Raw genomic sequence first — 115343 nt, 5'->3', positions numbered from 1 at the left:
AGTGGGATTAATTATCTCATTTGGTCTTTTATTACTTTTTGTGTGGGGTGCAAAAACTGGTCAGTTTGATGACTCTAATAAAATGGTTGATGGTTTACTATTTGATAGTGAAGATGACTTAAATGATGCAATAAACAAAGAGAAAAAACTAAAAGATGCTAAAGAAGCAAAATTGAAAAAAGAGAAGAGTGAAAACGAGGTTAGTTAAAACTAACCTCTTTGAAGAATTACTAATTATTTAAATGCAGCAATTTGCTTAGCTAAATCAGCAATGTCAGCGTCAGAAAGTCTAGCAACTTGACCTTTCATAACACCTTTCATAGCTCCACCATAAGTTCCATCTTTGTAACCTTTTAATGCAGCGATAGTTTTAGCTTCATCCCAACCTTTAATGATTTGAGATTTACCTAATGCAGCTTTTTCACCGTTTGCACCATGACAACCAGCACATGCAGCAAAAGATGCAGCAGATAATGTTGCAGCAGTAGCTGCAGCAAATAATGTAGTTAATACTAATTTCTTCATTGTTTCTCCTTAAATTTGAATAAATATTTTAGCTATTTTTTCTTTTTATTAGCTTAATATTCACAATTAGTTTTCATCGACAATATAAGTGTTACCTATAATTGTGTATCAATTGTGAAGATTTAAATAAGTCTAATTTTGCAAAGCTAAAGGCACTTTTTTATATAGTATGTTTTTAAATTACCAAGAGGTTTTTATGGAAAGTGAAATAGTTTTAGAAATTGATAATTTAAGCTTTGCTTATAAAAAAGATATGCCCATTTATGAAAACTTTTCAATGTCTTTAAAAAAGGGTGAACTTTTTACAATTTTTGGGAAAAGTGGCAGTGGTAAAACAACACTTTTTGAACTTATAATGGGTAGTTTAAAGCCTCAAGTAGGAACTATAAAAAAACAGAGTTTAAGTCTTATTTTTCAAGACCCTTATAACTCTTTTCATCCTACTTATAATATAATTGAACAAATTAAAGATGTAATAAATTATGACTTTTATGAAGATATGAAAATCTATCTAAAAGAGTTAAGTTTAGATGAAAAACTACTTCATAAAAAACCTTATGAATTAAGCGGTGGGCAACTTCAAAGATGCTCAATTTTAAGAGCTCTTTTAATGAAGCCTAAACTTTTATTGGTTGATGAACCAACATCAGCTTTAGATAATATCATCGCATATGATGTAATGAAACTTTTAATAAAATATTTAGACAAATGTGCAATTTTACTAATTACACATGATATAGATTTAGCTACTTGGTGTAGCGATAAAATTATAAGATTGGATAAAAATGAAAGAGACTAATAAAGCCTTAGTTCTGCTTAATATGGGTGGAGCTAGAAGTAAAGATGAATTAAAACTTTTTTTAACAAATATGTTTAATGATAAAAATATCATTGCAGCACCAAAATTAATTAGAAAAATGATTGCATTTTTCATTACAACTTCAAGACTTAATGAAGCTTGGAAAAACTATGAAGAGATTGGTGGTTTCTCACCACTAAATCCTTTAACAGAAAAATTAGTAAAAAAAGCAAATGACAAAATTGAAGGGTATAAAACTTATCAAGTTATGAGATATACTCCTCCTTTTGCAAAAGATGTGATAGAGCAGATGAAAAAAGATGGTATAGAAGAGGTTTGCTTACTTCCTTTATATCCACAGTTTTCAACAACAACTACAAAATCTTCACTTGAGGATTTTAAAGCATATGCTAAGGACTCTTTTAAAATTAGAACAAAAGGTACTTTTTATAAAAATGAGTCTTTTAATAAATGTATTGTTGAAGAGATAAAAGATAAAATTAAATCAGATGCAAGTGAATTTAATCTTATTTTCTCTGCTCATGGATTACCACAGAAAATTGTTGATAAAGGTGATCCTTATGAAAAGCAAATGAATAAACATGTAGAGATTTTATCAAAGATGTTAGAAGCAGAGGGACAAAAGTTTAAATCAATAAACTTAGCTTACCAATCAAAAGTTGGTCCGATGAAATGGCTTGACCCATCTTTAGATGATATGTTAAAAAATTTCAAAGAAGAAAAAGTAATCATTTATCCAATAGCTTTTACTATTGATAATTCTGAAACAGATTTTGAACTTGATATTGAGTATAGAGAAATAGCTGAAGAGTTAGGAATTGAAGAGTTTAGAGTGTGTAAATGTGTAAATGATAGTGATATGTTTATAGAAGCTATTAAGGATATTATTAAATAAAAAGGAAAAAAATGGATAATCAACTTTTATTGAAAATTGCAAAAGATACAATCGCTTCTAGATTTGATAAATCAAAGGCAGTAGATAAACAATCATTATTGGAAGACTATCCATTTTTAAGTGAAAAAAGAGCTACTTTTGTAACTATAAACTTAGATAATAAACTAAGAGGTTGTATAGGTACTTTAGAAGCTAAACACTCTTTATTAGATGACTTAGTTGCTAATGCAAATAGTGCAGCTTATTATGACCCTAGATTTTATCCTTTAAGTTTAGATGAATTAGATAAAGTAGATATTGAAATATCTATTTTAAGTGAAGCAAAACCTTTGAATTATAAAGATATTGAAGATTTAAAAAATAAAATCATTCCTTTTAAACATGGGGTTATTTTAGAAAAAGGAATAAAAAAGGCTACATTTTTGCCTCAAGTTTGGGAGCAATTGCCTATTTTTGAGAACTTTTTTGAGCATCTTTGTAATAAAGCTGATTTAAAACAAGATTGTCTTTTAGAGTATCCAGATATATACATTTATGAAGTACAAAAAATAAAATGAAATATTTTAGAAAAGACAAAAACAGATTAGTTTGTCTTTTATGCTCTTATTATTGTAAGTTAAAAGAAGGGCAAGTAGGTATTTGTGGAGTTAATAAAAACATAGGTGATAAAATAGAGTGTTTAGTTTATGGTTATCCTGCAGCTATGAATGTTGATCCTATTGAAAAAAAGCCCTTATATCATTTCCTACCTGATACAAAATCATTTTCTTTAGGAACAGTTGGGTGTAATTTTAGATGTTTATTTTGTCAAAATCATGGTATATCTCAAGAACATAATATAAATAAATCTGTTTATTATAGTCCAAAAGATATTGTAGATATGGCTGTTTTTTATGGATGCAAGACTATTTCTTATACTTATAATGAACCAACAATTTTTTATCCTTATGCAAAAGATTGTGCAATTGAGGCAAAAAAACAAGGAATTAAAAATATTTATGTTTCAAATGGTTTTGAAAGCCTTGAAGTAATTGATGATATGAAAGATATTATTGATGCTGTAAATATTGATTTAAAATGTTTTAATGAGAACTATTATAAAAAAGAGTTAGGTGGTAGTTTAAAACAAGTTTTGCAAAACCTAAAACATTTTAAGAAAAATTGTATTTGGGTAGAAGTAACAACTTTAATAGTTCCTACAAAAAATGACTCTGTGGAGGAGTTAACAAAAATTGCAAAGTTTATTAAAGAAGAGTTAGGAGAGTTTACACCTTGGCATATTTCTGCTTTTCATCCAGACTATAAAGAATTAAATCTTCCTAGAACCTCTTTTAAATCTTTGAAGATGGCCTACGATATAGCAAAAAAGATTGGCTTAAAATATGTATATATTGGAAATTTGTCTTTTGATAATCACACAAAATGTCCATCTTGTGATGAAATGCTTATTAAAAGAAATAGATTTGATGTAATAGAAAATAGAATATTAAATGGTAAATGTCCAAAATGTAAATATAAAATTGAAGGAGTTTTTTCATGAGTATTAGAAAAACAGTAGTTGCAGGTAGTTTTTATCCTGATACAAAAAATGAAATAAATGAATATATTAATCAGTTTAATAAAGTTAAAGATAATAGTGAGACTTTTAAAAATATAAGAGCAATCATTTCTCCTCATGCAGGATATATTTTTAGTGGTTTTACTGCAAATCTAGCATATAAAAAAGCAAGTGAAAATGAGTTTAAACGTATAGTTATTATTGGTCCTTCCCATAGAGTTTATTTAAAAGGTGCAAGTATTGCTTTGTATGATGAATATGAGACGCCATTGGGAAATATAGATATGGATTTAGATTTTTCTAACTCTTTGAAAGATAAGTTTGATTTTTTAGATTTTAATATAGAGTGCGAGTTTGAACACTCGACTGAAACACAAGCTCCCTTTATAAAAAACTATTTTCCAAATTCAAAAATAGTAGAGATTGTTTATGGTGATTGTAGCTATGAAGATATTGAAAAGTTAGTTGATGAGGTTTTAAAAGATAAAGATAATTTTGTTGTAATAAGTACTGATTTAAGTCATTTTCATAATCAAGAAGAGGCTAAATTGTTAGATAATATTTGTATTGAAGCTATAGATAAAATGGATATGAATAAATTTGAAAAATGTGAAGCTTGTGGAAAAATAGGAGTAATGGCAATAGTGAAGTTTGCAATAAAAAATGGTTTAGATACAAAAGTTCTGCACTATTGTACAAGTGCAGATGTGACAAAAGATAAAAATAGAGTAGTTGGTTATACTTCTGCTTTAATAGGAGAGCAAGAATAGATGTTTTTTTTAAAGAAATTTGTAGCAGCATTTTTACTTCCTTTGCCTATTGCTCTTTTTATGTTTGCATTAGGAGTTTATTTTTTATTTAAAAACTCTTTTACAAAAGCTAAGATAACTCTATTTTTTACAATTTCTTGGTTGGCACTTCTTTCTTTTCAGCCAATTTCAAACTCTATTTTAGAGCCATTAGAGAGTTCACATAAAGCTTTAATTCATACGCCAGAAGTAAAGTACATACTTGTTTTAGGAAATGGTCATGTAAGTAATGAGAATTTAAGTATTACATCTCAGGTAAATATGGTTGCACAAAATAGGCTAAATGAGGGAATAAAACATTTTAATAAACTTAAAAATGCTAAATTAATAGTATCTGGTTATGGTGGTTATGATAAAAATCCACATGCTTTTATGCAACAGCTTTTAGCAAATGCAATTGGAGTTGAAAATAAAGATATTATAAGATTAGATACACCAAGAGATACAAAAGAGGAAGCTATAAAAGCAAAAGAGATTATAAAAGATGAAAAGTTTATACTTGTAACTTCTGCTTCTCATATGAAACGATCAATGCTTCTTTTTCAAAAAGAGGGCTTAAATCCAATAGCCGCACCAACAAATCATTTAGTTCATGAAGAAAAAAGTTTTAGTTCATATTTTTCTAGTAGAAATTTATATAAAGTTGAAGTAGCTTTTCATGAGTATATAGGTTTACTTTACTCTAAACTTATGGGATATATTTAAAATTAAAAAAAATTAGATATAATTGCGACTTTGTTGCAAAAAGGTTGAAATTGAAAATATTAGAAATTAAAGATTTATCATTTGAATACTCTAAAAATATTAAAGTATTAGAAAATATAAATTTAAACGTAGATAGTGACGATTTTTTAGCAATAATAGGACCTAATGGTGGTGGTAAGTCAACACTTTTAAAACTTATATTAGGACTTATTAAAACTAAAGAAGGCTCTCTTTCTAAATATATAAAAAATGAGCAAATAGGATATGTTCCTCAAAATACAAATTTAAATATTGATTTTCCTATTACTGCTTTAGAAGTTGTTTTAATGGGACATATAACAGCTAAAAAAAGAATCTTTGGTTATGCTAAAGAGGATATAGAGTGTGCAAAACACTCATTAGAACAAGTGGGAATGAAAGGTTTTGAAAATAGAAAAATAGGTGACTTAAGTGGTGGTCAAAGACAAAGAGTATTCATAGCAAGGGCTCTTTGCTCAAACCCTAAAGTAATCTTACTTGATGAACCAACAGCAAGTATTGATGTTAAGGGACAAAATGAAATTTATGAACTACTCAAGCAGTTAAATAAAGATATTTGTATTGTTGTTGTAAGTCATGATATTTCAGTACTTTTAAACTATGCAAAAAAAGTTGCCCATGTGAATAAAAACTTAGTTTATCATTCACTAGAAAATATTCAAGAAAATATAAAAACAACAGATGAGCATTTATGTGAAGTTGAACTTTTATCAGCTTTAGGTAAAACACAAGTTTGTTGTGACCATAAGCATTAAGGATTGAGATGTTAGAAGCTTTACAATATGATTTTATTCAAAATGCTTTACTTGCAGGAGTTTTAATCTCAATATCAGCAGGAATTATAGGTTCACTAGTTGTTGTAAATAGATTAACTTTTTTAACAGGTGGAATTGCACATAGTTCTTATGGTGGAATAGGGCTTGCTATTTATTTAGGAATACCCGTTTTATTTGGTGCAACTGTTTTTGCAATAATTACTGCTGTGATTATTGCTATGCTTACACTAAAAAATAGAAATAGAGCAGATTCTATAATAGGATTGATGTGGGCATTTGGAATGGCATTAGGAATTATATTTGTTGATATTACTCCTGGATATAATGTTGACTTAATGTCATATCTTTTTGGTTCAATAATTGCTGTATCAAGTGCAGATGTTTTATATCTTACATTTTTAGATATTTTTATTATCTCAATTGTTATGTTTTTTTATAAGCAAATTTTGGCTGTTTCTTATGATAGTGAATTCGCTTCATTAAGAGGTATTAATACGAAGTTTTTTTATACACTTATTTTAATACTAGCTTCATTATGTGTAGTTGCTGCTATTAAAGCAGTAGGATTGATTTTGGTTATTGCATTACTTACAATTCCTACATATCTAGCTGAAAGTTTTGCTTCAAGACTTTCAACTATGATGATAATAAGTTCTGCACTAGCTACTTTATTTACAATAATAGGACTTGCTATTTCATACTATTATGATATTAGTTCAGGTGCAAGTATTATTATTTCAGCAGTAGTTATTTTAACTATTGTAAAACTATTTAAAAGATAAAACTACCTTTTGGTAGTTTTATATAACTACTTTATTTCTTCCTGTATTTTTTGCTTTATATACTTTTTCATCAGCTCTTTTAATTGTATCTTGAATATTTTCACCATCCCTATAAATGGTTGCTCCAATTGAACAGGTTTTATGTCCTACTTTTTTAAAGTTGTAGCTTTTAATTACTTCTCTTAAATGCTCTAAAGCATTTAATAAGTCATCTTTAGAAGTAACTTTTAAAAGTAAAATAAACTCTTCTCCTCCCCATCTTATAAGAATATCATCTCTTCGTGAATATTTATGAATAAGCTCAACAAATTTAATTAAAATATCATCTCCAACATCATGTCCATAATTGTCATTTACCATTTTAAAGTGGTCTATATCAAGTAGGGCAAGAGCAAACTTTGAAGTTTCATTATGATAGTTATATATCAAGTTTTGGTAATTTTGTTCAAAAAACTCTCTATTATAAGCATTTGTTAATTTATCATGAATTACTTTGTTTTCAAGTTCAATATTTTCTAAAATAGTATTTGAAATATCTGTAAAAGTTACGATTAAAGTATCTTTATCAAAATCATTAATTGAAATAGAAAAGGCTTTTGGATTAAAATCTTTTCCTACCATTGAAACGACTCTTTTATTGTCTGGTATAAATTTTAGTGTTTCAATCCAAGTTTTATTAGAAGGAACTTTCCCTAAATGGAAAAATCTATCATTTTCAATAAAGTATTCAGAAATACAATTATGAATTTTTTTGAATTCCTCTAATGTTTTACAGTTTACAAATTCTAAAAACTTTTTATTGGCAAAGTTAATTTGACCTTTATTTATTAAAAATACTATATTGTCTTGTGTATCAACAAATTTTTCTAAATTCCGATTTGTATTTTCAAGTCTAAATTGAGCCTCTTTTTCTTTAGAAATATCTCTTGCAGATGCAAAAATATACTCTTCTTCTCCTACTTTTACTTTTACAGCAGTTATTGCAGCAGTATAAACTTCTCCATCTTTTTTTACATGCTCTCTTTCAATATAGACAGGTTGGTAATGAACATGACTTATTATATCTCTGTATTCATCTATACTATTGATATCTTTATCCCAATTTATTACATTAAGATTTTTCATTTCTTCTTTTGTATATCCAAGTAACTCTTTTGCTTGTTTATTAAATTCAAGTAAATTACCATTTTTTATATCCATAATAAAAATTGCATCTGAAGCAAGATTTATAAAAGTTTGATATCTTTGTTTCTCTTTTATAATATTTTTTTCTAACTCTTTTTCTTTCGTTATATCTTTTATAATAGAGAATAAAATAGTTCCTTCTTCTGATTCAATAGGAGAGGAGTTTATTTCAACAGTTTTAATTTCATTGTTTTTAAGTCTGTGAGGAAATACAAAAGAGTTATGATCAAGTAGCTTGGCTTCTTTTATTGCTTCTGTTATTTCTTCTCTTGATAAGTGATTTATTTCGGAAATATGCATTTTTTTAAACTCATCTAGACTATATCCATAAAACTTACTTGCACTTTGGTTTGCATCTATTATCATTCCTGTATCAGGATTAACTAATATCATAATTGAATCATGTGTTCTAAACATATTTTCAAATCTAATTTTTTCTTTTTCATAAAGAGCAGTAGTCTTTTTTAGATTTTCTAAAGTATATGTTAATTCTTGGTTAGAATCCTCTAACTCTTCTTCTTTATTTTTTAGTGTTCTTTCATACTCTTTTTGTAAACTAACATCTCTTAATGATGCATATAAATATTTATGCCCATTTAAATAGATAAATTTTACATAAACTTGAACTTCTAGAGTTGTTTTATCTTTTCTTCTATATATTGATTCTATAAAACTATTTTTATTAATAATCTCTTCAATTTGTTTATCTGTATATAAAACAGTATTTACTTCCCAATCTTTTCTATTAAGTAATAAAGCTTCTTCTTTTGTATATCCCAAAATCTTTGCAAAAGAGTCTGAGCACATTACTACATTTCCTTTATTATCTATAATATGTACGCCATCAGTTGCATTATGAAGTAATGATTCAAATTTTCTTTTTTCATTTTTTATGAATCTTACTCTTATGGTATTTAAAACACCAAGCAGTATTAAAATACCAATTATCCATAAAAGCTCTTTATTGTATTTATTTTTTATTTCATACTCTTTTATTTCATATTTTTTAACTAATGTTTTTAAAGTATCTGCTCCTATTTCATCTATTTTTTTATTTAAGATATTAACTAGAATAGGATTATGTTTTATATTTATACCAATAGAGCCATTTGCTAACATATTTGGAACAGTTCCATTTATTTTAAATTTATCAAAACCATAATCTTTTATTATGTGCTCAAGTTTTAGGTGGTTTTGAACTAAATGTGCATTAGGATTGTCTTCAATAGTTTTCATGATTTTATCAAGATTAGATTCAAGTACAATATTTAAGTTTGGATACTGTTTCTTAAATACATTGTAGTGTGCAATATCTTTTGTGTAAAAAGTGTCATTTTTTATTGTTCTAATATCTTTTATATATCCTGATTTTGTACTACTTAGAATATCAAAAGATATTTCAAACACTGCATTTGTTGTTTTAATATTTTTAAATTTTGTTTGGTCTTTTTTTACTAAAGTAATTAAATCACATTGATTAGATTCAAGTTTAGAAATAAAATCTTTATCAGAATTAATAGAGAGTATATTAAATTGGATATTCAAGTTTTTTTCTATGATATTTAATATATCACCAGCAATACCAGTTAGTTTATTATCTACTTCTTGACTTATAGGAAAATGATTATATCTACTACATACAGTAAATGATTTATTCTCTTTTAGAAATTCTATTTCTTTTAGACTTAGGATATTACCATCTTTCGGAAGATATTTATGGTCATGTAAAATATGCCATTTATGATATAGTTTTTCTTTTTTCTCTTTGCTAATATTTTTTATAGCTTTATCTAAAATCTTAGGTAAAATCTTATCATCTTTGTTTGTTGCCATAAAGACTTTATTTACTAACTCTTTTTCTAAAACTATGTTTATTGAAAGCTCTTTATCACTTAAAAGTAGTTTTTCTGTTAGGTAAGTTAATACAGAATAGTCTTCTGTTATTGCATCAACTTTATTGTTTAGAACTGCTTCTAAAAGTTTTAGAACTGATTTGTATTGTATTACTTCAATTTCAGGATATTTTTCTTTTAAAACACTATTTATATAAAAGCCTTCCATAGTTCCTATTTTTTTATTTTTAAGATCTTCAAAGCTTTCATAATTGTGCTTACTTAGAATGGCCATTTTTATAGTAAAAATTAGATTTTCATTGAAATTAAAAAGTTCTTCTCTTTTTTTGGATTTTATCATATTTGAAACTACATCTATTTTTTTATTTTTAAGATCTTCTAGATGTTCATTCCAAGTCTTAGCTTTTGAAAATTCAAATTTTATAGGTAATTCATCTTCAATTAATTTAAGATAGTCATTTACAAAACCTTTCTCTTCATTATCTTCAACAAAGTTATATGGTTCCCAATCTTTTTCAAGATGAATTTTGATTATTTTTTTAGTTTGAAGATAATTTTTTTCTTCGTTATTGAACTGGATTGATAGACCTGAAGTGATAATCAATATTAGAAGTAATAGGCTTTTCATAATAGGAATCCTAACTTTGCATATAAATAAAATACAAAGGCTATAAAAATATTATTATTCTAACATTTAAATCATTAAAATAAATTTGTAACTAAAGATATAACATAAAATTTTAGATTAGTTTAAAAATTTAGATATAATCTGTTTTAAAATTTAAAAGAACGGAATTACCAAAATGAATGAAAAAATAGAAGTTGGGAAAACTAACACACTTAGAGTTAACAGAGTTACAGAGTTTGGATTATTTTTAATAGCCAAAGATGATGAAGAAGTTCTTCTTCCAAATGCATATATTGAAAAATCAATGGAAGTTGATAGTTTAGTTGATGTTTTTATTTATACAGATAGTGAAGATAGACTTGTAGCAACAACTTTAAAGCCTTATGTTTATCTTAATGAGTTTGCTTCTTTAGAGGTTGTAGATATTGCAAGATTTGGGGCTTTTGTTGATATTGGATTATCAAAAGATATTTTAGTTCCTAAAAATAAGCAAAAAAGTTCTTATACTGTTGGTGGATATAAAGTACTTCAATTACAACTTGATGATAGAACTAATAGACTTATTGCAAATGAAAAGTTTACTTTAGAAAAAAGTATTAAAAAGTTTAATGTAAATGATGAAGTTGATATTTTACTTTTCTCAAAAACACCATTAGGTTTTAAAGTAATAGTTAACAATAAAACTGAAGGAATGATTTTCCATAATGAAATCTTTGAAAATATAAAAGTAGGGGATAGAAAAAAAGCTTATATCAAAAATGTAAGAAATGATGGAAAACTTGATATATCATTACAAAAGATTGGAAAAAAAGTATCTGATGATAAAGTTCTTGAACTACTTAGAGAAAATGGTGGATTTATGAATTTTACATATAAAAGTGATGCCCAAGACATTAAAGATACTTTTGGATTAAGTAAAAAAGCTTTTAAAGCAAGTTTAACAAAATTGATAAATGAGAATAGTATAACACTTGAAGATGAGGGAATTAGAGTCAATTCGTAACACCTGAAAAATTGATACCCCTTAATTAAGACAAAATTTATCCTGTTTTACTATAATTCTTGCAATTAATTAAAACAAAGGACAAATATGGCAACGACTAAATTAAAAGGTAATGTTGTAAACTTAAGTGGTAATGAAGTAAATGTTGGTGATAAAGCACCAGTAGTAAATGTAGTAGCAAAAGACTTATCAAATGTACAAGTTGGTGGTGAAACTGGTAAAACTCAAATTGTAGTTGTAGTTCCATCATTAGATACTCCTGTGTGTGCTGCTGAAACTAGAAAATTCAATGAAGAAGCTGCAAGTATTGAAAATGCAGAAGTTATCGTAGTTTCTATGGACTTACCATTTGCAATGGGAAGATTTTGTACAACTGAAGGAATTGAGAATGTAACTGTTGGTTCTGACTTCAGAGCTAAAGAGTTTGCAAATGCTTACGGTGTATTAATTGCTGATGGTGCTTTAGCAGGTGTTACTTGTAGAGCTGTATTCATCATTAATGCTGCTGGTGAAGTAACTTTCAAAGAAATTTGTCCAGAAATTACAGAAGAGCCAAACTACGCAGAGATTTTAGAAGCTGCTAAAAACGCTTAATATATAAAACTTATTAAAAACTAAACATATCCTTTACACAAAAAGATTAAACTTCTTTTATAAAACGTGTAAAGGATATTTATGAAAATAATCAAAAAGCCATCTTGGCAACTAAATGAAAATGAAGTAACTCCCAAAGAACTATTTGATAAAAGAAGAAACTTTTTAAAACTAGGTGCTGCAAGTTTAGTGGCAAGCGGGGCTATTTTAGAGACTTTAGCAAAAGATAACCTTCCTATTAAAAATTTAGATTATTTAAAAGATAAAAACATAAATAATTTAGAACTTAACACATATGAACAAATCACAACTTACAATAATTTTTACGAGTTTACTACATCTAAAACAAGAGTAAAAGATTTGGCTAGAACTTTTGATACTTCAAATTGGAAAATTGATATTGATGGTTTAGTTGAAAAAGAGCTTACCTTAGATTTAGATGATTTACTAAAAACAATGAGTTTAGAAGAGAGAATTTATAGATTTAGATGTGTAGAAGGGTGGTCTATGGTTGTTCCTTGGATTGGATTTACATTAAAAGATTTAATCAAAAAAGTAAAACCATTATCTAAAGCTAAATATGTAAGATTTGAAACACTACTTGATGAAGAGCAATTTCCTGACCAAGCAAGAGGAATTTTTTCAACTATAAAATACCCTTATGTTGAAGGTCTTAGAATGGATGAGGCGATGAATGACTTAACACTAATTGCAGTTGGGCTATATGGTTCAAAAATGCCAAATCAAAATGGAGCACCAATAAGACTTATTGTTCCTTGGAAATATGGTTTTAAATCAATTAAATCAATTGTTAGAATCTCATTTGTTGAAGAGCAACCAATAAACTCTTGGCAAGAACAAAACTCTAGAGAGTATGGTTTCTATGCAAATGTAAATCCAAATGTTGATCATCCTAGATGGTCACAAAAAAGAGAAAGAGTTTTAGGAAAGTTTTTCAAACAAGATACTTTGATGTTCAATGGATATGAAAAAGAAGTATCACACCTTTATAAAGGCATGGATTTAAGAAAGTTTATATGATGAAAAGATTAGCCATTCACATAGCTTTATTTTTACCTTTTTTATTTTTATTATCTCAATTATTTATTGTTGAGGTAAATGATCCAATAAAATATATCTATACAATAAGTGGGATAACAGCAACAGTAATACTATTTTTTTCTATTACTATTTCACTTATTAAAAAAAGAATTAATATTTTAAAATATCGAAGGGCAGTAGGTTTATGGGGATTTTTTTATGCCTTAGTTCATATGATAAACTTTATAGTTTTTGATGCTCAATTTGATGTTTATTTTATAATAGAAGAAACCCTTGATAAGCCTTTTATTTATTTAGGAATGATAGCCTTTTTTATCTTACTATTTATGGCTATAACTTCTACAAGAAATCTTTTTAGAAAGTATAATAAATACCACTCTTTTGTTTATTTAGCTTTAGTTTTAGTAACTATTCATTTTGTTATGGCACAAAAATCGATTGATATAGATATGTTCTGTTATATAGCAGTAATTTTGGTTATTGCATATTATAAACTTTTACAAATTATAGTAAAAAATAGTAAGGTTAGTTAAGTTAACTTTTTGTTAATCTTTTATTATAAATTAGTTAATGATATAAGGTTATACTATTCTTATAGATAAGTTGACGCAGCGACTTATTTATGTAAGTATTTTTAAGATAGAATTTCTTAAATATAAATAATTTTTTTTATGTTTCCTTGTGTTAAAAAGAGGTGTCAGAAATGGCACCTCTTTTTTTTGTATATACTCTTCAATAATTCTTAATTAATTTATGCTAATATTCACAAATGATTAATCTTACTAAAAAAAATATATAACCCATGCCATTATCAAATCTTAATGAAGAACAATTAGAAGCAGCTACCTGTGATAGGGGTTTTAACCTTATTATTGCAAGTGCGGGAACAGGTAAAACATCTACAATTGTTGGAAGAATTGCAAACCTTATTAACAATGGTGTACAACCAAATGAAATACTTTTATTAACTTTTACAAATAAAGCTGCAGCTGAAATGGTTCAGCGTGTTGGAAAATATTTTGGAAAAGATGTTGCAAAACAGATTATGGCTGGAACATTCCATTCTGTTTCATATAAACTTTTAAAAGAGCTAGAAAAAAACATTACTTTAAAACAACCAAATGAATTAAAAACTCTTTTTAAATCTCTTTATGAAAAAAGAGTTTTTTATGAGAGAGAAGAGGATGTAAATCCATATGATGGTGGTTATCTTTATGATATGTACTCTTTATATTTAAACTCAAATGAGGGTGAAGGTTTTGGTGATTGGGTGAAGAATAAAAACCCAGACCATGAACTATATGTGATGATATATGAAGATGTAGTTTTAGAGTTTAATGAATTAAAAAAGAAATACGGCTATGCTAACTTTGATGATTTACTTACAATTATGTTGGAAACTTTAGAGTCCCAAGAGTTTGACTTTAAAGAGATTTTAGTTGATGAGTATCAAGATACTAATCCTTTACAAGGAAGACTACTTGATGCATTTAGACCAAAATCACTTTTTTGTGTAGGAGATTATGACCAAAGTATTTATGCTTTTAATGGTTCTGATATTGGAATTATTTCAACTTTTTCAACAAGATATAAAAATGCAAATGTTTATACTTTAAGAAAAAACTATAGGTCTTCAAAACCTATACTTGATTTAGCTACAAAAGTTATTGAACATAATGAAAGAATTTATGAAAAGAATCTTGAAGTTATGAGAACGCAAACAAATCATAAACCAAGATTATTAGCCTTTAATGAGCTTTTCTCTCAATACCATTATATAGCTGAGCTTATTTCTCAAACTGATACACCTCATAATGAAATAGCTATTATCTTTAGAAATAACTCTAGTGCTGATGGAATTGAAGCAAATTTAAGAGAGTTTTCTATTCCTGCCAAAAGAAAAGGTGGAATGTCTTTCTTTGATTCTGTTGAGATAAAATTTATCATAGATATGCTTGTAATGCAACTTTCTCATAATGATATGATGGCTTTTATTCATGTACTTGAACATGGAAAAGGAATAGGAAAAGCAATTGCAAAAGATATTTTTGACGCATTGATTAAATTGGGGCATGGAGATTTATTTAAAGGATTGTTTTATCCTGATAAAGATATTAAAAATCCATATGAATCAAATAAAGTTAAAAATATCCAATTGGGATTATTTGATGATTTTATAGAGTTAGGTTCTGTATCTAAGTTTAAAGATTGTGCTTTTGAAGAGGCTTTTTTAGGAAATCCTATTTTAAAACATCCAAAACTTTCAGTAGATGGAGCTAAATATGTTTATGACTTTTACTTACTTTTAAAACATTTAAGAAGAAGTAAAAATCCAGAAACATTACTTTCTAATATTTCATCTTCTATGATGTATTCAAAAATTAAAGAGCTTTTAGCAACAAAAAGAGCAACACAAAAAGATGGAACTATTAATGTTATGCAAAAGACTAAAGCCTTAGCTAAAATTAATAGAAAAGTAATGCTTTTAAAAAATCTTTCTAGAAACTTTAATGACCTTTCAAAATTTGTTAATTCTATGATTTTAGGTGGAAGTGAGATGAGTGAAGGGGATGGAGTAAATCTTCTTTCTGTTCATGCTTCAAAAGGTTTAGAGTTCAAAGAAGTTTATGTAATTGATTTGATGGATGGAAGATTTCCAAATAGAAAACTTATGTCAAAAGGTGGAAGTATAGAAGAAGAAAGAAGGCTTTTTTATGTTGCCGTTACTAGAGCTAAAGATATACTTTATTTATCTTTTGCAAAATATGACAAAATAAAAAAACTAACTTTTGTAGCTAGTCCATTTTTAAGAGAAGCAGGCCTTGTAAAAGGTGATGATGAAGAGAAAGTAGCAGGAGACCCTCAAATATAATATAAGGATTATTTAGCTATAATCGCGCATATTTTACTAATAAAGAGTTATAACTTATCTTTATTATACGGAACAAAATTTAAGGAAGTTTTATGAGTAACAAGTACGAACCATCAAAAGTAGAAGACAAGTTTTATAAGATTTGTGAAGACAGAGGTTACTTCGAAATTGATGGAAACAAAGATATACAAGAAGAAGGGAAGAACTTCTCTATTATGATGCCACCACCAAATGTAACGGGAAGTTTACATATTGGTCATGCACTTACATTTACATTACAAGATATTATTACTAGATATAAAAGAATGGACGGGTTCAAAACTTTATGGCAACCTGGAACTGACCATGCTGGTATTGCTACTCAAAATGTTGTTGAAAAACAACTTTTAGCTGAGGGTACTACAAAAGAAGAGATTGGAAGAGAAAAGTTTTTAGAGAGAGCTTGGCTTCAAAAAGAGACTTCAGGTGGAAATATCGTACACCAAATGAGAAAGCTTGGTGTTACTCCTGCTTGGAAAAGAGAAAGATTTACAATGGATGAAGGTCTTAAAGAGGCCGTAAAAGAAGCTTTTGTATCTTTATATAATGATGGATTTATCACTCAAAATAACTATATGGTAAACTGGTGTACTCATGATGGTGCGTTATCAGATATTGAAGTTGAGCATGAAGAGGTAAATGGTAAATTCTATCATATGATTTATAAGTTTGCTGATGGTTCAGGCGAGCTTCAAGTAGCAACTACAAGACCTGAAACATACTTTGGGGATACAGCTATTATGGTTCATCCTGATGATGAAAGATATACTAATATCGTTGGAAAAGAAGTATTATTACCATTAACTGATAGAAAAATTAAAGTTATTACAGACTCTCATGTTGATATGGAATTTGGAACAGGTGTTGTAAAAGTAACTCCTGCACATGACCAAAATGACTACGAAGTAGGTAAAAGACACGATTTAGAGTTTATCAAAGTATTTGATGAAGCTGGTATTTTAAATGAATACTGTGGAGAGTTTGCAGGGTTAGAGAGACTTGAAGCTAGACAACCAATTGTTGATAAGTTACAAGCTGAAGGATATATTGTAAAAATTGATGAGCACGTTCATCAAGTAGGTCACTGTTACAGATGTAAAAATATTGTTGAGCCATTTATTTCTCAACAATGGTTCTTAAGTGAAGAAGTTGCTAAATCTTCAATTGAAAAAACAAAAGCACACAACAACTTCCACCCACAACACTGGATTAACTCATATACTGCATGGATGGATGAGTTAAGACCTTGGTGTATTTCAAGACAGTTATGGTGGGGACATAGAATTCCTGTATTTACTTGTGATTCTTGTAATCACCAATGGGCTGATAAAGCAGATGAGCCAGAAGCTTGTCCTAAGTGTGGTGAGAAACACTATACACAAGACCCAGATGTATTAGATACTTGGTTCTCTTCTGCTTTATGGGCAATGTCACCATTAGGTTGGGGAAATAATGGTAAATTACCAGAATTATATGATTTAGAGCAAGATATGAAAGATTTCTATCCAAACTCTTTATTAATTACTGGTTTTGATATTATGTTCTTCTGGGTTGCTAGAATGATGATGATGGGTGATCACTTCCAAGGTGAACTGCCATTTAAAGATATTTATATGCATGCTCTTGTAAGAGATGAGCATGGAGCTAAGATGTCTAAATCAAAAGGTAATGTAATTGACCCACTTGATATGGTTGAGGAACACTCTGCTGATATTATTAGATTTACACTTGCTTACCTTGCAGTTCAAGGAAGAGATATTAAACTTGGTGCTAAAAACTTAGAGCAATTTAGAAACTTTACAAACAAGTTATATAATGCAGCTAATTTCTTAACATTAAATGTTGATACTTTTGCTGATTTAAAAGATATTGAAATTCAAACAGCACTTGGTAAGTATATGCAATCAAGACTTAGCACTGCAGTTGAAGATGTAAGAGAGGCACTAGAAGCATTTAAATTTAATGAAGCTGCTTCAATTTTATATAAATTTGTGTGGACTGAATTCTGTGATTGGGGTATTGAGTACTCAAAAGCTTCAAAAGAGTCTATTTCTGAATTAGGTGCAATTTTCAAAGAGACTTTAAAATTAGTTTCTCCATTTATGCCATTTATTTCTGATTATTTATATCACAAGTTATCAGGTAGTTCTTTAGAAGAGGGTGCTGATTCACTTATGGTTACTTCTTTCCCTAAAGATATTGCAAAAGATGAGCAAACAGAAGCTATGTTTGAAATAATTGAAGAAGCAATTACTGCTTTAAGAAGAGCAAAAGTAATCATTGACATGGGTAACTCTAAAATTGCTAAAGCATATATTAAATTAGATAAAGAGATTGATACACAATTAGCAAAACCATTTATTCAAAAACTTGCAAAAGTTGAAGATATTGAGTTTGTTGATGCAAAAGTAGAAAACTCAATTACAGATGTATCTGATAATTTAGAAGTATATTTACCAACAAGTGAGATTGATATGTCTCCAATTATTGATAAATTAACTAAACAAAAAGAGAAAACTCAAAAAGAATTTGATAAACTAAACGGAATGTTATCAAATGAAAGATTTGTAGCAAATGCTCCTGAGGCAGTTGTTGCAGAGAATAAAAAAGCATTAGAAGATGCAAGAGTAAAATTAGAAAAAATTGAAAATGAATTAAAAGCTATTTCTTAATAGCTTTTAATAAAAAAGGCTTGAAAATGAAATTTAAAACAGGTATCAAAGTTTGGTTATTAACACTATTTATTTTTCTTTTTCAAGGCTGCGCAGTAAACCAATCAACACTTTCAAGTGCTATTCAAACAAACTCAGCTACATTAGTAGCAAACTATAGAAATGAGATTTTAAAAGATCTAAAAGAGTATAAAAAAAGATTAGATTTAAGAAATCCTTATTCTTATAATGAAAAGCTTTCAAAAAATATTTATGCTCAAATCGATGCAAAAGATGATTATATAAACATTATTCAAGATGGATATAAACTTGAAACAGCAAATGAGTATTTGTATTATGCTTTCACTCAAAATGATATTGAAAATAGAAATGATTTTTTAATTTTAGGACTTTATAAATTAATATATAAAGCTTTTGGATTAGAGAATAAACATCAATTTATTGCTAGTCAATATAATCAAAAGTATATGCAAGAACTTTATACTTATCTTCAAGTTATTAGATGGAAAGTTAGAACAAATAAAGATTTTAACTCTAAATATTTATTTAATACATGGCAAAATAATTGGCAACTAGAGCTTATGAATAAAAACAGTAAAGATTTAAATGTTATAAATAACCTTGAATATATCAAAAATAATAAAGAGACAATTTATGACCATTCAAACTTTTCATTTGAGATTTTAATGGAAAGAATACTTTTAAATGTTAGATATTCATTAAGACAAGTTGATGTTGAACCATATGAATTAAGTATTTCAGCTATTAAAAGTTTTGCATTTATAATCTAAAATTATAAAACTAGAAGTTCATTTATTATAAAATATAATAATAAAATATTTTAGAAGTAACACAATGAACTACAAAAAAGATACTTACAAATTTATATCTGTATTTTCAAGTTTTTTAGTAATTGCTATTGTTTTAGCAAGTATTTACATCATCAAAAAAGAGAATACCTTAACCAATGAAATGTATGAGTCCTTAGTTGAAGATATTAAAAAAAGTACAAACACTCTAATAAATAATAAAAAAAATGCAAACATGGCTATTTCTATACCTTTAGTTCGTGACTCAAGTATTTTAACTGCAATAAAAACAAATGATTTCAACTCTTTAAAATTAGATGAACTATCTCTTAAGTTAAGAGAAAATACAAATTATAAGAATTTATGGATTAGTTTATATGATAAAAATGGAAATACTTTGTATAGGTCTTGGCTAAAAGAACAAGATAGCTTTCCTGTTTTAAAAAAAGATTTTGATAAAGATAATTTCTTAGAAAAAAAGTATATAGAAGTTTATGAGTTTGGACTAGGTTTTAAAGCTTTAGTTCCGATTGTAAATAATGACAAAATCATAGCTTATTTAGAAGCAATCACAAAATTCAATTCTATTTCAAAAAGTATTTTGTCCCATGGTTTTAGTGCAATTATAATAGCAGATAAAAAATACACTGACAAAATAAAATATCCTTTTTCAAAAAAGTTTATAGGCTCTTATTATGTTGCTAATTTAGATGCTTCAAATGATATTTTAAATATTTTAAATGAAGAGAAAATAGATGAACTAGTACAAATAGGCAACTACTCAATTTTTGAGAACTATCTATTTACTAGATTAAAAATAGAGAATGATTTAGGCTATATTCTATTATTCAAAGATTTAAATAGCATAGATACTAAATCAATAAGTGATTTTAAAACACAAGCTTTCATACTAACTATATTTTTAGTTATTGTTCTTATTTTTATAATAATTGTTTACTCATATAGAAACTATATGAAAAACATGAATAAATTAAATAAAAACCTAATCAGAAGTGTACGAAAGTTAAAAACTCAAAAGAATAAAACTCAGCTTCTTTTAGATTCACAATTAAATATTATTGTTATAACTGATGGTGAAGAGATTATAAATTCGAATAAACAGTTATTAAACTTTTTTCCAGAGTTTAAAACGCTTAAAGAGTTTAAAGATAAGTATACTTGTGTTTGTACTCAGTTTGTTCCTTTTGAAGATGATGAATCATATGTATTGGAAAAAGATTATGATGGCTTAAATTGGGCAGAATATGTTCTTGCTAATCCAAACTCTTCTTTTAAAGCTGCGATGTATGATTGTAATAAAGATTTAAGACATTTTAAATTAAATGTATCTCAAAACAATGTAGATAGTTTTATAATTGTAACTTTAACTGATATTACTTATGAAATAAGATTACAAGAAGAATCAAAACAAAAAGATAAACTAATATTCCAACAAAATAAAATGGCTTCAATTGCTGAGATGTTACATAATATCGCTCATCAATGGAGACAACCTTTAAATGTCATAACTACAGCAGCAAGTTCAATGCAGCTTTATAAACAGCTTGGAACTCTAAATGATAAAGAGCTTAATAGCTCATGCTCTTTGATAGTGGATAAAGCTAAGTTTTTATCAAATACAATAGAGAACTTTAGAAACTTTTTTGAAACAGATGAAGCAATACAAAACAAACTTTTATCTCAAGTAGTTATTGAAACGTTAGATTATATAGATTCTATGTTAAAACAAAATAGCATAAGTCTTGAAGTTGATATTCAAAAAGACTTTAGAGTTAATATTTTTGAAAATGAGTTTAAACAAGCTTTATTAAAAGTATTAGAAAACTCTATAGAATCCCTAAAAAAATTATCTGTAGATGAAAAAAGAGTTATTTATGTAAGTATAAAAGATGAAACTTTATCTATTAAAGATTCTGGTAAAGGTGTTGATGAGACTATTCTTGAAAAGATTTTTGAACCTTACTTTACTACTAAACATAAAGCTCAAGGAGTAGGGCTTGGCTTATATATAGTTCAAGAGATTTTAACTAAACAAATGAATTTTAAAATAAGTCTAAAAAATACAGAATTTAAATATCAAAATTCAAACTTAAAAGGTTTAGAGTTTTTAATAGATTTTAAACAAGAGAATTAACTCTTGTTTTTTCTTAACCTATGAGTGATTGTATAAAGTACTGGAAGATAAATAAGATTTAAAATCGTTCCCCATGCTAATCCAAATCCTAATGCAATTGCAATTGGTTGGAAAATAACTGCTTGTCCTGTTGGGAAGAATATTAATGAACTCATACCTATTATTGTAGTAACAGTCGTAATAATAATAGGTCTAAATCTTTTCGTAGCTCTTACAAAAATCTCATCTAATGTTTTTGCTTTTTTAAGATAAGTCATCATAATAATACCATCGTTTATAACAACTCCAGCAAGTCCTAAAGCTCCAATCATAGAAGGCATTGATAGATTTAGTCCCATGATTTTATGACCTATTAAAACTCCTAGAATTGAGAAAGGAATAATACTCATTACAATAAATGTTTCTCTAAATGAATTAAATAAATAAAGCATTGAAAGCATGATTAAAACAAGTGCTAAGGCTGTTGCTAAAAGCATATCATTTTTTAAATCTTTTTTCTTTTCTGCTTCACCTTTTAGAATAATTCTTATCCCATTTTCTTCTATTTTTTTCAGTTTAGAATCGATTCTTTCTAAAACTTCAGATGCTGTAATAATATCAGGGTCAACATTTGCATAAATATAGAAGTTCTTTTCTCCATTATCTTTGATTAGTTGTTCAAAGGCTCTTAAAGTATTGATTTCTACTACTTCATGCAGTAATACAAATTTTCCATTGCTTAGTGGAATTTGTGAGTTTTTAAAGCTTTCAAAATCATCTTTATTTTGTGATTTGATTTTTATATCTAACATCTCTTTTTCATCAAAAGAAACACCTTTCTTTTTTAATAAATAAAGATTTGAAAGGTATGAACCTATAAATGATTCAGTAATACCTAAAGATTCACCATAGCTATTTACTTTTAGTTTTATCTCATCAATACCAAACTTTAAAGAGTTTGAAACAGACTTTATACCTTCAAATGATGAAATCTCATTGTGTAAAGACTCAATAGCAGTAATTACTTTTTGATTATTATTTGATACTAAACCTATTTTTATATCTGATTTAACAGGTCCTACTTTTCTTTCTAATACAGAAATTTCTTCTAATTGATACTTCTCTTTGAAGTTCTTTTTTTCTATAAATTTTTTGATTTTTGCTGCTATTTGTTTTGATTTTAGAGTTCTTTCTCTACCTTCTTCATCATAATAAAAACTAAGGTTTGGTGTAACATATTTATCTAAAATATTTGAAGGTTTAAGTTTTTTAAGCTCAATAGTCATATACATAACATAAGGAAAGTTTTCACTATTTCCTCCAACATCTCTTCTAAATCCAGCAACAGAGTCTATACTTTTAATAAAGAATTGTTCTTCTTTTTCCATAAACTCTTTTTCAATCTCTTGTACAATTCTAAATGATTCTTCAAGTGTAGTATTTGCATTTGCTTTAAATGTAAGTTTTACATCAGAAGCATCAAACTTAGGAAATAATTGAAACTTTGAAGTTGAAAATTCATAAAAAGTTAAAAGTGGAACCATAATAATAAATATAGTTAAAAATGTCTTTTTCCAGTTCATAAAGAAATGAATAATTGAATTGTAAACTCTATTTGCTTTTTCCCAAGATGTAACTTTTGATCCATTTTTTAAAGCATGGGCTGCATGAATAGGTAGAAAGATAAATGATTCGATTAGTGAAGCTACAACTAATGCACTTAAAGCAATAGGAATTAGCTTCATTACTTCACCCATTGTTCCACTAATCATCAAAATTGGTAAAAATGAGAATAGAGTTGTTAAAGATGCAATTGTAACAGGTTTAACCATTTCACTTGCACCCATAATTGCTGCTTGTTTAGGTGGATGTCCTTCTTCAATATGTTGTTGAATATTTTCACTTACAACAATGGCATCATCAACAACAATACCAATTGCAATTAAAACACCAACAAGTGAAATCATGTTTATTGTATAACCACTAAAATACATATAAATAGCAGCAATTACAAATGATGTTGGAATACCAATTGCAATAATAAATGACATTCTAAAGTTGATTAAAATCATTACAAGAAGAGTGATTAGCATAATTCCTAAAAGAATATTTGATACAACAATATTAAGTCTGTCTGCAATTCTTTCACTATTATCATCAGCAATTGTAATATTAATATCTGGATTCTGCTCTTCAAGTTTAGGAAGTAGCTTTTTTATCTGTTTTACAATAGTCAAAGCATCTGCTGTTTCTGTTTGTTCTATTGCCAAAGATAAAGCATTTTTTCCATTAAATGAATATAGAGTAGAAGAGTCTTCATATTTTTTTGCAATAGTTGCAATATCTTTTACATAAACATTTTTATCACCAATTCTTATCATAGTGTTGGCAAAATCTATTGCATTTTTAGCTCCATTATTTGTGGAGATATAATAGTGTTTTTTAGGGTCTTCTATCTTACCCACAGGGAAAATATATGATAGGGTTGAAATTGCACTAAAAATCTCATTTTTATTTAAACCTAAAGCTTCGATTTTTTTGTCATTTAAAAGAACTTCAAAATATTTATCAGAATCACCATAAATTGTAATATCATTAATACCTTGAATACCTATAATTTTACTCTTTAAAGTATCAGCAAGAGGCTTTAATTCATCTGTAGTATATTTTGATGAAGTTAGTGAAATATCAACTACAGATCTACTTCTGTCAAGTACATTTACACTTGGTTCATCCATATCTGAAGGCAAATTTGATTTTACTAGGGTAATTGTATCTTTTATCTTATTTGCTTCATTGTATTTATCTTTACCTTTTTTAAGTTCTAAGATAATTGAAAAACGACCAGGAGAAATAACAGTTGTCATATTATCGACACTATCTATATTTTTTAGATTGTCTTCAATCTCAGCAACTGCCATCCTATCAAGAATATCAACAGAAGCACCTGTGTATGAGCCTCTAATTGAAATCATATCTAATTCAAAACTTGGGAAAATCTCTTTTGCTGTTTTATTATAAGACCAAATTCCTACAGCAAAAACTAAAATAAAAAGTGTATAGTTAACTCTTGAGTTATTTACAAAAAATTTAAGTAGTTTGTCAAACATATATAACCTTTTTTATGATAAAAAAGGAATTATAATACAGGTTTATTAATCTATTATTAACATATCTAAAAATGCAAGTAGATTATTATCTACTTGCTCCATATAAGTTGAATTTTTTAATAATTTTTAGGTCATCATCTTCTTTAACATTTTCAGCAAATACTTTAATATTTAAAAGTGATGATAGCTCTGCAATTGCCTCAACAAAGCTTTGTTTTGATACATCATTGCAGATGTTGTTTGTATAGTCTCTAGCAAGTCTTATGTAGTCTAAATTAAAGTCTTTGATATTATCTAAAGCAATAAACTTAGTTTCAAATCTTTTAATAATTATTTTTGCATTACATTTATGTATTTCATCAGCAAAGAATTTAAATTTATTTACATCTTTTGCAGCAGCATAAGCTGTAATTGAAAATACTAATTGACTAGCAATAGTTTTATTACTTGCAAGTGTTTTTTCAATCCAAGCAATAAATGCAGTATTATTAATCGATTCAAGTGATAAGTTGATTGAGATTTCATGTTTTATATTGTTCATTATGATATGATTGATTACTTTTTCAATTACTTTCATATCAAACTGCATAATTTTTTCATATCTCTCAGCAATAGAAACAAATGTTCCAATTGGAATGTCATTATTGTCTTTATCTTTTGCACTTGTAAAGGCTTCTTGCATTAAAATTTCATCATCTTTAGAGTTTAGCTTTTTAGCATCAGAGATATATTTTACATTGAATTTAGAGTTTTCAATAATATCAAATACTAAATCTCTCCAAGACTCCATATCTCTTGATAAGTCATTTTTATCTCTAATATGAGCTTCATTTGAACCAATAATTGTAGCTTTTTCATAAGCTTCCATAGCTGCTTGAAGCATTTCAGGTGTAGTTCCAATTTGATTAAAAGGTGTTGCACCTATGTGAACAATATCTTTTTTATTGTATTCATGTGAAAGTTTCTCAAAATTCTCTTTTAGTTTTTTTGTAAATAAAACTGCATCATCATAAGTGAAGTTTTTACCTATCATCGCAAATTCAGAACCAAAGAATCTATAAGCTTTTGAACTACAATTTTCATCTTCTAGTTTTGTTGTTTTTAAAACTTTAGCAAATTTTTTGATGAAGTCATTTACTTCTTTGTTTGTATGAGATTTTGCAAAACTTCCTAAATCAAAGATTTTGATGATAAATACATATCCATCATCTTTATGAATAAACATGTTTTTCATATCTGTCTCAAAACTCTGTTTTAACTCTAAAGAAGTTATTTCATCTTTCGATAGTTTTTTAGTAATAGATTCAAGGTTTTTATTTAATTTATTTATAATTGCTTCAATTTTTGTAGACATGTCATTCATTGCAATGGCAACATTTTTTATCTCAGTTGTCCAAGGTAATTCTTTAATTGTATCAAATTTACCAACAGCAATATTATTAGCAAGTTTCTCAATCTTTTTAAGTGGTTTTAACAGATATTGAACAAAAACAAAAAGGATGAACATAGAGATTACAAAAGCAGCAATGGCATAAATTATTGCACCTTTAAACTGCTCATATAGCTTAGCATATGCTTCACCTGCATTTGCACTTACATAAATAATAGCAGTAGTTTTCCAGCCATCAGAAATCTCACTATATTTTTCTTCTAGGTTAATAGGAATTAAATTTATAAACCAAGTAGGTACATAATCAAACTTCTCTTTTCTTTGAACCTGAGTGATGATTTTATTTATTTGTAAAGTTGCAAATGTATCAACAGATTGTCCTTTGTCATTTGTAACTGTAAAATCAAATGTTATGTTCCCGCCATTTTTATATTTTGAAGAAGGTATAAAAGAGTACTTTTTCTCTTCCATTGCAAAACCTAAATCTTCATCATTATTACCATTTTCTAACTCATGTAATTCTTTTGAGATTTCCAAGTCAGATGAACTTTGTTCAAGTTTTCCAAACTCTTCATCTAAAGTAATAGTTTTGATTTTCCAATCAGTAGAATCTAAATCAGCACTTGCTTCAATAAGTTCTGTTTCATTTATAGAAAATGAAGCATCTTCAAGTCTTATTTCTTTATAAAACCCTCTATTTGCTATTGCATTGATTATTGATCTAATTTCAGCACTATTTTTATCATGAATTAGAGGTTTTAAAGTCATCCCTAATGAAGTTGCTGTATCTTGTGCTTTAGTAATAGATTCTGATTCCAAATAAGCTTTTGTATTGTTTACACTTATTATAAAGTTACCAAAAAATATCATAAAGAAGATAAAGGCAATTATTATATACAACTGTTTTGATAAAGACATGTTCTTTCCTTTTTTAAATTCTACTCATTAAGCTTTTCCAAGCTTTCAGATTATTTTTTCCCATCTTAATAGATCCTTTGTTTTTTGCTTGCCATAGTCCACTTGCATTAAAACTATATACTGGTTTTAAATCATTTCTTTTTGAGGCAAGTTTTAATTTTTTATCAATGTTATCTAATACAATAGGAGTTGCATCTGGTTTATGATAGTAAGTTAAAACCATATGTGCTTGGTCATATTTGCTATTTCTTTTTTGATAAATTACATATGTAATTCTAAGCTTTTCTTCTGGAACCCCAAGCTTTCTTAAACTAAAATATTTAGCAATTGCAAAGTCTTCACAATCTCCTGCACCCGTACCCATAAACTCAAAAGGCGTTGCCCAATAGTCTTTTTTTCTCCAGTGTGCTGGGTCAGTTTTATATCTTATTTTATTAAAAAAATCATTTACATTTTTAAGTTTGTAAAGGATTTTTTCATTTTGATTTTCTTGAAGCATTTTATCCCAAAGTTCAACTCTTTTATAAGCACGATTTCCATACTTCTCTTTTACTTTATTGATTTCAGAGTTTGTAATAAATTGAGTTTGGGTTGCAGTTAGATTTATAATAAGTAAAAAGAAGAGAGAAATGAAACTATAAAGTAGAACTTTTTTCAAACCTCACTCCTTTTTATTTTAATTTTATAGTATAAATGTTTAAAGAGTTATTTTAAAAGAGCTTTTATTGATTCTTCATCAATTTTTTCATCACTATATTTAATAGCAATAATTCTTTCTGTATTGTTTAAGTACCACTCATCAATACCTTCATGCTCTAAATTATCTTTTTTATCTAAATTATACTCATCCATTGATAAGTATACAAATTTTTTCTTAATAGGATTTGGCATAGTAATAATTAAAACAGCCCATAATGCACAAACAACAGCAATAGCAATTACAATTGAAGTTAATGAAGCATTTTCAAAGAACATACCACCTAATAATCCACCTAAGAATGTACCTAAGTATCCAAATGAATTGAAAATACCTAAAACTAAACCTCTTTGATGAACTTTTGCAAATTTAGTTGCTAATGATTGCATAATTGGTTCGTGCATGTTAAATCCAATAAAGAATAAAACTACACCAATAATAAATATTACACTTGAACCACTAAGTCCAATTACTAAATATGAAATACCAAATAAAGCAATACCAATGATAAGAATCTCTTTAAATTTACCTTTTTTCTCAGCTAAAATAGCAGCAGGTGCCATTGCTAAAAATCCAAAAATCATAGCTGGTAAATACACTTGCCATAAGTCAGACATTTGCCATTCATATGATTTGATTAATACCATTGGAATAATCATAAAAGCAAAAGTCATTAAACCTTTTTGTAAAAAGTTTGTAATATTCATTTTTACTAAATTTGCATTTAATAAAACAGAACTAAGTTTTGTTTTTCCGTTATAAGTATGAGTAATACTTGGTGGGTTTGGAACCATTTTTAATAAAACAAAAATAGAACCTAATGCTAAAATCATAGTAATATAAAATAAAGATTCAACACCTAAAGCAGCACCAATTGTTGGACCTGCTAACATTGAAACTGCAAAAGAAATACCAATAAACATACCCATTGTAGCCATTGCTTTTGGTCTTTGCTCTTCTTTTACTAGGTCACTAATCATAGCAGTAACTACTGCTCCAATAGCACCAGCACCTTGTAAAAATCTTCCTAACATTAAACTGTAAATATCAGATGAAAGCGCACAAATTAATGAACCTATTGCAAAAAGAATAAGACCCATAATAATAGTGCCTTTTCTTCCTAATTTGTCACTTATTATTCCAAATGGAACTTGAAATAGCATTTGTGTTAGTGCATACCCACCAACAACGATACCTACAAGTGTAGTAGTTGCTCCTTCTAAATTTATAGCGTATACAGATATTACTGGTAAAACTAAAAATAGCCCTAAGAATCTTAGGGCTATAATTAAACTAAGTGGTAAAACCGATTTAATCATTTGTAATCCTAAACATAATATAATTTCTTGTGATTATATATAATTAATACTTAATAGTTTGTTCAAAGGAAAAGTAGTGAAAATAGTTTTAGCTTCAGGTAATAAAGGAAAAATCAAAGAGATTGGTAAGTTGATGCCAAATGATGAAGTAATCGCTTTTAAAGATATTTTAGGTGATATTGAGATTGTAGAAGACAAAGATACTTTTAAAGGTAATGCAATAAAAAAAGCAAAAGTGATTTATGATGAGCTTGAAAAGAAAGGTTTTAAAAATCATATAGTAATTTCTGATGATTCAGGACTTACAGTTCCAGCTTTAAATAATGAACCTGGAATTTATTCTGCAAGATATGCTGGTGAAAATGCTAGTGACAAAGAGAATAATGCTAAATTAATTTCTAGTTTAAAAGAAAAAGGTATTAAAAAAACTCCTGCATATTATACAGCGTGTATAGCAATTGTTTATCAAGGTAGAGTTGAAACTGTTCATGGATGGATGCATGGGGAAGTAATTGATGAAGAGATTGGAACAGAAGGTTTTGGGTATGATCCATTATTTATTCCAAAAGGTTTTGATACAACTTTAGGTGAACTGCCACATGAAGTTAAAAAAGAGTTTTCTCATAGAAGCAAGGCTTTAAAACTTGCTAAAAAAGTTTTAGATGTGATTATCTAATTAGTGATTAAAAACTTTTCATATATAGATATGTCATAATATTTTGACTTTACATATATTTGTATAAAAAAGTTTTTACTCTCTTCTTTTTTTATAAAAGCTTCAATTTCAAAAGAATCATTTTGGATATTTAAATGTTCAATTTCTTCTAAATCTTTTAGACTATAAATATACTCCTTTAAAAACTCTTTGTGATTTTTTGCTTGAATATACAGGTATTGATTGATTTCATTTTCATTTTTCAATGCTTTAGTTGTAGCAATTTTTATACTAAGATAAGAAAATAGGGTGATTAATATCACACTTAATAGAAGTACATATGATTTTTTCATATTTTAAATACCCATTCTATTAAGACTTCATCTTGGAAGTTTAGTTTTATATAAATAAACATATCTTTCTTTTTCATTGAAAAGTTAGTAACATTTTCTAAAAGTATTGAGTCTTTATAAAAAAGAGTTTTGTTTTCATACTTTATGTGATTATAAAAATCTGCTTTTTTTTCTAAAAAAGCTTTTGTTGCTAATAAGTCGATTTTTGAAATCTCTTGTTTTTCTATGATTTCATTGTTGTGGTAAAGCTCTTTTATGAAAACTAAACTATACACAATAACAATTGATGATATTAAAGTAACTAGTATTAATTCTAGTAGTGAGAAACTAGATTTCATATTTGTAGAGTTTGATTGTTTCATCTTCGTACTCATATTTTTTTATATTTAAATCTATTTCTTTGCTGTTATTAACTTTGATTTTTATAGTTTCGAAAGATTTATTTAAATTTTTATAATTTTTTGTTGTGAAAATATTTTCTAAATTATTTAACTTTTGATAGTTATCATTTTTGAAGTCGTAATAAGTAAGGTTTGAAAACCCACTTATTACAAATAAAAGTAAGCTAATGCTTATTAATGTTTCTAAAATAGTAAAACTATTTTTTCCCAAGTTCACAAGCTTTTTCATATGCTTTATTTACAGCTTTTATCATAGAGTCTCTAACGGCTCCTTCTTCTAGTTCGGCAACACCAGCAGCTGTTGTTCCACCTGGTGACATTACAGAGTCTTTGATAATTGCAGGGTGGTTTGATTTTAAAAGTTTAGCTGTACCTTCCATTAGGCCTTGAACTAACTCATAACAAGTATGTCTTTCAAGACCAGCTTTAACTCCTCCATCTGCTAAAGCTTCTGCAACAAGTGCTAAATAAGCAGGTCCAGAACCAGCAATAGCAGTTGCAATATCTAATTGATTTTCAGTATTTACCCAAATAGCTTTTCCAATTGATGAGAAGATTTCAATAGCAGTAGTTTTAGCTTCATTATCTCCTGTTATTGTTGTAGTTGAGTGTTGTACCGATGCTGCTACATTTGGCATAGTTCTAATATAATGATTAGCTTCAATTTGTTTTTTTAATGTATCAAGTGTAGTTCCAGCTAAAATAGAAAATAGCATATTTGCCTTTCCTTCAAGCCTTGCAGATACACTATGAAGTGCATATGGTTTTACACAAAAAAGGATATTTTTACCTGTAATATTTTCTTGATCTTCTAAAACTTTGATAGTAATTCCAGGAATTTTATTTTGAATAGCTTTTAGCTTAGATTCATCTCTTCCTATTATTTCTACTTCATGATTTTTAATAAGTCCCTTAGCTAGGGATTGAGCCATAACTCCATTACCTATTAAAGTTAGTTTCATTTTAATACCTTTTTAATTATTTTTATTATTATAGCAGATAATTCCTAAGCTAGTATTAGATAAAATATCAACTTTACAAGAAAGGATTTTATATGGTAACTAGCTTTAAACTAAAAAGTTTATTATTTGCAACAAGTTTAATTTTTATTTTTACAGCTTGTTCTTCAAAAAACGAAACAAGCACAGAGTATAATAAACCAGCACTATATTGGTACAACAAAATGGTAACTCAGATTTCAAGGGGAGATACTGACTTAGCTGATGATACTTATACTTCTTTGGAGAGTGAGCATAGAAATTCACCTTTAATTCCTACTGCAATGCTAATTTTAGTAAATGCACATATAGATGAAGAAGAGTATGCATTAGCAAACTTTTATTTAGATGAATATATTAAAAGGTTTGCATTAAGTAAAAATATTGATTATGCAAGATACTTAAAAATTAAAGCTAACTTCTTAGGTTTCACATACCAAATGAGAGATCAAAAACTAATTGAAGATACATTAGAAGATATTAAAGAGTACAAAGTAAAGTATAGTTCATCACCATATATGCCACTTGTTGACACTATGAATGCAAGATTATATATGGCAAAAGCACTTTTAGATGAAGAGATTGCTAATCTTTACAAGAAAAAAGGAAAAGATAAAGCAGCTGAAATTTACTCAAATAGAGTAAAAGAGTCTTGGATTGAACCAAAAGAAATAGAACCTGTAGAAGTACCATTTTATAGATCAATTTTTGAATAATATAAGGATTTAGGAGTAAATACATGGAATTAGATAATTATGATGAATTTCCGCAAAGACTGCCACTGATAATTGAAGATGAGATTTTTTTATACCCTTTTATGATTGCTCCACTTTTCTTAAATAGTGATGAGAATATAAGTGCAGTAGAACAAGCAATTGAAGAGAATAAATTAGTTATTGTAGCTGTTTCAAAGCATGGTAAAGAAGGAAAAAGAGCAGAAGATTCTTTTTATGATGTTGGTGTAATTGGTAACATTATGAGAAAAGTTGCTTTACCTGATGGAAAAATAAAAGTACTTTTCCAAGGTTTAGCAAAAGGTAAAATTACAGATTTTGATGCTTCAAATCCTATTAGATGTGAAGTAAATATCTTAGAAAACCAAGAGTTTAATGAAGAAAGTGTTAAATCAGAAATCTCTGTTTTAATAGATCATGTGAAAAAACTTTCAAGATTAAACTCTAAGTTTCCAGCTGATTTAATCAAAACTATTGAAGAGAATGATGATGCTACAAGAATTGCAGATTTAATATCTTCTGTTTTAAAAGTAAAAAAAGATGATGCTTATAAACTTTTTTCTCAAACTGATGTAGAACAAAGATTACTTGATATTATTGAAGTTATTAAAAAAGAGATTGAGTCGTTTAAAATTCAAAAAGAAATTACTCAAAAAGTAAACTCTAAAATAGAGAAAACTCATAAAGATTACTTCTTAAAAGAGCAAATTAAAGCTATTCAAAAAGAGCTTGGAACTGATAATAAAAAAGATGAAGAGATTAAGTCATACAAAAAAAGACTTAAGAAAATCAAACCTTTTATGCCTAAAGATGGATATAAAGAGACTAAAAAGCAGATTGATAAGTTAAGTAGAATGCACCAAGACTCTCCTGATGCATCACTTTTACAAACTTATATTGAGCAAGTATTAGATATTCCATTTGGACAATATTCTGATGAAAAGATTTCAGTTGATAATGTTGAAAAACAGTTAAATAAAGATCACTACTCTTTAGAAAAACCAAAAGAGAGAATCTTAGAGTATTTTGCAGTTAAGCAACTTTTAGAGCAAAGAAAAGTTGAAGACTTAAAGTCTAAAGGTACTGTATTATGTTTTGTAGGACCTCCAGGTGTTGGTAAAACTTCACTTGCAAACTCTATTTCTCAAGCACTTCAAAGACCACTTGTAAGAGTTGCTTTAGGTGGAATGGAAGATGTAAATGAGTTAAGAGGACACAGAAGAACATATGTTGGAGCAATGCCAGGTAGACTAGTAAAAGGATTAATTGATGCAAAGAAAATGAATCCTGTAATGGTTTTAGATGAAATTGATAAGCTTGGTGCTAATCACAGAGGTGACCCAACAGCTGTAATGCTAGAAGTTTTAGACCCTGAGCAAAACCATGAGTTTAGAGATTTATATTTAAACTTTGCAATTGATTTATCTCAGATTATTTTTGTATCAACAGCAAATGACGCTAGAAGAATTCCTGCTGCATTAAGAGATAGAATGGAGTTTATTGAAATCTCTTCTTATACTCCGAATGAAAAATATCATATTGCAAAAGATTATCTAATTCCACAAGAGTTAGGAAAACATGGATTAAATAAGAGTGAAATCTCTTTATCTAAACCAACAATTGAAGCAATTATTTCTAAATACACAAGAGAAGCAGGGGTTAGAAATCTAAGAAGAGTATTCTCTAAGTTATTTAGAAAAGCTGCTAAAAAGATTTTAAGTGATGAGAAAACTACAAAAGTATCAATCTCTACTAAAAACTTAAAGTCATATTTAGATAATCCTATTTTTGAAATAGACCCAGCTGATAAGAAAAATGCAGTTGGTATTGCAAATGGATTAGCATGGACAGCTGTGGGTGGAGATGTATTAAAAACTGAAGCTATTAAGTTAAAAGGGAAAGGTATTTTATCTGTAACTGGTAACTTAGGTGAAGTTATGAAAGAGTCTTCAAGAATTTCATACTCTGTTGTAAAGGTTCTTATTGATAATGGAATCTTAAAAATTGAAGATGAGATTATTCCTAAAACTTTTAAAGAGAAAGAAGAAAATTTAAAAGTTGATCCTAGTGAAGTTTACAAAAGATATGACATTCACTTACATATTCCAGAAGGAGCAACTCCAAAAGATGGTCCAAGTGCTGGTATTACAATGGCATTAACTATTGCTTCTATTTTAAGTAATAGAGAGATTAAATCTGATGTTGCAATGACTGGTGAACTTACACTTTCTGGTAAAGTTTTACCAATTGGTGGATTAAAAGAGAAACTTATTGCTGCTTATAAAGCTAAGATGACTAAAGCTTTAATTCCTAAAAAGAATTATGAAAGAGATTTAGATGATATCCCTGCTGAGGTTAAAAATGCAATGGAAATTAAAGCTGTTAATACTATTGAAGATGTATTAAAAGAGGCTTTAATATAGAGTTTTTAAAATGAGACAAGTAAGGCAAAGCCAAGTTATAAATAACTTTTTTACTTTTGCCTCAATTATAATTATTTCAGTAACATTAACACTATATGTAAAATATATTGTTAATGAGCCTGAAACTACTAAAGAAAAAGTAGTTCCTTTAGCATGTGAAGAGATTACTCTTACTAAATATAAAGTATATAATCAACAACTTTTAAATGATTCTCTTAAAGCCTTACGAAAAGGTTATTATAGATTAAATGGCTCTTATAAAAAATCTGAGAATTCAACTGTTGAGAAGTTAGTTTCATTAAATAAAATGAATGAACTATATATGCAAGCTATTCAAAAAGCTCCTAAAGAAAATATTAAAAAGTATTTGACAATTGAGTATAAATTAGTAGAAAAAAATAGTACAGATGATAAAATAAAAAGAAAACAGTTTTATTCTGGTTCAATTCTTACAACTTTTAAAGCAGATAACAAAGAGATATTTAAAATATTTACTGATTTTAGATTGTATGATGAAAAAGAGATTTTTAATAGAATAGATTGTTCAATAAAGGTATATAAAAACAATGCTAAGAAGTTATAATCAATCAAAATTTACAGCTACAAATACAATAATAGCTATTACAATAATAATGTATATAATTCAAGAAACTATCAATAAGGGTAGTTTACTTTTTGGATTAAATATGTATTTTACTGTGTATGATTTTTGGTGGCAGCCACTATCTACTATGTTTGCTCACGGAGGTATCTTTCACCTTGCAATGAATATGTTTGTTCTTTATCAATTTGGAAGTTTAATTGAGAGGTTTAGAGGGGCTAAAGAGTTTTTACTTTTATATTTTATTTGTGGTATTTCTACATCTTTGCTTTCTTTTACATACATTTATTATTTAGATAATTATGTGAATTTAGTAGGTGCTTCTGGGGCTATTTGTGCTATCTTAGGATATGTTGCTTATTGGGATAAAACTCAAAGAAGTGGTATCATAACTTGGGTATTATTAATCTCTGTTGCACCACTTTTAATAGGTCTTCCAATTGCTTGGTATGCGCACTTTATAGGTCTTGCAGTGGGGTTTTTATATGCAATAGTTAGAAGATAGTCTTCTAATTATTGCCATAGTATTTACTTGCAAACTCTTTTACTTTTCCTTCATCAACGATATCTTTTAAAACTCTGTTTATTTCATCTATTTTATTAATAAGTGTTGATTTTCTAGAGATACCTACATATAAATCAATTCTTTTCTCCGGTCTATAAGAAGTTTTTTCCACTTGATTTTGTAATCCTAGTTTTGCTATTTCAAAGTCTGCTTGACAGTCTGTACCTATTATAACTTTCATTCTTTTAAGAGCTAACATTTTTAACAATTGTTGTTCATTTGTGACAGCTCTTTTTTGTAGAGTTTTATCATTGTCAAATTGTTTGAAATAAGCAGAATTATTTACATAGCCTACTAAATACTTTTTTAAATCGTTGTATGTTTTGATATTTTGACCTAAACCTTTTTGTGTATAAAATACAGGAGAACATGAGTAGTAAGGAATTGAACTATATTTTATATATTCTTGTCTCTCTTTTTTTAAAGCAATACCTGTCATCATATCGACAGTTCCATTTTTCATATTTGCTAAACTTCTAGCCCAAGGATAGTGTCTAAAGTTGGTTTGCATATTTAATCTTTTTGATAACTCTTCAAGTAAATCAAAATCAATACCACTATAAATATTTTCATTTGTCATACGAAATGGTGGCCAATCATCAGTTGGTATAAGAATTTCTTCTTTTGCAATAAGTGTAGAAAAACATAATAATGTTATTAATAGAAGTTTTTTTAACATGACATACTCCTTTTTTCAAAAAAGTTTTATATATAACGCTAATTATAACATATTATAATAGAAATATATGTAAGTGTCAATCTATAATTTTGTAAAGAATGTAACTGCTCCCATTACTACTAAAACAATAGCAAGTGATATAAATATATCTTTTAAAGTTACTGTAGGATTTAAAATACCACAGTATGGGCATTGTCTTTTTTTAGGTTCAATTTCTCTTTTGCAGTTTTTACAAGTAGCTATGATTTATCCTTTTTTTTGATGTGATATTATCATAAAGAGCGTTAAAATAAAAGTATTTCAAATTGCAATATATTTAGATATAGATTTTTTTTTGAGTTATACTTTCAAAATGTTTTTACATTTAGATTTAGACTGTTTTTTCGTATCAGCTCATAGAACAATAGATAGTAGTTTAGAAGATATTCCAGTTGCAGTCGGAGGAAGAAGTAACTTAAATATTTTCTCTTCAAAAAAAGAAGTTCGTAAAATCTCATCAAATTCAGGAGCCTTTGTAAGTACAATTCTTACAAATGAAGGACAAAAGAGTTTTAAAGACTATTTTGTAGATGAAAATGGCAGAATTAGAGGAATAATAACTACAGCATCATATGAGGCTAGAGCATATGGAGTTAAAACGGCTATGAGTGTAAACGAAGCTTTAAAGCTTTGTCCTCATCTTAAGATGTTGCCACCAAATTATCCTTTGTATCATGAATTATCACAAAAGTTAAAAGAACTTTTAATAAAAGAGATTCCTTTAGTTGAACAGTTTTCTATTGATGAATTTTTTGGTGATGTTACTGGTTATATTGGAGAAGATGAGATTGTAGAGTTTGCTTATAATCTCAAAAAAAAGATATACCAAGAGCTAAAATTACCTATTTCAATTGGTGTTGCTAATACAAAATTTTTATCAAAACTTATTACAGAATATGCAAAGCCTGATGGTGTTAAATATGTTGGTGCTAATTATATTGCAAATTTTACTAGAAATATTCCTATAGAGGAGTTTCCTGGAATTGGAAAAGGTTTTCAAAAAAGACTTAAAGGATATGGAATCAAAACTTTAGGTGATATAAGAAAAAAAAGAGAACTATTCTACTCGTGGAAGAAACCAGGGATTGATTTATATAATCGTGTTTGTGGAATAAGAGATACAAAATTAACATTAGAAAGAGAAAAAAAGTCAATAGGAATAGGGCGAAGTTTTGATCCTATTTTTGAAAGAGATGAGCTTAAAAGAAGAGTTATGATTTTAAGTAGATATCTTTGCTTTTTAGTAAAAAAAGCAAATGTTAATCCTCTGACTTATGCAATAAAAATAAAGTATGAATACAAAATAAAATCAAAGAATTATATAAATGTAAATAGAATATTTAATGAAACAGATTTTAAAGAAGCAATGATTCATCTTTTTGAACAAAATGATATTCATCCTAAACATGGTGTAGTACAGTTAAACATAACTGTTTCAAATTTTGCGAAAGTTAATGAGTATACTTATAATCTTTTTGAATATGAAGAAGATTTAAAGAAAAGAGAACTTACAAATCAAATGCAAAAGTTAAGAGTAAAGTTCGGTGTTGATATTATCAAAAGTGCTAGTGAAATAAAAGATGATAAGTTATAGGTTTTTTTGTTAAACTTGAAATGCTATAATACAAAAAAACAAAAAAAGTGAATATATTATGGGAATAAAAGATAAGTTAAAAGAAAAATCAAATAGGTTATTGAATATTGCATCTGAAAATACAACAAAGGCTTTTGATTATCCTAGAATTAAAAGCGAGCAAGTAAAAGAGGCTATTAGATTAAAAGTTAGAGAAAAAGCTATCTTAGCAACAAAAGCAAGGCTTGTTGAAAATCATAAAAGTTTTGATGATTTTAGTGATGATGAATTAGAAATAATAATTGCTGATGAAGAAAGAAAAATAATGGATGATTTAAAAACTAAATCTTTAGTTGTAGCTTTAGCTGCACTTGGTTTAAACTTTTTTATATAGGTATTTAGATGTTTAAACAAGTTAAATCAGCACTATTTTGGTACTACTTATATAAATTTAGAAAAAGAGTTATTTTAGTAGCCCTTCTTTTGATTATTGCAATATTTGCAAATGCAATTTATGCAGATATTGTTGAATATTTAAAGCTAAAAGAAAAGTTACAATACTTAGAATTAGTGCTTGTCACAAAATGGATTATTATTATTTTTAATCTTACTTTCTCTATTTATTTACTACTTACTTTATTTAAAAAAGAAGAGAGTGTAACAAAGCCTAATAAAAAAGAAAAAGAAGTTAAAAGTAAAGAAACTCCCCTAGATAAAGGACTTAGTGATAGGGAAAAGAGTTTTTTACATAAGAGGAAGTTAAAAACAAAAGCAGATTCTTTACTAGAAAAATAATTTTTATATCCGATTTTAATTAATGTTTATGTATCATAGTATTTATAAATAAATATTATAAGGTAAATTATTGAAGTTAGTATTTGAAATCACTCTTTTATATGTTGAAGATGACGTGAATATAAGAGAAGAACTAGCATATTTTTTAAAAAATAGGGTTACAACTTTACATGTAGCAAAAGATGGTCTAGAAGGCTTAGAGCTATATGAAAAATATAAACCAGATTTAGTGATTTCAGATATTAGTATGCCAAGATTAGATGGTATACAAATGAGTCAAAAAATCAAAGAGTTTGATGAAAATGCAAGAATTATAATTCTTACTGCTTTTAATGATAGTGATTACCTTACAAATGCAATAAACTTAAATATTGATAGATATCTAATCAAACCAATAAATCTCAAAAGCTTACACGAAGCAATAAATAAGATTTATAAAACAATAGTACTAGAAAGAGAAAACAAAGAAGTTGTTAATCTTTTGGAACAATACAAAAGAATTGTAGATTTAAGTGCTATTGTTTCTAAGACAGATGAAAAAGGTGTTATTACTTACGCAAATGAAAAGTTTGAAGAAATCTCAGGTTATTCAAAAGATGAGTTAATTGATAGCTATCATAATATCGTAAGACATGAAGATGTATCTCCTGAACTTTACAAAGACCTTTGGGATACAATCAAAAATGAAAAAAAGCCTTGGTTTGGAACAATCAAAAACAAAAATAAAAAAGGTCAAGCATACTATGTTGATGCAGTAATAGAGCCTATTGTAAACTCAAAAGGTGATATTATTGAATATATAGGTATTAGACATGATATTACAGATATTATGAATCCTAAAAGACAGCTTCTGGATGATATACAAAACATGTCAACACCAATGTTAACAGTTGCTAAAATCAATAATTACAATATTCTAAAAGAGTTTTATACAGAAACTCAAAGAGATGAGTTTGAAGAAGTTTTTTCACAAGTTCTTTTAAAATGTTTTCCAAGTCATCTTAAAATAGATAGAGTATATATTTTAGGTGGAGGTTTATTTGCTTTTTTAAAGAATGATGTTTTCAATAAAGAGCATATGAGCATATATCTACATAAATTTTTAATCAACTTAAGTAGAACTGATGTTTTCTTTCAAGAGAATAAATATGAAATGGATATGCTTTTAAGTTTCTCAACTGAAAAAGAAAATCTTTTTGATGATGCTATTACTGGGATTAGATTACTTCATGAAAGTAAAAAAGATAAGATTATTTTTGCAAATGGTTTCTATGAACAAAAACAAAATAGTGCTAGAGAAAAATTAAGAGTTTTAACTCTTATTAAAAATGCTTTAAATAGTGAGAAAAAAGTATTATCTTTTTATCAACCAATAGTATGTAATAAAACGCAAACGGTTGTTAAATATGAGTCTTTACTTAGAATAATCAACTCAAAAGAAGAAGTAGTATCTCCTTTCTTTTTTATGGATATTGCAAAGAAATCAGGTTATTATCATGATTTAACAAAAAAAGTAATTGATAATGCAAAAAAAATTCTAAATATGAATAAAACTATTCATATCTCAATAAATGTTTCTTCTTCAGATATTGAAGATTTAGAGATTAGAGATATGCTGTTTGAATTAGTAACTATAAAAGAGAATATAGGAAGAGTTACTTTTGAGCTTTTAGAGGATGAAGAAGTTCAAGATTTAAGTGCTATTAAGATATTTATTGAGCTTGTAAAGCTTGCAGGTGATGTTAAAATCGCTATTGATGACTTTGGTACAGGTTATTCAAACTATGAAAGATTAAATATTTTCCAACCAGATTATATTAAAATAGATGGAAGTTTAATAAAAGATATTTTGACAAGTAAATATAATCAAAGTATTGTAAAATCAATAATTATTTTTGCTAGAGAAAATGAAATTAAAACAATCGCTGAGTTTGTTTCTGATGAAAAGATTCATAAGAAAGTAAAAGAGTTAGGTGTAGATTTCTCGCAAGGTTTTTACTTTGGAAAGCCTGAACCTATTATAGTTTAGGCTTATCTAAGTGTTTTATAAAGCTGTATAGCTTCTTCTACTTTTTGTCTTTCAGGTTTTCTTCTACAAGACATATAGCATTGTTCACCTGCTTCATTTTTATAAGGATAAACTGTTGCATAAACCCAGTAGTATCCACCTGATTTAGTTTTGTTTTTTACATATCCTTGCCAAACATGTCCATCTTTAACAGTCTTCCATAAATCTTCAAAAGCTGCTTTTGGCATATCTGGATGTCTTACCATATTGTGAGGTTGTCCTAATAATTCATCAAGAGAATATTCTGCAACCTCACAAAATTGTTCATTTGCAAAAGTTATCATACCTTTTGCATCTGTTTCACTAACTAAAAAAGCATCATCTTTAAGTACAGTTTCTCTTGACATGATTAGTTATCCTCTTCTTTTTTTAAATTCTAAATCACAATTGTGTTCTTTTAATTTATCTAATAGTTCAAATATTACATTGATTTGTAACTCAATATTCTCAGTAACTGAGATGATTTGACCATTTTCATAACCTTCAGCATATAAGTCAACACTATCTTGAACCATATGATGGAATCTTTGGTGTGTTGCTTTTAATTCTTGCCATAATTCACTTTTTGTAAACTCTAATCCTTGCTCTTCACTTGCGATTAACCATTTACCCATATCACATTGTGTGTGATCTTTTACTTTAAATTTATTACCAACTTTACAATCACTAAAGTTTACATTTTTGAAGTTAATATGGTCAGATTTTAGTTTGTTTAGATCAAAGATGTAATCTGTATTACATACTCTTCTTTTTGCATCAGCATCAAAAGCAGTTCTATCAACTGCACCTTGAAGTTGGATAGATAACTCTTGCGTTGTTTTAGCCATTTGACTAATCTCAGAAGCTAATTGTGCATTACTTTGTGTTGCTTGGTCAAGTGAGTTAACTGTATCATTGATTTGGTTCATAGCTTCTTGTTGTTCTTTAGTAGCATTTGCAACTTCACTAATTAACTCAATTGTAGTAGTAATATTTGTATCAAGTTTATTAAAGCCTTCAATCATTTGGTATGAAACTTCTTTACCATCTTTAGCTTTAGCAGTTGCACTTTCAACTAATGCTTTAATCTCATTTGCAGCCTCAGCAGATCTAGCTGCTAAGTTTCTAACTTCTTGAGCAACAACAGCAAAACCTTTACCAGCTTCACCAGCAGTAGCAGCTTCAACAGCAGCATTAAGTGATAAGATATTTGTTTGGAAAGCAATTTGGTCAATTACTGTAATCGCTTCATTAATTGTATTTACTTCTGTACTTAATTCATCCATAGATGAAGAAGTTTTACTAGCTAACTCTTTACCTATTTGACTTGATTTAGTAACTTCTGTTGCATATGCTGCCATTTTTGAAGAGTTTTCAGAACTAACTGCAATAGTTGAAGTAACTTCTTCTATAGCTGCTGCTGTTTGCTCTAGTGCAACTGCTTGTTGATTTGAAGCTTTACTTAATTCTGCTGCTGCATTAGATAAGTCTTTTGCACTAAATGTTAATCTTTTATTTGAGTTATCAATAAGTGCCATTACTTCATTGATAGTAGATTGAGTTACCTTTGTACCACTTAGTAATGAAGCAATTAAACCTGTAACACCTTCAATTCTTGGAATCTCTTTATCATATCTAGCATTTGCTAATTCAATTAAAGCATTTGATAAAGTAGTAAGATTTGCTTGTGTTTTATTAATCATTCCATTTATTTCATCTACAAGTCTTTGAATATCACTTGATGAGGCTTTTAGTACAATTCTTTCATTGTATAAACCAACATTTACTTTCCCCATTACAACTCTTGCTTGGTCAATAACTTTTTTATCTTGATTTGCATTTTCTTCAAGTTTATCTATGTAAAGGTCAAAGTTTTTAGCAATATTTCCTAACTCATCATTTGATTCTAAGTTAATTTTAGAACCTTTTGTATCACTGTTTTTAACTAGTTCTTCTACACCATTATTTAGTTTTTGAACACTTGATAAAATACCTTTAACAATAGTTAATAAGAACATAACACAAATGAAAAGTGCAATTGTTAAAGCAATAGCAACATTTTGCGCATTTGCCATTACTTCTTTGTTCTCTTCTAAAGTTAAGTTAACTTTTTTGTATTGAAGTTGTTCAATAGATAGAATTGATTTTTCAATAGAGTCAAATATCTCATCAACAGCAATCATTGAGTTATTAACTTTTTCTTCCATTATGTTAAAAGTTTCACCTTTTTTAGCCATTGTTTTTCCAGCATTGATCATAGCATTGATATTTTCTCTTAGCTTTTCATCATTTAATTTACTAAATAATTCAGCTTTTAATTTATCAACATCTTCAAATCCACTTAAATCACCAACTGCAAGAGCATCTGTAAGAATCTCTTGAATAGAAACTATTAGGTATTTCAATTCAATTAAAGAGCTATTTGTATAATCAGAAGCTGTAATATTATCAATATTTTCTTCGATATCTTCTACTGCTTTATCGAATTTTTTCATCTCAAATAGTGAGTCTTGTCTAGCTGTAAATTTCTCAATTCCCGCATTTGCTAAGTCTTTTAAGTTTTTCACATATGAATTGATTTTAGAATCAATATTATTTAATTGAACTTCATTTTCATCAGATGTATTTATTTTATTGATTTCTTCAAAAGTTTTAGAATATCTTTCTTTGATTTCATCAATAGTATATAAACCCTCTGGGTCAGCAACAAGTGCAGTATCTGTAGAAACTTCTTGTAAGTTTTTAATATTGTACTTTAACTCTTTGTATAAATTTAGTTCTTTATTATCATTTACTATATTTTCATTTGCATTTTCTATTTTATATAGTGAATAAAATAAACCTATTGCATTGATAATTAGTAATAATGAAAACGTAGCTGCTAAAATCAAAGATTTTTTCTTAATATTCATATGTATAACTCCTTATGTAACATTGAATTATAAATGAGAGAATCTTATATTTAATTTAATCCACTCTTATTTTCTAGTAAAAAAGTAAAAAACTTACATAAATAATACACTTTAGTTATTTTTTTAACCAAAGTGCTTGTGTAGGGTATGCAAACTCACAATTATTCTTTTTAGTCAGCTGTGAAATTTTTACTAAAACATCCTCTTTTACTGTTAACCATTCTTCCCAATCAGGACTTTTTGAAAAACAATAAACTAATATATTTACAGACGAGGGCCCAAACTCATCAATAAAAACTAAAAGGGTTCTTTTAACACCTTGAAGGTCTTCTCTTTTTATGGCTTCAAATTTTCGTGTGCTTGTAAGCTGTGCATTTTTACTAGTAGCTATACCTGGGTGATTTGAAAGCATTTCGTATATATCTTCTCTTAATTGAATAACATCTTCCATCCTTGATTCATAAGTAATTCCTATACTCATTTTTATTCTTCGACCAATTCTTCTTTTTGACCAGTTCATGATGTGTGTGTTTGCAAGTTGAGAGTTTGGAACTGTAATCATTGCATTGTCAAATGTTCTAATTCTTGTTGTTCTCATTCTTATGTCAACTACAGTTCCTTCAATATCTCCTGTTTTAATCCAGTCACCTTGAGAAAAAGAGTTATCTGTCATGATACTAAGTGAACCAAAGAAGTTCGTAAGAGTATCTTTTGAAGCTAAGGCAATAGCAATACCACCCACACCAAGTGAAGCTGCTATGGCTTTTATATCAATACCTAGTTGAGAAAATAAGAATAAAATTACAAGTAATACTAAGATTATTTTTATAATTCTTAGAATAAATACAATCATCTCTTTTCTAACATTTGGGTACTTTTCAAGTAGATTTTGAGCATAATAGTTTATACTATTGTTTAAAATTGCATAAAGCCCCCATGTAAGAAGTGCCATGTATAGAGTATTTATCCAAGGGATTATTTTCTCAATTAAAATAGGGTCTTTTACTAATATATAAATTGATATTTGAATAGCAAGTAAATATAAAGCATAAATCAATGGAGTATTTATAGACTCTTTTAAATAAGCTCTAATCTCATCTGCATCTTCATCATCTTTTTCTTTTCTTTGTACAAAAATCTTTGCAATAAAGCTAGCTATAATAGAAATGATTTTTAAATTTAAAAGTCTAAAAAAACCTATAATAAATAAAACCACTACTACTTCACCAATTGAAAACTTCAAGTGATAAGATGTAAGGTTTGAAATAAATGAAATTCCTTGAATTGAATCAATCTTTTTTACAAAGTATTGTAGGTTGAACTCATCAATAAAAAAGTTTGTTTTTCTAAACTTAGAAATATTTTCTAAAAGGTACTCTAAAACAAAGATTTGTGTATGTCTTTGGTTGTATAGATTGATATAGTTTTTTGTTAGCTCTTCAGATATATAGTTTGTGTAATCTTTTTGCTCTTCATAAATAGATTCATACTGTTCTAAAGAGTTTTTTTTCATCTTAGAAATACTATCTTGTAAAAGTTTTTCAAAATATTGTTTTTCTCTAAACTCTTGTTTACCTTTTACTATATTTTTTAAAGTCTCTTCATAAAGTTTCTTTTCTCTTATATACATAACTCTAAGGCCATCTCTTACAACAGCTAAGTCATTATTTGCTTTTTTATTGATAGTTATTTTATTTGACAATAGTGTTAATTCTTTTTTATATTCCTTGTCATTGTTTAAAGTTATTAAGTATGATTCATTGTTTATATTTTCAATAACACTCTCTAAAAGTTTGTTTTGAAGCTCTAATTGTTTCTGCTCTTCACTCTTAGGTTTTTTTGTTTCTTTTACTTCTTCATTTGTTTGTTGTTCAATAGCTTTTAATGAATTGTTATTAATAACTATTTCAGATTTTTTATCATCTTCTTGAGGTTTTATTAGTTTTACTGGTTCTTGTGTAGCCGTTTGTGAATACAATAATAGTGGAAGCACTATTAGTAATAAATATTTCTTCATAAAATCTCCATATTTTTAAAAATTATATCTTATTTTTTATGATTGTTATAGTTAAAAAATATAAAAAAATAGTGAATTATCATAGAAACTTATAAGATATATAAATTTTTAACATAATAGATTGAAAGTGAACTTAAATTTGTTTTTATATTATAATAAATCTGATAATTAATCTCAAATATATTTCATACTATTTTATTATTTTTATAAATTGCTATGTTTGATTAGTATCATGTTGAATATAACAACAAATTTATAAAACAATAATAAAAGAATCAAAATCCTTCTTTTTTCCTTCATTTTATTTATATACTTTTATTTGTTTAAAATAAGGAGAAAATATGAATAATACAGCATTAATTTTAGTGGACCTACAAAATGATTATTTTAGTAGTTTTAAAGGCGCAAAGTATGAATTATATAAAACAGAAGAAGCTGCAAAAAATGCTTTAAGGCTGCTAAACAAATTTAGAGAAAGAAATATGAAAGTTATTCATGTAAGACATGAATTTGTAGGTGAGGGTGCACCATTTTTCGCACAAAAAAGCGATGGTGCAAAAATACATGACAGTTTAACACCTCTAGAAGATGAAACTCAAGTTTTAAAACATGAGATTAACTCTTTTAAAGGTACAGATTTAAAAGAGATATTAGATTCTTCTAATATTGAAAATGTAATAATCGTCGGAGCAATGTCTCATATATGTATAGATGCTATTACAAGAGCTGCAAGTGACTATGGATATAGTTGTCAAGTTGCACATGATGCTTGTGCTACAAGAACTGTTGAGTTCAATGGTGTAAAAGTCGATGCAACACTTGTTCATGCTTCTTTCATGGCAGCTTTAGATTTTGGTTATGCAAAAGTTCAAAGTACAGATGAGATAATAGAACAACTTTAAGGTATTTAATGGAATTAAGTGATTTATCCGTACTTTATATATCTGACAAAAAAGAAAAAGAGGAGGGTTTATACTCTCTTCTTTGCAAGACAGTAAATAAAGTATTTTGTACTAAAACTATAGAAGACTCAAAACAAAAGTATATAAAAGAGTCACCATGTTTACTAATAATAGATAGCAATTTTGAAGATAGAAATATCATCGATTTTATGAATGAAGTAAGACAAGATGATATAAAAACAGCTTTTATAATACTAAGTGAAAACAAATCGAATGAGTATCTAACAGAGCTTTTAGAACTTTATATCACTAAATATCTTGTAAAACCATATACTGAAAAAATAATACTACAAGCTTTAAATAAATGTATGGAGATAATAGAGCGACGATTATACAGTAACTTTAAACTTGCAGATAATATCTTTTTTAACTTTCAAACTCAAAGTATTATAAAAGGCAATGACTCATATGTCTTAAATAAAAAAGAGAGTTTGCTTCTAAACTTATTTATTCAAAATCAAGGACGAGTTGTGACATATGAAGAAATAGAGTATCATATCTGGAATAGCGAAAATACAGAAGCAGCACTAAAATCTTTGATAAGAGACTTAAGAAAAAAGACTCACAAAAATATGATAAAAAACTATTCAGGAATAGGATATAAACTAGAACTTAAGAATTTACTTAGTAGTTAATCGAGTTTGTATGGTGCGACCGGCGGGACTTGAAACAGTGCTACCAACAAAATAAGATTTAAAAGTCCCATCTGTTGGTATATCTTAATTTACCTTCTATATTAAATTCACTAAAACTAGTGAATTTCATGCAAGATTCATGTAAAAAATCAGTCAATTAGGTCATCTTCATCAAACTCTTCATTTTCTAATGCCATTTGATAAATCCACTGAAAGTCAAGAGTATTCAGTACAAAATCAGCATAATCCATTTGAACTTCAGGAATAAGGTTGATTTTCGCTAAATTCTCTTTACATAGTTGTTTATAATAATTTTTAATTTCAACAATAATACTTTCTTGACACTCTCTTAAGTCATTGATATTATAGTTATAAAATAAATCATTAAATTGTAGATTATAATTATTTAATTCATAATTTAGGTAATCAGAAATACAAAAGGATAATTTATTTATGATATTTGTATTTAATAGATTAAAATCACCAATAAATTTTAATGTGGAATTGATTTCATCTATTTCATTTATTTTATGAGATTGAAATAAGTATTCGATGGTTTGTATATAGTCGAACTCTTGCTCTCTCTTTTTTAATAGATATAATGAGTTAATTAAAATATAAGTATTATCTTCAAAATAATTAAGTGACTCATTGTTATCTATAAATTGATTAATGAATTTTAGTAAAGTATTTGTGTCTATATCAACATTAAGCATTAATGATATATTGAATAACTCAATTAAATATGTTGTATTTTCACTAAAGTCATTATCTTCAAGATTATTTATTATAGTAGTTAATATGTTTTTCGATAAAAGTTTTTTGTTAGTTAAGTAGTGTAAAGTTTCAAGAGATTCTAGTGTTTTAAGATTTTGAAAAATATTTAAAATCCTTTCTATATTATGTGTTCTATGTATTATAAAATCAGCAATTGATGGGTTAAATAAGCTATATTCTACACTATTATCATAGTTGATGGTTCTATTTATAAAATATCTAAGAAGCACCTTTATAAGGGAAGTAAACTCTTTAGATTTATAGCTATCATTTTTTAGAGATTCTATTTTCCTTATTTTTTCAAAAACTTTAATTAGTTCATATTCATAAATTGTATTTCCATTATAAACAATAATGATTACAATTAGTCTCATAAAATCATCACATTCATTTTCATAACTTCTTTCCCAAATTTGAGTGGGATTATTAAGAGACTCGAAGACGTCATTGAGATAACTGTTACTATTAATAATAGAGGAATGAGAAGTAATAAATTCAATTAATCTTGGACTAAAGTTACTATGACTAACAATACTGTTATTTATATCATCATAAAGAAGTGTTTTTTTTGTGTTATCATTTAACTTACTAAAATAAATATGATTATATAGTAGCTTTTCTTTGTCATTTTTACTTAAAGAATTGAGTTTTAAGATAAATTCGTGATTCTGAATATCTATTGAATAAAACTTATCACTCATTGACATTGCTTGGTTAAAAATTATAGTTCTTGTAGTCAATATAAATCTTTTATTATCGTTTTTAACTATTCTTTTTAAAAAGTTGACTATATGAGAATCTTTTCTATTTAAGGCTTCTAGATAATTTGAGCCTAGAAAATCATCAAAATAGAATAATTGTTTTTTATCATAATTAAAAACATCTTCTGCTTCCTTTATTGAATCATCAATAACAATGAACTCAAAACCTTGTTCTATATATTCTAGAGAAATAAAGTTTGCTAAAGTAGTTTTACCAATTCCCGGTTCTCCTGATATTATTAAAAGTTTATTTTTTTCTAATACTGATTTAGCTTTTTTATGACTGTCTGTCTTAATATATTTTGGAATACTATCTCGTATATCTTCAATTAAGAATTGACTTCTACCTTTTATTGCATTATTAAAGATTCTAGATAAAACAGTAGTACTATTTAACCATAGTTTATAATTTCTTTCTTCTATATCTTTATTATCTTTTAATATATTATTTAGTTTTTCTTGATAATAGATGTCGTTTTTACTTTTTATATGAGGTGAAAATAAATTAAAAATTTCATCAACGTTAGCTTTTGTTAATTGTACAGATGTTACAAAGATATATTTTGAAGGTGATAGTTTTTTGACTTTTGCAATTTCTTCTTTTTTTATTTTACTTTTTAATTGACTGTATCCTGATTTTAAAAAATGTTTACATTGAACTACTTCTTCATTATTTTCATCTATAAAAAAAATCCCATCTATTCCACCATCTCGACCTTGTTTAAAACGTTGATATTTTTTTCCTCTATCTTTTGAAATTAATTCAAGAGTTATATTTTCAAATTCTTTGTCATTTAATGTTGAAAAATCGTAGTCAACCATTATTTTTAATCCTTAATAATTTAAACATTTTATTTTATCTAATACTTAGTAAAAAAATAATTTTTATATTCATGTAAAACTTTTTCAAGATATGATTATTTTCATGTAAAAAATATTCTAGGCTTAAATAATTCATGTAAAAAGTGCTTGATTAAAGCTAAAAAAGTTATTTTATATTTTTTATGTAAAAAAATCTTAAATTTTGCATGAATTGAAAGTTAAGTATCGATAAGTTGGAAGTTATAGATGGTGCGACCGGCGGGATTAGCTTAATATAGCTATAAAAAGCTAAATATAACCATATAATAGCACTTTTAGAAGTTATTAAATTTTATAAATATTGTTGATTTTAGTTGTTTTTGGAACAAATTTGGAACAAAAAGGGTTTTAAGCATGATAGTTTCATATATAGTATAGACAATTTAAAATATATACATATGTTTTAACAATAAAAATTTGTAAAGCCCAGTCCCTGACTTTTACAAACTTAAATTATTGTTATCTAATAAAAGTTTACGCTCTTGTGTGTGATATATATTTAGACTGTGAGCACTATGGATAAACTTCTAAACTTTTTTTATTTTTTAATTCTAACATAAAATCTAAATTATCCCACTTAATAAACCAATTTTTTTCTTCATTTATAATTTTTTTATGAAGATTCTCTGCTACACCATATTTTTTAAGTATTAAATTTTTGAATTTTTCATTTATGTATGGACAAGATAATATATCAAATAATAAAAAGACTGTTTCAGTTCCTTTATTTAAAGAACCTTTATTTAGTTCAAAATTTTTTAATATATGGCTTTTTAAGTGTCTTTTAATTATTTTATATCTTCTTATATCTTTAATATAGAAAAGTAAAATAACAATTGATAAGTAGTTTAGTGTATTATTTTTATCATACAGTTTAAAGTACTTAAATAAATCACATTTATCAATCCTATACATTTTACCAAGTTCAGATAATACTATTAATAAATATGATGTTTCTATTTGAGTATATTTATTTAATGCGTGTTTATTTAGTATAAAAATCACTTCATCAAAAACTTTTTTAAATATTAAATGCTTTACCTCACTTATTGAATTGTTTTCCTTTGTAAATTTAATTATTAGTGAAAGTATAGAACTAATTTTAATTGTACTATTTGTTTTAGGGTTAATTGCATATAAAAAGAAGCTAAAGTCTAAAACTTCTAAAATAAATTTACAAAGCTTATATTCAGATTTTGTATGATTATTAATGTCTTTGAAGTTTGAAAAAACTGTTTCTAGTATATTATTAATTATAGCAAAAGTCCAGTTTAAAATTTCATTATATGTTATATTTGTTTCTTTGACTATAATTTTAAATTTTGTTATTAGCTTTTGTGAATTAATATAAAAGTTTAAATCCTTTACTTCATTCGTTTCTTCATTAAGTACTTTTTCAAAAGAAAGATTTGTATTTAATAATTCATTAATTTTTTCTTTTGCCATAGTTAATTCAGTGATTATAGGTTTTTCATATGTCTTACATTTATTTTCATTAATATAAAGTCTAAATTTTTTTAATTCTAATTGATATGTCTGGAATACTAAATCTTTAACTGACTTATCATTATAAAATATAAAAAAGTCATCTACATATCTAAAAATTTCATAATCTTTTTTACTGTAGAGTTTTTCCTTTTTTAATGTCATTAAAACTTCATTATCAATTTTTTGTAGTAAAATTTCAGCAAATATTCTAGAGAATTCTGGACCTATAAGTATTCCATTTGTTTCATTGTAGTTTGCTCTTTGCATTAATTCATCAAATAAACTGCTAAAATTTGAGTTAGTTAATTTTTTTGAAATCATCTCTTTGACTATTTGTTTATTATAAACCATCCAACTAATTGAATGTGTATAAATACTATCAAAGCATTTTGTTATATCAAATTTATACATTTCATTAAATTTCTTTTCTGCTCTTTGGTATTTGTACGATTCAAAAAACTTATGAATATTACTATAATTTTTATAACTAAAAAAAGTTTTTAAGTTTTCATAATTCTTTCCATGTTCTTCTATAGATTCATATTTATCAAAAATATTATCAATTTTTTCATTATTATATATTTTATATTTGGCAGTTTTATAAGGTCTTCTTAAAGAAAATTCACTTATGTTACAATAATATTTGATTGACTCTGAATACTCATTATAAAACCATATAAAAACAAGTTGATTAATTGGATGAATAATAGATAATTCTCTGAAGTCATTTTCTTTATGAGAAATTTTAAAGTTAAAAGGTATAGTTATTAAATTATTAGTACAGTCGGCTGAATCTTTATTTACTTCTATACCATTAAATATAAGTCTTAATATTTCTTTTTGATGTTTACTTAGTTCTTTACATTTGATTTCGTATTTACCATTATCTTTAATATTAAATGAAATTCTAAACTTTGTTAAGAATCTATAAAAGTATCTATTCGTAAATATTATAGGAAGTTCATAGGGCAATATATCAGATAATACAACTCTATTTTTATTGTATTTAATTTTTATTCTTTTTTTATTTTGCATCAATATTTTTCCATATTCTTATAATTTCTTCAATTTGTTTAAATGTGAATTTTGAAAAACTTTTATTCTCCCAAGAGTTTAAAAAAGTATATTTATTAAGTCTCATTCTAAGTTTATCAATATCTACATGTCCTCCATATTCTTTTCTTATTTTATAGTAACAAGATAAGTTGACAAGTTGATTTTTCAAATATAAGTCTAATACTCTTAAATCGTGTTTAAGATTGAAAATTTCGTTAGAAAAATTTATACCTATTAATATGTCTTTTTTTGCATTTAATAATTTAGTATTTCCAGTTAAGAATTTTATTCTATTAATTAAGTTTTTTCTGGCTTTTTTTTCATTGTATTTACTCTCGTCATGATAAGAATCAAAGGTTAATTGCATTTTTATTATATATCTTTTCATTTTTTTAGTTGAAAATCCAATATATAATTTATTTTTATTACTTAAGTTTTTTATATTATTGAAATAGAATTTATATCCTAGGAATTCTAAATAATCCTTTTTAACATTTTCTTGGTTTGATGTCGGTTTTGTAAAATTGTATTCTATAGTTTTATTAGTATTTATTTTAACTTTATGTTTCTGTAGTAAATTTTTTAGTGTGTAGAAATAGTTGTATTTATCAGTAATGATGTTAGGAGTAAATATAATTATAATATCGTCAACATATCTTGCATAGTATATTACATCTGAAGAAGATTTCATTTCATTATCAAAATCTTGTAAATATATTTCTGATAAAAAGGCGCTTACTCCTATTCCTCTAGGAATGCCATTATCTAATTTTGAATAACTTCTATATTCTGATAGAATTTTATAAGTCATTTTTTTAGAAAAATTACTCAGCACATTGTTTTTACTAATTTTATTCTTTAGAACTTTTAAGTCTATATTCTCATAAAAACTTTCTAAATCTGTTTTTATTATATATTTAGGAAAGTTGTTATTTAAAATATTTTTTAGTTGATATGTGATTTCATATTTATTTGATTGATTAATATCAAAGGCTAATTTATAGTTATATTGCAATTTTTTTATTAAAAAAAAGTTTGTACTATCAATATTTAGTTTATAAATTTTTTTACCATTTTTTTTAAAGTGATTAAAAGTAAAGTTATAGTTACTAGTATTGATGTTATTAGCAATTGTCTTTAATTCAACTTCTAAAAGTGCTTCTTTATTCTTTATTACTTTGTCTTTAAAGCTTTTTAACCTTCCTAAAGTATATGAGCTAGAGCTATTGTTTTTTTTATATTTTTTAATTAATTTATTAATAATAAGTAAATAATTTGAATATTTATGTAATTTATTAGATATAACTCTATCAATATATTTACCTTTTTTATTTTCATATTTATATATTTTAAAAAAATTATCAACATTAAAAAGTTGCTTCAAAAATATTCCTTTTTTAATTTTATGTATTATAAGAAAATAATATTTAAGAAGAGTATAAATATAATTACTTTTATGAATAGATTATCAAAACAACAATACAAAAATAAAGATTTAAATGTAAAAGATTTCATATCTCTAAAACAACTAGATATGCTAAAGTATAGAGTTTATCCAAAAATATTAAACAATTTTCAAGGTAAACAAAAAAAAGTTTGGGAACATGCTTTTAATAAATTATTGCCTAAAAAATCACTTAATTTTGATAACGAAAACGACTATTTAAAAAGCAATAAAATAACAAAAAATGATGTTGTGATTAATAGTATTAAGTATTTAATACCAGATATAAATGAAGATAATGTAAATTATCTAAGTGATTGTTTTTCAATATTTACTCAAAAAAATAAAGTTAAAATCATTGAGATTGAAAATAAACTAACTCCTATTTACTATGAAATAATTAACTCTTTCTCCTATATAAAAAGAATTCAAAATGTATTAAGTAAATACCCAAAGAATAATGGGAATCATCATGGAACAAAACATAGAAGTAGTTCAATAGATACACTAATAAAAATACAACTTAACATATTAGAGAATAGAATAGAAGGAAGTTTCTTTCCTATTGAAGATGAAGATGAAAGAAAAAAGATTGAATTTCAAATTAAATTTATGAAATACACTCTAACAGATGAATATAAAAACTTCCCTGAGTGGATGAACTTTGCAAAAATATATTTAGGATTTGAAAATGAACAATTAGAAATGAGTGAAATTGAAATAAAAGCGCTTAATCAATTATTAGAATTCTTTAATGGAATAAGAACTTCAAAAGAAGAATTACTTACAAGTGTTATGATATATTTACGAATTCAATCAAATATAACTACCAAAGATAAAGAGTTTCATAAAGAACTATCTGAATCCATAATGAATATAGTTAGATTTTTTTTACAAAGTACAATTATAGAGGTTGAAAAATCTAAAAAGAAAAAAACAATCATTTATAAACAAGAAAAAGTAAAAAATGAATATTGTATTAAAACACATTTATCAGAAGTTCCTATATATACTTATGTTTATAAAAAGACTAATAATCCTATTGAAGAGCTTATGATAGCTTCTTTTAATTCAATCTTAGGAATAGAAAACATATTTGAAAAAGACAAGCCTAAAAAAGAAGAAATATCTGAACTTCAAATCTTAAAAAATATTCTTAAAATGAGAGAGTATTTAGGTTTAACAAAAAAAGAATATAAAACATTTTTATTCATTATTGATAGATATTTAAAACAACCAAATTATCTAGGAGTTTTTTTAGCTCTTAGATAAATCTATAAAAAACCACTCTTTACTTTATACTTCCTCTCGTAATTACATCAAAACAAGATAACGCGTTATCCAATATTAATTTAAAGGATAAAAAATGCTAACAATCAAAGGCAATTTACTAAACATTATTCCAAAATCGGAATATAAAAAAGAAGGAGAAACTTTAGCTACTCCTGTAAAAGCTAAATTACAAATCTTAGTAGAAAACATTAGGTCAAATGGTACAAAGGTTAAAGAGCTACATACTATCTCTATTCCTGATAATAAGATAGCTTTCTATAGTGATAAAGTAAACAAAGATGTTGAAGTTCATGTGGGAATTATCTCAAAACAACATAGTTTCTATGGTGTCTAAGAAAAAACAGTTTTTAAGAGCACTCGCGGTTTAAAATCTTTTTTTCGTGACAACAAGAAAAAAGGGGTATTTAGTAATACCCCTTTCTAAAACACTCAAAGGAATAAAAGTGAATAAAGTTAAAAAACTTTTTGGAATTGATACTCTTTATTTCTTCTTTGAAACTAATGAAAACTATGATGATTTATATCTTGAAATATTAGACCAATTAGAAGATATTAAAGGTAAGTTCCAAAAGAAAGAAATAGATTATGAAAATAAAGATTTGTATGTATCTATTAAAGATACAAGATTAAACTTTCTTGGTAAAAAAGAAGGTTTTTACTGGTTTAAAGATTTAAATGAATTCTTTAGAATTGGTTTTAAAAGTATGTATGAGAACAGAGGTTTAAATGATATTAGAGTACAGCTTCAAGGAAATGGTATTTATGCTATTGGTATTAATTCTCTTATTGAATTACTCAAAGATTTAGTTAAAGAGTATATAACTGATTATATACCTATTACAAGAGCAGATTTAAACTGTTTTATTCAATATGATTTATCTTTTATAAAAAAAGATATGTTTTCAACTCGTAAAAGAAAATATTCCACTATAAATGAAATAGGAGATGCAAACTCAACACAAACTATTTATATAGGAAAAGAGCCATTTAAATTAAGGCTATATAACAAGTCTTTAGAGCTAAAGAAATCAAAGAAGTATGATTTAATGAATGAGTACTTTTTAAATAATAACTTTGATATTGAAAAGTCTATATTTAACATAGAGTTTCAAATGCACAGAACACATTTAAGACAGTACCAAATAGAAACATTAGATGATTTATTAACTAATGCAAGAAACTTATTTCAAATATCTATGGATGATATTAGATTATTAGATATAGATTCTGTTTCAAAAGAAAGACTTAAAAACAATAAGTATCAAGCTAATACACATCCATTATGGGAAGAGATTAAACAAGAATACAATTTAAAAGATTTCTTACAAACATCTTTACCATTAGAGAGATTAAAAAGAAAAGTATCAATTTATGATGATAATAAATTTGAATTTGAATTTATAGCTCTTATCAGAAAAGCTTTAATTAGTAATTTAAATCTAGATGATGATTATATAAATGAGCTTTATAAAAAAGCAAAAGATAGTTTAAATAAAACTACATCTACAAAAGAGTTAAAGAAAAGATATACAGAAGTAGAGATTATAAATCAAGATGGCTCAATTGAAAACCTTAGATTATTAGAAGATGGAAATTTAATCAAACCTCTTAGAACTGAAACCGTATCTAAATTACAAGATTATGACTTACTTGTTTATCTAGACAAAACAAAAGAGAAGAAACATTTATCTTCAAGAGATAAGCATATTTATTATGTTGCTTTAAAAGAAGCTACAAAGAGAAATCTAGTGTTAGATATATCAGCAGATGAAGCATTAAAAGGAGTTAGTCATGGATATAAATTTTGAAAATCTTGAAAAGATAGATGAAATATTAAATAGATTAATACTAATTGAACAAAAGGTTAAAAGCGAAAAAAGATGGCTTACTGTAAAAGAGCTTTCTTTATATATTGGATATTCAGAAGATAGAATTCATAAATTAAAAAATATAGAGTTTTTTGAAAATCTTCATTTCTATAAAAGAAGTGGAAAACTGTTATTTGATAAATATGAAATAGATAATTGGATAATAGGAATCCAAAATTTTGTTGAGAGTGATAGTGAAAAAGTCAATAGTATTCTAAATAACATATTGAATAATTAATAAGGCTTTTTATATAATATAATCATAATTTCTAAAGTGTTGATTTTATGGTTATTTATATAAGGATATGAATAATGATAGATATGACACCACCAAAGATTTTTGTAAGAGGTTCTATTCTTTGGATTAGATTTAGTCTAAATAAAAAAGTTATAAAAAAGTCTTTAAATCTAAAAGATACTAAAATAAATAGAAAACTTGCAGAAACAAATATTATACCCCAATTGATTTTAAGTATTCATAATGGGGAGTTCTTTAAAAAATTAGATGTTAAAAAAGTGCCTACTGTTGATGAGTATGTTAAAGTATCTTTCAAACTGCATAGAGGTAATAGATGTAAAGAGTCTCAATATGGATATGAAAGAAACTATGAAAAACATATAAAACCAGTATTTGGAAAGAAAAAGTTAGATTCTATTACTCCAAATGAAATTACATTTTGGCAAAATGAGTTACAAGAGAGAGAAAAGCTTTCTAAAGCAACTATCAAAAAGATTAGAACAACAATATATAGACTTTTCGAAGATGCAATAGATGAAAATATAGTTTCTTTTAATCCTGTAACAAAAGCTAAAAATATTAAAAATACAGAAGTAACGAAGCTAAAAAGAATCAAACTTACACCTTTTAAAAAAGATGAAATAAAAGCTTTATTAGAAGCTGTAGAAGGTAGTGAAAGAAACTTACTTGCAACATTCTTTTATACTGGAATGAGAGCAGGGGAATGTATCGGTTTAAAATGGGAATATGTAGATTTAGAAGCAAAAACTATTTCAGTTAGAGAACAAATCATTAATGGAAAAGTAAAAGAGGTTTTAAAAACTACAAATAGTAATAGAACTATTCCAATTATAAAAGCATTGATTCCTTATTTGGAAGAACAATATAAATTAACAGGGCATTTAAATTCTTATGTCTTTTTAACACAAAGAAGTAACAAACATTTCCATAGTGCAAATAAGGTACGAGAACAGATTTGGAATAAAGCAATTAAAAAAGCAAATGTACCTTACAGAAATCTTCATCAAACAAGAGGAACATTTATATCAACTTTAATTTCAAATGGAGAAGATATTAACTATGTTAGTAAAATTGCCGGACATCAGAACGTTAGAATTACTTTGGAAAGATATTCTGAGTATATACCGGTAAAGAATGAAAACTTTGGAAAATGTTTTATGTAGATTGGAACACATTTGGAACAATTTTGGCACAATGAAAAATAAGGTAAGCTTGAGTTACCACCAATTAGGCATTATAAGATTTATGGTGCGACCGGCGGGACTTGAACCCGCACACCTACTGGCACTACCCCCTCAAGATAGCGTGTCTACCAATTCCACCACGGTCGCATTAAGGACGAAATGATACTTTTTTATAACATAAAAGATTCTTAAATAAAACAAGTTTTTATTGGTGTAGTTTAATATGGCTATATTTTAAGGTAAAAGTATAAGAGTTATCTCTTATACTTTTTATTTCTCTCTAAACTCTTTTTTGTGTACAGCTTCTAGGATTTTTTGAGCTAAGATTGATGTGTTTTTTGCAATATTGTGTGTTTGCGTTGCAACAGATGCGTTGTTTTGTGTTTGTTGGTCAAGTCTATTGATTACATCATTTATTTGTTCAATACTTGTTTTTTGTTCTCTTGAAGACTCCGATATATCTCCAATAGCTTCTGTTGTTTTGTAGATGTTTTCATTTAGTTTTTGATAACCATTTATCATTTCATCAGCTATAGTTTTACCGTTGTTTGTTTTAGCTGTGGCTTTTTCAACTATATCTTTTATCTCTTTTGCAGCTTCCGCACTTCTTGCTGCAAGATTTCTTACTTCTTGTGCTACAACTGCGAAACCTTTTCCTGCTTCACCTGCTGTTGCTGCTTCTACTGCTGCATTTAATGAAAGAATATTTGTTTGGAATGCAATTTGATCAATCACAGTAATAGCTTCTGCAATTGCTTGTGTTTGTTCATTTATCTCATCCATTGAAACCACTGTTGAGTTAGCTAAATCTTGACCTTTTTTGATTGAATCAGATAACTCTTTTGAGTGTGCTGACATTTGTGAAATTCTATTTGTATTATTTGCAACTGTACTTGTGATTTCTTCAAGAGCTGCTGCTGTTTCTTCTAGGGATACGGCTGTTTCATTTGAAGCTTTATTTAGAATATCCACATTTGTAAGTAATTCATTTGAACTTTTTTCAAGTTCAAGACCATTGTATTTATTCTCTTGAAGCATTTGATTGATTATATTACATAAATCATTTAATCCAATTGCAACATTTCCATTTGCATTTTGAATACTGTTTTTAAAGTTAAGAGCAGAATACTCTTTTAGTTGCTCCATAATAGGGTTAATATCACTATTTACATTGTGTTTTATAGTTTCAATCATATCATTTAATATATCTTTTAACTCATTTAAAGATTTATTATTTGTAGAAGCTTCTACTTTGATATCAAGTTTTCCTTCATTTACTTGAGAAACTACATTTTTTACATTTTCAATTACTTTTCTATCTGTATCTAAACTCTTAGCTACTTCTTCCATCTCATAGTCAATAATCTGTGCCATATTTCCAAATTCGTCATTTGTATTGATATTTAGCTTTTGAATATTTGATTCTTGTCCTTTAAGATATCTAAAGAAGAACTGTAAACCTTCTTCAACATCTTTTATTGGAGCTAAGATTTTTATTAGTACAAAGTATAAAAGTGTAAGTGTTACAGCTAAAAGTATTATATATAGTATGATTTCTTTTACTGTATTATTTTCAATCTCTTCAAAGATTGTATCTTTATCTAGTTCTACTACAAATATCCAACCAGTTTTTGAAATACTACTATAAGATATAAGTTTTTCAATACTATCTTTATTAGTTGTTTCAATAAAGTTAAGATTTGTAGATAAATCTATTTTTGAATAAACATAACTTTTTTTATTTAGAAGTTCTTTATTTTTATGAATTAGCACATTACCTTCATTATCAAGTAAATATGCAAAACCTTCACCATCTATAGAAACATTTAAAATACTTTCAACAATTGTATCTATAAAAATATCAGAACCCACAACACCTATTAATTTATCATTTTGATATAAAGGAGTATAAACAGATATTACAAGTTTTTTAGTAGATACATCAACATAAGGTTTTGATACACCAGATTTCTTGTTTTTTACTGCATCTTTATACCAAGGCCTACCTCTTGCATCATAGTTATCTTTTGGAACATTTAAAATATCTCCATTTGATAAAACTAGTGAACCATCACTATTAAATCCAACATAAACATCTACAAATTTCCCTGCATTTTTTGATAACTCAAGTTTTTTTAGAAGATTTATATCGTCTGCTTTTACTTCTATTTTCTCAAGCTCTTTTGTTAATGCTTCAATAATATCAATCTTTGATTGAATATAGGCATCAATAAATTTAGAACTATCTTCTGCAAGACTCAATTCTTTATTTTTTATGATTGAATATTGGTTATTATAGTTGTTTGTAGTATTGTAAAAACCTAATATAAAAAAAGATATAACAATACATAAAGATACCACAACTAGGATTTTTGTCTTTAAACTAGTAGTTTTCATAGCTTTCCCCTTCAGACTTTTTTATATTATATCGGTAAAAAGTGTCATTTTGGAGTTACGTTTGTATAGAATATAACTTTTTATAATCTAAGTAGATAGAAAATATATAAGTATAAGTTAAAATAATAATTTAAAAAGATTGAAATTTATTTTAGGCATAAAAAAAGGCCAAGAGTAAAACTCTTGACCTTTTAAGTTATCAGTTCTGTAGTAAGTACTGATTACCCTAAGAATGGGTTAGCATATAATGCGATCATCGCAATAACTAATGCATAAATAACTTGAGCTTCGATCATCGCTAATGCAATGAACATAGTAGTCATTAATTTTCCACCTAAACCTGGGTTTCTAGCAGTACCAGCGATTGTTGCAGCAGCAGTGTTACCCATACCGATAGCACCACCAAGTGCAGCAAGACCAAGTCCGATACCTGCAGCAACTACAGAGTAAGCTTTTAAAGTTTCGTTTGCAACTGCACCATCAGCAGCGAATGCAGCACCAGCAATAGCTAGCATTAAAAGAACGATTTTTTTCATTCTAGATTCCTTAATAAATTTTTGTTTTACAAAGTCCGTTCGGCTTGCGTATCCCTACTTATCACTTTGATTGGCGGTAGTATATCTTTTTGTATATTAAATAATTATTAAGTGAAATATATTAAAAGTAAATTTAAAGAAAAAATTAAGATTTGTAATTTTATATACAAGTAAATAATTTGTATATTTTGTTATAATTGTATTATAAGCATAAAAAAGGATAAGCCATGAAAAGATTTTTTTTAGCGATGACACTTATACTTCTAGTCATGATAGGTTCAGTCTTTGGTGTTTTATTTACAAAACCTGGAAATGATTTAATAGCTTCTTATATTGAAAATAGTGTTAACTCTCAAAATAAAGATGCAAATTTCAAGGTTGAAAATTTAGAACTAACTTTTAATACAATTGATTTTAAAGCCACTATTGCTAAAAGTTCATATATTAATGTTTCAGGTAACTTACAAATTTTTGCAAAAGTTATGGATTTAAAATATGATATTGATGTAAAAGAGTTGTCAACTTTAGAGCCTTTAATAAAGCAGAGATTAAATGGACCTTTAAAAACTCAAGGTACATTTAAAGGTGATGAAAAATTTGCTGTAATAAAAGGAACATCAACAGTTGCTAGTAGTGATACTTCATATAATTTAGAGCTTAAAAATTTTGAGCCATCAAATATAAATGTACTTATTAAAAATGCACAAATATCTGAGCTTTTACATTTAGTAAATCAACCAAAATATGCAAATGGACTTTTAAATCTTGATGCAAATATCAAAGATGCTAAATTAAGTACTTTAGATGGTGATGTTGTTTCAAGTATTACAGATGGAGAGATTAACAATAGCATTGTAAATAAGAGTTTTAATTTAACTTTAAATGAAAACATAACTTTTAAGTCAAGAACAAATGCTATTTTAACTCCTAATAAAGTAGCTGCAAAAGCAACACTTATAAGTTCTCTTGTAAATCTATCTTCAGATGAAACAATAATCTTATTAGATAAAAACAAAGTAACTTCAAACTATAAAGTTGATATTGCAAACTTAGCTAAATTAGAACAAATAATTCCTATGAAGTTAAATGGTAAATTAAGTACAAATGGTACAGTAGTAGTTGAAAACTCTATTATTAATGTAGATGGTAAAACAGATTTATTCAATAGTGATACTTCTTATAAAGCAAAAGTGGCAAATGCAAAAGTAGAATTTGTAAAAGCAGATATAAAGAATGCCAAAATAGATAAATTACTTTACTTTTTAAATCAACCGACTTACGCTTTAGGAAATTTAGATCTTAACGCAGATATAAAAAATGCAGATATTAATAATCTTGATGGTTTAATCACTACAAAAATCACTAATGCTAAACTTGTAAACAAAGTAATAAATAAACAGTTTAATCAAAAACTAAAACAGACAGTAACTTTTAGTTCAGATGCTAAAACAACACTTTCAAAAACAAAAGTAACAACAAATGCACAAGTTGATTCATCTTTGGCAAAACTTGATATTAAAAGTGCTGTTTTTGATATAAAAGAGGCTTCTTTAAATAGTGACTATACTTTAAATGTTCCAAATTTATCAAAACTTTATGATGTAACTCAAACTAAGATGAGAGGAAATCTAACTTTACTTGGAAACCTAGAGTCTAAAAAAGAGAAACTGTTAGTAACTGGTGCTTCAAAACTTCTTGGCGGGAATTTAGACTTTAAACTAAACAATAATGATTTCAATGCAAATGTAAAAGATGTTGAAGTTAAACAGTTAACTCATATGATGTATTATCCTGAAGTGTTTGATTCAACTTCTGATTTAGCTTTAGATTATAATTTATTATCTAAAAAAGGAAAATTAAAAGGAAAACTTATTAAAGGGCACTTTTTACCAAATGATTTTTCTGGTCTTATAAATCAGTTTGCAAAGTTTGATTTAACAAGAGAGATTTATGATATTGTTGATATTAATAGCGATATAAATGACATGGTTTTAAAAACTATTATAAATATGAAAAGTAAAAATACGCAAATTGATGTTACAAAATCAATTCTTGATTTAAACAAATCTTATGTAAATGCAGATATAAAAGCTCAAATTAGAAAACTAAATCTTGATTTTAATGTAAGTGGAGATATGAGAAGTCCAAAAGTTAAGCTAAATACAAAAGGTTTATTAAAAGATAAAATCGAAGAAAAAGTAAATGAAAAATTAGGAAATAAACTAAAAGAAAAACTAGGTGATGAAGGAGCAAAAGAGCTTCTAAATAACTTCAAGTCTCTATTTTAAATAAAAAAAGAGTAAGTGATAACTTACTCTTTTAATTTTTTAGTTAAAGGAAGTGCTACCATACTCCAAGCATGAACCCCACCTCTATACCAAAGTAGTTTCTCTTTTGGATAACCAATACTAATTAGATGTCTTATACTTTTAGAAGATAAAGGACACCAAGCTCCATTACAAAAGAATAGGGCAGTTTTTGCATTTGTGAAATCAAACTTATCATCATCTTCAACCTTAACACCAAGAAGTTCATATGCTCTATAAAAATCTTTTTCAAAGTCAAAGTCATATTTTAAGTCATCATAATAAATATTTACAGCACTAGGAATTGTAGCAAAGTCAAACCATGCTTTATTTCTTGCATCAACTAGGATATATTTTTCAGGATTTTTTGAAGATTTATCATATATAAAATGCATTACTTCATTTTCACCTAAAGTTTTAATATCTTTATCTAATTGGAAATCTTGAATAACTCCTGTTGTTGTAATAAAAACCTTTTTACATTTTTCATCAATCTCTTCTTCAATATAAGATTCATCAAAAAAGAAAGGACTTACTCCAATATTTATACAGCTTTCATCCACATTTCTTTCAATTGTATATTTCTCTTTTGTATTGTTTGAGTATGTATGAGTTACCTCAAAACCACTAAACTGTAAAGCCATAGGTTTTACTGCGTATAAACTAAGGCTTAAACTAATGATTACTAAAAATAGTTTTCCCATAATAACTCCTTTATTATTAAATCAAGTATAGATTTATTCTCTTGAAGGCTATCTTAATTGAATTTAAATTGTTTTGATAATTATTATCACTTTTAAGTTTAATGAAAGTTTTTTTTCGATTTAATTACATTAATGATAATTGATATTAAAATTAAAAAGGAACATAATGTTTAAGAAAACTAAAATTTTTGCAGCATCTTTATCTGTAGCAGCTGCATTAGCTTTAACAGGTTGTACTACTTCAGCAGTTCAAAATACTACTCCAACAGAATTTACAAAAGCAAATACTATTTTAGGTGCATACTCAAATATCGCACTAGCAAATTATGATGATGCTTTAGAAGATGCAATCAAACTAAAATTCAGAATTGATGCTTTTGCAGCAAAACCAAATAAATATACTTTTGAGCAAGCAAAAAAAGCTTGGTTAATTTCAAGAGAATCTTATGGGCAAACAGAAATCTTCAGATTAGCAAATGGTCCAATTGATGCAGAAGAAGGATGGGTTGCAGATGCATATGGTTCATTAGAAGGACAATTAAATGCTTGGCCTTTAGATGAAAATATGATTGATTATACAATTGATGCAAACGGAAAGAAAACATCTGGAAATATTATTGACACAGCAGGTGTATTTAATCCAGGTGGTGAAGATGCACAAGCTGTTGATGTACAAAAAATCACAGTAGAAGCTCTTACTGCATTAAATGAAAATGGTGGAGATGCAAATGTATCTACAGGTTACCATGCAATTGAGTTCTTATTATGGGGACAAGATCAAGATTATTCAAACTTTATGAAAGATTCAGTTACAAATGGAGCTTTAACAGCAGGTCAAAGAAGTTTATCTGATTTTACAGATGATAGAAATGCTGAAAGAAGAATCGCTTATTTACAAGCAGCAGCAGACAAAATCGTATCTGATTTAAAGACTGTTAAATCAGCTTGGGAAAAAGAGTTAAATGGAAATACTGGATTATACCAAGCAGCATTACAAGGTAAATTAAGTGGAGATAATGCTTCTAAAAATATTTCTAAAGAAGAAGCTTTAAAACAAATCATTGCTGGAATGGGTGTATTTATTAAATCAGAATTAGCAAATGAAAGAATTGCAGTTGCAGTTTTAACTCCTTCTGAAGAAGATGAACACTCTTGTTTCTCTGATAATACGCACAGAGATATCGCAATGAACTATTTAGGTTTCAGAAATGTTCTTACTTCAACTTATGATGGAAAACAGTATGGACCATCTTTATTAGATGCAGTTGATGCACAAACTAAAGAGAGAATCTTAAAAAGAATGGCATCAATCGAAGCAAAAATCAACTTAGTTGATGAAATGGCTAAAACAAAAGAGCATTTTGATTACCAAATTCAACCAGGAAATCCTCAAGCAAAAGTTATTGTAAAACTTAAAAATGAGATGAGAAAATTAGGTGATGAAATGGTAAATGTTGCAAAAGCAAATGGAATTAGTTTAACAACAGACGATGTTACAGATGCAGAAGAGACAAAAATTTAATTTATCACTATTACAAAAAGCCCTTTTATCTAAAAGCCTTGTAGCCATTTTTGCTACAGGGCTTTTTGCCGTTAATACTGAAGGCAAATATTTTTCATCTGAAAAAAATAGTTCACTACTACAAAAGCCAGTATCAGGCTTAAGTGATGAACAGTATGACCAGTTTATTTTAGGAAGAAGTTTTTTTGTAATACCATGGGTTGAAGCTCCAAGTGCAACAACTGCAAGGGATGGTTTAGGGCCTTTATTTAACTCAAATACATGTGTTTCTTGTCATCCTAAAAATGGAAGAGGAAATTTATATAACAATAAAATGAAACCATCACGGTCTTTAGTTGCAAGATTGTCTATTCCATCAAATAGTTCAAAAGAGCATAAAGAGTATTTAGAAAAACAAGGTTTTGTTCCAGAGCCAACATATGGTTCTCAAATATCAGTTAATGGAATACATGGTGTACCTTTTGAAGCTAGAGTTGATGTAAAATTTGAAGAGTTAAAAGTTACTTTTCCTGATGGAGAAGTTGATACTATCTTAAAACCAAAATATGAACTAATTGACAAAAACTATGGAGAACTTGCTAAAAATACAGCAGTTACTTATAGAATGGCACCTTCTTTAAATGGTTTAGGTTTACTAGAAAAAGTGTCAGATGAAGAGATTTTATCAAATGAAGATGAGTTTGATAAAGATGGTGATGGTATCTCAGGTCGTGCAAATAGAGTTTATTCTCCTCTTACAAAAAAAGAAGAGATAGGTAGATACACTTGGAAAGCAAGTTCTGCAACTATTATGGAGCAAATTGCAGGTGCTGCAAATAATGATATGGGATTAACAACTTTTTTAAACCCAAATGAAAACTGTACTTCTTCCCAAAAGCTTTGTAATGAAGCACCAAAAGCCTTACATGAGAAAGATATTACAGATATGAGATTAGGTGCAATAGATTTTTATATAAGAAATCTAAAAACCTATAAAAATAAAGCTGATGAGAAGTATAATTCGGGCTTAAAACTTTTCACAGCAATGGATTGTGCAAAATGTCATAAAACAGAACTTCAAACAGTAGATGGATTTAAAATTTCACCTTTTACGGATATGCTTTTACATGACATGGGTGAAGGCTTAAGTGATGGTAGAGTTGAATTTAAAGCCAATGAAAGAGAGTTTAGAACAGCACCTTTATGGGGTTTAGCACTACATGAAAAGATAAATGGGGAAAAGCCAAGATTATTGCATGATGGAAGAGCAAGAAACTTTCAAGAAGCAATACTTTGGCATGGTGGTGAAGCTAAAATATCAAAACAAAAATATATGAATGCTTCAAAAGAACAAAGAGAAAAATTAATAGAATTTTTAGAAAGGTTATAATGAAAAAGCTATTAGTAGGAACAGCACTGTTAGTTTCAAGTATGTTTGGGGAAACTAGTTTACACTCAATTTTACAAAATGTTTCAGTTCCTAATGTAAATAAAACAATTGATTCTGCAAAGAGTTTAAAAGAGAATTTAAATAAAGAGAATTTTTCAAGTTTAGTTTCAAACTGGAAAAAAGTAGAAGCTTTATATTTTGCAGGTGATATAAATGAGAACTATATTGATACACCAAGATATATTGATATTTATCATAATTTAAAAGAGGATTTAAATGAGCAAATGCAAAGAGCAATAAACTCAAATGATAAACCAAGAGTTGCTTTATTTAAAAACTCATTTAGAACAATTAATGCTTTAGAGTATGTATTATTTAATGATGAAACAATCACTCCAAGAGAGAAGCTTTTAGCTGTAAATATTATTGATTCTATTATCTCTAATTTAAGTGATATAAAAGAGGTTTATGAAGAGTATTTAAGTGGAACAGGAAAAAGTGAGAAGTGGGAAAACTCAATGGTTATTAATTCATTGATTGCTAGTTCTTATAAACTTAGAGAGTGGAGAATTGGTGAGCCATCAGGATATGCAGCAAAATACAAAAATGACCCAAAAAATCAAAGAGCAGAATATTTTTTAAGTAAAAACTCTTTAGTTGCAATAAAAGCGATTTTAAATGCACATGATGAGGTTATTGGCGATAAAAGTTATGAAAACTTTGCAACAATGGCAAAAAACTCTGGAGCAAAAAGAGCTATAACAGAAGCACAAGAGGCTTTAAATAAATCATTAAATAAATTAAAAAACTATAAAAATGATGATTTTTCAAAAGCAAAACCTCTATATGATGCAACAAAAGAACTTCACAATGCCTATTACTTATCACTTGTAGAAGACTTAGCAGTTACAGCAAAAATCTTAGATGCAGATGGAGATTAAGAATTGAGCGATTTTTTTGCACTAGAGTATTTTATAAACCCAAATAAAAGAGTATTTTGGGTTTATATCTTATCTTCTATTTTAATAGCATGTATCTATTTTTACTTTAATAAAAAGCAATTAAGAGTAAATCTATCATCAAAACTTTGGTTACACCCAAGTGCTAAACTTGATTATTATTACTTTTTTATTGGTTATTTTATAAAAGTCTTTATGCTATTTCCTATAGTTATTAGTGCAAAAACTATTGCTTTATTTATAAATAAACAGCTTTATTTGACTTTTGATTTTTATGAAAATACACTTTTTTCTTATGAGGCTGTTTTATTAATGTACACAATTTGTCTATTTGTAGTAAGTGATTTTACTAGATATTGGACTCATAGATTTTTACATACAATTCCATTTTTATGGGAGTTTCACAAGATTCATCACAGCGCAAAGGTATTAACACCAATTACATTTTATAGGGTACATCCAATTGAAAATCTATTGTTTGGACTTAGGTATTCAGTTAGTATTGGTCTTGTAACAGGAGTGTTTATATACTTTTTTGGTGCGATGATAGATATATATGCTATTTTAGGGGTAAACATATTTGTTTTTGCTTTTTCACTAATAGGCTCAAATTTAAGACATTCACATGTAGCTTTTGCATATCCAAAGTTTTTAGAGAGATTTTTTATCTCAGCAAAACAACACCAAATACATCATAGTAAGAAGTTTTTTAATAAAAACTACGGGGGATACTTAGCTATTTGGGATTGGATGTTTGGAACTTTAAAGTTCTCAAGAGATGTGAAAGTATTAAAGTTTGGACTAAGACGTGATCAAATGAGTGAGTATGATTCAATAGCAAAACTATTAATAGCACCTTTTAAAAATTTAGTAGGAGGTAAAAGGTAAATGAAATATTTAAAATCATTAGCCTTAACAGCAGGTTTGGCTTTAGTATTTACTGCATGTGCAAACAATGCAGAAGTAGCAAAAGCTCAAGAGTTAACAAACTTAAAATTAAAAGAAGAGTTAGGAAGATCACTATTTTTTGATGTAAATCTTTCAAAAAATAGAACTCAATCATGTTCTACTTGTCACAATCCTCAAAATGGTTTTGTTGATAATAGAGATAATGGAATAAAAGCAATGGCTTCGCTTGGGGATGATGGAAAGTCTTTAGGTGATAGACAAGCTCCAAGTGCAGCATATGCTAAGTTTTCACCAAAGTTTCATTTTGATGAGAAAAAACAAAAATATATTGGTGGACAATTTTGGGATGGTAGAGAAGCAACTTTAGCAGGTCAAGCAGGTGGACCACCAACAAATCCTATTGAAATGGGAATGTCAAGCAAAAAAGCTGTTGTTTATAGAATCCAAGAGAATCCTTATTATGTTCAAACTTTCAAAAAAGTTTATGGAGAGAATATCTTTGATTCAAATGAAGAGGCTTATAAGGCTATGGCAGATGCAATAGAAAAGTTTGAAATGACAGATGAATTTTCACCTTTTGATTCTAAATATGATAGATATTTAAAAGGAGAGTATGATTTAACTGTATTAGAAGATTTAGGTAGGTCTATTTTCTTTTCAAACAACAATAACTCTTGTGCTACTTGTCATGTATTAAAAGGTGAAGATAAAGCAGGTGAGACTTTTACAAACTATGAATACCATAATATTGGAGTTCCTGTAAATCATGAACTTAGAGCAAAAAATGGTGTAACATCAATTGATAATGGACTTTTAAATAATCCAGCTGTAAGTGATGAAAAACAAAAGGGAAAATATAAAGTTCCAACACTAAGAAATGTTGCAGTAACAGCACCTTATATGCATAATGGTGTATTTAAAGACTTAAAAACGGTAGTTGAGTTTTATGATAAATATAATAATCCTGCAAGAGCTTTAAATCCTGAAACAAATAAACCTTGGGATAAGCCAGAAGTGGAAGAGACAATCTCTCTTGAAGAGTTAAAAGCTAAAAAACAAAGCGATAGAAAAGTAGAAGCCTTAGTTGCTTTTATGAAACTTCTTACGGATAAAAAATACGAACACTTACTTGAAAAATAGAACACGAATTATTTCGTGTTCTATTAAAATTATTTTTTTAAATGAGCTTTTTGATTACTCAAAAATTTATAGTAAAAATGTTAATATTTCAAAAAAGGAAATCCTATTAAAAAATTAACTTTACTATTTTTAACTACAACTTTTTTACTAGCAAACAATAAATCTGATTTTTCAAATGAATTTAGGGAATTAAAAGAAGAAAGACAAGCTTTAATTGATAGATATGAAATCAGAATTGAAGTTGCAAGACTTGATAAAATGTATAAAAGAGTAAGACTTCTTTCTAAAACTTTAACTTGTTTTAAAAATACAAGAAGTAAAAGAGAAATTGTTCAGTGTAAAAATGATGAACGAAAAAGAATTATGGAAATAATTCGAGGTTAATTTTAAAAAAGATACTTTTGTAATACTATTTTTCTCTAAAATAATCTCCATAAGAAATATAGGAGATACCTAAAATGAAAAACTACCCTTTAAAACTTACATGTAATGCCTTAGATGAAAAAACAATCGAAACTTCAAGTGATGAAGAAGAGGACGATTGGTATACTTTTTAAAATACTTATCAAAAATTTAAGAGATATAAAACCAAAGCCTTTATATACTTAACTCATAGAAAAATTATGGAGAGATAATTATGAGTAAAAAAAGAGCTTTAATTACAGGTGGAAATAAAGGTATAGGCTTAGCAGTTTCACGAGCACTTTTAGAGTTAGACTATGAGATTGTTGTAGTGGCTAGAAACTTTGCTGACTTCCCACTTGGTGGACTACCAAATGTTACCGAAATAGAGTATGATTTATCAGATATTGAAAACTTACCAACTTTAGCAAAAGAAGTGGGTGAAATAGATGTACTTATAAACAACGCTGGTTATATGCAACCAAAATATACTTACGATAACTATCCAAAAGAAGCAAAAGAACACTTAATGAATGTGGATTTACATGCACCAGTTGAGCTTATGAATCTTTTTAGTGTTGGAATGAAAGAAAGAAAATTTGGAAGAATTGTAAATACAGCTTCAATAGCAGGTCAAATAGGACATCCTGATGTTTGGTATGGTATTGCAAAAGCAGGACTTATAAATGCTACTAAAATATATGGAAAGCTACTTGGAAGTGATGGAATTACAGTAAATTGTGTAGCTCCAAGTGCTGCTGAAACTGATATGCAAAATGACAATGATGATGCAAGAAAAGCAGCTTTTAAAGCAGCAGTTGTAACAAATAGATTTGCAGAACCTGAAGAAGTTGCTAAAGCTATTGTTTGGTTAGCAACTGATTGTCCTGAATATATAAATGGTATTACTATTGATATAAACAATACTTTCTATCCAAGATAAAACTAGAGTTTTTCTCTAGTTTTAAAAACTCCCAAAACTATATTTATTAAAATTTATAAAACAAACATAGTATAATAATATCTTTTTTAATTACTCTTTTAGAGCATTTGTTCTATAATTTAGAACAAATGTTCTAAAGGTGTTTTATGACAAGCAGGAAAACTCAGATTATTCAAGAATCAATAAACCTTTTTAATGAAAAAGGATGTATGAATACAACCACAAGACATATAGCTTCAAAGCTTGGAATTAGTGTTGGCAATCTTTATTATTATTTTAAAAATAAAGAAGAAATAATTATTGCCATATATGAAGAGTTTATGTCTTTAATCTCAAAACAATTTTTAAGTGTACAAGATGAAATTGATTCAGCTTTTGATTATTATGATTTTTTACAAAAACAAATGACTTATGAATTAAAATATAGATTCTTTAGACTTGAACTTAATAATATTTATCAAAAGTATCCTAAAGTTAGAAAAGCTTTTGAAGAGAATCATATTATGAAAAAACAGCAAATAAAAAATCTTTTTTATCATCAAATGAAGTTCGAATATATAAAACTATTAGATGAAAATGAGTTAGAGTTTTTAGTATCAAATACTTGGATAATTGCAACACAATGGGAAATATATTGGCTTATAGATAAGATCAAGAATGAAGAAGATAGAAGAAAAAAAGGGATTTTAAATATTTTATATTTAATAAAGCCTTATCTGACAAAAAAAGGTTTAAAAGATACAAATCTTTTGGAATCTATCACCTATTTAAGTAAGGAGAATTAGTTATGTTTAGATTTTTTATTTTAATATGTATGGTTTTTTCATCTCTTCTTTTATCAAAGGAGTACAAACTTATTTTAGTAGTTGATGAATCTTCTAAAACATATAAAGAAGCTATCAAAAAAGAGGCTTTAAAACTATTTTCAAGTGAAGATGTTTTAAATTTTCAAATTAAAGTATGTTCAAATAACTGTGATAGTTTATTAGAAAATACAAATGCAGTCTTTTTATTAAATAGTATAAGTTCAAAAACTAAAACAAAAAACTCATACCTAATAACTTATAATTTAATCTCTTCAATCTATGATGAAAATAGAGTTATTAGAACAACTGCATTAGCTATTTTTGAGTATTTAAAAGAGAATAAAAGAAAATCTATTCATATTAAAAATAAAGCATTAGTTTTAGATGCAAAAGAGAAAAAGAGTTTAAAAACTTTAGATTTAAAAGAGGTTTTACAACTAGCTATTGATAATAATCTTCAAATAAAAAGAAACCAAAATAGAATAAAACTTCAAGAAATAGGAGTACATGAAACTAAAAGTTTGTATAAACCAAAAATTGATATTTTTTCAAACTATATAGAAATAGATGAAGATAGAGCCCTAGCAAGTAGAGGTTTAAATCCACAAAGAAGTTTAGAAGCGGGAGTTAAACTATCTCAACTTATCTACTCAAATAAGGTTCTAAAAAATATAGAAATAAATAAGCTTTTATACAAATCTACAAAACAAGAAGCAAAAGCTTTAGATGATGAGATTTTATATAAAGCAACACTTATTTATCTAAATATCATAAAAGCAAAAGAGTATAATCAAATCATAAAAATAAAACATGATTTTATTCAAAGAAATTTACTTTTTGCAAAACAAAGAGTTGAAATAGGTGTTCAAGATAGAAGTGATGTATATAGATGGCAAAGTGAATTAGCAAATGCAAATATTCAACTTGCAACTTCAACAAAAGAGCTTAAAAAATTAAAAGTAGAACTATCAAATTTACTTAGAGTAAAAAATGAGTATGATTTTTTTGAATACACTTTAAACTCAAAACTTTTTAAGCTTTTAAATAAAGATGCTATTAAATACTTAGAAGATAAAAGGGTTCAAGAAGCTTTTACTAAACAGATAGTTCATACTCATTCAAGATTAAGACAGATAAAAGAGCTAATAAGTGCAAAAAATGAGCAGTTACAAATGAATAAAGACTCTTATTTTTTACCAAGTATTGCCTTTGAGGGAAGTGCAAAAAAAGTTGTAAAAAGAGGAGGTGAAGCATCTGATTTACCAAGGACTTGGGATGAGGAAGAGTATCAAGCAGTAATAAATCTAAACCTTCCTTTATATGAAGGTGGGCTGAAAAAATCTAAAATCCAAAAAAATGAAGTTGAACTTATTGATTTAAAACTTCAATACAATGATATTAAAAATCTAATAATAGAAAATGTAAGAAAAAACTATGAGTCTTTATCTCAGTCTTATTCAAAAATAGCATATTCAAAAGACTCACTAAACTCTTCAAAAAAGAATTTTGAGTTAATACAAGATAAATATAAAAAAGGAAAAGAGAATATCATCTCTCTTTTAGATGCTCAAAACTCATATATCGTTTCAAAGTTAAATCTAAATATCTCAAATATTGAGTATTTAGTAGATTTAAGTTCTATATATTTTTTTAGTGGACGTATAGATATTTTACTTGATGAGATAAAAAAAGAAGAAGTTGAAAGAAAAATACAAGAGATTATAAAGGATAAAAATTGAAAAATTTAGTTTTAGCCATATTTATTTTGATAGCTTTTAGTGCTTGTCAAGAAAAAGAGAAAAAAGTTCAAACACAAGATATAAAAACAGTATTTACTACTTTACCAATAGCTAAGGACTCAAATGAAAATAGGGTGTTCAATGCAACTGCTATTTCAAATAATGAAACAAAATTAAGCTTTAAAGTTGAAGGAAATATCAACTACTTAAAAGTAAAAATTGGTGATGAAGTAAAAAAAGATGAGCTAATAGCAAAGCTTGATTCAAAACCTTATGAACTTAGAGTATCTCAAATAAGATATGCTCTAAGTGAAGCAAAAGCTAGTTTACAAAACGCAAAAAGCAGTTATGAGAGAGTAAAAAAACTATATATAAATCAAAATGCAAGTGTAAGTGATATAGATAAAGCTAAAGCAGCCTATGAAGCTACAAGTGCAAAGGTTAAAAACATAACAAAAGAGTTAGAGTATGCAAAGTTAAAATTATCATATACAAAACTTTATGCTCCTATGAATGCTTATGTATCTTTAAAGTATGTACAAGAAAATGAGAATATCTTAGCTGGAACACCTATTGTTTTAATTAGTGATAAGCTAATAGATGAAGTATCTGTACAAGTTCCAGAAACTATCATAAATAGAGTAAAGCAAAATGATTTAGTAAAAGTAGTTTTCCCTTCACTTGATAAAAATAGAGTATTTACAGCAAATGTAAAAGAAGTATCAAAATACGCTTCATCTAAAAGTAAAACTTATAAGGTAGTAGTAAAACTAAAAAACAGCTCAAAACTAATCAAATCTGGAATGTCAGCTGATGTTTATTTTAATCTTTTAGATGATTCTAAAGCTAGTATTTATTGTGTGCCTTCAAATAGTGTTTTAAATGATAAAGAAGGATACTTTGTTTATACCCTTAAAAAAGATGAAACAAACTATGTAATAAATAAAACAAAAGTAAAAGTTGGAGAGTTAACTTCTGATGGTTTTGAGATACTTGAGGGATTAAAGGCCAATGATTTAGTTTTAAAAGCTGGAATGAGTGAAGTTTATGAGCAAATGAGAGTTCAAATAGCAAATATAAAAGATTTAGGAAAATAAGATGTCTATTACAAAACTTGCATTAGAAAAAAGTACAGTAACAATTGTATTTTCAATAATGCTTTTAATTTATGGAGTAATATCTTTTTTTGATTTACCAAGGGCAAAAGACCCTGGCTTTATAATAAGAACGGCAACTGTTGTGACTTATTTTCCAGGAGCTAGTGCAAAAAGAGTAGAACAGCTTGTAACTGATAAGCTAGAAAAAACTATTCAAGAAATGCCACAACTAGATAATATAAAATCAACTTCAAAAAATGGAGTATCAATAATCTTTGTAAATGTTTTAGAAAAGCATAAAAATATGAGAGAGATTTGGGATAGCCTTAGAAGAAAAGTTGAAAAAGGAAGTAGGGCATTACCAAATGGAACAAGCCAACCTATAGTAAATGATGAGTTTGGAGATGTTTATGGAAATCTAATCTCTATTACAAGTGATGGGCTAGATTATAGTGAGCTTGAAGATATAGCAAATGATACAAAAGATATTATTTTAAGAGTTGATGAGGTTGCCAAAGTAGAGCTTCTAGGACTTCAACCCCAAAGGGTTTATGTAGAGTATGATAATACAAAGTTAGCAAAACTAAATCTAAGTGCTTCATATCTAAAAAATATCTTAGAGCAAAAAAACATAGTTTTATCAGGTGGAAGTATAAAAGTTGATACTTCAAGATTACTAGTTGAGCCAACTGGAAATTATGAAAACATAAAACAAATAGAAAACACAATAGTACCTTTATTAACAGGTGAGTATATATACTTGAAAGATATTGCAAATATAAAGTATGAATACAAAGATCCAAGTAGTTTTATAGTAAGGGAAAATGGAAAAAATGCCATAGTTTTAGCTATTTCAATGAAAAAAGACGGAGATATTATAAAACTAGGAGAAAAACTTGATAGTCTGATGGTAGAAGTTCAAAATAAACTTCCTTTAGGTGTTAAACTTGAAAAGCTTTTTGATGAGCCAAAAATAGTAGAGGAAATTGTAGGAAATTTTGTAGATAATCTACTTCAAGCCATGGCTTTAGTTGTTTTAGTTATGTTGTTTTCTCTTGGTTTTAGAACAGGTCTTATAGTTGCTGTTTTAATTCCTATGTCGGTTTTAACTTCATTTATTATTATGAGTATTTTTGATATTTGGTTAGATCAAGTATCCCTTGCAGCACTTATTATCTCTCTTGGGCTTTTAGTTGATAGTGCTATTGTTATGAGTGAGTCTATTATGGTTTTAATGCAAAGAGGAAAGAGTGTATATGAAGCTTCATTGCAAAGTGCAAATGAACTTAAAATACCACTTTTAACATCAGCACTTACAACATCAGCAGCATTTTTACCAATCTTTTTAGCAAAATCAAGTACAGGAGAGTATACAAACTCTATTTTTAAAGTAGTTACGATTACGCTTCTTTCTTCTTGGGTTTTAGCACTTACTTTAACACCTGTCTTAAGTAAATATTTTATGAAAAAGAAAAAGCTTGAAGATAAAGAAAGTAGCTTTTATTTTTATTATAGAGGCTTTTTAAAAACTGTTTTAAAGTTTAGATACATGACTTTATTAATAGTGATTTTGATATTTGCAGGCTCGCTAAAAGTTTTAGATATAGTTCCTAAAAAGTTCTTTCCACCTTCAAGTGAACCTAGTTTTACTTTGGAGCTTAGACTTCCTGTTGGAACAAATATAGATACTACAAAACAAGCTGTAGGAAAAATAGAAGAGTACATAAATCAAAAATATATGGTAAAAAATGAAAATGTCAAAAACTTTGTATCTTTTATAGGTCAAAGTGCCCCTAGATTTTGGTTGGCTTATGACCAAGAGTTAGCAAGTGTTGAATATAGTACTATTTTAGTAAATGTAAAAGAGTATAAAAATCTATATAGTGTAAAAAAAGATGTAGAAGAGTTTACTAAAAATAGTTTCCCTGATATGCAAGTATCAGCAAAAGTTTTAGCAAATGGACCTCCTGTAAAACAACCAATTGAGATAAGAATAAGTGGGAAAGATATTGATAAACTTTTTGAATTAAGTTCAATAGTAAAACAGCAGTTATCTAAGTATGATGAGGTTAAAACTATTGTTGATGATTGGGGTATAAGAAATAAAAAGTTTGTAGTAGATATTGATGAATCAAAAGCTTTAAAAGAGGGAGTTTCAAATCTTGATATAGCAATATCCTTGCAAAGTGCTTTAAGTGGTTTTGAGGTTACTACTTTTAGAAAAGATGATAAGTTAATACCTATAGTTTTACGATCAAATGAGAATACAAAAGATGATTTAGATAGATTTGAGTCTATTAGTGTTTATTCACAAAGTAGTGGAAAAAATATACCTTTATCTCAGGTTGCTACTATAAAAGTAGTTTTTGAAGAATCAAAAATCATAAGAAGAGATAGGCTAAAAACTGTAACAATTGGAGCAAATATAAATCAAGGCGCAAATGCAATAGCAGTATTTGAAAAAATACAGCCTTTTATGAATGCCTTACAAAAACAGTTTCCTTTAGGTTATTATTATGAGTTTGGTGGAGAGTATGAAGCCTCAGGAAAAGCAAACAAATCAATAGTTGAGAACTTACCATTTGCTTTTATGGTTATAGTTTTACTTATGGTTGCCCAGTTTAACTCTATAAAAAAGCCTTTTATTATACTTGTTTCTATTCCTTTAGGAATAATTGGGGTATCAATTGGGCTTTATAGTATGAACTCATATTTTGGCTTTATGACTCTTTTAGGAATTATTTCCTTAAGTGGTATTGTAATTAATAATGCAATTGTTTTACTGGAAAGAATAAAACTTGAAAATGATAACGGATTAAGTTTGTATGATTCTATTATTGAAGCTTGTGTAAGTAGGTTCAGACCAATTATTCTTACAACTATTACAACAATTTTTGGGCTTATTCCTTTATGGTATAGTGGTGGTGAAATGTGGGAACCTATGGCTATTTCAATTATATTTGGATTGATGTTCTCTACAGTTTTAACTTTAGGTTTTATACCAGTTTTATATGCAATTTTATTTAAAGTAAAAAGGTCTTAGTATGTTTAAAACACTTTGGTTTAAAGTTTTAGTTGGAATGGTTTTAGGAGTTGTAGTTGGGTTGATGCTCTCTCCAAATGCTTTTGCTTTAGTATCAAAAGAAGTAGCTTTTACAATTGCTCCTTGGGTTGCACTAGCTGGGAATATCTTTTTAGCACTTATAAAAATGGTAGTAATTCCTCTTGTAATGAGTTCAATAATTTTAGGAATTACAAGTGCAAATAATACAGAAACTCTAAAAAGTTTAGGTTTGAAAATAGCTCCATATTTTGTATTTACAACTATAGTTGCTGTTACTCTTGGTCTAATTATTGCTTTGTATATAAATCCAGGGCAGTATATATCAAAAGATATTTTAAATACAATTAGCACAAGTACTGTAGTAATCAAAGAGGTAAATCCTATTTCAAATACTTCAATTCCAGATATGATAGTAGATTTAATTCCTGTAAATGTAAGTCAAGCTGAACTTGATGGAAATATTCTATTTTTCGTAATTCTTGCTATTTTTGTTGGTGTTGCTTTGATGAATATGGAAGATGAAGACTCAAAACCTATGAAAGATTTAGCTAAATCTTTTCAAGCTTTTTCTATGACTGTTGTTAGTTGGGCTATGAAGCTTGCACCTTATGCTGTTTTTGGTTTACTTTGTAGTATCACTATTAAAATAGGATTTGATGCAATTTCATCTATGTCCATGTATGTATTTACAGTTTTATTAGGACTTTTTTGTCTTTTATGTTTTTATTTGACTGTGGCTTATTTAAGCTCAAAAATAAAACCTATTGATTTTTTAAGAAGAATTAGAGAGGTTCAACTTATGGCATTTTCTACTTCTTCTTCAGCTGCTGTTATGCCTTTATCTATGAAAACAGCAGAAGATAAACTAAATATTCCAACACCTATTTCAAAATTTGTAATACCTTTAGGTGCGACTATAAATATGGATGGAACAGCAATATATCAAGTAATAGCAGCTATATTTTTAACACAGTTATTTGGAATAGATTTAAGTTTAACTCAAATGGTTATTTTAGCTTTAACAACAGTTGCTGCATCTATTGGAGCTCCTAGTACTCCTGGGGTTGGTATAGTAATTCTTGCAACAATTTTACAAAGTTTAGGTGTGCCAGTTGAAGGGATTGCACTTATTTTAGGAGTTGATAGAATACTTGATATGTGTAGAACAACAATAAATGTTACAGGGGATTTAACAGCCTCTTTAGTTATGAAAAAACTTGTAAATATCACAAGTGATGAAGCAGAAGTTGCAAAAGAGATAAATGCTTTAAAAACAAAATGTGATTAAGGAAAACTATGAAAAAGAAAAAAACAGTATCATTAGTTTTAGGAAGTGGAGGAGCTAGAGGTTATGCTCATATTGGAGTTATAAAAGAGCTAGAAAGACAAGGATTTGAAATAAAATCTATTTCTGGTTCTTCTATGGGAGCTTTAATTGGTGGTTTATATGCTAGTGGAAAACTTCAAGATTATGAGGATTGGGTTTTACATTTTGATATTTTAGATGTTCTTGATTTAGTGGATTTCTCTTTCTCAAAAGGTGGGATGATTAAAGCAGATAAAGTCTTTGATAAAATCGAAGAGTTTATTGGTAAAGATATATTAATAGAAGATTTACCTATTCCTTTTACTGCTACTGCAACTGATATTTTAAATAAAAAAGAGGTTTGGCTACGAAAAGGAAGTTTAAAAGATGCAATTAGAGCATCAATAGCAATTCCAACTATTTTTACTCCTAAAAAGTTAAATGGAAGAGTTTTATTTGATGGTGGGATTTTAAATCCAGTTCCTATTTTGCCAGTAGCTTCAGAGTTTACAGATTTAGTTATTGCTGTGAATTTAAATGATGATGCTATTATGAAAACAAAATATAAAAAGATATTTGAAAAAGATGATAGTTATCTAAAAACGAGTATTGGTAAGTTTTTAAACAAAAAGTTTACAAAGAAGAAAGAACTTTCATATTTTGAGATTTTAAACCTTTCTATTGAGAGTATGCAAGATGTTATAGCAAGACACCAACTAGCAAGTCACAAGCCTGATATTATGATAAATGTTTCTTCAAAGGCTTGTGAGTTTTATGATTTTCATAAAGCAAAAGAGCTTATTTTATATGGAGAGACTCTTACAAAAGATATCTTAAAAAACTACTAGAAATAGCTTAAGCTATTTCTTTAAATAAGTAAATAAAAATAGTCCTAAAATTACTGCTAAAATAAAAATATTTGAAAAAAGCATAATTATAAAAAACACTATAGTTAAGACAAGTGCACTAAGTTTCAAAAACCCTCTATCAAATAGTATGATAGCAGTTATAAGCCCAATAATAGCATTTGCAATAAAAAAAGCATCAGCAAAAGCTACAAGATTATCCAAACTTAAATACTCTAAATAAACTAAAATCAAAGTAATTATATATATTGCTGATAGAAAATTTAAAGCTCCTATTGGAATATTGTTTTTCAGATGCTTTGATGTGTATGTTGTGAGTTTTAAAGATGATATAAGTCTAGCAACTCCTCCTACAAATAAAATCAAAGTTCCTATACATAAAATCATTGAAATAATAGCAAGAATTAAATCAGATAAATTTCCAAATAAAGGTTTTATTATCCATACTAATTTAAACTCTTCATTTTTAGGAAACTCTCCAAAACAAATAGCTAATGTAACTAAGATATAAACTAGGGATACTGTTATTGCTGAAAAAATTACAGCTTTAGTTAAAGTTTTTGTTTCTTTTACTTCATTTGAATAATTTCCTATAACTTCCCATCCAACTATTGCCCAAAATGCTAAAACAAAAGAGTAGCCTATTTGTGATAGTTCTATATTTGGAAGTGAAAAGATAAACTCATTTACATTTAGTAGGGTATAAATACTTGATAAAAGAAAAATTACAGTTATTGCAGAACTTACGATTAACATTAATTTTCCAAGAAAATCTATCTTTATTAGTAATAAAACATATGTAATTAAATAAATATAGAAACTTAACTCAACTAAAGATATATTTGGAAAATAAACTTGAATAAATTTAGCAGCTATTAAAAGCACAGCAACAGGTCCAAAAAATACAGCACATATTAAATAAAAAGAAGTAAGTAGTTGATATTTCTTGCCCATAGCTTCTTTTGTTGCAAGACTAACTCCTCCATCTCCTGGATATAAAATAGCAAGTTTTGCAAATACTAAAGCAAAAACAAAACCTAAACTTAAAATAGCAGCCCAAATAATAAGTGAAAAGTTTTGTGTCATATTATATAAAAGAGGTGGAAGAAGGATTAATCCAGAACCTAAAATAGGTCCTATAATTAATCCTGAAAGAGTTAAGGTATTTAGCTTTTTAGTTTGATTTTGCAACTTTCTCTCTCTTTTTGAAAATCTTTATATTATTTAAAATCTTAACGGCAATAAGAGTTAAAATAGTTCCTATTAATAAAGAGATACTTAAAGGCTCTTTTAGAAAAATAATACTAAATAAAATGGCAAAAAGTGGTACTAAAAATATAAATGAACTTACCTCATTTGTACCAAGTTTTTCAATTCCTATAAAATATACTGTTGTAGAGAATGTTGTTGAAACTACAGCTAATACAAGTATATTTATCCAAAAAATTGAGTCATAAGTTGTATAGTTAAACTCTAAAGAATCAGTAAAGAATATACTAACCATAACAGATGTTATTATATACATATATAAACTAAATACTATTGGTGAAGTTTTTGTAATCTTAGAACTTGTAATTGTAAGTGCTGGCCATAAAATAGAAGCTAAAAGAAAATACATATTTTCAATGGAAAATATCTGTTGTGAAGAAAAAGACCAAACATTAAGCATTGTCATAACTCCTAAAGCTCCAATGGCAAGTGCAAAGTAGTCTTTTTTTAATATTTTTTTACCAAAGAAAAAAGCCATTATTATAAAAGTATTTATAGGTATTAGTGTTGTAACTAATGCTCCTCCTAGTGAGGCTGTACCAAATTTTGTTCCTAAGAAATAGCACTTCATATAAGCAATCATAATAAATGAGGCTAATATAGCCAAAAGAAAACTTCTTTTATTTATATAAAAATATTTTCTTGTAAAAACTAATACAGGAACTAAAGTAATAATAGTAAAAAAGTTTCTTAAAAATATAAGTTCATACTCATTTATATAAGAGCTTAAAACTTTTGCATTTACCCATGATGCTCCCCAACCTGCCATTGCAATAATCATAATAAAGTAAAAAATGTTTTTGTTTGTGTCTGTCATCGTATAATCTTTTTATAAATTTGAAAAGATTGTATAGAAAAAATCTAATTATTTATAGAATAAAATTGCTATTCTTTTTTAAAGTAAGTGGAGTATATCCAAAATATTTTTTGAAGTTTCTTGAGTAGTGGGATTGGTCATTAAATCCTACTTCAATACTTGCTTGACTAATAGAAACACCTTTTTGAATAAGTCTATTTGCTTTGTTTAGTCTTTGATTTATAATAAATGCATGAGGAGTTAAACCAAACTCTTTTTTAAAAAGTCTTAAAAAGTGATACTTGCTTAGATTTACATTTGAGGCAAGTGATTCAAGTGTAAAGTTTGTATCTAAAGAGTCATTTATAAGTTCATATGTATCTTTTACTATTTTTCTATCTTCAAAAATTTTATTATACTCTTTTGTATAAATAGTATTTGAAAGAATTAATTCACTTAAAGCTTCAATCAAAAGTGATTCAATTTGCATTTCATCTTCTTTTGAAAAGTAGGCATTAAAAAAGTTATGAAGTTTAAAAAATAGAATTTTATTTTCTACTATATGTCTTTGAAAAAATGGTGTTCTTTTTTCATAAAAAATCTGTTCATACAAGTTTGAAAGAAGTTCAACCGTTGGATAAAAATTTGCATGACTCCAAAGTTTTGATTTTCCAGAGTGTACTTCTCCTGGATTATTTATTCTAATTGAGTATTCATAAGAATCATAAGATTCATAAGAGTTATATGATTTTAAAACACCTTGATATGTAAGCCCAATAGTATAAGTATCGTGATAATGTTTTGTAAAATCATTTGTTGATTGTTTAACATTTTCAAAAAGAATGTTTTCAAGAAGGTTTGACATAAATTAATAGTATCTAAATATTTTAGTAAAAAATAGAATAAAATTGCTATTTATTTTACAAAAGAGAAAAGCTTTTACGCTTTTTCTCTTTTTATTGTAAGAAGAAGGAATACCCCAATAACAGCTGCAATAAATGAAGCAGCAAATACTCCAAGTTTTACAGCAGCAATTGTACCTTCATCCAAGAATGCTAAGTGTGTGATAAAGATTGACATTGTAAATCCAATACCAGCAATAAATCCAACAGCTAAAATCTCTCTCCATGAAATAGTATCTGGTTTTTTAACTATTTTAAATTTATGTGCTAAATATGTTAATCCTAAAATACCAACTGGTTTACCAATCACTAGACCTAAAACAACACCTAATACAATCATTAAGTTTGCATTTACAGTACTAAAGTCTATTAAAACACCTGCATTTGAAAATGCAAATAAAGGCATAATAAAAAATGCAGAAAGACCATGTAAATTATGTTCTAGTCTTACAAGTGGGTTTTGTACTCTATCGTATCTATAAGCTATATTTTCAAGCTCATCTATTTGATGATGATTTAAAACAGGAATTGGATCCATATGCTTTTCAAACTCATCTAAAGAGTGTCTTGTCTCTTCAACAAATCTTTTTTCATCGATTTTTGAAGTAATAGGAATAGCAAATGCTAATAAAACACCTGCAATTGTTGCGTGAATACCAATAGCATGAATATAAACCCAAAGTGCAATACCAAGTATTAAATAAGGAATTAAACTTGTAACACCTTTTTTATTTAATATCCAAATTACAGCATAAATAATTCCTGCATGTAAAAAGTATTGACTTTGAATATCACTTGTATAAACAGTAGCAACAACTAAAACAGCACCTAAGTCATCCACAACAGCAAGTGCAACTAAAAATAGTTTAAGTGCTGGATTAACTCTTGTACCTAAAAGCATTAAGATACCTAGTGCAAATGCAATATCTGTAGCCATAGGAACACCAAAACCTAAAGGATTATTTGGATTTAGTGCCACATAAATAAGTGCGGGAATTGCCATACCACCAATTGCCGCAACTATTGGGAATGAAGCTTTACTTACACTTGAAAGTTCACCTATTAACATTTCTCTTTTTATTTCTAGTCCAACCATTAAGAAGAATAATGCCATTAAACCATCATCAATCCAATAAGTTAGCGTCATTGAAACTGATAGTTCACCTAGATTTATTCCTAGAGGCAAGTGCCATAAGTCATAGTAAGCTTGACCCCAAGAAGAGTTAGCAACAATAACAGCAGCAACTGTTGCAATAAAAAGAATAATACCACTTAAAGCTTCTTTATTTATAAACCGCTCAATAGTAATTAGTTGTTTAATCATTTATCTTTCCTTTTAATTTAGACAATTAGGACAAACGCCCTTGATAATTATGTTATCAACCTGATAACCTTCAAGATTGAAATCTAATTTTTCATGGATACACTCAATTTTAGAACAGATATTACAAATAAAATGAGAATGTTTTGTTTTTGATACTTCAAAATATCTCTTCTTGTCATTAGATTCAAATGAGTTGATGATATTTTGTTCTTCAAATTTTGTAATATTTCTATAAAAAGTAGCCTTATCCATTGAAAGATTATCTTTTATATCTTCATAGCATAAAGGTTTGCCTGATTTAACTAATATTTCTAATATAGCTTTTCTAGCTGTAGTTAGTTTTATATTTTTTTCGTGTGTTAATTTTTCTATGTTCATGAATAAATTATATCAATTTTTATTTAAAAGTAGTTTACTAGGGCTTTTTAGTTACGACTAAGTTGCATTAAAGTTTTTGTGTATTATTATTTCAAAAATGCAACTAGATTGCAAAAAGTATAAGATTTAAGGAAGTTATATGAAAAAAGTTTTAATATTTTTATTCTTATTTATTGGTATTAATTTATTTGCCAATGAAGTTACTGTAAGTATCTTACCTCAAAAATATTTCGTAGAAAAAATTGCTAAAGATAAAGTTGAAGTAAATGTTATGGTAAAAGCAGGTTTTTCTCCGGCAACTTATGAACCAAAAACATCACAAATGAGAAAATTAGCAAAGTCACAAGCATATTTTGCTATTGGTGTTCCTTTTGAAAAAGTGTGGTTAGAGAAGTTTGAAGATGCAAATAAAAAAATGCTTATGGTAGATACTACAGTAGGTATCAAAAAATTAGAGATGGAAGCTCATATTCATCATGATGAAGATGCACATAATAATGAAGAACATCATGACCACGATAGTCATAAAGATGAAGATGAGCATAAAGACCATGACCATGATAGTCATAAACATGAGAAAGAACATGAAAATGAAAAGCATGAAGATGAATATGACGGACATGAACATACAGGATTAGACCCTCATGTTTGGTTAGACCCAATGTTAGTAAAAGTTCAAGCAAAAAACATTTATGAAGCATTAGTAAAAATTGATGCAAAAAACAAAGAGTTTTATTTAGAAAATTATAAAGCTTTTGTTAAAGAGTTAGAGTCTTTAAACAAAAAGTTAGAATCAATTATTGAGCCTTATGAACATAAAGCATTTATGGTGTTCCATCCATCTTGGGGATATTTTGCAAAAAGATATCACTTAGAGCAAATCTCTATTGAAATTCAAGGAAAAGAACCAAAACCTTCACAATTAGTTGAACTTGTAGATGAAGCTAAAAAACATAATATCAAAATTGTATTTGTAGCTCCACAATTCTCTCAAAAAGGTGCAAGTGTTATCTCAAAAAGTATCAAAGGAAATACAGCAGTAATTGATCCTTTATCTTATGAATGGGATAAGAACTTATTAAAAGTAGCCAACGAGATAGCAAAAAGTTATAAATGATACGATATTTATTTTTAATATTAATTTTTAAGAGCATCCTTTTTGGATGTTCTTTATGCTCTGTCTATTCTCCTAAAACACATGTCTCAATTTCCATAAAAGCTGATAAAAAATATATAAAAAGTGCAAAAGTTAAATGGGTTTTTGCAAAAGAGTTTACAGGTGAACTTTTAAACTTATATGATACAAACCTTGATGCAACATTTGACGAAAAAGAATTAGAAGTAATTCAAGATGCACTACTAGCTTATATTGAACCTAAAAACTATCTAACACATCTTACTTATAGTACAAAAATTGAAGAAGTTTCTAAAACTCTTGATATAAAAAAATACAAGTTTAATTTTAATGATGGGGTTTTGAGTTTTGATTATGAGTTCGATTTAAACTATGAAATAAAGCATAACCACAAACTATACTTTGAAGTATATGATGATGCAGGTTACTTCATAATGCTTCTTGATGAAAAAAGACAACTTTTTAGTATTCCTTATAAAATAGAAAAAGAGCTTGATTATAATAGTGTAACTTATACAATAAATGCACCATCTCTTGCCTCACCTACAGAGCAGAGTATAACTGAACCTGTAAAAAGTGCAAGTGAAGTTAGAAAAAAAGAGAAGAATTTAATAGAAAAGTCATTAGAAGAAGAGAAGAAACCAAAAGAAGAGACACTTTTAGGTGATTTTGTAAAAAAAGTAAAATACTATTTAGTAGAGATTGAAAAAGGTGAAGATAAATGGGCTTTAATATTTTTGCTTTTTGCTTCTTTTGTTTATGGGATAATTCATGCAATGGGTCCTGGACATGGTAAAGCTTTAGCCTTTTCATACTTTAGTGCTCAAAAAAGTTCATATTTTCAAGCCTTTATGATTTCTTTGGCTACGGCTTTTATACATATTGTTGGAGCTTTAATTTTAGTAGTTATTTCAATTTTTATACTTCAAAGTGTTTTAAATAGTTTCTTAGATGATTCTATTAAATACATCACACAAACAAGTGCAGTTTTGATTATGCTTTTATCTATTTTTATTTTATATAGAAAGTTAAAGAAAAAATCTTGTGCTTGTAGTGCTTGTTGTAGTACAGTTGAAAATAAACCAATGTTTTCAACAAGTGGTAATGTAAACTTTGTACAAAATACTCAAAACAAAATACATTTTGATAATACAAGAAAAAAACAAGATTTAATTTTTGTTTTAACTGCTGGACTTATTCCTTGTCCTGGTACAGTTGTTCTTTTTGTTTACGCATTTATTTTAAAAACATACTTTTCAGTAATATTAGCAAGTATTGCTATCTCTCTTGGAATGGGACTTGTAATCTTTGCTTCATCATTTTTAGGAGTTTCTTTAAATAAAGTATCAGCTAAATCTACTAAAATAATCAATATTGTAGAAGTATTAGCACCTATAGTTATGTTTGCTTTAGGATTATTACTTCTTTTAAATGCAGATATTTTATAAGGAATAAAATGGATATTATCTCAAGTTTGAGAAAATATCTTCCAAGATTTAAAAAGGTTTTAGAACTTGGAAGTGAAAAGGGTGATGATTTAAAACTACTTCATGAATTTTATGAAGTAGTTGCAAGTGAAGTGAATAAAGAAAAAGTAAGATATTTAAAAGATGAATTTATTGATATTAGAGTGATAGTTTTAGATGCTTTTACTTTAGATACTCATAAAAGATTTGATGCAATATTTTCAAGAAACATTTTAGATAATCTTAGTTTACTTGATATAAATAGCTCTTTGAAAAATCAAAAAAATATTTTAAATAATGATGCTTTAATTTTTCATATAGTTGACTCTTCTAAACATGATAAAAATGAGATTTTAACTTTAGTAAATGAAAACTTTGAAGTTTTAGAAGAAGGATTTATTGGAGATGATTTTTATTTTATAGCTAAACTTAGTTGATTGAAATCAATGTTTATTTTTTCTATAAAAGATAAAATCCTAATATATAAAAATAAAGGTTTATCATGGAAAAAATAAATATTTATGATCATATTGAATATTCAAATGAAAAAGTTCAAATCACACCAATGTTACAAACATCATTTTCAAAAGAGATTAGAATAGTATTTACAAAAAATCAAATTATGAAAGATCATAAAACACCATATCCTATAACAGTGGAGATTTTTGAAGGCTCTATTGATTTTGGAGTAGGTGAAAAAGTTTATGCTTTAAAAAAAGGCGATATTGTAAGTTTAGAGGGGAATATTGTACATAACCTAAAAGCAAATGAAGACTCAATTGTAAGGCTAACTTTATCAAAAAATGATTCCTTATTTAGAGTAAAAAGTGTTTTAAAACTATAAACTAGAGTTTTTACTCTAGTTTATTCATCCTCTTTTGCAAACTTTTTGTATAAGAAATCTAAAATTGCTTCTCTACATCTGATATATTCAGGATCACTTTGAAGAGCAACTCTATCTCTAGGACGCTCTAAATTTACTTCTAATATTTCGCCAATAGTAGCTTCAGGTCCATTTGTCATCATAATTACTTTATCACTTAATAAAACTGCTTCATCAATATCATGGGTAATAATAATTACAGTATTTTGTACACTTTGTTGGATTCTCATTAGATGTTCTTGAAGATTTGCTCTTGTAAGTGAATCTAAAGCACCAAAAGGCTCATCCATAAGAAGTACATCAGGTTTGATTGATAATGCTCTTGCAATACCAACTCTTTGTTTCATTCCTCCTGATATTTCACCAGGGTATTTATCTTTTGCATGGTCTAGATTTACCATTGAAACAAAGTGTTCAACTCTTTGTTTTAACTCTTGTTTATTTAGATGAGGCATTACTTTTTTTACAGCCATTTCAATATTTTCATAAACAGTTAGCCAAGGAAGAAGTGAATGGTTTTGAAATACTACAGCTCTCTCAGGTCCTGGGCCTTTAATCTCTTTATTTTTTAGTAGTATGTTTCCTTGTGTTTGCGCATCAAGTCCTGCTATCATATTTAATAAAGTTGATTTTCCACACCCACTATGTCCAATAATTGAAATAATTTCATTTTTTGCAATTTTTACATTTACATCAACTACTGCTTTATACTCTTTCCCCCCTGGTAGAGGAAAGGCTTTATATATATTTTCTAATTCTAAAAAGTTATTATTACTCATGATTTTTCCTTCTCATTTACATCTTTTTTCTATAGTCAAAATAGTCTGCAATTTTTCCCATAAGAACATCTAAAATAAAACCAATAATACCAACTAAGATAATACCTATGATGATATTATGATATGAAAGATTGTTATACTCATCCCAAATCCAAAAACCAATACCAATTCCACCTGTTAGCATTTCTGCTGCAACAATAACTAACCATGCAATACCTAAAGATAGTCTCATTCCAGTAAAAATATATGGAACAGCTACAGGTAAAATAATCTTAAATACCTTTTCAATAGGTGAGAACTGTAAAACTTTAGCTACATTTAAATAGTCTTGATTAACATTTTTTACACCAAGAGCGGTATTTATAATAATAGGCCAAATTGATGTTACAAAGATTGTTGAAATTGCTGTTGCATCAATATCTTGGAATACAAAAAGTAATAATGGCAACCAAGCTAAAGGTGATACTGGTTTGAATATTTGTATAAATGGATCAAAAGCATATTGGAAGTTTTTACTCATACCAATAATTAGTCCTAATGGAACTCCCACTAAAACAGCAAGACCAAATCCTGAAAATACTCTTTGTAGTGAAGCTACAATTTGCCAAAATACACCTTTGTCATCTTGATTTTCAATATAAAAGGGGTCAGATAAAACACCTTCTAATTCATCTCCATCAGCTGTTTCTCCCCCAAAGGCATATACATATGTATCACTAGGTGTTGGGAATTCATCAACTATTGTTGCTATTCCAGACCATACTTGGATTAAGACTACTAATACTATTAGAGGAAATAGTATTTTTTTATAGATTTCTTTTTTCATTTTTAACCTTTCTTTGTTCTTTTAGATGCCTAGTATTTATTAGGAGGAGAAGTAATATGAAACTAGGCATTTAAAAAAACAAAATACTTATTTCTCTTTTTGTCAAAGTAAGTCTTTTAGACTTACTTTGTAACATATCTTGGATCTGCACAGCCAGCAGGTCCATAATGACACTCATATTTTGGTTGAGCTGTTTGAACACTCCATTGGTTTGCTTTTAATAAATCTTCTTTTGAAACAAGTGAGTTTTGAACTTTAAAATCAAAGATATAATCTACTGCTTTATTTGGATCCCAAACTTTTCCATCTAAGAATTTATTATATTTATCAACACCATCTTTTTTCCATGGACTTGGTGGTAATTTATAATCAACCTCTTTTGCAACTTGGGCAAATAAGTCAGGTCTATAAACTTTCTCAATAGTTGCTTTCATATCAACAGGTTTATCAAGTTGTCCCCATCTATACATTTGTGTAATAAACCACATACCATGTGAATAGAATGGATACGAAGCATAGTTATTTGCAAATACATTAAACATAGGATTTGAAGAATCTACACCTTTGTTATAAAGAAAAGTTCCACTCATTGATTTTTGAAGAACATTTTTTGGTGCTTTTACATAATTGTTTTTTGCTAAGAATTTAATAGCTTCTTCTCTATTTTCCCATGATGTATCAAGCCATTTTTGAGCTTTAATAACAGCTCTCATAACAGCTTTTGTAGTCTCTGGATATTTCTCAACAAAATCAGCTCTTGCTTGAAGTACTTTTTCTGGATTATTTCCCCAAATATCATAGTTTGTTACAAGCGCACTACCTTTACCTTTAAGTACGATTCTTGAGTTCCATGGTTCACCTACACAATAACCTTCAATATTTCCAGCAATTAAGTTAGAAGGCATAGTTGGTGGTGGAAATGGTTTAATAGTACAATCTTGGTCAGGTCTAATTCCAGAAGCTGCCATCCAATATCTTAACTCATAGTTGTGAGTAGAAACAGGATGAACCATACCAAAGTTTAAAGGCTGATATTTATCCCCTTCAACTTTTCTTTTTGCATCTATGTATTTTTTAAGTGAGTCAGCAGATACAGGTCTTTGTGTTTTATCAAGTCCATATTTTTCCATCTCTTTAATAATGTTATTACCATATGTAATTGCATTACCATTAAAGTCTAAAGATAATAAAGCTTGTAAATGAGCATCTCCATTTATTCCAAGTGTTGCAGCAATTGGCATACCTGCTAATGCATGAGAAAAATCATACTCTCCATTAATAACTTTTTGTTGAATTCCAGGCCAACCTCCACCTTCTTTTGCAACATGAACATCTAAACCTTCTTCTTTAAAGAAACCTTTCTCTTTTGCAATTACTAATGGAGCACAGTCAGTTAATGCAATAAAACCAATTTTTAATTTTGTTTTTTCTGGAGCTGCTAGAAGTGAACTTGCAACAATAGAAACACCTAATCCAATTTTTAATACCTGCTTAATCATGTTTTCTCCTTAAATTTACATTAATGATTTTTGATGTAACCATTATAACACTAGTAGTTGCTAAAATATACTAGTTTTTTGTATATAAAACATACAATAAAATCTTAAAATTACATAAAATTTGTTTTATAATGGATTACAGTAAAACATTAGTTTTTACATCCACTATATAAAAGGAATATTTTATGATTAAATCAGTTTGTGGTTATTGTGGTGTTGGATGTGGACTAGAATTCGATGAAAGCAAACTTCTTGGTGATGTGGCTTATCCTGTAAATGAGGGTAAGGTTTGCTCAAAAGGAGTTAGTGAATTAGTTAGTATTCAAACACCAACTAGATTATTAAGACCAATGATTAGAGATTCTGTTAATGATGATTTTAAATTATCAACTTGGGAAAAAATTATACAAAAAATATCGACAGAAATTAAGCAAGTAGATAAGGATAAAGTAGGATTTTATTTATCAGGTCAGTTATTAACAGAAGATTACTATATAGCAAATAAGTTAGGAAAAGGTTTTTTAAAAACAAATAATGTAGATACAAATAGTAGAACTTGTATGTCTAGTGCCGTAGTTGCTTATAAAAAATCTTTAGGGGCTGATTTCGTACCTCTTAGAATGAAAGATATTAATAAAGCAAACTTATTAATACTTGCAGGGGCAAATACAGCTGAAGCACATGTGGTATTTCATAATAAAATTAAAAAAGCTAAAAAACAAGGGCTTCAAGTAGTTGTAATAGACCCTAGATATACAGATACAGCAAAGATTGCAGATATTCATTTAGCTGTAAAACCTGGAAGTGATATTGACCTTTTTAATTTGATTTCAAAACGAATTATTGATGAAGGTTTAGTTGATGAAGAGTTTATAAACTCTCATGTAAATAATTATGATTTATTAGTAAATAAATTTAAACGAATTCCTGTAACAAAAATGTTGAAAAGAACAGGTTTATCAAAAGAAGAGTTTGAAAAGTTTTGGCTTTTATATAAAAATAGTCCAAATATAATAACAGCTTGGACAATGGGACTTAACCAGTCAGTTCAAGGAGTAGATAAAAATCTTGCTTTAATTAATACACATCTTTTAACAGGAAAAATTTTCAAGGAAGGAAATGGTCCTTTATCTTTAACAGGTCAACCTAATGCAATGGGAGGTAGGGAAGTTGGAGGACTTTCTACAATGCTTGCAGTTCATTTAGGTTTTGATGAAGAATCTATAAAAAAAGTTGAAGAGTTTTGGGGTGTAAAAGGTATTAGTAATAAGCCTGGACTTACAGCAACACAAATGCTTGAAGCAAATCTTGAAGTATTGATAGTTTGTCATACTGATCCAATATATCATCTTCCCAACAGAAATAAAATGGAAGAGTTAATAAAAAATATTCCTTTAGTAATTGAGATAAATGCTTATGAAAACTCTGAAACTTCTAAGTTTGCTCATATAAAACTTCCTGCAGCTCCTTGGGGTGAAAAAGAAGGAACACAAACTAATCTTGATAGAACCATAACAAAACAAGAAAAACTAACAAGAACTTCTATTGACTGTAAACCTGATTGGGAGATTTTTCAGCTAATAGCACAGGGCTTAGGCTTTAAAAAAGATTTTAATTATTCTCATCCAAAAGAGATATTTCAAGAGTATCAAGAAATGACAAAATTAAACTCTTATATGGATATTCATGAAGCAAATTATGATGATTTATCCAAAGAACCTTTTATTTGGGGTGAAAAAATAGTTGAAAATAAAGAGTTTTTAACAAGTGATAAAAAAGCAAATCTATTTTTTGTTGAAAATAAGTTATTAAGTGAAAAAGCATCTTTAGAATATCCATTTATTTTACTTACAGGAAGAACAAGAGACCAATGGCATAGTGGAACAAAAACAAATCTTCCAAGAACTCTTTTAAAGTTTAAAGAATTGAACTTTTGTGAAATAAATAGCGAAGATGCAAATAGTTTAGATATAAAAAATGGTGATGAAATCATAGTTAAATCTAAAAGAGGTGAGTTGATATCTTATGCACAAGTTGTTGAGACTATAAAAAAAGGAACTATATTTATTCCTGTAAGTAATAGAGATATGAACTATTTAACAAATGACATATATGACAAAGAATCATTAGAACCTGACTATAACCATAGTGCAGTAAAAATTGAGAAAAGGGTATAACATGAAAGAAAAATTAGTTGTAATTGGAAATGGAATGAGTGGACTTAGAGTTATTGAAGATTTGCTTGAAATAAATAAAGATAAATATGATATTACAATTTTTGGTGAAGAACCATATGTAAACTATAATAGAATCATGTTATCTTATATCTTATCTCAAGAAAAAACTTTTGAAGACACTATTATAAATCATGAGTCATGGTATGAAAAAAATGGCATAACTTTACATACGGGTGAAAAGATAGTAGAAATTAATAAAGAGAAAAAAACTGTAATCTCTCAAAGTGGAAAAGTTGAAAATTATGACAAGCTTCTAATAGCTACTGGTTCAAAACCTTTTATTCCTCAAACAGTAGGAAGTAATCTAAATAATGTAATTGCATTTAGAAATAAAGCAGATGTTGACACTATAATTAAGACAATAGATAAATCAAAAACAGCTGTTGTAGTTGGAGGTGGTTTACTTGGTCTTGAAGCAGCTTATGGAATTGCTATGCATGGAGTTAAGACTATTTTAGTACATAGAAGTGGCTCGATTCTTTCACAACAACTTGATAGTACTGGAGGTAAACTTCTTCAAGTGAATTTAGAAAAATATGGAATAGAATTTAAACTAAATACAACAATAAAACAAATAAATGGAACTAGTGATGTTGAAGAAGTAGAGTTTAGTGATGAAAGTAGTGTTGAATCAAATATTGTAGTATTTGCAACTGGGATTATTCCTAATAAAGATTTGGCAATTGAGGCAAAACTTGACACTAAAAAAGGAATTATAGTAGATGATTTTATGAGTACAAGTGATAAATCAATTTATGCTGTTGGTGAGTGTGTTGAGCATAAAGGAAATACTTATGGTTTAGTAGCACCCTTATATGAACAAGGAAAAGTATTAGCTAAAAAACTTGCAGATGTTGAGGTTGAGGGATATAGTGGCTCAACATTATCAACAAGACTTAAAATATCAGGAGTTGATTTATTTAGTGCAGGAGATTATCTAGGTGATGAAACAACAGAAGAGTTAATTTTACTTGATGAAAAAGTTGGTATTTATAAGAAACTTGTAATCTATGATAACAAGATTATTGGAATTGTTCTTTATGGGGATACAGCTGATGCTTCATGGTACTTAAAGCTTTTAAAAGAACATACAGATATTAGTGATTTACGAACTAAAATTTTATTTGGAAAGTCAGCACTTTCTGGGGATAGTGGTCATGGTGGAGATGATGTAAACTCTATGAGTGATGATGAAGAAGTTTGTGGATGTAATGGTGTTTGTAAAGGTGATGTTGTAAATGCTATTAAAGATAAAGATTTAAAATCTCTTGGGGATGTAAAAAGCTGTACAAAAGCTGGTGCTTCATGTGGGTCATGTCTAGGTTTAGTTGAGCAAATTTTAGTAAATACTTTAGGTGATGAATATAACGCAGTTGAAGAGGGCATTTGTGATTGTTGTGATGTGGGTCATAAAGAGATAAAAGAGTGTATAAATGAAAATGAGTTTTCAGATGTATATGAAGTTTTCGAAAAACTAAATTGGAAAACTGCTGATGGTTGTATCAAATGTAGACCAGCTATAAACTACTATTTACTTGTAAAATATAACGATGATAAATATAAAAATGACAAAAGAAGTGCTTTGGTAAATGATAGAAACTTCGCAAATATTCAAAAAGATGGAACTTACTCTGTAGTTCCTAGAATTTGGGGTGGTCTTACAAGTCCTCAAGAGCTAAAAGATATTGCAGATATAGCTGTGAAATATGATGTTCCAACAGTTAAATTTACTGGAGGTCAAAGGCTTGATATGTTAGGTGTTAAAAAAGAACAATTGGCTCCTATGTGGAAAGATTTAAATGATTGTGGTTTTGTTTCAGGACAAGCTTATGCAAAAGGTCTTAGAACGGTAAAAACTTGTGTAGGAAATCAATGGTGTAGATTTGGTACACAAGACTCAATGGGTATGGGTGTAAAACTAGAGAAATTAACATGGGGATCGTGGACACCACATAAATATAAAATTGCAGTATCAGGATGTCCTCGAAACTGTGCAGAAGCAACTATTAAAGACTTTGGAGTTGTTGCTGTTGATTCTGGATGGGAAATACATATTGCAGGAAATGGTGGTATTAAAGTTAGGGTTACTGATTTACTTTGTAAGGTTGAAACTGATGAAGAACTAATTGAGTATACAAAAGCATTTATGCAGTTTTATAGAGAGGATGCTTACTATTTAGAAAGAACGGCTCATTGGCTTGAAAGAGTAGGACTTGAGTATGTAAAGAAAGTAATGCTTGATTCCCAAAAAAGAGAATATTATGCTTTAAGATTTGAAGAGTCACAAAAAAGTGCACAAGTTGACCCTTGGGCAAAAGCAATTGAAGATGGCTTTACTAAGGAGTTTAGTCCTATTGTTATAAAACCAGAAGAATCAGTAAGCTTTGAAGCAAAGGAGATAAACTAATGCAAAACTGGATTAAAATAACAGAACTTGAAAATATCCCTTCAATGGGTTCAAGAGTAGTAAAATATGAAGATTTAGAAATAGCTATTTTTAAAACAAAAGATGGTTCAATTTATGCTATAAATAATATCTGTCCTCATAAACAAGGTAAGTTATCTGATGGTTTAGTTCATGAAAAAATAGTAACTTGTCCTTTACATAATACTGATGTTGATATGCTAAGTGGTGAGGCAATAGGTGAAGATTATGAGTGTACTAAAACTTATGATTTAAAGATTGAAGATAGTTTAGTATATTTAAATTTAAAGTAAAAATTATGGCAAAGGTATATTTAACTGGTGCAGGGCCAGGAGATAAAGAGTTATTAACTCTAAAAGCTTATAAGCTTATACAAAAAGCTGATGTGATTATTTATGATAATCTAGTAAATAAAGAGATACTAGAAGAAGCAAAAGAGGGTGTTGGGTTAATTTATGTGGGGAAAGTAAAAGATAATCATACTTTACCCCAAGAGCAGATAAATGAACTTATATATCAATGTAGTTTAAAACATGAATGTGTCGTAAGACTAAAAGGGGGTGACCCCTTTGTTTTTGGTAGAGGTGGTGAAGAAGCTTTGTACTTAAAACAAAGAGGTGTTAGCTTTGAAATAGTTCCAGGTATTACTTCAGCTATTTGTGTTCCTGCTTATGCAGGAATCCCTGTAACACATAGAAGTGTATGCTCATCTTTTCGAGTAGTAACTGGACATAAAAAAGTAAATGAAAGTATGTATGATATTAACTGGAATAGTTTTAAAGATGATGAAACTTTAGTCTTTTTAATGGGACTTCATAATATTGAACTTATTACTTCAAAACTACTAGAAATAGGTAAAAAGAAAACTCTTTCTTGTGCAATCATTTCAAATGGAACTACAAAAAAACAAAAAACAATAGTTGGAACTTTAGAAAATATAGTTGAAAAATCAAAAGAAGCTATAACACCTGCTGTTTTTATAGTAGGAGAGGTTGTAAACTTGCGAAAAGAAATAAAATGGTTTGAAAACTAAAAAGAGTTTTAGAACTCTTCTAGTTTTTTAAACTCATTTATAATCTCATCTATTGGCTCAATTCCAACAGATATTCTTAATAAATCTATAGGAAGTCCTATTTCATCTAAGAACTTATTCCCCTCTTTTGATTGGATTAGATCCCAGTGAGCTAAATAAGTATAAGGCATAAGAAGTGTAAACTCAGTACCTAAGCTAGGTCCTTTTGCAAAGTTTAGTTTGTCATATACTTCTTTAAATGCTCTATTAAAAGTAACAGAGATAATACCTGTAAGGCTATTATCATCTCTCATTGTTTGAGAATAGTTATCTTTGTTTTCTTCATTTAAACAGTAAAAAACTTTGTCAATGTAAGAACACTCTTCAAAGTAAGCAGCTAAGGCTTTTGTATTTGAACTTATTTTTTTAACTCTGCTTTTATAATCTTTTATTTGTAGTGCTAATCTTTGTTTATCTTTTATGTAAACTGGGTCACAATGTTTGAAAAACTCTGTTGTCATATGTGATAGATTATTTCTTTTATTTAAAATAATTGCACCCATTAAAACATCAGCATTTCCACAAGCAAACTTAGTAAGAGACTCTACAAAAATATCTGCATAATCTTCTAAATTTAGATTATAAGGCGTTGCAAAAGTTGTATCTATAACTAAAGGAATATTATACTTGTCACATAGCTTTCTTAATCTTTTAATATCTACTGTTTTTAAAAGAGGATTTGTTGGAACTTCTGTGATAATAGCACTTACTTTAAAACCTTCTGTTTCTAAATACTCTTCAAGTAAATCAAGATTTAAAATATCTGGAAATACTTTTGATTCTTGATAGTGATGATTTACGATATTCATAGTATCTAAATAAAGCCAACCAAACTGTACTAAAACAGTTCTTCCATTGTGTGCTTGAATAGAGTTGATACCTCTAACTACTGAATAAATAGCATTCATTCCAGATGGTGCTAAGCATACTTTATCTTTTGGTTGATTATAAGCACTAGCTAGAGTATCTATGATAATGTCATGGGCTTTTGATTCTTCTTCAAGCTCTTCTTCATGTATTTTATCAATCAATCCTAATTCAAAAAGATATTTTTCTGCAAGTCTTGAAGATAGGTTACAACCCACATGTTGAATATAGCTTAAAACTCTTTGTAATTGACAAGTGTCTTTTTGAACTAAGATAACACCAAAAGCTTCATCAACTTCAAGTTTATTGTTTATATAGTATTTATCACTTACTAACTTTACAGCTTTTTGTGAACTAAGTACTACTACTTCATAATCATCACTTACTTTATATTTATCTTTGATATAAAGTCCAAGCTGTTTTAGGTAAGGGTGAAGTACAAATCTTGGATAACCACTTTTGATAATCTCACATATTTCAGGTGTTTGCATCTCATAATCAATCACATCTTGTAAGTATGGCATCGATACTGATACTGCATGTACATTATTTACAGGAAGTGTTTCTCCTGTTGGGATGTGATTAAAATAGTTTTTGCTCATTTATTACCTTCTTACTTTACTGCCTGTTTAATATCTTCGATTAAATCTTCTACATTTTCTAAACCAATAGAAAATCTTACTGTTCCCTCAGCTATTCCAATAGCCTCTAACTCTTCTTTAGAAAAAGATGCATGAGAAATCTTAGCTGGAATTTCTACTCTTGAATCAGGGCTTCCAAATGAACACTTTTCACCATAAATCTTAGTGTTTTCTATAAACTTTTCAGCTAGTTCAAGTGTCTTGAAGTCTGCACAGAATAGCCCTGGAATATAATCCATCTGCTCTTTTGCTAATTCATGCTGTGGATGTGATTCTAATGCTGGGTGAGTAACTTTAGTGATATACTCTTGCTCTTCTAAGAACTTCGCAATAATGATAGAGTTTTTCTCATGCTCTTTCATTCTAACTTTTAGAGTTGGAATACCAAGTGTGATTAGATAAACATCCATTGGGTTTTGAGATCTTCCACCTGCATTTGCATAGTAGTGAACTTCATCACTTAACTCTTTTGTTGCTGCAACAATAGCTCCTGCAACTACTGCTCCATGACCTGAAATATATTTAGTTGTTGAGAAAAGAGAAAAATCAGCTCCAAGCTCAATAGGTCTTTGAGAGATAAATGTAGCAAGTGAGTTATCAACTGCAAATAAAGCATTGTATTTGTGTGCTAAGTTAGCTACTTTTTTTAAGTCAATGATTTTAAGACCTGGGTTTGTAGGACTCTCACATAAAACTAAATCAATAGGGTTATTTTTTAGAATCTCTTCCATTGCATCAAACTCTAGGAAATTTGCAAAATGAACTGTAACATTGTACTTTTCTTTAAATACTTTTAGAAGTCTAAATGTTCCGCCATAACAGTCAGCTTCTACTAAAATATGTGAGTTTGCTTTTAGAGTTGTTTCAAATAAAAGTGCAACAGAAGCAATACCTGTGTGTGTACATACACATCCAGCACCACCTTCAACTTCAGTGAAAAGATTTTCTAACATCTCTCTTGTTGGGTTGTCACTTCTTGTATAGTCATAAATTTTATCACCATCTTGCTTTTTTAAATCAAATGTTCCTGTGTTGTAAATAGGAAAGTGAGAAGCACCAGCTTGTTCAGCAAATGGTGCAAATTTTGCAATATGGCTTAATGATGTTTCAACATGTTTCTTCATAAGAGTCCTAATAATACTTTTTAGGGGATTATATCGAAGTTTTACTAAGAGAAAAAATGAAGTAATTTTTATTATAATTAAAAGTTATATTATATAAATAAAAGAGGTGAAGCCTCTTTTATTTATTCGAAGTATTCTTTAACTGTTTCTTCTAATTCTTTTACACTTAAAACACCTGAGTGTCTTCCAACTTCCATACCATCTTCAAGGTACACAAGTGTTGGAACTCCAAAGGCTTTAAATCTTTTTGTTGTTTCTTTTTGTTTTGTTACATCTACTTTATAGATGTAGATGTCTTTTGGTTTAGTACTTGTAGCATATTTTGTCATGTTCTTCTCTAGAACCTTACAAGAGCTTCACCAGATTGCGTGGAAATCAACTATTACATTTTTTCCTGCTATTTTTTCATCAAAATTTTCATCTGTTAGCTCTTCAAAAGCAAACAGTGATGTTGAAAGAAAAAATAGCATTGCAAGTACTATTTTTTTCATAATATTCCTTTTGAAATTTTTAAAAGTATAGATTTTTTTCGTGTAGTTTATGTTAAGAGTAAAATAGGACAAAATTTATCTTATTTTGTGGATTTTTTTGATAATGTATAAAAAATACAAACAATTATAAAAGAGAAAATATATGAAATTAGATGAATTAAAAGTAAATATTGATTATTTTGAATTTGAGGAGAGTTTATATCAAAAACTAGATGCAACACCTGTTTTAAATCCTAAGCTAGTTTCTTTTAACAAACAAGCCTGTGATTTAATAGGTTTAGATTATGAAGAGTGTGAAACGCAAGAGTTTTTAGACTTTATGAATGGAAGGAAGGTTTTAAAAGGTTCAACTCCTTACTCTATGGTATACGCTGGGCATCAGTTTGGATATTTTGTATCACAATTAGGTGATGGAAGAGCTATAAACTTAGGAAGTATAAATAACTGGCATTTACAAACAAAAGGTTCAGGTCTTACAAAATATTCACGACAAGGTGATGGAAGAGCAGTTCTTAGGTCTTCTATTAGAGAGTATATTATGAGTGAGGCTATGCATGCTTTAGGAATACCAACTACAAGGGCTTTAGCTATTATAGACTCAGAGTCTTTTGCCCATAGAGAGTGGGAGAGTGAGTCTTGCTCTATAGTTATGAGGCTTTCACCTTCATGGATTAGAATAGGAACTTTTGAGTTTTTTGCAAGAACTGATGATGCTAAAGCAAATGTAACTCAACTTGCAGATTATGTGATAAATCAGTCATATCCTCACTTAAAAAATGAAGAGAATAAATATCAAAAAATGTTTTATGAGTTAGTTGATAGAAGTAGTGAACTTCTTGCTTACTGGCAAGCATATGGTTTTATGCATGGAGTTATGAATACTGACAATTTCTCTATGGCAGGGCTTACTATTGATTATGGGCCTTATGCTTTTATGGATTATTTTGATAAAAACTGTATTTGTAATCATACAGATAGTGAAGGGCGATACTCTTATAATAATCAACCTTATGTTGCTAGATGGAACTTGATGGTTTTAGTAAATGCGATGGGCTCTATCATAGATGAAGAAAAAGCAGTAGAGTATTTACACTCATTTTTACCACAACATGAAAATGTTTATTTAAATCTTATGAACAAAAGATTAGGTTTAGATGGTTCTAAAAGTAGTGATAACAATGCTTCTTTAGTAAAAGAGTTATTAGGAAGTTTAGAAAGCTCAACTATGGATTACAATGTCTTTTTTTATAGACTTACACAACTAGACAGTTTTGATGATTTAAGCAGTATTACTGATATAGCAGTTTTTAGAGAGCCTTTAATACAGTGGTTTGAGTCTTATAAAAAAGTATGTGAAAAGCAAAATAGCAGTTTTGAGAAAAGACAAAATATTATGAAAAAAGTAAATCCAAAATATATTATCAAAAACTATATGCTTCAAGAAGCTATTGAAAAAGCTCATGAGGAAGATTATAGTTTAGTAAATGATTTACTAAAGATTGCACAAAATCCTTTTGATGAGCATAAAGAGTTTGAAAGGTATTCAAATCCAACACCACAAGAGTTTGCGAATCTGAAACTTAGTTGTTCTTCATAAACTAAAGCTTTAAAGCTTTAGTTTTTATATGGAAGAGAAAACTCTATTTCTACATCTGAATAAGATTTGTTTTCATGAAATGAAGCACATTTTTTTGCAAAAGCTAAAAAAGAGTTTTTCATATTGTAATCCAAAATATCAATACTACCTTTTGCATAAATCAGATCATTTAAAATCTCAAACCTCATTGGAACATCTTTTGTTGTTTCATTCATTGTAAGTTTTAGATTTAAAACTCTATCTTTTATATTTACTTTTGAAATAGAAGCTTCAATCTTTTTTGCACTTGCAAGTGAAAAAAGTGTAGAAGTAATATTCTTATCTCTAAAATCATCTTTAGAGTTAAACGAGCTCGTATTTATAGATACTTTTGCACTTTTTAAAAACTCTTCTAACTTTTTATTTTTAATAATAGAGAACTCTATATCTTTAAAAGTTCCAGAAACAGGAGTTTTTTTAAGAGTTTTAAATCCTGTCCATTTTATTAGTAAGTCACCATTTTGTTCATAAGCATTTAGATTTGTAATTAAAGCTAATAAAATAAAACTACAAAATACTATTTTTTTCATATTTATCCCTTAGTAAAAAAATTGTTTTATAATATAAAAGAAATACTTATAATATTATTTAAAGATTGTAATAAAATTATTATATTTCAATATTTTTAAATTGACTGACCGTCGGTCAGTTAATTAAAAAAACTTTAAGAAATCTTAGAATATACTCATATTAATTATTGACTGACCGTCGGTCAATGAAATATTTTTTAACTTTTTAAAAATTTTGAAGGAGTGAAATGAGCCCAAGAAAAGTAAATAAAGAAGAAAAAAGAAGAGAAGTAGCTCTTGCTTGTTCTGATTTAATACATGAAGTTGGCATGAAGAATCTTACTGTTGCCCAAGTAGCAAAAACAGCAGGTATTGGTAAGGGGACTGTATATGAGTATTTTGATAATAAAGATGACATTATTTTTGAAATAATAAATATTCATATTGAAGAGTATCACAATGATTTCAAAGAGAGTATAAAGACTGTTAAAAATACAAGAGATAAAATTGCACATTTTTTTAAATTTGTTTTAGATGATAGTGAAGAAAATATGAAACATTTCAATGGTTATAAAGAGTTTTTATCTATTGTTTTAGCAGATGAAAATAGTGCAATGAAAGAGTTTAACTGTGATACTCATGATTTTTTTAAAACACAGTTAGTTCAGATTTTAGAAGATGGTGTAAAAATAGGTGATTTAAAACCTGAAGCTATTGATTTAGCAGAGAGTTTACTTATTTTTGAAAAAGGTTTAGTATTAATGAAAATGAGTCAAAATGACCATAAAGTGGAAGAAAAGTTTGAAAATTTTTTAAATACAATTTTTAAATTAATAGAGGTTAAAAAGTGATACCTGCAAAATATAGGAATATAGTATTTGCATTTTTTATGTCATCTATTATGAGTTTCTTAATGAGTATGATTATTACTTTTATAAATTTAGGTTTAGTAGATGATTTTTTTATTAGATGGATGGAAGCATATATAAAAGCATTTTTATTTGCTTTTCCAATCATTTTTGTTGTTGCACCATTTGTGCATAAAATTACAAATAAGTTAATTAAATAAGGAAAGATAATGATAAAAAAGATTTTAGTTACTGCTTTTTTAGGATTAGGGATTTTACATGCGCAAGGTCCTTCTTTAGTTGAAACTACTACATTAGTAAAAGGTGAAGTAAATCCTTTACAAGAGTTTGTAGGAACACTAAAGTTTGATAACGAATCAACATTAGCAGCACAAAACTCAGGTGTTGTAAAAAAAGTAAATTTCGAAGTGGGAGATAAAGTATCTAAAGGTAAAACTTTAGTGCAAATTGATGATGATTTACTAAATGCTCAAATCAAAGCAGCAAGAGCAAATTTAAGTATTGCAAAAGATGAAGAGAAAAACTCTTCAAAAGATTATGAAAGATATAAAAAGTTATTAGAATCAAAGTCGATTACACAAAAAGAGTATGATGATGCACTTTTAAAATCAAACTCTTCAAGAAGTAATGTAAAAGCATTAGAAGCTAAATTAAAAGAGCTTACAATTCAAAGTGATAAGAAAAGAATTAAAGCACCTTTTTCTGGTGTAATTGTAGAGAAAAGTATTAGTTTAGGTGAGTGGGCAAATGCAGGAAGTCCAATAGCTAAAATTGTAGATACTTCAAAAGCTGAGATTACATTTAATATTCCTTTAGAGGTTGTTGATGGTTTAAGAATTGGTGATATGTATGATGTAAAAGTTGGTAAGCAAAGTGTTAAAGCAAAACTTACAGCTGTTATTCCAAATGGTGATAAATTAACGAGAACATTCCCTGTTAAATTTAAAGCAAATGTAGAAAATAGCTTTGTATTTGATGGTCAAGAAGCAAAAGTTAGTCTTTCAAAAGATGCAATTACGCAAGCTTTAGTTTTACCAAGAGACGCTGTTATTAAAAGATTTGGACAAAATGTAGTATTTGCTGTTAATGAGCAAAATATTGCAATGATGTTCCCAGTAAAAGTTGTTGGATTCTTATCAAATAAAGTTGCTATTGAAGGGCAAGGATTAAATGAAGGAATGCAAATAGTTGTAAAAGGAAATGAAAGAGTTTTCCCAAAATCACCAGTTAAGATTATAAATAAATAAACACAGATATATAAAAAAGGAATATAATGGATTTAATTAAATTTTCCATAAAAAACCCAGTTACTATTATCGTATCAGTACTAATAGTAGTAATTTTCGGTTTTTTATCATTAACTAAACTTCCTTATCAATTAACTCCAACTGTAACAAAGCCTGAGATTAAAGTAACAACTACTTGGCCAGGTGCTACTCCCTATGAGATTGAGAGAGAGATAATTGAAGAGCAAGAAGAGGCATTAAAAAGTTTAAATAACCTAATAGAGTATGAGTCATCTTCAAAGGATAATTATGGAGAAATTACTCTTACATTTAAGCTTGGAACAGATATTAGAGCTGCATTACAAGATGTATCAAATAAGTTAAATGAAGTTAGTTCATACCCAAGTGCTGCTGAAGAGCCAGTAATTGAAACTGCAAGTGCAAGTCCAGTTATTTGGATGATGCTTCAAACTCTTGAAGGAAATGACAGACACGTAGATGAATATAAAACTTTCTTTGAGAATGAAATAAAACCAGCTATTAAAAGAGTTGATGGTGTTGCAGGAACTATGGGCGGTGGTGGCCGTGAACAAGAGATGCAAATTGAGTTTGATGTAAATAAACTTGCTTCTTATGGACTTACTATAAACCAAGTTATCAACACTTTACAAAATGAAAATGTGGATGTTTCAGCAGGTATTCAAAATCTTGATAGAAGATCTTACAGAATTAGAACAGTACATAAATTCTCAACTACACAAGATATTGAAGATGTTGTACTTATTTCAAATAGAGAACAAAGAGTAAGAGTTGGTGATGTTGCAAAAGTAAACTTTGGATATGAAACAGCAAGTACAGTTGCAATGTTCTTAGGAAAAGATGGTATTTTCTTAGGGGTTCAACCAAATAGTGAAGCAAATATTGTTCAACTTACAAATGATGTAGAAAAAGTAGTAAATGAGTTAAATGCAGGTGTTTTAAAAGAAAAACAATTAAAGATTCACTGGTTATATGACCAAAGACCTTATATCGTAGGTTCTGTTGATTTAGTTCAACAAAACATTATGATAGGTGCAATTCTTGCAGTTATTATTCTAATTACATTCTTAAGAAGTATATCTCCAACAGCTGTTGTTGCTGTTGCTATTCCTATTTCGATTATAGGTACATTTATTATACTTCAAGCAATGGGAAGAAGTTTAAATACTATTTCATTAGCAGGTATTTCATTTGCCGTTGGTATGCTAGTTGATGCTGCTATTGTTGTACTTGAAAATATTGATAGACATAGAAAAAATGGAGATAGTATTAGTGAAGCTGCTTATAAAGGAGCTAGTGAAGTTTGGGGAGCATTAATTGCATCAGCTTCAACAACTATTGCTGTATTCTTACCTATTATTTTCTTAGAAGATGAAGCGGGACAATTATTTAAAGATATTGCAATTGCTGTAACATCAGCAGTATCATTCTCTTTATTTGTATCAATTGCTGTTATTCCAATGCTTTGGAAAAGATTTGCATCTATTTCTAAAAAAGAGCCAAAAGATGCAGGAGCTATTGCAAAATTTGGTGAGAAATTAGTTGACTTAATTATGTCAATAGTAAATGTTTCATTAAAAAACTTATTTACTAAAATAGTTACAATTGTTTCATTGGCAGCATTTTCATTAGGTGCTATTTATGTTTTATTCCCTAAATTGGATTATTTACCACAAGGAAATAAAAACTTGATTTTCAATATCTTAATTGCTCCTCCTGGATTATCTTATGAAGAGAGATATGAAATGGGTGCATATTTAATGAAAAGAATTGAGCCACATGTAAATCAAGAAGTAGATGGGGTTCCTGGATTAAATAGAGCCTTCTTTGTATCTTTTGGTGACTTTAACTTATTTGGTGGAACATCAATGGTTGAAGATAGAGCAAAAGAGCTAATTCCAATGTTTAGACCAATTGTAAACTCTATGCCATCTGTATTTGGTGTATCATTACAATCAGGTGTATTTGAAAATGGTATTGGTGAGGGTAATACTGTAAATATTGATATTAGCGGTGAAAGTATTGAAGATATTGCAAATGTTGGTGGACAGTTATTTGGTGCAACAATGGGTGCATTACAAGGCAGTCAAGTAAGACCAGTTCCATCTGTTGAACTTTTATATCCAGAAGTTAGAATCAAACCAGACCAAGATGCTCTAAAAGCTTTAGGTATGAGTTCAAGAGATTTAGGTATTGCAGTTGATGTACTTATGAGTGGTAGAAAAGTTGGTGACTTTGAACAAGATGGTAAAAAGAAAATTGATTTAGTATTAAAAGCTGGTGATGAGTATATTCAAACACCACAAGATATTATGAATTCTCAAATAGCTTTACCAAATGGTTCTTTAGTTCCAGTAGCATCACTTGCAACATATGAGTCAACTACAGGTATTTCTGAGATTAGACACTTAGATGGAAAAAGAACAATTACACTTCAAGTTACACCACCAGCTGGTATGACTATTGATGAGGCTATGAAAAATATTGGTGGAATGTTAGCTGGAATGAAAGCAAAAGGAATGATTTCTGATAGTGTTGATATTAATCTATCAGGAACAGCTGATAAATTAACTGAAACAATTGGATTATTACTTGGTAACTTTATTTTAGCACTGGTTATTGTATACTTACTTATGTCAGCACTATTTGGTAACTTTGTGTATCCAATAGTAATTATGTTTACAGTTCCATTGGCAACAGCTGGTGGGTTTATAGGGCTTGCATTAACAAATAAATTTATTGCGCCACAACCACTTGATATTTTAACTATGTTAGGATTTATTATCTTAGTTGGTATTGTTGTAAATAATGCAATTTTAATTGTACACCAAAGTTTAAACTATATCAAAAACCATGGAATGGAGCATAAAAAAGCAGTAATCGAAGCTACAAGAACAAGAGTTAGACCTATTTATATGAGTTCATTAACTTCTATTTTTGGTATGTTACCATTAGTTTTAGTTCCAGGTCCTGGTTCAGAGTTTTATAGAGGTTTAGGTTCTGTAATTACTGGTGGTTTAGCATTTTCAACAATCTTTACAATTTTTGTAACACCTGCTTTATTAATGTTCTTTATAAAATTAGAACAAGCAGTTTCAAATAAAAATAAACCAGTAGATGTAAGTAAAGCATAAAAGGATAAGTGTATGAAAAATATTAAAAACAGACTATTAAAACTATCTTTAGTGGCATCTATTTTTGTAAGTGGTGCAAATGCTTTGGATTTAAATCAAGCAGTAGAACTTGCACTTAAAAATAATCATGAGCTTAAAGCACAAGCTTATGATTATACGCAAAGCTTACAAAATGTAGATTTAGCAAACGCAAACTATTTACCAAAACTTGATTTATCTTATGGATATAATAAAAGAGATGAACTTATAGGAAATCAGTCAAAAGAAGATGCTTCTTTTAGTGCAGCAATTTCTTATAATCTATTTAATGGATTAAAAGATATTTCAAATAAAGAGTCTTCGAAGTATTTATCTAAATCTTCAAATTACTCTTTAAATGCACTAAAACATGACATTGTTTTAGAGACTAAAAAAGCATATATAAACTATCTTGATAAACTAAATGTTTTAAAAACATATGAGAGTGAATATAAACTTTTTGATAATCAATTTAAAGATGCAAAAAACAGATATGAACAAGGTTTATTAGCAAGAAATGACTTTTTACAAGTTCAAGTAAATATGTCAGGTGCAAAGCAAAATGTAGTAAAAGCAAAATCTGATGTTAAAATTGCAAAACTTCAATTATCAAATATTTTAGGTGGAGTTGATTTATCAAATGAATCAATTGAAAACTTAGAAGCAAAAACAATAACTTCTTCAACTTATAAAAAAGAGTTATTAGAAAATAGAAGTGAAATTGAAGCTTTAAAAATGAACTTAGAATCTTTAAAGAAACAAAAAACAGCACAAAAAGGTTCATACCTTCCAAAAATTGATGCTAAGTTTGCTCATAATAGATTTTATGAGGATTTAGGTTTTAACGAAATAGATGGAAATGACAATCAAAATGTAGCAACTTTAAGTGCTTCTTGGAATTTATATAATGGTGGAGCTACAAAAACACAAGTTGCTATTTATAATACACAAATATCTAAGTTAAAAACTCAAATTCAAAAAACACAACTTGATATAAATTTACAGTATGAAAATGCAAGATCAGCTCTTGATGTAGCAAGTGATAATTTTGAAACAGCCTCTTTAGCTTTAAAACAAGCAAAAGAGAACTATGAAATTGTTAATAACAGATTTAAAGAAGGAGTTTCAACATCTACGGATTTAACAGATGCAAACTTCTTATTAACTTCTGCGAAACAGAAATACAATAGAGCATATTTCGATAAGTATTTATCAATTGCGACACTTGATAGAATTTTTGAAGTAGAGTAATAAGATGATAAAAATAGAAAGAAATGAGTTTAACCTAATTGGTTTAATAGCTCTTTCTTTACTATTTTTAAGTCTTAACTCTATCTTATGTAAAATAGCACTAGTAAATAACTATATTGATGCTTACTCTTTTACTTTCTTTAGAGTCTTTTTCGCTTTTTTAACTTTAGTTCTTTTATTAGCTTTTAGAGAAAATAAAAAGTCAGAATTTAAATTAAAAAAAATAAATCTTAAAAATAATTGGCTTAGCTCTTTCATGCTTTTTTTATACGCTATTGGATTTTCATACTCATACTTAAATTTAGAAGCAGGTTTTGGAACACTTCTTTTATTTACAGCTGTACAATTAACAATGCTTATTAGCTCACTATTTTTTAAAGAGAAAATAAATCTAAATAAACTAATTGGAATAGTTTTAGCTTTTACTGGTTTGGTTTATCTTTTATATCCAAGTGGTGATTTCGCTATTTCATATTTTCATTTATTTTTGATGATTATATCTGGTATTGCTTGGGGTATTTATTCAGTAATAGGTAAGGCAACTAGTGATGCTTTGTTTATTACCTATGATAATTTTTTAAAAGCTTTATTTTTTACTTGTATGTTTTTTATCTTTGTATCTTTTGAGTCATTAAACTTTAGTTTAGAAGGAATTATGCTTAGTTTTTTATCAGGAAGTATAACTTCAGCTATTGGGTATGTGATTTGGTATAAGGTATTGCCAAAAATTACAATAGTTACTGCAAGTATTTTACAACTGCTTGTTCCTGTGATTGCTATAGTTTTAAGTGTAGCTTTTTTAGAAGAAGTATTTACAATGAAACTTTTAATTGCAACACTTTTAGTCTCTTTAGCAGTTTTTATTTCAGTGATAAAAAAAGAGTTTAATCAAAATACTTAAAGTCTTTATCTTCACTTCCATCTTTTTTTCTATTTTTAAATTTCCACATAGTTTTAAAATATTTAAAAGACTGATAAGAAACATAGCTATATAAAAACTATCCCAATAAGAGAAACAAATTTGATAACAAAATTTGCTTCTTTTCATGTTAAAACTTCTCATGATGAATAAATTCAGTTTTAAACTATGAAAAAACTCTCTGCAACTGCATTATCCCAACAGTGACCTTTTTTACTCATACTTTGAATGACTCCATTTTTTCTAAAAGATATTTATGTTCATATGAAGCATATTGACTTCCTCTCTTTATAATAAATTAACCCTTTATTTGGATTTGTTTTTTTATTGCCATTTTTAATGAATCTTTTTCAATAGAAGTTATTAAAGTATTACTTATTGGTCACACAACTACTTCTCTTTAATACTTTAATCTTTTACTATTGTATATATTGGTATAAACCTCGCTATTAGGACTTCAATAATTATGACTCCTAAAATAATAGGAACAAATGAAATTAAGGGCATTAACTATTGTTTTATTATTTGCAATATCATTTTCACTAAATAGTAAAACTGGTAATATTATTAAAATTGATGTGATAGAAAGGACTATAAGATTGTAGTCCTTTCTATAGTTTGGTTTAGATTCATTTTCAATTAAATTTTAATTTTAAATATTTTCGTATATGAGCTATTAATTCTAAAATAATATATGCTGCATATCCTCCGAAGGAACTCCCCAATGAACAAATAATTGTGACTGTAAATGAATTCTTAAAAAAATAACTTGTTGTATATCCATCTTCTATTAATACAAAAAAATATCCTAAATGAGTTATCTCGAATATAGCAAAGATAAAAAAACAAGAGTATATTAGTAAACTAAATGGACGGTCAACTTTTTTGTTTTCTATAGATTTGATATGGTACACTTTTTTACAATTATTAAGATATCCTAAACTGCATAAATATGCTTTACCATAAACATATAACATAACAAAAAATAATATTGCTCCTACAACAATACTATAGTTATAAATAAACCTGACTTTATTAGCAATACCTGTAGAGTTTGCAAGTTCTGCGGCTCTATCAATATTTCTCAGATAATCATTAAACATATGAGATAGAGAAAATAAATATTCATTACTTACTACCATATCATCTGATATAAAAATCAAAGGTATAAACATTAATCCTGCAATAATTATGTAAAAATACTTCTGCAAAGATCTTTCTGCTATTAATGTATCTTTATTAAATTCATATTCTTTCATATTATGCCTCTACCATGAATTAATTTCATCTTTGTAATCGCTAAATGCACTATCATAAAAATCTTCTCCCATTTTTTTACCTGCAAGTGCTCCTGCTACAGTACCAGTAGCCCCTCCAACAATTGTTCCAAAACCTGGTCTCAGTGAAGTTCCTATCATTCCTCCTGCTAAACCATATGCAAACCCTGTACCTGCTGAAGTTAAAGCTCCCGCAACTGTTTTACCTTTTTCATAATTTGTTTTTGCTGAAAAAACTTGATAAGCATCAAAAAATGCCCCGAAAAAACCAGGTGCAACTGAACCAACACTATGTACATGTGCATCTTTCATATTACCCAATGCACCTGAAAATAAATCATTTACTGTAGATGCTACTTCTACAGCATTATTAACATCCTCTTGATTTTTTCTATCTCTTTCTTGAGCGATTCTTTCTGCTTCTTCTCTTGCTTTTCTTTCTTCTTCAGCCTTTTGTTGCTCTTTTATTTTTTGATTGTACCAATCCCAATAATTATCGTCATTTCCACCATCTCCACTACCTAATCCTCCATTATGTCCATTTTCTCCTGCTTGGTTGTCATAATGTTCTATAAAACTATATTGTTTTAATACCTCCCCACCCTTTTTTTATATCTATATGCTAGATGAAAATATACTGATATTTTTTATGGATATAGTGGTATTCATTTGTACTTGAAAGAGTATTAATTTATTATATGAGTAAATAGAATTTTAAAAATATATTAATATTTTCTAAGAGATACTAAAATATCAAAGACAAATTAATTATGATATGAAGATATAAAACTTATATCAGAACAGCAAAAGGATCTGTATAGGTCAATATATTTATCATAAATCTGTTTATCTTTTTTGATTTTCATTTATTATTAACTGCACTGTTAAGTCTTTCACTCTTTAGTATTTACTTTTATGTTTTTATATTTATATCTTTTAGCCATTAAGTTTTAGTTTAGAAAGAATTATGCTTAACTTTTTTAGAAGAAGTGTTTACAATGAAACTTTTAATTGCAACACTTTTAGTCTCTTTAGCAGTTTTTATTTCAGTGATAAAAAAAGAGTTTAATCAAAATACTTAAAGTCTTTATCTTCACTTCCATCTTTTTTTCTATTTTTAAATTTCCACATAGTTTTAAAATATTTTACTGTTTGAAAAGAGAGTATTATTGCTATTATAAACATAACTATGTAAAAAACAATAAATAAAAGTTCCATAATAAACTCCTTAGTCCATAAAGCCTTTTTTCTCAGAACTATTTTCGTTTGAAATACCTTTAAAAGGATCAGTCCATTTTAGTTCTCCAGGAACACTTTTTGTTGGTCTAGTATCAACTCTTTTTGTTTGTTTTGATGTTGGTTCTCTTAATTTATTTTCAGAGAAAGAAAAACTACCACTTGGTTGTCTTATTATTATAAAAGAAAAGACTAAAAAAACAGCTATCAATAAGACTTTGAATAGTTTTTCAGATAATGATTTATCTTCTTTTTCTTTTTTATTTTCCATAATAAAATCCTAGTTAGTTATAGATACATTTTTACATATTTAAAATTAAGATAATATTATTAAGTCTTTACAAAAGTTTTCATATGTAAATAATATGTAAAGAAAAATTACATATGAAAGTTGACAAATGTATATTATAATTTCTTTACAATCACAATATGTAACCATTTATTTGAGTAAATTGTTGCGAACTTTCAACATTAATATATGTGATTAAATAGAAAATTATTCTCCAATATTTTCTTAGATGAGATAGTTTAGTATTTTTAGTAAAAAGTAATATTCAGTTCCATGTCATCAAACTGATTATTAGAGTTCTTTTTACACCCCCCCCAGAAACTAACAGTTATTTTAGCTAAAACTAAAAATTACTATTTATCTCATCTTTTTTTCTTCAAGAAACTTCAAAATTATGTAATATCTATTTATATTATTGTCAAGAATATGTCAAGAAATTGTGTGTAAACATCTTTACAATTAATCTGTATAATTTGACATTTTACAAAATATAGTTAACAAATTTTATTAGGAGTTTAAATGAAACTATACGCACCTTGGGAAAAGGCTTTTAAAAAAGTATCTACACCTTTTGAAGAGTTTTTGCACGCACAAACTACAACAGGTCTGATTTTAATAGTAATGACTGTATTAGCATTGATTTTGGCTAATACTTCTTTATATGATGCATATTCGCACTTTTTTCATACATATATTGATCTAAATGTAGGTTCTTGGGAATTGTCTCATTCTTTACATCATTGGATTAATGATGGTCTTATGGCAATCTTCTTTTTCTTAATTGGTTTAGAGATTAAAAGAGAGATAACAGCAGGTGAGCTTTCAAATATAAAAGTTGCAATGCTTCCTATCTTAGCTGCAATTGGTGGTATGGTTTTTCCTGCTTTAATTTATACTAGTTTAAATTATGGAACAGCTGGAGCTGCAGGATGGGGTATCCCAATGGCAACAGATATTGCTTTTGCAATTAGTGCCTTAGTTTTATTAGGAAAAAGAGTACCAACAGCACTAGTTACTTTTTTGGTTGCATTAGCAATTGTAGATGACTTAGGAGCTGTTTTAGTTATTGCTTTATTCTATACAGAAACTATTAATATGTTTGCATTAGGTTTAGCAGGAGCTATGTTTGCAGTTATGATTGCTTTTAATAGATTTGGTATTCATATGATTTTACCTTATTTTGTAGTTGGATTATTTATGTGGTTCTTTATGCTTGAATCAGGAGTTCATGCGACAATCGCAGGTGTTTTAGCTGCTTTAGCAATACCTTCAACTCCTAAAAGAGCACCAGAGACATTAACAGCTGATACAAAACATTTATTAGATGAATATGATAAATATCCTGTTCAAGAAAATCATATGATGCATGAAGAACAAAAAAAGATTTTAACTAATATTCAAGATAAAATTGATGAAGTTGGAACTCCTGCTGCTAGATTAGAACATAATCTTCATTTACCAGTTGCATTATTGATTATTCCTATTTTTGCTTTAGCAAATGCAGGTGTAAAGATTGACTTTGGTTCAATAGGAACAACAATTTTAGAACCTGTTTCATTAGGTATTATTTTAGGACTTATTTTAGGAAAAGTTATTGGAATTTTTGGAGTTTCATGGTTAGCCGTAAAACTAAAAATAGCACAACTTCCAAAAGATAGTAGTATGAGTCAAGTATTTGGTGTAGCATTTTTAGGTGGTATTGGATTTACAATGTCTATATTTGTTGCAGATTTAGCATTTGTTGGAAACCCAGAATTAATCTTCCAAGCAAAAATTGGAATTTTAAGTGCTTCTTTATTTTCAGGTTTATTTGGATATTTTTGGTTAAAATCAGTATCTAAAAAAATGAACACTAAAAGTGTGAAAATAAAGGTAAAGAGTGAAAAATAAAAATGTTCTATTGATTGAAGATAATCTTGAACTACAAACACTTATTAGCAACTTTTTAAAAGATTACAATTATACTTGTAGTGTCTATTCTCAACCTTTAGAGGCACTGCAAGAGTTTGAAGCTAATCATTTTAAATACTCAATTGTTATCTTAGATTTAGGCCTTCCTAGAATGGATGGCTTTGATCTTTTTAAAAAACTAAAAGAAATAAAAAATATACCTATTATTATATCAACTGCAAGAGATGATATTGGAAATAAAATCTATGGTTTTGAATTGGGTGCTGATGATTATTT

99 protein-coding genes, 1 tRNA gene and 2 pseudogenes (2 of these 102 cut by a window edge) are annotated in these 115343 nt (G+C 27.6%); 63 read left to right on the top strand and 39 right to left on the bottom strand.

Annotation, left to right across the window (positions count from 1 at the left end; all coding sequences use genetic code 11):
• Positions 1 to 208, top strand: partial view of a cbb3-type cytochrome oxidase assembly protein CcoS gene (gene ccoS, locus ACH5BF_RS08865; protein ID WP_423273852.1) — the 3' portion only. The gene continues 32 nt to the left of window position 1, outside the view; the window shows 208 of its 240 coding nt (coding positions 33-240); its start codon lies off the left edge, out of view; it ends in the stop codon at positions 206 to 208.
• Between the two features lie 26 nt (positions 209 to 234).
• On the opposite strand, the gene ACH5BF_RS08860 is transcribed toward ccoS, so the two are convergent.
• Positions 235 to 525: a c-type cytochrome gene (locus ACH5BF_RS08860; RefSeq protein ID WP_423273851.1), complete on the bottom strand. Its 291-nt coding sequence runs from the start codon at positions 523 to 525 to the stop codon at positions 235 to 237.
• A 196-nt stretch (positions 526 to 721) separates the two neighbouring features.
• On the opposite strand from ACH5BF_RS08860, the gene ACH5BF_RS08855 reads away from it, so the two are divergent.
• From ACH5BF_RS08855 to ACH5BF_RS08820, 8 genes are read left to right on the top strand one after another with little or no spacing between them, the layout of a single operon-like run.
• Complete coding sequence (locus ACH5BF_RS08855; RefSeq protein ID WP_423273850.1) at positions 722 to 1324, top strand: ATP-binding cassette domain-containing protein; 603 nt, start codon at positions 722 to 724, stop codon at positions 1322 to 1324.
• Positions 1311 to 2240, top strand: coding sequence for a ferrochelatase (gene hemH, locus ACH5BF_RS08850; RefSeq protein WP_423273849.1), 930 nt, complete (start codon positions 1311 to 1313; stop codon positions 2238 to 2240). Before ACH5BF_RS08855 ends, hemH begins: the two co-directional genes overlap by 14 nt.
• 11 nt (positions 2241 to 2251) lie before the next feature.
• Positions 2252 to 2797 carry an AmmeMemoRadiSam system protein A gene (gene amrA / locus ACH5BF_RS08845; protein ID WP_423273848.1) on the top strand — a complete coding sequence of 182 codons (546 nt, stop codon included), beginning with the start codon at positions 2252 to 2254 and terminating at the stop codon, positions 2795 to 2797.
• On the top strand, positions 2794 to 3780 hold the full coding sequence (amrS, locus tag ACH5BF_RS08840) for an AmmeMemoRadiSam system radical SAM enzyme (RefSeq protein WP_423273847.1): 987 nt from the start codon (positions 2794 to 2796) through the stop codon (positions 3778 to 3780). Before amrA ends, amrS begins: the two co-directional genes overlap by 4 nt.
• Complete coding sequence (amrB, locus tag ACH5BF_RS08835) at positions 3777 to 4568, top strand: AmmeMemoRadiSam system protein B (RefSeq protein ID WP_423273846.1); 792 nt, start codon at positions 3777 to 3779, stop codon at positions 4566 to 4568. The genes amrS and amrB overlap by 4 nt, the downstream gene beginning before the upstream one ends.
• Positions 4569 to 5312 carry an ElyC/SanA/YdcF family protein gene (locus ACH5BF_RS08830; protein WP_423273844.1) on the top strand — a complete coding sequence of 248 codons (744 nt, stop codon included), beginning with the start codon at positions 4569 to 4571 and terminating at the stop codon, positions 5310 to 5312.
• A 50-nt stretch (positions 5313 to 5362) separates the two neighbouring features.
• Positions 5363 to 6106, top strand: a complete 744-nt coding sequence (locus ACH5BF_RS08825; RefSeq protein ID WP_423273843.1) for a metal ABC transporter ATP-binding protein — start codon at positions 5363 to 5365, stop codon at positions 6104 to 6106.
• Positions 6107 to 6114: 8 nt separating this feature from the next.
• Positions 6115 to 6909, top strand: coding sequence for a metal ABC transporter permease (locus ACH5BF_RS08820; protein WP_423273842.1), 795 nt, complete (start codon positions 6115 to 6117; stop codon positions 6907 to 6909).
• An 18-nt stretch (positions 6910 to 6927) separates the two neighbouring features.
• Here ACH5BF_RS08820 and ACH5BF_RS08815 read toward each other — a convergent pair whose 3' ends face one another.
• Positions 6928 to 10575 carry a diguanylate cyclase gene (locus ACH5BF_RS08815; protein WP_423273841.1) on the bottom strand — a complete coding sequence of 1216 codons (3648 nt, stop codon included), beginning with the start codon at positions 10573 to 10575 and terminating at the stop codon, positions 6928 to 6930.
• A 175-nt stretch (positions 10576 to 10750) separates the two neighbouring features.
• Here ACH5BF_RS08815 and ACH5BF_RS08810 point away from each other — a divergent pair, with 175 nt between their 5' ends.
• The 8 genes from ACH5BF_RS08810 (at position 10751) to ACH5BF_RS08775 (ending at position 21781) form a co-directional block, all read left to right on the top strand.
• The gene (locus ACH5BF_RS08810) at positions 10751 to 11578 is read left to right on the top strand and encodes a CvfB family protein (RefSeq protein ID WP_423273840.1); all 828 of its coding nucleotides are present in this window, start codon (positions 10751 to 10753) and stop codon (positions 11576 to 11578) included.
• An 87-nt stretch (positions 11579 to 11665) separates the two neighbouring features.
• Positions 11666 to 12172, top strand: a complete 507-nt coding sequence (prx-suh, locus tag ACH5BF_RS08805) for a thiol peroxidase Prx-SUH (RefSeq protein ID WP_423273839.1) — start codon at positions 11666 to 11668, stop codon at positions 12170 to 12172.
• 81 nt (positions 12173 to 12253) lie between these two features.
• Positions 12254 to 13213 (top strand): protein-methionine-sulfoxide reductase catalytic subunit MsrP, encoded by a 960-nt coding sequence (msrP, locus tag ACH5BF_RS08800; RefSeq protein ID WP_423273838.1) that lies wholly within the window; start codon positions 12254 to 12256, stop codon positions 13211 to 13213.
• Complete coding sequence (locus tag ACH5BF_RS08795; protein ID WP_423273837.1) at positions 13210 to 13767, top strand: protein-methionine-sulfoxide reductase heme-binding subunit MsrQ; 558 nt, start codon at positions 13210 to 13212, stop codon at positions 13765 to 13767. Before msrP ends, ACH5BF_RS08795 begins: the two co-directional genes overlap by 4 nt.
• A gap of 269 nt (positions 13768 to 14036) precedes the next feature.
• Positions 14037 to 16106: an ATP-dependent helicase gene (locus tag ACH5BF_RS08790; RefSeq protein ID WP_423273836.1), complete on the top strand. Its 2070-nt coding sequence runs from the start codon at positions 14037 to 14039 to the stop codon at positions 16104 to 16106.
• Positions 16107 to 16198: 92 nt separating this feature from the next.
• Positions 16199 to 18817, top strand: coding sequence for a valine--tRNA ligase (locus ACH5BF_RS08785; protein ID WP_423273835.1), 2619 nt, complete (start codon positions 16199 to 16201; stop codon positions 18815 to 18817).
• Positions 18818 to 18843: 26 nt separating this feature from the next.
• Positions 18844 to 19608, top strand: coding sequence for a hypothetical protein (locus ACH5BF_RS08780; protein ID WP_423273834.1), 765 nt, complete (start codon positions 18844 to 18846; stop codon positions 19606 to 19608).
• A gap of 64 nt (positions 19609 to 19672) precedes the next feature.
• On the top strand, positions 19673 to 21781 hold the full coding sequence (locus tag ACH5BF_RS08775) for an ATP-binding protein (protein ID WP_423273833.1): 2109 nt from the start codon (positions 19673 to 19675) through the stop codon (positions 21779 to 21781).
• Here ACH5BF_RS08775 and ACH5BF_RS08770 read toward each other — a convergent pair.
• The 4 genes from ACH5BF_RS08770 to ACH5BF_RS08755 form a co-directional block, all read right to left on the bottom strand.
• Complete coding sequence (locus ACH5BF_RS08770; RefSeq protein WP_423273832.1) at positions 21778 to 24870, bottom strand: efflux RND transporter permease subunit; 3093 nt, start codon at positions 24868 to 24870, stop codon at positions 21778 to 21780. The two genes, ACH5BF_RS08775 and ACH5BF_RS08770, sit on opposite strands and share 4 nt — an antisense overlap.
• A gap of 85 nt (positions 24871 to 24955) precedes the next feature.
• On the bottom strand, positions 24956 to 27178 hold the full coding sequence (locus ACH5BF_RS08765) for a bifunctional diguanylate cyclase/phosphodiesterase (protein WP_423273831.1): 2223 nt from the start codon (positions 27176 to 27178) through the stop codon (positions 24956 to 24958).
• Between the two features lie 13 nt (positions 27179 to 27191).
• A complete protein-coding gene (locus ACH5BF_RS08760) occupies positions 27192 to 27836 on the bottom strand; it encodes a transglutaminase-like cysteine peptidase (protein ID WP_423273830.1) in 645 nt (214 codons plus the stop codon).
• A 47-nt stretch (positions 27837 to 27883) separates the two neighbouring features.
• The gene (locus ACH5BF_RS08755) at positions 27884 to 29194 is read right to left on the bottom strand and encodes an MFS transporter (protein WP_423273829.1); all 1311 of its coding nucleotides are present in this window, start codon (positions 29192 to 29194) and stop codon (positions 27884 to 27886) included.
• A 76-nt stretch (positions 29195 to 29270) separates the two neighbouring features.
• Here ACH5BF_RS08755 and rdgB point away from each other — a divergent pair, with 76 nt between their 5' ends.
• Complete coding sequence (gene rdgB, locus ACH5BF_RS08750) at positions 29271 to 29870, top strand: RdgB/HAM1 family non-canonical purine NTP pyrophosphatase (protein WP_423273828.1); 600 nt, start codon at positions 29271 to 29273, stop codon at positions 29868 to 29870.
• Here the strand turns inward: rdgB and ACH5BF_RS08745 are convergent.
• Genes ACH5BF_RS08745 through ACH5BF_RS08730 form a run of 4 tightly spaced genes read right to left on the bottom strand, consistent with a single transcriptional unit; the run spans position 29867 to position 31565 of the window.
• Positions 29867 to 30202, bottom strand: coding sequence for a hypothetical protein (locus ACH5BF_RS08745; RefSeq protein ID WP_423273827.1), 336 nt, complete (start codon positions 30200 to 30202; stop codon positions 29867 to 29869). The two genes, rdgB and ACH5BF_RS08745, sit on opposite strands and share 4 nt — an antisense overlap.
• Entirely contained in the window at positions 30199 to 30564 is a 366-nt protein-coding gene (locus ACH5BF_RS08740) for a hypothetical protein (RefSeq protein WP_423273826.1), read from the bottom strand. Before ACH5BF_RS08740 ends, ACH5BF_RS08745 begins: the two co-directional genes overlap by 4 nt.
• A complete protein-coding gene (locus ACH5BF_RS08735; RefSeq protein ID WP_423273825.1) occupies positions 30530 to 30814 on the bottom strand; it encodes a hypothetical protein in 285 nt (94 codons plus the stop codon). The genes ACH5BF_RS08740 and ACH5BF_RS08735 overlap by 35 nt, the downstream gene beginning before the upstream one ends.
• Positions 30801 to 31565, bottom strand: coding sequence for a pyrroline-5-carboxylate reductase (locus ACH5BF_RS08730; protein ID WP_423273824.1), 765 nt, complete (start codon positions 31563 to 31565; stop codon positions 30801 to 30803). Before ACH5BF_RS08730 ends, ACH5BF_RS08735 begins: the two co-directional genes overlap by 14 nt.
• Positions 31566 to 31657: 92 nt before the next feature.
• Here ACH5BF_RS08730 and ACH5BF_RS08725 point away from each other — a divergent pair, with 92 nt between their 5' ends.
• Genes ACH5BF_RS08725 through ACH5BF_RS08710 form a run of 4 tightly spaced genes read left to right on the top strand, consistent with a single transcriptional unit; the run spans position 31658 to position 35864 of the window.
• Positions 31658 to 32317, top strand: coding sequence for an outer membrane protein assembly factor BamD (locus tag ACH5BF_RS08725; RefSeq protein WP_423273823.1), 660 nt, complete (start codon positions 31658 to 31660; stop codon positions 32315 to 32317).
• A 23-nt stretch (positions 32318 to 32340) separates the two neighbouring features.
• The gene (gene lon, locus ACH5BF_RS08720) at positions 32341 to 34758 is read left to right on the top strand and encodes an endopeptidase La (RefSeq protein ID WP_423273822.1); all 2418 of its coding nucleotides are present in this window, start codon (positions 32341 to 32343) and stop codon (positions 34756 to 34758) included.
• Positions 34759 to 34768: 10 nt separating this feature from the next.
• The gene (locus ACH5BF_RS08715) at positions 34769 to 35341 is read left to right on the top strand and encodes a hypothetical protein (protein ID WP_423273821.1); all 573 of its coding nucleotides are present in this window, start codon (positions 34769 to 34771) and stop codon (positions 35339 to 35341) included.
• On the top strand, positions 35325 to 35864 hold the full coding sequence (locus ACH5BF_RS08710; RefSeq protein WP_423273820.1) for a rhomboid family intramembrane serine protease: 540 nt from the start codon (positions 35325 to 35327) through the stop codon (positions 35862 to 35864). The genes ACH5BF_RS08715 and ACH5BF_RS08710 overlap by 17 nt, the downstream gene beginning before the upstream one ends.
• A 4-nt stretch (positions 35865 to 35868) precedes the next feature.
• Here ACH5BF_RS08710 and ACH5BF_RS08705 read toward each other — a convergent pair whose 3' ends face one another.
• Positions 35869 to 36603, bottom strand: coding sequence for a substrate-binding periplasmic protein (locus tag ACH5BF_RS08705; RefSeq protein WP_423273819.1), 735 nt, complete (start codon positions 36601 to 36603; stop codon positions 35869 to 35871).
• Positions 36604 to 36955: 352 nt separating this feature from the next.
• Between ACH5BF_RS08705 and ACH5BF_RS08700 the strand changes: the two genes are divergently transcribed.
• From ACH5BF_RS08700 to ACH5BF_RS08685, 4 genes are all read left to right on the top strand, one after another.
• On the top strand, positions 36956 to 38236 hold the full coding sequence (locus ACH5BF_RS08700) for a Y-family DNA polymerase (protein ID WP_423273818.1): 1281 nt from the start codon (positions 36956 to 36958) through the stop codon (positions 38234 to 38236).
• 58 nt (positions 38237 to 38294) lie between these two features.
• Positions 38295 to 38609, top strand: a complete 315-nt coding sequence (locus ACH5BF_RS08695; RefSeq protein WP_423273817.1) for a hypothetical protein — start codon at positions 38295 to 38297, stop codon at positions 38607 to 38609.
• Between the two features lie 8 nt (positions 38610 to 38617).
• Complete coding sequence (locus tag ACH5BF_RS08690; protein WP_423273816.1) at positions 38618 to 39010, top strand: hypothetical protein; 393 nt, start codon at positions 38618 to 38620, stop codon at positions 39008 to 39010.
• Between the two features lie 70 nt (positions 39011 to 39080).
• Positions 39081 to 41039 (top strand): EAL domain-containing protein, encoded by a 1959-nt coding sequence (locus tag ACH5BF_RS08685; protein WP_423273815.1) that lies wholly within the window; start codon positions 39081 to 39083, stop codon positions 41037 to 41039.
• A gap of 2 nt (positions 41040 to 41041) precedes the next feature.
• Here ACH5BF_RS08685 and ACH5BF_RS08680 read toward each other — a convergent pair whose 3' ends face one another.
• The 3 genes from ACH5BF_RS08680 to ACH5BF_RS08670 form a co-directional block, all read right to left on the bottom strand.
• Complete coding sequence (locus ACH5BF_RS08680; protein ID WP_423273814.1) at positions 41042 to 41425, bottom strand: PAS domain-containing protein; 384 nt, start codon at positions 41423 to 41425, stop codon at positions 41042 to 41044.
• Positions 41426 to 41431: 6 nt separating this feature from the next.
• Positions 41432 to 43969: a methyl-accepting chemotaxis protein gene (locus tag ACH5BF_RS08675; protein ID WP_423273813.1), complete on the bottom strand. Its 2538-nt coding sequence runs from the start codon at positions 43967 to 43969 to the stop codon at positions 41432 to 41434.
• Positions 43970 to 44084: 115 nt separating this feature from the next.
• Positions 44085 to 45986, bottom strand: coding sequence for a mechanosensitive ion channel family protein (locus tag ACH5BF_RS08670; protein WP_423273812.1), 1902 nt, complete (start codon positions 45984 to 45986; stop codon positions 44085 to 44087).
• A gap of 341 nt (positions 45987 to 46327) precedes the next feature.
• Here ACH5BF_RS08670 and ACH5BF_RS08665 point away from each other — a divergent pair, with 341 nt between their 5' ends.
• Both ACH5BF_RS08665 and ACH5BF_RS08660 read left to right on the top strand, forming a co-directional pair.
• A complete protein-coding gene (locus ACH5BF_RS08665; RefSeq protein WP_423273811.1) occupies positions 46328 to 46888 on the top strand; it encodes a cysteine hydrolase family protein in 561 nt (186 codons plus the stop codon).
• Between the two features lie 8 nt (positions 46889 to 46896).
• Positions 46897 to 47583: a response regulator transcription factor gene (locus ACH5BF_RS08660; protein WP_423273810.1), complete on the top strand. Its 687-nt coding sequence runs from the start codon at positions 46897 to 46899 to the stop codon at positions 47581 to 47583.
• A 149-nt stretch (positions 47584 to 47732) separates the two neighbouring features.
• On the opposite strand, the gene ACH5BF_RS08655 is transcribed toward ACH5BF_RS08660, so the two are convergent.
• The 3 genes from ACH5BF_RS08655 to drt3a all read right to left on the bottom strand — a co-directional run bounded on the left by ACH5BF_RS08655 (position 47733) and on the right by drt3a (position 53910).
• A complete protein-coding gene (locus ACH5BF_RS08655) occupies positions 47733 to 49943 on the bottom strand; it encodes an nSTAND3 domain-containing NTPase (RefSeq protein WP_423273809.1) in 2211 nt (736 codons plus the stop codon).
• 552 nt (positions 49944 to 50495) lie between these two features.
• Positions 50496 to 52505 (bottom strand): antiviral reverse transcriptase Drt3b, encoded by a 2010-nt coding sequence (gene drt3b / locus ACH5BF_RS08650; RefSeq protein ID WP_423273808.1) that lies wholly within the window; start codon positions 52503 to 52505, stop codon positions 50496 to 50498.
• Complete coding sequence (gene drt3a / locus ACH5BF_RS08645) at positions 52495 to 53910, bottom strand: antiviral reverse transcriptase Drt3a (RefSeq protein ID WP_423273807.1); 1416 nt, start codon at positions 53908 to 53910, stop codon at positions 52495 to 52497. The genes drt3b and drt3a overlap by 11 nt, the downstream gene beginning before the upstream one ends.
• Positions 53911 to 53982: 72 nt before the next feature.
• On the opposite strand from drt3a, the gene ACH5BF_RS08640 reads away from it, so the two are divergent.
• From ACH5BF_RS08640 to ACH5BF_RS08620, 5 genes are all read left to right on the top strand, one after another.
• Complete coding sequence (locus ACH5BF_RS08640) at positions 53983 to 55242, top strand: hypothetical protein (protein WP_423273806.1); 1260 nt, start codon at positions 53983 to 53985, stop codon at positions 55240 to 55242.
• A 94-nt stretch (positions 55243 to 55336) separates the two neighbouring features.
• The gene (locus ACH5BF_RS08635; RefSeq protein WP_254576825.1) at positions 55337 to 55597 is read left to right on the top strand and encodes a hypothetical protein; all 261 of its coding nucleotides are present in this window, start codon (positions 55337 to 55339) and stop codon (positions 55595 to 55597) included.
• 109 nt (positions 55598 to 55706) lie between these two features.
• Positions 55707 to 57071, top strand: a complete 1365-nt coding sequence (locus tag ACH5BF_RS08630) for a hypothetical protein (RefSeq protein WP_423273805.1) — start codon at positions 55707 to 55709, stop codon at positions 57069 to 57071.
• Positions 57055 to 57369, top strand: coding sequence for a DNA-binding protein (locus tag ACH5BF_RS08625; protein ID WP_423273804.1), 315 nt, complete (start codon positions 57055 to 57057; stop codon positions 57367 to 57369). Before ACH5BF_RS08630 ends, ACH5BF_RS08625 begins: the two co-directional genes overlap by 17 nt.
• A gap of 74 nt (positions 57370 to 57443) precedes the next feature.
• Positions 57444 to 58553 carry a tyrosine-type recombinase/integrase gene (locus tag ACH5BF_RS08620; protein ID WP_423273803.1) on the top strand — a complete coding sequence of 370 codons (1110 nt, stop codon included), beginning with the start codon at positions 57444 to 57446 and terminating at the stop codon, positions 58551 to 58553.
• A gap of 83 nt (positions 58554 to 58636) precedes the next feature.
• Here the strand turns inward: ACH5BF_RS08620 and ACH5BF_RS08615 are convergent.
• The 3 genes from ACH5BF_RS08615 to ACH5BF_RS08605 form a co-directional block, all read right to left on the bottom strand.
• A tRNA-Leu gene (locus tag ACH5BF_RS08615) sits at positions 58637 to 58721 on the bottom strand.
• A gap of 123 nt (positions 58722 to 58844) precedes the next feature.
• Positions 58845 to 60971, bottom strand: a complete 2127-nt coding sequence (locus ACH5BF_RS08610) for a methyl-accepting chemotaxis protein (RefSeq protein ID WP_423273802.1) — start codon at positions 60969 to 60971, stop codon at positions 58845 to 58847.
• A 221-nt stretch (positions 60972 to 61192) separates the two neighbouring features.
• A complete protein-coding gene (locus ACH5BF_RS08605; RefSeq protein ID WP_079579822.1) occupies positions 61193 to 61507 on the bottom strand; it encodes a F0F1 ATP synthase subunit C in 315 nt (104 codons plus the stop codon).
• A 227-nt stretch (positions 61508 to 61734) separates the two neighbouring features.
• Between ACH5BF_RS08605 and ACH5BF_RS08600 the strand changes: the two genes are divergently transcribed.
• Complete coding sequence (locus ACH5BF_RS08600) at positions 61735 to 63795, top strand: hypothetical protein (protein ID WP_423273801.1); 2061 nt, start codon at positions 61735 to 61737, stop codon at positions 63793 to 63795.
• 23 nt (positions 63796 to 63818) lie between these two features.
• Here ACH5BF_RS08600 and ACH5BF_RS08595 read toward each other — a convergent pair whose 3' ends face one another.
• Complete coding sequence (locus ACH5BF_RS08595; protein WP_423273800.1) at positions 63819 to 64517, bottom strand: rhodanese-like domain-containing protein; 699 nt, start codon at positions 64515 to 64517, stop codon at positions 63819 to 63821.
• 166 nt (positions 64518 to 64683) lie between these two features.
• Here ACH5BF_RS08595 and ACH5BF_RS08590 point away from each other — a divergent pair, with 166 nt between their 5' ends.
• The 12 genes from ACH5BF_RS08590 to ACH5BF_RS08535 all read left to right on the top strand — a co-directional run bounded on the left by ACH5BF_RS08590 (position 64684) and on the right by ACH5BF_RS08535 (position 80621).
• Positions 64684 to 66039, top strand: a complete 1356-nt coding sequence (locus ACH5BF_RS08590) for an imelysin family protein (protein WP_423273799.1) — start codon at positions 64684 to 64686, stop codon at positions 66037 to 66039.
• Positions 66017 to 67408, top strand: a complete 1392-nt coding sequence (locus ACH5BF_RS08585) for a di-heme oxidoredictase family protein (protein WP_423273798.1) — start codon at positions 66017 to 66019, stop codon at positions 67406 to 67408. Before ACH5BF_RS08590 ends, ACH5BF_RS08585 begins: the two co-directional genes overlap by 23 nt.
• Entirely contained in the window at positions 67408 to 68349 is a 942-nt protein-coding gene (locus tag ACH5BF_RS08580; RefSeq protein WP_423273797.1) for an imelysin family protein, read from the top strand. The genes ACH5BF_RS08585 and ACH5BF_RS08580 overlap by 1 nt, the downstream gene beginning before the upstream one ends.
• 3 nt (positions 68350 to 68352) lie before the next feature.
• Entirely contained in the window at positions 68353 to 69255 is a 903-nt protein-coding gene (locus ACH5BF_RS08575; RefSeq protein WP_423273796.1) for a sterol desaturase family protein, read from the top strand.
• A complete protein-coding gene (locus tag ACH5BF_RS08570; protein WP_423273795.1) occupies positions 69256 to 70416 on the top strand; it encodes a cytochrome-c peroxidase in 1161 nt (386 codons plus the stop codon). It abuts the gene before it with no gap.
• Positions 70417 to 71053: 637 nt separating this feature from the next.
• The gene (locus ACH5BF_RS08565; RefSeq protein WP_423273794.1) at positions 71054 to 71761 is read left to right on the top strand and encodes an SDR family NAD(P)-dependent oxidoreductase; all 708 of its coding nucleotides are present in this window, start codon (positions 71054 to 71056) and stop codon (positions 71759 to 71761) included.
• A gap of 146 nt (positions 71762 to 71907) precedes the next feature.
• Positions 71908 to 72546, top strand: coding sequence for a TetR/AcrR family transcriptional regulator (locus ACH5BF_RS08560; protein WP_423273793.1), 639 nt, complete (start codon positions 71908 to 71910; stop codon positions 72544 to 72546).
• A 2-nt stretch (positions 72547 to 72548) separates the two neighbouring features.
• Positions 72549 to 74306, top strand: coding sequence for a TolC family protein (locus ACH5BF_RS08555; protein WP_423273792.1), 1758 nt, complete (start codon positions 72549 to 72551; stop codon positions 74304 to 74306).
• Positions 74303 to 75403 (top strand): efflux RND transporter periplasmic adaptor subunit, encoded by a 1101-nt coding sequence (locus ACH5BF_RS08550; protein ID WP_423273791.1) that lies wholly within the window; start codon positions 74303 to 74305, stop codon positions 75401 to 75403. Before ACH5BF_RS08555 ends, ACH5BF_RS08550 begins: the two co-directional genes overlap by 4 nt.
• 1 nt (position 75404) lies before the next feature.
• Entirely contained in the window at positions 75405 to 78446 is a 3042-nt protein-coding gene (locus ACH5BF_RS08545) for an efflux RND transporter permease subunit (RefSeq protein ID WP_423273790.1), read from the top strand.
• A gap of 1 nt (position 78447) precedes the next feature.
• The gene (locus tag ACH5BF_RS08540; protein ID WP_423273789.1) at positions 78448 to 79755 is read left to right on the top strand and encodes a dicarboxylate/amino acid:cation symporter; all 1308 of its coding nucleotides are present in this window, start codon (positions 78448 to 78450) and stop codon (positions 79753 to 79755) included.
• An 8-nt stretch (positions 79756 to 79763) separates the two neighbouring features.
• The gene (locus ACH5BF_RS08535) at positions 79764 to 80621 is read left to right on the top strand and encodes a patatin-like phospholipase family protein (protein WP_423273788.1); all 858 of its coding nucleotides are present in this window, start codon (positions 79764 to 79766) and stop codon (positions 80619 to 80621) included.
• A 12-nt stretch (positions 80622 to 80633) separates the two neighbouring features.
• Here the strand turns inward: ACH5BF_RS08535 and ACH5BF_RS08530 are convergent, their stop codons facing one another.
• The 5 genes from ACH5BF_RS08530 to ACH5BF_RS08510 form a co-directional block, all read right to left on the bottom strand.
• On the bottom strand, positions 80634 to 81830 hold the full coding sequence (locus ACH5BF_RS08530) for an APC family permease (RefSeq protein WP_423273787.1): 1197 nt from the start codon (positions 81828 to 81830) through the stop codon (positions 80634 to 80636).
• Positions 81814 to 82725: a DMT family transporter gene (locus ACH5BF_RS08525; protein ID WP_423273786.1), complete on the bottom strand. Its 912-nt coding sequence runs from the start codon at positions 82723 to 82725 to the stop codon at positions 81814 to 81816. The genes ACH5BF_RS08530 and ACH5BF_RS08525 overlap by 17 nt, the downstream gene beginning before the upstream one ends.
• A 52-nt stretch (positions 82726 to 82777) precedes the next feature.
• The gene (locus tag ACH5BF_RS08520) at positions 82778 to 83569 is read right to left on the bottom strand and encodes a helix-turn-helix transcriptional regulator (RefSeq protein ID WP_423273785.1); all 792 of its coding nucleotides are present in this window, start codon (positions 83567 to 83569) and stop codon (positions 82778 to 82780) included.
• 74 nt (positions 83570 to 83643) lie between these two features.
• Positions 83644 to 84930: a Na+/H+ antiporter NhaA gene (gene nhaA, locus ACH5BF_RS08515; RefSeq protein ID WP_423273784.1), complete on the bottom strand. Its 1287-nt coding sequence runs from the start codon at positions 84928 to 84930 to the stop codon at positions 83644 to 83646.
• 12 nt (positions 84931 to 84942) lie between these two features.
• Positions 84943 to 85308, bottom strand: coding sequence for a Fur family transcriptional regulator (locus ACH5BF_RS08510; RefSeq protein WP_423273783.1), 366 nt, complete (start codon positions 85306 to 85308; stop codon positions 84943 to 84945).
• Between the two features lie 139 nt (positions 85309 to 85447).
• On the opposite strand from ACH5BF_RS08510, the gene ACH5BF_RS08505 reads away from it, so the two are divergent.
• The 4 genes from ACH5BF_RS08505 to ACH5BF_RS08490 all read left to right on the top strand — a co-directional run bounded on the left by ACH5BF_RS08505 (position 85448) and on the right by ACH5BF_RS08490 (position 88753).
• Positions 85448 to 86425 (top strand): metal ABC transporter solute-binding protein, Zn/Mn family, encoded by a 978-nt coding sequence (locus ACH5BF_RS08505; protein WP_423273782.1) that lies wholly within the window; start codon positions 85448 to 85450, stop codon positions 86423 to 86425.
• Positions 86422 to 87891, top strand: a complete 1470-nt coding sequence (locus ACH5BF_RS08500) for a HoxN/HupN/NixA family nickel/cobalt transporter (RefSeq protein ID WP_423273781.1) — start codon at positions 86422 to 86424, stop codon at positions 87889 to 87891. The genes ACH5BF_RS08505 and ACH5BF_RS08500 overlap by 4 nt, the downstream gene beginning before the upstream one ends.
• Before the next feature lie 8 nt (positions 87892 to 87899).
• The gene (locus ACH5BF_RS08495) at positions 87900 to 88346 is read left to right on the top strand and encodes a class I SAM-dependent methyltransferase (RefSeq protein ID WP_423273780.1); all 447 of its coding nucleotides are present in this window, start codon (positions 87900 to 87902) and stop codon (positions 88344 to 88346) included.
• A gap of 65 nt (positions 88347 to 88411) precedes the next feature.
• Positions 88412 to 88753 (top strand): cupin domain-containing protein, encoded by a 342-nt coding sequence (locus tag ACH5BF_RS08490; RefSeq protein ID WP_423273779.1) that lies wholly within the window; start codon positions 88412 to 88414, stop codon positions 88751 to 88753.
• 20 nt (positions 88754 to 88773) lie between these two features.
• On the opposite strand, the gene ACH5BF_RS08485 is transcribed toward ACH5BF_RS08490, so the two are convergent.
• From ACH5BF_RS08485 to ACH5BF_RS08475, 3 genes are all read right to left on the bottom strand, one after another.
• Positions 88774 to 89571, bottom strand: a complete 798-nt coding sequence (locus tag ACH5BF_RS08485; protein ID WP_404306396.1) for an ABC transporter ATP-binding protein — start codon at positions 89569 to 89571, stop codon at positions 88774 to 88776.
• A 16-nt stretch (positions 89572 to 89587) separates the two neighbouring features.
• Positions 89588 to 90397 (bottom strand): nitrate ABC transporter permease, encoded by an 810-nt coding sequence (gene ntrB, locus ACH5BF_RS08480; protein WP_423273778.1) that lies wholly within the window; start codon positions 90395 to 90397, stop codon positions 89588 to 89590.
• 122 nt (positions 90398 to 90519) lie between these two features.
• Positions 90520 to 91896, bottom strand: coding sequence for a CmpA/NrtA family ABC transporter substrate-binding protein (locus ACH5BF_RS08475; protein WP_423273777.1), 1377 nt, complete (start codon positions 91894 to 91896; stop codon positions 90520 to 90522).
• 185 nt (positions 91897 to 92081) lie between these two features.
• Here ACH5BF_RS08475 and ACH5BF_RS08470 point away from each other — a divergent pair, with 185 nt between their 5' ends.
• The 4 genes from ACH5BF_RS08470 to cobA are packed head-to-tail and all read left to right on the top strand — an operon-like array spanning position 92082 to position 97591.
• Positions 92082 to 94073 (top strand): molybdopterin oxidoreductase family protein, encoded by a 1992-nt coding sequence (locus tag ACH5BF_RS08470; RefSeq protein ID WP_423273776.1) that lies wholly within the window; start codon positions 92082 to 92084, stop codon positions 94071 to 94073.
• 1 nt (position 94074) lies between these two features.
• A complete protein-coding gene (gene nirB, locus ACH5BF_RS08465; RefSeq protein WP_423273775.1) occupies positions 94075 to 96540 on the top strand; it encodes a nitrite reductase large subunit NirB in 2466 nt (821 codons plus the stop codon).
• A complete protein-coding gene (nirD, locus tag ACH5BF_RS08460) occupies positions 96540 to 96851 on the top strand; it encodes a nitrite reductase small subunit NirD (protein ID WP_423273774.1) in 312 nt (103 codons plus the stop codon). The genes nirB and nirD overlap by 1 nt, the downstream gene beginning before the upstream one ends.
• Before the next feature lie 5 nt (positions 96852 to 96856).
• Entirely contained in the window at positions 96857 to 97591 is a 735-nt protein-coding gene (cobA, locus tag ACH5BF_RS08455) for a uroporphyrinogen-III C-methyltransferase (protein ID WP_423273773.1), read from the top strand.
• 8 nt (positions 97592 to 97599) lie between these two features.
• On the opposite strand, the gene ACH5BF_RS08450 is transcribed toward cobA, so the two are convergent.
• From ACH5BF_RS08450 to ACH5BF_RS08435, 4 genes and pseudogenes are all read right to left on the bottom strand, one after another.
• A complete protein-coding gene (locus tag ACH5BF_RS08450; protein ID WP_423273772.1) occupies positions 97600 to 99099 on the bottom strand; it encodes a PLP-dependent transferase in 1500 nt (499 codons plus the stop codon).
• Positions 99100 to 99110: 11 nt separating this feature from the next.
• Complete coding sequence (locus tag ACH5BF_RS08445) at positions 99111 to 100262, bottom strand: trans-sulfuration enzyme family protein (protein ID WP_423273771.1); 1152 nt, start codon at positions 100260 to 100262, stop codon at positions 99111 to 99113.
• Between the two features lie 122 nt (positions 100263 to 100384).
• Positions 100385 to 100603: pseudogene (locus ACH5BF_RS08440) on the bottom strand (thioredoxin family protein); the annotation flags it as partial.
• Between the two features lie 15 nt (positions 100604 to 100618).
• Complete coding sequence (locus tag ACH5BF_RS08435; protein WP_423273770.1) at positions 100619 to 100753, bottom strand: YbbN family protein; 135 nt, start codon at positions 100751 to 100753, stop codon at positions 100619 to 100621.
• A gap of 142 nt (positions 100754 to 100895) precedes the next feature.
• Here ACH5BF_RS08435 and ACH5BF_RS08430 point away from each other — a divergent pair, with 142 nt between their 5' ends.
• Positions 100896 to 102350 (top strand): protein adenylyltransferase SelO, encoded by a 1455-nt coding sequence (locus tag ACH5BF_RS08430; RefSeq protein WP_423273769.1) that lies wholly within the window; start codon positions 100896 to 100898, stop codon positions 102348 to 102350.
• Positions 102351 to 102367: 17 nt separating this feature from the next.
• On the opposite strand, the gene ACH5BF_RS08425 is transcribed toward ACH5BF_RS08430, so the two are convergent.
• Positions 102368 to 102919, bottom strand: a complete 552-nt coding sequence (locus ACH5BF_RS08425) for a YceI family protein (protein WP_423273768.1) — start codon at positions 102917 to 102919, stop codon at positions 102368 to 102370.
• 227 nt (positions 102920 to 103146) lie between these two features.
• Between ACH5BF_RS08425 and ACH5BF_RS08420 the strand changes: the two genes are divergently transcribed.
• Genes ACH5BF_RS08420 through ACH5BF_RS08395 form a run of 6 tightly spaced genes read left to right on the top strand, consistent with a single transcriptional unit; the run spans position 103147 to position 110336 of the window.
• Positions 103147 to 103749, top strand: a complete 603-nt coding sequence (locus tag ACH5BF_RS08420) for a TetR/AcrR family transcriptional regulator (protein ID WP_423273767.1) — start codon at positions 103147 to 103149, stop codon at positions 103747 to 103749.
• The gene (locus tag ACH5BF_RS08415) at positions 103746 to 103967 is read left to right on the top strand and encodes a DUF2798 domain-containing protein (RefSeq protein WP_254577431.1); all 222 of its coding nucleotides are present in this window, start codon (positions 103746 to 103748) and stop codon (positions 103965 to 103967) included. Before ACH5BF_RS08420 ends, ACH5BF_RS08415 begins: the two co-directional genes overlap by 4 nt.
• Before the next feature lie 9 nt (positions 103968 to 103976).
• A complete protein-coding gene (locus tag ACH5BF_RS08410) occupies positions 103977 to 105014 on the top strand; it encodes an efflux RND transporter periplasmic adaptor subunit (protein ID WP_423273766.1) in 1038 nt (345 codons plus the stop codon).
• Between the two features lie 26 nt (positions 105015 to 105040).
• Positions 105041 to 108166 (top strand): efflux RND transporter permease subunit, encoded by a 3126-nt coding sequence (locus ACH5BF_RS08405; protein WP_423273765.1) that lies wholly within the window; start codon positions 105041 to 105043, stop codon positions 108164 to 108166.
• Positions 108167 to 108178: 12 nt separating this feature from the next.
• Positions 108179 to 109435, top strand: coding sequence for a TolC family protein (locus tag ACH5BF_RS08400; protein ID WP_423273764.1), 1257 nt, complete (start codon positions 108179 to 108181; stop codon positions 109433 to 109435).
• A gap of 4 nt (positions 109436 to 109439) precedes the next feature.
• Positions 109440 to 110336 (top strand): DMT family transporter, encoded by an 897-nt coding sequence (locus ACH5BF_RS08395; RefSeq protein WP_423273763.1) that lies wholly within the window; start codon positions 109440 to 109442, stop codon positions 110334 to 110336.
• Positions 110337 to 110524: 188 nt separating this feature from the next.
• On the opposite strand, the pseudogene ACH5BF_RS08390 reads toward ACH5BF_RS08395, so the two are convergent.
• The 5 genes and pseudogenes from ACH5BF_RS08390 to ACH5BF_RS08370 form a co-directional block, all read right to left on the bottom strand.
• Positions 110525 to 110640, bottom strand: a pseudogene (locus tag ACH5BF_RS08390) (IS3 family transposase); the annotation flags it as partial.
• Positions 110641 to 110989: 349 nt separating this feature from the next.
• Positions 110990 to 111613, bottom strand: a complete 624-nt coding sequence (locus tag ACH5BF_RS08385; RefSeq protein ID WP_423273762.1) for a hypothetical protein — start codon at positions 111611 to 111613, stop codon at positions 110990 to 110992.
• Between the two features lie 9 nt (positions 111614 to 111622).
• Positions 111623 to 111943, bottom strand: a complete 321-nt coding sequence (locus tag ACH5BF_RS08380; protein ID WP_423273761.1) for a hypothetical protein — start codon at positions 111941 to 111943, stop codon at positions 111623 to 111625.
• Between the two features lie 753 nt (positions 111944 to 112696).
• Positions 112697 to 112849, bottom strand: a complete 153-nt coding sequence (locus tag ACH5BF_RS08375; RefSeq protein ID WP_423273760.1) for a hypothetical protein — start codon at positions 112847 to 112849, stop codon at positions 112697 to 112699.
• A 10-nt stretch (positions 112850 to 112859) separates the two neighbouring features.
• Positions 112860 to 113138, bottom strand: a complete 279-nt coding sequence (locus ACH5BF_RS08370) for a hypothetical protein (protein ID WP_423273759.1) — start codon at positions 113136 to 113138, stop codon at positions 112860 to 112862.
• A gap of 537 nt (positions 113139 to 113675) precedes the next feature.
• On the opposite strand from ACH5BF_RS08370, the gene nhaA (ACH5BF_RS08365) reads away from it, so the two are divergent.
• On the top strand, positions 113676 to 115046 hold the full coding sequence (gene nhaA, locus ACH5BF_RS08365; protein WP_423273758.1) for a Na+/H+ antiporter NhaA: 1371 nt from the start codon (positions 113676 to 113678) through the stop codon (positions 115044 to 115046).
• Positions 115036 to 115343, top strand: the start of a protein-coding gene (locus tag ACH5BF_RS08360) for a response regulator transcription factor (RefSeq protein WP_423273757.1). The gene runs 373 nt beyond the window's last position; only the first 308 of its 681 coding nucleotides appear in the window; it begins with the start codon at positions 115036 to 115038; the stop codon falls past the right edge of the window. Before nhaA (ACH5BF_RS08365) ends, ACH5BF_RS08360 begins: the two co-directional genes overlap by 11 nt.

The organism is Arcobacter pernae (genome assembly GCF_049472135.1).
Classification (GTDB): domain Bacteria; phylum Campylobacterota; class Campylobacteria; order Campylobacterales; family Arcobacteraceae; genus Arcobacter_B.
The sequence above is the reverse complement of the archived record's forward strand: the minus strand, read 5'-3'. Positions and strand labels throughout refer to the sequence as shown.

Excerpts from the sequence above, each read along its gene's own strand:
- ACH5BF_RS08790 (WP_423273836.1), top strand. The coding sequence starts at position 14,037 with ATGCCATTATCAAATCTTAATGAAGAACAATTAGAAGCAGCTACCTGT.
- ACH5BF_RS08560 (WP_423273793.1), top strand. The coding sequence starts at position 71,908 with ATGACAAGCAGGAAAACTCAGATTATTCAAGAATCAATAAACCTTTTT.
- ACH5BF_RS08755 (WP_423273829.1), bottom strand. The coding sequence starts at position 29,194 with ATGATTAAATCGGTTTTACCACTTAGTTTAATTATAGCCCTAAGATTC.
- ACH5BF_RS08830 (WP_423273844.1), top strand. The coding sequence starts at position 4,569 with ATGTTTTTTTTAAAGAAATTTGTAGCAGCATTTTTACTTCCTTTGCCT.
- amrS (WP_423273847.1), top strand. The coding sequence starts at position 2,794 with ATGAAATATTTTAGAAAAGACAAAAACAGATTAGTTTGTCTTTTATGC.
- cobA (WP_423273773.1), top strand. The coding sequence starts at position 96,857 with ATGGCAAAGGTATATTTAACTGGTGCAGGGCCAGGAGATAAAGAGTTA.
- ACH5BF_RS08380 (WP_423273761.1), bottom strand. The coding sequence starts at position 111,943 with ATGAAAGATGCACATGTACATAGTGTTGGTTCAGTTGCACCTGGTTTT.
- ACH5BF_RS08520 (WP_423273785.1), bottom strand. The coding sequence starts at position 83,569 with ATGTCAAACCTTCTTGAAAACATTCTTTTTGAAAATGTTAAACAATCA.
- ACH5BF_RS08500 (WP_423273781.1), top strand. The coding sequence starts at position 86,422 with ATGATACGATATTTATTTTTAATATTAATTTTTAAGAGCATCCTTTTT.
- ACH5BF_RS08635 (WP_254576825.1), top strand. The coding sequence starts at position 55,337 with ATGCTAACAATCAAAGGCAATTTACTAAACATTATTCCAAAATCGGAA.
- msrP (WP_423273838.1), top strand. The coding sequence starts at position 12,254 with ATGAAAATAATCAAAAAGCCATCTTGGCAACTAAATGAAAATGAAGTA.
- ACH5BF_RS08525 (WP_423273786.1), bottom strand. The coding sequence starts at position 82,725 with ATGACAGACACAAACAAAAACATTTTTTACTTTATTATGATTATTGCA.
- ACH5BF_RS08820 (WP_423273842.1), top strand. The coding sequence starts at position 6,115 with ATGTTAGAAGCTTTACAATATGATTTTATTCAAAATGCTTTACTTGCA.
- ACH5BF_RS08485 (WP_404306396.1), bottom strand. The coding sequence starts at position 89,571 with ATGAGTAATAATAACTTTTTAGAATTAGAAAATATATATAAAGCCTTT.
- ACH5BF_RS08665 (WP_423273811.1), top strand. The coding sequence starts at position 46,328 with ATGAATAATACAGCATTAATTTTAGTGGACCTACAAAATGATTATTTT.
- ACH5BF_RS08620 (WP_423273803.1), top strand. The coding sequence starts at position 57,444 with ATGATAGATATGACACCACCAAAGATTTTTGTAAGAGGTTCTATTCTT.
- ACH5BF_RS08680 (WP_423273814.1), bottom strand. The coding sequence starts at position 41,425 with ATGTCAAGAGAAACTGTACTTAAAGATGATGCTTTTTTAGTTAGTGAA.
- ACH5BF_RS08410 (WP_423273766.1), top strand. The coding sequence starts at position 103,977 with ATGATAAAAAAGATTTTAGTTACTGCTTTTTTAGGATTAGGGATTTTA.
- ACH5BF_RS08715 (WP_423273821.1), top strand. The coding sequence starts at position 34,769 with ATGAGACAAGTAAGGCAAAGCCAAGTTATAAATAACTTTTTTACTTTT.
- ACH5BF_RS08770 (WP_423273832.1), bottom strand. The coding sequence starts at position 24,870 with ATGTTTGACAAACTACTTAAATTTTTTGTAAATAACTCAAGAGTTAAC.
- ACH5BF_RS08780 (WP_423273834.1), top strand. The coding sequence starts at position 18,844 with ATGAAATTTAAAACAGGTATCAAAGTTTGGTTATTAACACTATTTATT.
- ACH5BF_RS08775 (WP_423273833.1), top strand. The coding sequence starts at position 19,673 with ATGAACTACAAAAAAGATACTTACAAATTTATATCTGTATTTTCAAGT.
- ACH5BF_RS08690 (WP_423273816.1), top strand. The coding sequence starts at position 38,618 with ATGTTTAAACAAGTTAAATCAGCACTATTTTGGTACTACTTATATAAA.
- ACH5BF_RS08445 (WP_423273771.1), bottom strand. The coding sequence starts at position 100,262 with ATGAAGAAACATGTTGAAACATCATTAAGCCATATTGCAAAATTTGCA.
- ACH5BF_RS08730 (WP_423273824.1), bottom strand. The coding sequence starts at position 31,565 with ATGAAACTAACTTTAATAGGTAATGGAGTTATGGCTCAATCCCTAGCT.
- ACH5BF_RS08655 (WP_423273809.1), bottom strand. The coding sequence starts at position 49,943 with ATGGTTGACTACGATTTTTCAACATTAAATGACAAAGAATTTGAAAAT.
- ACH5BF_RS08375 (WP_423273760.1), bottom strand. The coding sequence starts at position 112,849 with ATGGAACTTTTATTTATTGTTTTTTACATAGTTATGTTTATAATAGCA.
- ACH5BF_RS08785 (WP_423273835.1), top strand. The coding sequence starts at position 16,199 with ATGAGTAACAAGTACGAACCATCAAAAGTAGAAGACAAGTTTTATAAG.
- ACH5BF_RS08540 (WP_423273789.1), top strand. The coding sequence starts at position 78,448 with ATGTTTAAAACACTTTGGTTTAAAGTTTTAGTTGGAATGGTTTTAGGA.
- ACH5BF_RS08610 (WP_423273802.1), bottom strand. The coding sequence starts at position 60,971 with ATGAAAACTACTAGTTTAAAGACAAAAATCCTAGTTGTGGTATCTTTA.
- ACH5BF_RS08810 (WP_423273840.1), top strand. The coding sequence starts at position 10,751 with ATGAATGAAAAAATAGAAGTTGGGAAAACTAACACACTTAGAGTTAAC.
- ACH5BF_RS08535 (WP_423273788.1), top strand. The coding sequence starts at position 79,764 with ATGAAAAAGAAAAAAACAGTATCATTAGTTTTAGGAAGTGGAGGAGCT.
- ACH5BF_RS08740 (WP_423273826.1), bottom strand. The coding sequence starts at position 30,564 with ATGAAACAATCAAACTCTACAAATATGAAATCTAGTTTCTCACTACTA.
- ACH5BF_RS08490 (WP_423273779.1), top strand. The coding sequence starts at position 88,412 with ATGGAAAAAATAAATATTTATGATCATATTGAATATTCAAATGAAAAA.
- ACH5BF_RS08695 (WP_423273817.1), top strand. The coding sequence starts at position 38,295 with ATGGGAATAAAAGATAAGTTAAAAGAAAAATCAAATAGGTTATTGAAT.
- nhaA (WP_423273784.1), bottom strand. The coding sequence starts at position 84,930 with ATGATTAAACAACTAATTACTATTGAGCGGTTTATAAATAAAGAAGCT.
- ACH5BF_RS08675 (WP_423273813.1), bottom strand. The coding sequence starts at position 43,969 with ATGAATATTAAGAAAAAATCTTTGATTTTAGCAGCTACGTTTTCATTA.
- ACH5BF_RS08565 (WP_423273794.1), top strand. The coding sequence starts at position 71,054 with ATGAGTAAAAAAAGAGCTTTAATTACAGGTGGAAATAAAGGTATAGGC.
- ACH5BF_RS08855 (WP_423273850.1), top strand. The coding sequence starts at position 722 with ATGGAAAGTGAAATAGTTTTAGAAATTGATAATTTAAGCTTTGCTTAT.
- ACH5BF_RS08545 (WP_423273790.1), top strand. The coding sequence starts at position 75,405 with ATGTCTATTACAAAACTTGCATTAGAAAAAAGTACAGTAACAATTGTA.
- prx-suh (WP_423273839.1), top strand. The coding sequence starts at position 11,666 with ATGGCAACGACTAAATTAAAAGGTAATGTTGTAAACTTAAGTGGTAAT.
- ACH5BF_RS08585 (WP_423273798.1), top strand. The coding sequence starts at position 66,017 with ATGCAGAAGAGACAAAAATTTAATTTATCACTATTACAAAAAGCCCTT.
- ACH5BF_RS08425 (WP_423273768.1), bottom strand. The coding sequence starts at position 102,919 with ATGAAAAAAATAGTATTTTGTAGTTTTATTTTATTAGCTTTAATTACA.
- ACH5BF_RS08595 (WP_423273800.1), bottom strand. The coding sequence starts at position 64,517 with ATGGGAAAACTATTTTTAGTAATCATTAGTTTAAGCCTTAGTTTATAC.
- ACH5BF_RS08605 (WP_079579822.1), bottom strand. The coding sequence starts at position 61,507 with ATGAAAAAAATCGTTCTTTTAATGCTAGCTATTGCTGGTGCTGCATTC.
- ACH5BF_RS08860 (WP_423273851.1), bottom strand. The coding sequence starts at position 525 with ATGAAGAAATTAGTATTAACTACATTATTTGCTGCAGCTACTGCTGCA.
- ACH5BF_RS08395 (WP_423273763.1), top strand. The coding sequence starts at position 109,440 with ATGATAAAAATAGAAAGAAATGAGTTTAACCTAATTGGTTTAATAGCT.
- ACH5BF_RS08570 (WP_423273795.1), top strand. The coding sequence starts at position 69,256 with ATGAAATATTTAAAATCATTAGCCTTAACAGCAGGTTTGGCTTTAGTA.
- ACH5BF_RS08400 (WP_423273764.1), top strand. The coding sequence starts at position 108,179 with ATGAAAAATATTAAAAACAGACTATTAAAACTATCTTTAGTGGCATCT.
- ACH5BF_RS08700 (WP_423273818.1), top strand. The coding sequence starts at position 36,956 with ATGTTTTTACATTTAGATTTAGACTGTTTTTTCGTATCAGCTCATAGA.
- ACH5BF_RS08590 (WP_423273799.1), top strand. The coding sequence starts at position 64,684 with ATGTTTAAGAAAACTAAAATTTTTGCAGCATCTTTATCTGTAGCAGCT.
- ACH5BF_RS08510 (WP_423273783.1), bottom strand. The coding sequence starts at position 85,308 with ATGAACATAGAAAAATTAACACACGAAAAAAATATAAAACTAACTACA.
- ACH5BF_RS08420 (WP_423273767.1), top strand. The coding sequence starts at position 103,147 with ATGAGCCCAAGAAAAGTAAATAAAGAAGAAAAAAGAAGAGAAGTAGCT.
- ACH5BF_RS08670 (WP_423273812.1), bottom strand. The coding sequence starts at position 45,986 with ATGAAGAAATATTTATTACTAATAGTGCTTCCACTATTATTGTATTCA.
- ACH5BF_RS08660 (WP_423273810.1), top strand. The coding sequence starts at position 46,897 with ATGGAATTAAGTGATTTATCCGTACTTTATATATCTGACAAAAAAGAA.
- ACH5BF_RS08600 (WP_423273801.1), top strand. The coding sequence starts at position 61,735 with ATGAAAAGATTTTTTTTAGCGATGACACTTATACTTCTAGTCATGATA.
- ACH5BF_RS08555 (WP_423273792.1), top strand. The coding sequence starts at position 72,549 with ATGTTTAGATTTTTTATTTTAATATGTATGGTTTTTTCATCTCTTCTT.
- ACH5BF_RS08430 (WP_423273769.1), top strand. The coding sequence starts at position 100,896 with ATGAAATTAGATGAATTAAAAGTAAATATTGATTATTTTGAATTTGAG.
- ACH5BF_RS08470 (WP_423273776.1), top strand. The coding sequence starts at position 92,082 with ATGATTAAATCAGTTTGTGGTTATTGTGGTGTTGGATGTGGACTAGAA.
- nhaA (WP_423273758.1), top strand. The coding sequence starts at position 113,676 with ATGAAACTATACGCACCTTGGGAAAAGGCTTTTAAAAAAGTATCTACA.
- amrB (WP_423273846.1), top strand. The coding sequence starts at position 3,777 with ATGAGTATTAGAAAAACAGTAGTTGCAGGTAGTTTTTATCCTGATACA.
- ntrB (WP_423273778.1), bottom strand. The coding sequence starts at position 90,397 with ATGAAAAAAGAAATCTATAAAAAAATACTATTTCCTCTAATAGTATTA.
- ACH5BF_RS08475 (WP_423273777.1), bottom strand. The coding sequence starts at position 91,896 with ATGATTAAGCAGGTATTAAAAATTGGATTAGGTGTTTCTATTGTTGCA.
- ACH5BF_RS08495 (WP_423273780.1), top strand. The coding sequence starts at position 87,900 with ATGGATATTATCTCAAGTTTGAGAAAATATCTTCCAAGATTTAAAAAG.
- ACH5BF_RS08405 (WP_423273765.1), top strand. The coding sequence starts at position 105,041 with ATGGATTTAATTAAATTTTCCATAAAAAACCCAGTTACTATTATCGTA.
- hemH (WP_423273849.1), top strand. The coding sequence starts at position 1,311 with ATGAAAGAGACTAATAAAGCCTTAGTTCTGCTTAATATGGGTGGAGCT.
- nirB (WP_423273775.1), top strand. The coding sequence starts at position 94,075 with ATGAAAGAAAAATTAGTTGTAATTGGAAATGGAATGAGTGGACTTAGA.
- ACH5BF_RS08625 (WP_423273804.1), top strand. The coding sequence starts at position 57,055 with ATGGATATAAATTTTGAAAATCTTGAAAAGATAGATGAAATATTAAAT.
- ACH5BF_RS08640 (WP_423273806.1), top strand. The coding sequence starts at position 53,983 with ATGAATAGATTATCAAAACAACAATACAAAAATAAAGATTTAAATGTA.
- ACH5BF_RS08450 (WP_423273772.1), bottom strand. The coding sequence starts at position 99,099 with ATGAGCAAAAACTATTTTAATCACATCCCAACAGGAGAAACACTTCCT.
- ACH5BF_RS08705 (WP_423273819.1), bottom strand. The coding sequence starts at position 36,603 with ATGTTAAAAAAACTTCTATTAATAACATTATTATGTTTTTCTACACTT.
- ACH5BF_RS08385 (WP_423273762.1), bottom strand. The coding sequence starts at position 111,613 with ATGAAAGAATATGAATTTAATAAAGATACATTAATAGCAGAAAGATCT.
- drt3b (WP_423273808.1), bottom strand. The coding sequence starts at position 52,505 with ATGCAAAATAAAAAAAGAATAAAAATTAAATACAATAAAAATAGAGTT.
- ACH5BF_RS08765 (WP_423273831.1), bottom strand. The coding sequence starts at position 27,178 with ATGTCTTTATCAAAACAGTTGTATATAATAATTGCCTTTATCTTCTTT.
- nirD (WP_423273774.1), top strand. The coding sequence starts at position 96,540 with ATGCAAAACTGGATTAAAATAACAGAACTTGAAAATATCCCTTCAATG.
- ACH5BF_RS08370 (WP_423273759.1), bottom strand. The coding sequence starts at position 113,138 with ATGGAAAATAAAAAAGAAAAAGAAGATAAATCATTATCTGAAAAACTA.
- ACH5BF_RS08580 (WP_423273797.1), top strand. The coding sequence starts at position 67,408 with ATGAAAAAGCTATTAGTAGGAACAGCACTGTTAGTTTCAAGTATGTTT.
- ACH5BF_RS08795 (WP_423273837.1), top strand. The coding sequence starts at position 13,210 with ATGATGAAAAGATTAGCCATTCACATAGCTTTATTTTTACCTTTTTTA.
- ACH5BF_RS08435 (WP_423273770.1), bottom strand. The coding sequence starts at position 100,753 with ATGAAAAAAATAGTACTTGCAATGCTATTTTTTCTTTCAACATCACTG.
- ACH5BF_RS08745 (WP_423273827.1), bottom strand. The coding sequence starts at position 30,202 with ATGAAAAAATCATATGTACTTCTATTAAGTGTGATATTAATCACCCTA.
- ACH5BF_RS08815 (WP_423273841.1), bottom strand. The coding sequence starts at position 10,575 with ATGAAAAGCCTATTACTTCTAATATTGATTATCACTTCAGGTCTATCA.
- ACH5BF_RS08710 (WP_423273820.1), top strand. The coding sequence starts at position 35,325 with ATGCTAAGAAGTTATAATCAATCAAAATTTACAGCTACAAATACAATA.
- lon (WP_423273822.1), top strand. The coding sequence starts at position 32,341 with ATGGAATTAGATAATTATGATGAATTTCCGCAAAGACTGCCACTGATA.
- ACH5BF_RS08725 (WP_423273823.1), top strand. The coding sequence starts at position 31,658 with ATGGTAACTAGCTTTAAACTAAAAAGTTTATTATTTGCAACAAGTTTA.
- ACH5BF_RS08505 (WP_423273782.1), top strand. The coding sequence starts at position 85,448 with ATGAAAAAAGTTTTAATATTTTTATTCTTATTTATTGGTATTAATTTA.
- amrA (WP_423273848.1), top strand. The coding sequence starts at position 2,252 with ATGGATAATCAACTTTTATTGAAAATTGCAAAAGATACAATCGCTTCT.